The following is a 98,632-nucleotide window of genomic DNA, read 5'->3' as shown; positions in this document are numbered from 1 at the left end:
CCTATCTATAAATATCGTGTTTGAGCTAAGTATTAAAACATGGGCTATGTGGAGTTCTTTAGTGAGAGAAACTAAAAAATTTAAAAACTCTTTTAAAAGCTCTCTCTCGCCGTTTATATAGATATCTTCTAAGATTTGGATTTCATCTATTATGATGATGGGTTTTTGGGTTTTTGATATTTTTGATATTTCTTCAATGAGGGTGTTAAAAAGGTCTACTTCTTTTTCTTCTATTTTTTTTAATACATTTGCTTTTAATTTAAAAATACCTAAGTTTATATGAGATTCAAAAGATATGTCTATGTTGTCTGGTTTTATAAAAGTCTTTAAAAACGAGTTATAACTTGCTATCGCATACCTTCTAAAATTTATGTATCTCACCCAAAAGCCGTTTTTTGGCTTTTGACGTTCAAAATCTTCAAAGAGTTCATTTTCTACGATGTATTCAATAAAAGTAGTCTTGCCTGCAGATTTTGGACCGTATATCCAAAGTATTCTTTCTGGTCTTGTTTCAAACATTTCCATAAGAAGTTTTATCTCTTTTTCTCTATTTACAAAAGCTCCATTTCTGAAAATTTTTTTTTCCATAAAGATATTATAACAAACCAAATATTCTATATCCTCTAACAAACTCTTCGTTGTAAAAGCATTATCTTCTCTCACCCACATTTTGGAAGGGGTATATGAAATAATACATTGTTTTTTCTAAAGAGTTGTTGTTTATGCCAAGCATTATGGTATGCTTTTGACCATATTTTTTGTAAGATATCTTTATGAGGGTGGGTAGGATTTTTTGCTTTAGAGCGCTGTAGTTTTTGTACCAGTTGTATTCTCTGGTTTGGATGTTGTAGCCATAATACCTTAATTTTACTTCGTCTAAATTTTTGAAAAGCTTGATATGGGTATAGCGTTCATACTCTTTATCTTGGTAAAATCTTACAAGGTCTTCGTAATACATCGTGTATACTGGCTTTTCATAGTAAGTGATATCGTATTTTTTATTTTTTTTCTGATGGACTTTTATTATAGCCACCACAGGCAAAGAGTTTGCAATGGGAGATACGCTTACATACTCAAAGTAATCTGATTTTCCTACAAAAAAAGGAGCCCAGCCATAAGGGGATTTCACATAGTAATCAAGCATAGAGCCTACACTTTTTGTAAGCCATACATACTTTGCGTTTTGCCAGAAGTTGAGTCCATGTCTTAGTATGTTTTTATACTGCCTTAATCCTTGGGTAAAAGCCATGGTCCCAAGGACCACCATCATGCTAAATATGGCTACGGCTATTATCACCTCTATGAGGGTGTATCCTTTTTTATGTTTAGAAAGGTGCATTTAAAAGCTCTTTACCAGTAGGCCCTAAGTATTTGTATTTTAAAATATCTATGTGATATGGGTTTTTGTAGTTTTTATAAGAAAGAAAAAAATCTACATGATAAAGGTATAGCTCGTAAGGAAGTCCCGTATTGCCACCAGCAGATGCCATAGGTCCAAAAAGCATATTTTTTGGTGTGTTGATGCGGGTTTTGTTGGTAAGCTTTGCCTTCCAGCTAAGTTTTACTTGACCCATACGCTCTTCTCCGATGGGTTCTTTGTTAAAATCCACGGTTTTTAAATAGCTTACCGCTTGTGGAATTTTCGATACTATCTTTGATATGGTGTTAGCCTGCTCTAACTCTTTAAACCCTATCCTAAATAAGTACATAGTGGCTGCTACCGCCGCAGTAAGGATGAGCGACGCTATTATAATGTCTATGAGAATAAATCCTCTAACCATTTTCTAAGCTTATGGCACCAAAAGGATGGCTTACTTTTATAGTGTAGTAAAAGTCTGCTATTTTTAGTTTCATCTTACCCCCAGAGGAGGTGCCGTTGTTGTAAAATATGATTGGTTTATCGGTTTTACAAGTGAGTTTGTCTTTTAGCTTTATCTTTTTGCCGTTTATAAAAAGTTTACCCTTCTTACAGGATATTTCATACTCCACTGAGTACAAAAAAGAGTGTCTTCTTATCTTAGATAAGAGTATCAGCATTTTTTCTGCAACCTGCGATGCCATATGGCTTCTATACATGTTTATGGACATAGGGGCTACCACAGAAAACAAGATAGCTACTATGGCTACCACTATAAGCATCTCTATCAACGTAAAGCCTTTTTTCATAGTTTTATGTTGCTTACATTCATCACTGTCAGCATCAAAGATACTACTATGGTACCCACTATAAGACCCATAACGGTTATTATAATGGGTTCTACCAAAGACAGCACTCTTTTTATCGTGTTTTTAAGCTTTTCATCAAACAAAGCGTAAAGCTCGTAAAACATGTCCTTCATGTTTCCGCTCTCGTCTCCTACTTTTATCATGCCTTTAAAAATAGGCGGCACAAAAGAAAGCTCTTCAAAAGCCTCTCCTATTGATTTGCCCTCTTTTATCTTGGGTAATGTTTTTTTGAAATCCTCTTTTATAAAATCGTTTTTTATGACATTTGTAGCAAGGTCTAAGGCTTTTATAAACTCCACACCGTTTTTTAGCATAGCGTACATAGCGTAAGAAAACTTTGAGAGTTCTATCTGTATGATGAGATTTCCAAGGATTGGGGTATATATAAAGTAATTTGCAAATCTTCTATAAAGGTTTAGCTGGAAATATTTAGAGAGTATGTATACGCCTATTAGTACTCCGGTAAAGATAACCTCTGTCTTGGTGTTTAGGCTTTTGCTAAACTCATACAACACTCTTGATATAAAGGGAAGATGTTTTGGATTTGAACCAAATATGCTAAAAAACCTCGGTATTATAAGCTTAAAAATAGCCACAAGCGTTACAAAAGAGGCAAACACCAAAAACATCGGATAAGCCATGGCGTTTCTTATCTCGTTTCTAAACTTTATCCTAAAATCTGTATACTGGGCTATGTTGTCAAAAGCATCTTTGAGGTTGCCGGTGGTTTCTCCCACTTTTAGCATCGTAATTACAAGTGGGTCAAACATCTTTCTTTCTTCAAAAGCCACCGACAAAGATTTGCCACCTTTTACGTCTTTTAATATGCTCTCTAAAAATATTTTTAACTTTTCTTGCTCTAGGGAATCTATCACCATCTTGATGGCTCTATCCAAAACAATACCGGAATTTAGCAACACAGACATCTCTTTTGCTATAGTGTACAAATCATCGTCTTTTATCTTTTGGTTTTGGTTAAATATACTCTCTTTCTTTGGTTCTATCTTTACTATTACAAGCCCAGACTCTTTTAGCTTTAGCTTAGCCTCTTGGATTGTCTGTGCACTTAATATTCCTTTTATTTCTTTACCGGTTTTGTCTAAACTCACATACTCAAAATCCATCATCAGGCTATCCTAAGCACCTCTTCTATGGTGGTTATGCCTTCAATGACTTTCAAAAATCCATCCTCTCTTAAAGTCCTGTAATAAGGCTTTTGAGATAAAATATTTTTTATGCTATCTATGGATTTGTGGTTTACAAAAGCCTCTTTTAAGTCTTCTGAGTATTCAAAAAGCTCGTATATGGCTATTCGCCCTCTATAGCCGGTGTTTGCACACTTATCGCATCCCCTTCCTTTCCTAAACTCTTGTTTTTCTAAAAGATGACCAAACTTTTGGGACAACTCATCCAATTTAAACTTTTTTACAACGCTGTCTTCTAACTCTACTGGTTCTGAGCAATAAGGACAGTTTGTCCTTACAATACGCTGGGCTACTATGCCAAGGATTGAAGCGTTTATAAGATAATCTTCTATATCCATCTCTAAAAGCCTAAAAAGACTGCTTGGAGCGTCGTTTGTATGAAGCGTAGAAAATACCAAGTGTCCAGTAAGAGCAGACTGTATTGATATTTCGGCGGTCTCTTTGTCTCTTATTTCACCCACCATTATGATGTCTGGGTCGTGTCTTAGTATAGACCTTAAAGCAGATGCAAAAGTAAGCCCAATCTCTGGTTTTATCTGAATTTGATTTAGTCCTTCTATTTGATACTCCACCGGGTCTTCGATGGTTATTATCTTATCCTCTTGGCTGTTTAACATAGAGAGCACCGAGTACAAAGTGGTGGTTTTACCGCTACCGGTGGGTCCTGTCACCAATATCATCCCGTAAGGTCTTTTTATCAAATCCACCAATATATCGTAATGGTCTTTCTTGATACCAAGCTTATCTAATTCAAAACTCAATTTTCCTCTGTACAAAAGCCTTATGACCACATCTTCACCTTTTACAGTGGGTATGGTGGATGTTCTTATGTCTATGGGAGATGAGCCTATCCTTACGCTAAACTTTCCATCTTGGGGCAACCTTTTTTCTGCGATGTCAAGTCCTGACAAAAGCTTAATACGAGATGTAAGAGCCAGATAAAAGTTTTCATCTATCTCATCCATTTCATGCAGCACACCATCTATTCTAAACCTCACTATGAAACGTTTTTCTTGGGGTTCTATATGTATATCTGAAGCATTTAGCTCTACAGCCCTTGTGATGATATCGTTTAGATATTTTATTACAGGCACTTCAAGAGCCATATCCTTTAATTTCTCTGGGTCATCCTCTTCTAAGGATACAAACTCTTCGCTATTGGTGTCTATATACTTTCTATATAAAGATTTTATATATCTGTCGTAGGTTAAAAATAGTCTTACCTTAAGACCTGTATCTTGCTCTAATTTGCTTATTATGTGAATTTTTAAAGGATCTGTGGCAAGAGCCAATATATAATCGTCTTCTATATCAAAAGGCAAAAACCCGCTTTTGTAGAAAAAATCCAAGCTTATCTTTGGTGAAAGCTCATTTACAACCTCTTGAAACCTTAGCTCATCCACTTGATATTTTATGGGTATTGAAAGCTGTTGGCTTAGAGCCTCCAAAAGCTGAGATTCTGTGATGCTTCCAAGCTGTATAAGTATTTGACCTATATAACCGCCGGTTTTCTTCTGGATTTCCAGCGCTTGAAGTATATCTTGAGAAGAAACACCAAACTTTTCCCTTAATATCTCTCCTATGAGTGGTTTTTTCATCTAATGTTATTCCCAGCTTGTTATAGCTTTTTTATCAAGCTTATCATCAGGTCCTAAAGACCATATATCAAAAGTTCCATGCTCTCCTGGACATTTAAACTGATAAGGGTGTCCCCACGGGTCAAGAGGTATTTTTTTCTTAGATAGATAAGGACCGTGCCACTTTGGATTGTTGTCTGGATTTTTTATAAGGTCTTCTAAGGATTTAGGGCATTTGTCCATATCCATCATGTAAGAGCGTACTGCAGATGATAATGTCTCTATCTGGGCTTTTGCAATCTGCTCTTTTGACTGTTCAAACTTCTTAAATAGGTTTGGCATTACCAAAGAAGCTATGAGTCCTATTATAGCCACCACTATAAGTATTTCAATAAGCGTAAAGCCTTTTTGCTTTCTCATAGTCTTATTATATATAAAAAGCATAAACTTTACAATGACCTATCATTTCAACTCCTTATAAAAACTAAGCTCGCTTTTTATCTCGTCGGTAATCTTTTGGGCTTCTTCCGTATCTGTGATAATATAAGGAGTGAGCATAATGATAAGCTCTGTTTTTGTGTTGCTAATGGATGTATTTTTAAATAGGTTTCCGAGGACTGGGATATCTCCTAAGATTGGGATTTCTGAAACTCCGGTGCCTTTTTGCTGAGATATGAGACCACCAAGTATGACAGTCCCACCGTTTGGTACTACCACGGTGGTGTTTATATTTCTTGTAAGTATGATAGGGGAGTTTATACCAGAGGTGTTGTTGGGTTGGGCTGTGCTATCCTCTTGGTATATGTTTAGGTTTACGAGGTTGTTGGTTTCTATCGTAGGAAGCACGTTTAGTATAATACCGGTGTTTACATACTGCACGCTTTGAATAATACCTGCACCTCCAGTGGTAGAAGGTACATTTATAGAAGTTGCTTGAGAGTTTATAACGGGTACCTGGGTACCCACATCTATGCTGGCTGGGTGATTGTTTAAAACTAATAGCGTGGGTGTTGATAGTATCTTTACCTTGTTTTTCTGAGCAAACATGTTGAGCAGTGCTTGGAATATCTTTGAATCTGTTATATAAGTGGCTACTAAACCTCCAGATGTGGCAACTCCCAGATTCCCCAAAGTGGATATCGTATATGTGCCTTTTTTAAATCTATTTTGGATATACCATTCTATACCGTATTGCAATGAACCCGTGAGAGTTACCTCTGCTATGGTGGTTTTTATAAGCACTTGCTTGGGTGGTTTGTCTAACTCTTGCAATAAACTTCTTACAAGTTTGTACTTGGTGGGCGTTGCCACTATAAGGATGGTGTTTGTTCTATCGTCTGCGGCTACTCTCAAATCTTTTGAAGAAAACGCCAATACCTCTGGACCAGAGCTAAAATTTTGAGTAGGTACTGCCCCTTGCATCATAGGAGTTACAGCACTTCCCATGGTACCACCGTAAGGTGTCCCACCATAAGGACTCATGCCAGCATAGTTTCCGTATGCACTTGGACCAGCTAACCCGTTTAATTGACCTGCAACCACCTGAGATGATATTACTGGGCTTGATGGAAGAGCTTTAGATTTTGTACTTTTGGTTTTACTTACGGATGTAATGCTGTATAAAGATTGAAGGGCTTGTACAAGCTCGGTGGCTCTTGTAAATTTTGGTTTGTATATATAAGCCTTTTCTTCAGAACCTGCTGATTCGGCGGTATCTAGTTTTTTATCCCAATACATGATTAGTTTAAGAGTCTTATCATCTGGGGGTATTACCATCACGCTGTTTAGATAATTTATTGGCACAAATAGGACTCCTGGTTGGTCTGGGGTTTTGGCTATAGGTATGTTTAGACCTTGCAATATGTTTGATATTTGATTTATAAAGTCTTTTGGTGACCAGTAGGTTAGGTGAAGAAGCACTGGTTTTTTGTTTTTCATATAAGGTATATCTATAGCATCTAAGAAGTCTATGAGGTTTTTAATAGAATAACCAGGTCCTGTCATCATGAGAGCATTTGCCTTTGGAAATATCTGCACATCAAGGCTTGAATGATATATGTTGTGAATAAGGTTTATTGCAGTCTGCGGGTCAATGTACTTAAGAGGTACTATTTGAGTTATGGTTTGAAATGTATTTAAAGCTTTTCTTGAAAACACCACTTCTTGTGGAGGTGGTGGTGCCACGTTTGTAGGTTTTGTACTAAGATAAAGAGCACCGCCTTTTTCCGATACTTCTATGTTGTTTTTTTCTAAAAGCCCCAAAACTAATTTAAGGACATCCTCTGGTTTTAGTTTTACTGGCATATTTATGGTAACGGGTGTTTTGTTGTTTTGGGTGGCTTGGTCTATAAAGTAAGGCACTTTTAGCACTTGTCCCAACGTGTATTGTATAAAGTCCCCAAGTGGCATATTTTGTACATTTATAGCTACCTTTTCGTTGGTGCCTATTTTTACTTTTGATAAATCTAGCTTTTTGTTTTCTTTAGGTGGCAAAGGCGCTGGGGCAGTTTTTGGTTTCTTATAAAAATCTGGTATAGGTATAGGCTCTAATGGGTTTGTATTGATTGGTGTACTTTCTTCTATAACACCTAAGTTGCTGGGTTTTTCTTTTTCGTTGGTTTTTTTATTTTGCTTTGATACGGTAATCTGATTAGCTCCTTTTGGAGCCATAGCACAAGAGTAAAAAAGCATCGTGGATACACCAAACATTATCAAGAATCTTCTACCTTTCATAGTTTTTCACCTCAAAATTAAATATCCTAATAGTTTTCTTATAAAACTTATACTTATAAGTAGTTAAAGCACCTTCTTGTTTTGGTATTTTTTGTACAAAAGAAAAGCTTACATAGTTTGGACCCACAGCCAAGACCCTTACAAAGGGGCCTTTTTTATTTTTTGGTATTGTTGACATTTTGGCGTTTGGTGCTAATGGAGGGCTAAAAGGTGGTGGATGCACACCAAGAAGCTGAGGTAAACTAGGTAGTCCTGGCATGCCTCCTCCCGGCTGAGCAGGTCCTTGGGGACCACCTCCTATATCCGCTGGTATCAACTGCCCTTGACGCACTTTTATAACACTACCGTTTGGAAGAGAAAGCACTGCAAATCTTACGTTTCCTCTTTCAAATATACCAGAGAGCTTTACTGTGTTTGATACAAATATAGCTTGAGCTAAAGGAGGTAGCGTTGGTGGTGGGGGTGGTGGTAAGTTGAAGAGGTTTTTTACAAAAAGATATTTTGGGGCATATAAAGTCTTTGATATTACGTTCTCTTTGTATTGATTTTGAGTTTTTGGCTTTTGATAAGGGTTTATGTGCAAGACTGGATACTCTATAGAAGGTGTATTTTTAAATATTATAAAAGCAGTGAAAAACGCTACTATGAAAATCAATATATCCTCTTTACCAATCTTTATCATATCTTTTTCACCAACTTGTAAGTACTAACGGTAAAATAAAAGTTTACAATTTGACCAAAGGAGTTTATTTGAGCTTCTCTTACAACAGTGTATTTTGGCATAGCCTCTAAGTATTGAAAAAGAGAAAACACCTTGTAAGGGTCGTTGGTGGATAGTCTAACTTTTATATCTATCTGCTCTATGTACTTGGTTTTAGATGGTTTTGGCATCTCTATGCTTTGAAGGTTTATATTGGCTTTTTTGGCGTACTTTTTTACCAATTTAGCTAGATATATCTGTATATCCTTTGACTTGGTGTTTTCATCATATAGGTTTTCTATAGATATTTCGTTGTTTGAAATGTTTTGCTTTGGCTGTTTTATCTTTTTGGAGGTATATAGCTTTATATCTTCCATGTAATTCTGAAGTTTTGAATTTAATCTTTCTTTGTCTTTTTTGAGCTCTTCTTTCATGGGATATATTACAAACCTAAGGATAGATAATATGATAATAAGGTATATGCCTAGCTTTTTTCTATCTATATTTTTATAGCTGTCTTTTAGCTTCGCTAGGTTTGGTAATGTTACTTTTCGCATGAGTATTCCACTTTCATGTTTAAATTATAAACTTTCTGCATATTTTTTGATAAAGGAGATTCTAGGTTAAAATCTCTTATACAACTGTCTTTTGAAAGGCTTTCTAAAAGCTTGAAAGGTTTTTTGGTAACGATGGTAAAATTAGCTTGCGGAACTGTAGGGTGTAAAGGTTTTATATCTATCTGTGTTACGTAATCCCCTTTTTGCAAATGAGAAGCTATGTTGTCTAATATAAAAATAGGGTCTATATTTACTACTGTGTTTTGATAGGCTTTTATAAAAGATTTTTTGTAATGATTTTCGGGTTTTTCTTCGCTATTTAAACTAGATTTTATGAATGGTTTTAGCTTTTTATCAAGGTAAGATATCTTTTGTATGTTTTCTTGATAATACTTTTGGTTTACGTAAAGAGCGGCAGCGTATCCTATTAGAAAATATATTATTCCCCTAAATATTAAATCTTCTTTTATACTAAAAGCGCTAAATCTTTTATAAGGCTTTAAATCTATATGCTTTATATAATCTAAGAAAACCGGATAAGCTTTTAACTGCTTTTTTATAAATTCTATATCTAAACTTATATCCTCATAAGATACTATGTTTTTAACCTCAAAATCGCTAAGACCTTTTAGAAAAAATTCAAAGTAATCTTTTGAAAACTCTTTTAGCTGAAGATAGCTATAAAGCCCTTCTTCCGAAACAGCCAATATATTGTAAATGTCATCTTCTTTGTATATTAAAATATCGTTTTCTTTGGTTTTAAAACAAAGAGGCTCTGCTATAACATGAGTAAACTCAAAGTCTTTTTTTACATCTTCTAATATAGCGTAAGGAAAAGCAAATATGTTTACTTTTATCGTGTTTTCATAGGCTTTTGCTATGTTAAAACTAAAATCCATTTGCTCGTTTGGATATACATCTTCTATGTGATTTTGTATTATGCTTTTTAAATTTTCGTAAGTGGTTTTAGGAAAACTTTCTTTTAGATAATGAGCATCTTTTGAAGATATCACCAATATTCTTTTATTAAATAGCCCTTTCTTTTTGGGTTTATCTATCTTTTTTACGCTTTTATCAACCTCATAATATTCTTTTTCCCCATCCTTATAAAAGCATATATACATACATTTTATTGTTTAATGTAAATGATGGGAAGTTTTCCTTTTTCACATACCAAGTTGTATATCTTTTTGTTAATAGGAGGAGCATTCTTGTCTATCTTATATACCATGTTTACCTTAATAGGACCCATGCCAACGATGGTTATCTTGTTGGCTTTGTAATCAACCTCTGCTAAAGACAACATACCACTTGAAGGTGATATCTCGTTTGCCGCCTCTTCTGGGCTTAATTTTCTAATGCTTGCCACCGCATTTTTAAAATAATTTTCATTTACAAAAGAAAGCCATACTCTATATACATTATCTCCAAACTTACCTTTGCCCTTTGATATGTATACTCTATATTTTTCTTTCTTTTTTCCTACTTTTGATATGCTATCACCCACATACATAAAACTAAGAGGTTTCGATACCTTTTTGTAATAGTTTGTAACTCCGTAAGCACCGTTTTCCATCTTAACATCGCTTTTAAGAGGTATCACCATCCCGTAAGAGCTTATTATAGCACCTAGAAAGAAAAATGAAGCCAATATCCTTTTTACACTCATAAGTCTATTATAACATATAATTCTTTTTATAATATGGGTTGCGGGGGGATCGAACCCCCGACCTACGGATTAAGAGTCCGTTGCTCTACCGACTGAGCTAGCAACCCTTTAGATATATAATTATACCACTTTTTTATACCACTTTTCATGATGTTTTAGGACTTGCAAATTTACTTTGAAAGCGGCATCTGGAACCTCAAAAAGCTTGTGTAAATTGCAAACTTTTACGTTTAAAGACTGTCTACTCTTTTGTGTAAATCTTTAACCCACCACGGTTTCAGAATTGGATGACCCCTTCGCAGCGGTTCAAATCCGCTTTTAGGCTTTTAAATTAAAGGCCAAATCTTACAGCTTTACCTACTGGAGTATCTTGAGGAGGTGTTTCATGCCAAAGCATATTCATAGCAAAGTTTAGATTGTCTTCAAGCCTTATTGCGTAGTTATCCCAGAATACACAAGTTCCAGCCAACGTAAAATATCCACCGCTTACAGGTGCAATATGGTCTGCTATGAGAAGAGGGTAGTAATCCATGTTGGATTTGGCACTTTCTTCTCCTGCCACCACTATCTTGATATCTGGCATTATTGTTTTGATAGAACACGTGCAAGGAAGCACCACCGCATTTACATTTACTTTATTGTCTAAGCCTTTGTTGTATCTTCTTATTTTTGTGCTTTTAACAAAATATTTATCACCATCATAGTTTGAGCTCTCGTCTATCACCTCATCTGGATTTAGCTCCATGCCAAAAGCCCTTGCCAACGTATTGCAAGTATCTGCTATGTGGTCTTCGTTTTTGTAATAGCCAAGAAGTATCACTTTCTTGCCTAATTCTTCAACAGCCCTTACCACATCTTGAACTTCTTTTTCGGTAAATGGTATCTCAGGATAGTTAAACACTATGGTGTCGTATTCAAATAGCTTATCCCAGCTGTCCACTTCGTCAATCTGAAGGCCAAACTCCGGGGCCTTTTTCTCAATGATAGAAAAATAATAATAATCCGTTACCGTAAACTCTTGATGAGTTATGCTCCATGCTACTTTACAAATATTTTTCATGCTTTTATTATAACATGTCTTAACCTCCTCATATGGACAGAAAAGAAGGCGGTGTAAGTTTCAAGCCTACCACGATTAACAAGTATGACAATAGTTTATTTGTATCTAGCGTATAATATTTCTATGGATTTTGCGCTTATATTGGTTTACATGCTTTTAATATATGGATTAGCAGAGCTCATAGTAAACGCCATAGATGTTTTAGCCCATGAGCTCAAAATCCCGGAAGGTGTAACGTCTTCTGTGATAGCGTCGTTGGTGACTACGTTACCAGAGTTCTTAGTACCTTTGATATCTTTTTTAAAAGGATCCAAGGAGACATCGCATATTGGTCTTGGTTCTATATTTGGTGGTCCCATGTTTCTTAGCATGTTTGGTTTTGGTTTCATGCTTTTAATAATAGAAGCAAAATACAAAAGGTTTAAAGATTTATACGATTTAACAAACATACTTTTTTTCTTGCTTGCTTTCAACGTAGCCATTTTACTAAACTTTCTGCCTTTCAAAAAGCCATCGGTGGCGGCATTTTTACTAATTTATGGATATTTTGTCTATATTCAATTTAAAAGCCAAAAATCGGCTAATGAGCAAGAAAAAGAAAAACTATTTTTTTCAAAACTAGGTATAAAAGGATATACAAAGACTCTTGCTGTAATTCAGGGGCTTTTAGTGATGATAGCGCTTCCTTTTGTGATAGATGGGGTTGTCCTTAGCATACAAAACATATCACATATATTAGGATGGGGTTCTTACAAAAGCGCTTTGGTGTTTTCTCCTATTGCCACAGAGCTACCCGAGCTTTCTAACGCTTTTATATGGGCAAGAAAAGGAAAGCTAAAATCTTCCATAGGAAATATAGTAGGCTCCTTGGTTTTTCAATCCTGTATGCCGGTGAGTTTAGGCCTTTGGTTTACCGATTGGCAGATACCAAATATGCTTATGATAGGTGGTTTTTTGAGTATTTTAAGTACACTGACATTTTCTCTTAGTATATCAAAAGCATTAAATGTTAGGATTGGTATCATAATTATTTTATTTATAATTGTGTTATACTTTTTATATATACTATGAGAAAGAAAGATTTGATAAATCAAGTGATGACAAAGCTTCAAAAACAAGAAACGACGCTAAAGAGAAAAGATGTAGAGCGTATAATAAATATGTTTTTAGATATACTAGAAAACACAATCCTTTATAAAAAAGAAGAGAAAATACAACTTTCAGGTTTCGGGACTTTTTATATAAAAGAAAGGCAGCCAAGGATTGGTAGAAATCCAAAGACTGGCGATTTATACAAAATACCTGTAAGATACAACCTTACTTTTAAGCCTAGCCAAAACTTTGTTTTACAGGTAAACCACAAGAAAAAGTCCTAACGGAATGTGGCGCAGGTGGTAGCGCACTGGCATGGGGGGCCAGGGGTCCCGGGTTCGAGTCCCGGCATTCCGATTTTAAAAGTTTTGATTTTTTACGATATAATATATCTATTAGGAGAGGTTTATGAGGAAATTTAGCAAGGCTTTTTCTATAATAGAAATGCTCGTCGTAATAGCTATATTTGCAATATTGGTATACATATTTTCAGGTCCAGGTATAAGATGGTATCATGAGTACAAACTTTACTCAGAAGGACAAAGGCTTCACTACATACTAACGGAAGCAAAAACATACTCCATATCAAATACTGTTTATACATCAGTTTGCGCTAGCAACTCCTCTATTTCAATCTACAATTTAGGAACGTACCCTACTTCACTTTGCACAGGCACTGCTATAGAATCTTACTCGTTGCCATCTTATGAAACTCAATATCTTAGCTATACAGAAAATCAAACAATATCCTATAACCCAAGGGGTGTGAGCCATCAAAACGGAAACCTATGCGTGTATGATTCTTATATAAACCAATACTATATGATATGTGCATCTTATGCGGGCATAAGAGATACCTCTGGCACAGGTGCCTGTCCAACTAACTGCTAAATATCATAGATTTTTCTATTTTTGTTTGCTATAATTAACAATCCTAAGTTAGCGAGAGGTTAGTAATTATGTATGCTGTTATAGAAACTGGTGCAAAGCAATACGTAGTAAAAGAAGGTGACGTTTTAAAGGTAGAAAAGCTACCTTTCAACGAAAACGAAGAGATAGAGATACCTGCTCTTAGCGTAGTAAAAGACGGCTCTATCAAGCAAGGCGGTAAGGTGAAAGCAAAGGTGCTCTCTACTGCCAAAGATAGGAAGGTGTTGATTTTCAAACATCTTCCAAAAAAGCATTCTAAAAAGTTGAGAGGGCACAGACAATTTTACACAAAAATTTCTATACTATCCATAGGAGAGTGATATATGGCTTCAAAAGCTAGTGGTGGTTCAACAAGAAACGGTAGAGATAGCAATTCAAAGCGTCTTGGTGTTAAAGCTTTTGGAGGACAGTTTGTGAGAGCTGGCTCCATTATAATACGCCAAAGAGGGACAAAAGTGCATCCTGGCAAAAACGTAGGCCTTGGCTCAGACTATACGATATTTGCTTTAAAAGATGGAATAGTAAAGTTTGAAGAAAAGGGAAATAGAAAATTTGTCAACATAGAACCGGTGGAAGCAAGTGCATAAGACTACAGAAGAAAAAGTGCCTCAAAGAGAAAGCACAAAGGATAAAATCATAGAAATAGCTGCAGAAATTATAGCTCAAGAAGGCTTAAGGGGTTTTACAGCTAAGAATATAGCCGCTAAATTAAATATAACAGATGCCGCTATCTTTAAACATTTCAAAGACATGAACGATTTGGTACAAGCAGTTGTAAAAAAATACACAGGCGATTGTTTAACAGCCATACGAACCATAATATTTGACAAAGAGTTATCTATACAACAAAAAATAGATAAAATAATGGACACTCATATAGACATGCTTGAAAAAGCAAAGGGGCAATACCTGTTTTGTGTTTTGAAGTATCGCGCTCAAATATATACGACAACAGGGCCGTGGTAAGCTTCTTAGAAAACTATTTTGATTTGATAAGTATTCTTCTTCATAGAGGTACAGAAGAAGGCATAATAAAAAAAGATATAAATATAGAAGAGGCTGCCTTTACATTTTTAGGGCTTTTACAATCAAGGGTATTTATATGGTTTTTAAGAGGGAAGGAAGGTAGCATAGTAAAAGATAAAAAAACGTTAAAGATGCTATTTGAGGAGGGGTTGTTTGGTGCAAACCCATAGATATTTTGTAGTACACGGGCATTTTTACCAACCTATTAGGGTAAGTCCTTCTTTAGGCGAGGTTGATTTAGAACCATCTGCTTACCCATACGAAAATTGGAACGAGCGTATCCTTAGAGAATGCTATTTACCAAACGCATATGCCCATATAAAAGAAGGTGATTTTGTTGTAGATATAGTAAACAACTATCAAAATATAAGCTTTAATATAGGTTATACTCTTTTAAGTTGGTTTGAAAAAAATGCTCCATACATGTTAGATATTTTTAAAAAAAGCTCAAAAAACGCCCTTGCCCTTAGCTTCAATCATACCATATTGCCTTTAGACCCAAAGCTTGACAAAGAGATTCAAGTTTACTGGGGTATTAAGACCCATGAACATTATTTTGGCGTTAAACCAAAGGGTATGTGGTTGCCAGAATGTGCCGTAGATTATGAGACATTAGAAGTTTTTAAAGCTTTTGGCATAGATTATGTAATATTGGCACCTCACCAAGTATCAAATAAGACTTCAAAAAATTATGGACACATAAAGTTAAAAAACGGTGATATAAAGGTTTTTATATACGATGGCATCATATCCGCTAAGCTTTCTTTTGAAGATTTGCTAACAGATGTAAAAAGATTGGCAGACGCTTTTAAACAATCCGGAGAAAACATTCCTATAGCGGCTACAGACGGTGAAACCTTTGGCCATCATAAAAAGTTTGGGGAAATGGGTCTTGCTTACCTTTCAAAGCTTATACCCTTAAAAGCCCTAAACGAACTTGTAGAAGAGCTAAAAGATTTTGATTATGAGTTTAAATTAGTAGAAAACACCTCTTGGAGTTGTCCTCACGGCATAGAAAGGTGGCGTACCCACTGCGGATGTAATTCTGGCGCCCACCCAGACTGGAACCAGTACTGGCGAAAACCTTTAAGAGAAGCTTTGGAGTTTTTAAGAGAAAAACTTAAGAAAAACTTAGAAGATTTTACAAAAAACTTTAATATAGACCTAAGAGAGATTCTACTGAGCTATATAGATGTGATACTAGGCAAAAAGGATATAGAAACATTCCTAAAAGAAAAAAGCATAGACAAAGAAGAGGATAAAATAACCATTGCCAAGCTCTTAGATGCTTACAAGTGCGTTCAGTTTGCCTTTTCTTCAGATGCTTGGTTTTTCGACGATGTATCTGGGATAGAGGTAAGGCATTGCCTTGACATGGCAAAATACGCTATTTATCTTTTGAAAGATTACGAAGACGTAGAAATCCCCTTCACAAACATATTAGAGCAAGCCAAAGGAAACACAAAAGAAAGACCCACCGCAAAAGACGTATATATAAAAGATGTCAGAGTTTACAAGCTAGAAGATATCGCTTTTCATATAGCAATCATGTATCATTACGGGCTTTTAAAAGAAGAAGGATTATTTTTAAAATTTTACTACGAAACATCAAAATCCGGAAACTATGTATATGTATTTTTAAAGAACAAAGAGAACCTTGATAGAAACTCTTTTGAGTTTAATGTAAAAGATTTTGATATTTCAAATATATTTGGTGCTTTTAAGAAAAAAATCACAGAATATACATTAGAAAATATCATAAAAGATAATATAGACTATTATGAAAAGCTTCTAAAACAAATAACAGTCAAGTTAAACAAAGTAGAACGTATGTCACCTTTCATAGAACAACAGATGGCTTTTATAGAGCATATAGCCAAAAATGTGCTTCTTTATATGTTGAAAAAAGATGAAGACATAGAAAGGATTACTTCTTTTTATAGCAATATGACCGAATTTGGCATCAGTTTAAAATCAGTTTACATAACCAAAGAAGCCAGCAAATACCTTTATAGAAAAGCTAAAAAGCTTCCAGAAAACGAAAAGGAGTTTCTTAAAGTCCTTGGTTTTGTAAAGCTCTACAACAAAGATGAGCAGGATTACAACCTTATGATAGGTATATGGGATACTCAAAACGAAGTTTGGAATAAAAAAGACCTTATACAAAATAAATCCATTTTAGATGCACTTCACATAGCCTATTGATGGTAAAATATTTCTATGTACAACCAACCCGATGAAAGAGGCTATTTTAGAGAAGGCGATATAGCTTTTGGCGGAAGGTTTTTACCTGAAACGCTGATGTATGCTCTTGAAGAGCTTGAAGATTATTATAAAAAGCTAAAAGATGATGAGGCTTTTAAAAAAGAACTAAATTACTACCTAAAAGACTTCGCTGGAAGACCTACACCCCTTTACTTTGCAGAAAAGCTTTCAAAAATGGCAGGCGCTAAGATATACCTAAAAAGGGAAGACCTTCTTCATACCGGGGCTCATAAAATAAACAACGCTATAGGCCAATGCCTTTTGGCAAAAAAGATGGGTAAACACCGCATTATAGCTGAAACTGGAGCCGGTCAACACGGAGTTGCTACCGCCACAGCATGTGCTCTTTTGGGTTTGGAGTGCATAGTATATATGGGAGAAGAGGATGTAAGACGTCAAAAATTAAATGTTTTTAGAATGGAGCTTTTAGGAGCAAAAGTTGAAGTAGTCACATCTGGGACCAAAACCCTTAAAGACGCTATAAACGAAGCCCTAAGGGATTGGGTAACCAATGTAGAGACCACACATTACGTAGTTGGTTCTGTGGTGGGACCTCATCCTTTTCCAATGATAGTAAGAGATTTTCAAAAAGTAATAGGGGAAGAAACTAAAAGCCAAATACTTGAAAAAGAGGGAAGATTGCCTGATTTCATCGTAGCTTGCGTTGGTGGTGGGTCTAACTCAATGGGAATATTTTATCCTTTTATAGAGGAAAAAGATGTAAAACTCATAGGTGTTGAAGCTGGTGGGCTTGGCCTTGCCACAAAAAAACACGCAGCGCCATTATCTGATGGTGAAGTTGGCATACTTCACGGTATGAAATCTTATTTTATGCAAGACGAAGAAGGTCAAATACTTGGTACACATTCTGTATCTGCTGGTTTAGATTATCCTGGGGTAGGACCTGAGCACGCTTTTTTAAAAGCCACCAAAAGAGCCACATATATATATGCAACAGACTCTGAGGCTTTGGAAGGTTTTAAGCTTTTGGCAAAAACAGAAGGTATAATACCAGCTTTAGAATCTTCTCACGCTATCATAAAAGCCTTAGACATAGCAAAGGATAATCCAAATTCTCTTATTGTAGTAAACCTATCTGGCAGAGGCGACAAAGACGTAAATCAAATATTTGAGATGCTAAAAGGTGGATAACCTCTTTTCTAAGGTATCCAAAAACTTCTCATATAGCTCTGATATGGAGTTTGCCTTTTCGCAGAGTTTTTTATCCGCCAATATCTCTTTTTTGCTCAAGAAAGGTCTTATAACATTTTCATATGTGTGTTTGTGTTCTTCATAGTCGTACATTATATCATCTTTATCCATAGAATCTATATCCACCATATAACCTTTGTACAATACTTTCACAGATATAAGTATATTCTCTAGCTCTTTTTCTAGATTGCCCTTATCCTTACCTGCCAAAAATATCCTGTTAAACTTTGAATAATTTAAATGTTCCATAGATTTTAATATATTTTTAAAAGCATAAAAAAGAATGAGCAATATAAGTATGCAAAATTTTGCAACAAGTATACCACGCCCCACAAGTCTGCCACGATTTACAAGTATACCACGATAAATTATAGGCTATATAAATCTATCCAATCTAAGTTTAACGCATGAAGTACGTGGTCTATTATCATCTTGCTGTGAAGCTCTGGTATTTTCTTAAATTTCTCGTATTTTTGAAGTATAATGTTTTTAGTTTTTTCGTCTATTTTAGACCACTCTTTTTCAAATATTATTTTTTTTATATGTTCTAAAGACTTTGCCGCCTCTTCTTCGGTGGTAGGGTAAGGTATTTTATCCAAGTCTATGTTGTATTTTTTATCAAGTCCAGCGTATTTCAACCTTCTTAAATGGAAATCAAATCTTGAGATATACCAATACTGGTCTTCGCCTATCCACATCTTTCTTATAAAATCGTTGATAGAAACGTTTATATCCTTTTCACACATAAAAAGCATAGCTTTTCTTCTTTTGAACTCCGGAAGTCTATACATGTACTTTTCTATACCAGAAAGTATCACTTCAACCGGGATTTTCTTTTTAATGAGATATTCAAGGTACAACTCTTCCATATAAGACAAGTAAAAACTACTTTGTTTTAAATCAAGAAAAAAATCTTTTACCTTTTGATAATCGGGGCTTTGTTTTATAGTTTCAGCGCTTTTATCAACAGCATCCATCTATTCTATATCAAGGTTTTCTAAGGCGTTTTTTAACGTTTTTATTTGAACAACAATGTTTTCTAAATCCTTCAAAGGTATAGAGTTTGGTCCATCGGAAAGTGCCTTTTCTGGGTTTGGATGAGTCTCCATGAAAACGCCGTCTATCCCTACTGCCACAGCAGCCCTTATCAGATATGGCACAAATTCCCTTTGACCCGACGAGCTTCCACCAGCACCACCAGGAAGCTGTACGCTGTGAGTAGCATCAAATATAACCTTAGCATACTGTCTCATAATAGGCATAGAGCGCATATCCACCACAAGGTTGTTGTATCCAAAAGAAATTCCTCTTTCAGTAAGATAAAATATACCGTCTTTGTTTTTTGATTTTAGCTTATCTATGATATGCTTTGTATCCCAAGGAGCTAAAAACTGACCCTTTTTCACATTTACAGCTTTGCCGGTTTTGGCAGCTTCTAAAAGTAAGTCTGTTTGCCTACACAAAAAAGCTGGTATTTGGATAATATCTACAACTTCCGCCACGGGTTTTACTTGATAAGTCTCATGCACGTCTGTAGTGATAGGCAAAGATATCTCTTCCTTTACTTTCCTTAAAATCTCAAGACCCTTTTCAAGACCAGGTCCTCTAAAAGAATTAAAAGATGTTCTATTTGCCTTATCAAAAGAAGCTTTAAAAACGAAATCAAACTCTTTATACTTTAAAGAAAGCTCTTTTAGGTGGTGTCCTACCTCAAGACAAAGCTCATAAGACTCTATTACACAAGGACCAGCTATTATGAGAAATTTCTTTTCCATCCAAAAACTCCGTTAACTTATTATATCCACCCATATCAAAAGCCCCCACAAAGGCTATAGCTTCATTCTCTTTTAAATGTGATAATATATCTTTTGCATCAAAGCTTGGTTTATCAAAATACCTTTCGTAGGTTTTGTAGGCTTTTACAAATAAAACATCTTTTAAAGGATTTTTAGATACAATCAAAATAGATGAATCTTTGTAAGAAAGCTCTGATTTTATGTGAGCTTTTATTTTCTTAGCGTTTAACAACGTTTCTTTGTAAGACTCACCTACTATAAAACAAGGAGAAGCATCGTATATATCTGCAATAGGTTCTAGCGAGAATACTATTTTTATATTTTGCTTCGTAAGATAAAACACATCATCTTTTGAAATGGAAAAATCGACGTTTGCCTTTGCTATACCGTTGGTGGGCTTTGAATAATACCTAATGTAAGAAGGTACGGATTTGTCATCCGCAAAAAGGTATCCACTTATTAAGTCCCATCCCAAAAAGCTAAAGTTTATCTCTTTTGTGTAAAGTCCCATCGATTCTGCTAAAAGCCTAACACTTTTTATAAAAAGAAGCTCTTCTTTAGAACCGGGGCTCATTTTAGCCCACATAAAAAGCTCTTCATCCGGTTTTTGATTAAAAAGTCCATGTATACATCCACAGTAATCTTGAGAGTATATTTCGTTTAACTTTGTAAGCTGGTGCATTATCTCTACGCCACCACCTTTTCTGTAATCAACGCTTATAAAATCAACACCGTACTCCTTTGAAAATAAAGAAGCTACATGGCTTATTTGATTAAGGCTTTTTTTGGGACTCATTAAAAGCGTGGTGGTGATAGCTTTGGCTCCTAACTCTTTGGCTAGTTCAAAGGATTCTTTTAGCCTTATATCAAAACAAATCTCACAGCGCTTTCCTTTTTCAGGTTCTTTTTCTAAGCCTTCCACTCTTTTAAGCCAAGCATCATCGTCGTATTTTCCCTCTATAAGGGGTATACCAAGCTTTTGACAGACTCTTTTTGTTTCTACAAGCCTTAAATCGTATTCTGTTTTTGGATGAATGTTAGGATCGTAGAAAAAACCTATCCACTCGTAATCTTTGTAGTCGTTTTTTAGCTTTTCTAAAAAATAAATACTATCAGGAGCACAGCATATATGAACAAGCCCTTTCATTTTTGAACCCCTAGCTTTAGCACCAAAGCATCCTTTTTAATCTCATAATCTTTTATTATTATACGCTCTTTAAACTGGTTTGGCACCTTTAAATAAAGCTCTGACGCTTTTATATAGGGCCAGAAATTTAAATAGGGTTTTTTGTTTATTATTTCAAAGGTACTTGGCAAAAGCTCTATATCTTTTTCTAAAAGCATGTCAAAACCAATGGCTCTTTTACCAGCCTTTCTATCGTTTATAAAATACTCTCCTTCTTTCAACCTTATCTTGTAATCTTTGCTAAAAGCCAAAAACTTTTTCTTTACTATTACATCCATAACGTGAGGTTCAAGGCTAATAGATGCTCCCACAACACTTTCCAACTCCTTTTGCGAAAGGGGAAAATCTATGGTAGCTTCCATCAGGTTCCCAAAGTTTATCAAGTCCTCTGCAAAAATACCCATGCTATAATATTAACTATGGAATCAATCTATGCAATAGTTTTAATCACAACACGCTCTTATCACGCTTTTGCGTAAAGATATCTACAAAATTTTATATCTTGTAATTAGATATTAAGTTCATATATTTTATTGTATGGGTATAAAAATTCAAGAGAACCTAAAGGAGCTTTACGAAAAGGACTTTGTAGACTGGGTAGATAAAAATATAGAGCTTTTAAAGAACAAAGAGTACAGCTTGGTAGATTGGGAACACCTTTTAGAGGAAATACAAGATATGGGAAATAGGCATTTAGAAGCTGTAATTAGCTATCTTGCAATTATTTTGGAACACATGTATAAGCTGGACAACTTCAAAAAAGATGAAAAAGCTGGTAGAGGTTGGATAAAAAGCATACTTAATTCAAGAGATAAAATAAATCTTTTGTTTAAAAGGTACCCAAGCTTAAGATCAAAACTTCCCAATTATCTCCAAGAAGCATGGGAAGATGCAGCGTTAAATACAGTAGCGTGGTTAAGAGACAATGATTTAAATCCGGATAATTTCAACATTCCAAAAGAATGCCCTTACGCTTATGAAGAGGCAATGAATAAGCCGTTTAAGCTTTTTGATTAATTTTATTCAAATAAGTTATAATATTAACTATGGAATCAATCTATGCAATAGTTTTAATCACAACGCCAAAAGATAGAGCTAAGGATATCGCAAAGTTTATAGTAGAAGAAAAGCTTGGGGCTTGTGTTAACATTGTAAGCGGGGTGGAATCTATATACTGGTGGCAAGGCAATGTTGAGACTTCTGAAGAAGCCCTTCTTATAGTGAAAACTTTAAAAGAAAAGATTGTGCTTTTAATAGAAAAGGTAAAGGCAATACACCCTTACACAGTACCAGAGATTATATCTTTAAACATAGAATCAGGCATCGAATCTTATCTAAAATGGATAGAAGAATCAATTGGATAAGTAATTTTGCTTAAACCATCTGTTAAATATTTCTACAGCCCAGATGTGATGTTTGTAGGCTTTTGAGTTGCCGTTTTCATATAAAAACCTTAAAAAATCCTCTTCAAAAAACCCATGCTCTTTGTTTATCAAAAGCCAATCTTTTAAAAAATCCTTTTTTTCTTTGTAAAACCATTCTATAAATGGGTATGAAAATCCTTTTTTCCTTCTATAGACAATCTCTTCAGGAAGGTATTTTGTAGCTATCTTCTTAAGAAGGTGCTTGTTCTGATTTGATATCCTAAGATTAGGGTCTACGTTTAAAATAAGCTCGTGAAGCTTATGGTCAAGCATAGGCGCTCTTAACTCCACCGAATGAGCCATCGCCATCTTGTCTACTTTCATCATTAAAACTTCCCCTATCCACATATACATATCCACAAAGTAATACCAAAGAGATATATGATGATGCTTAAAGGGTTCAAACTTTTTTGAGAATAGTTCAATTTGGCTGTTTTCATAAGAAAATCTTAAAAACCTTTGAAGCTCAGGGTCTGTGAAACATTCTCCTATTGTCCTAAAAACAATCTCATCTTTTAACGCTCTTCTTAAAAGCTCCGTTGGTTTTGAAGGGTTTTTATCCAAAGATTCCAGTATAAGCTCCTTAGACTCTTTTTTTAGGCTTTTAATATTTTCGTAGGTTAAATATTTATAATATAAATCATAACCAAAGAAAAGCTCATCGGAACCCTCACCAGAAAGCGCTACTTTTATACCGTTTTCTTTTACAAAAGAAGATATGATATAAGTGGGTACTGTGGCTGGGTCGTTTATAGGCTCATCTAAAAAGTAAACCACCTCGTCAATTTTTTCTATGAAGGTTTTTGAGCTTATGGTGATAGGATGATGGTTTGAGCCTATTGCTTGAGATGCCTTTAAAGCCCAAGAAAGCTCGCTGTAATGCTCGTGCTCGTCGTATCCTATAGAAAACGTGTTTATGTGTCTACCAAAGTTTTCTTTGGCTATTTTTGAATACAAAGCGCTTACAAAAGAAGAATCTAAACCCCCAGATAGCAAAGAAGCCACCTCCACATCTCCTACAAGTCTAAGCTCCACCGATTCTATAAGTTTTTCTTCTATATCTTTTAACAGTTGGTCCTCGTTTTGATAGCTTTTAGAAGCATATTCAAGCGGATTGTAGTACTCTTTTATAAGAAGTCCGTTTTTATCTAAAATCCCAAAACAAGAAGGTGGAAGCTTGTATATACCCTCATACATCGTTTTACCGTGAGAAGGTGCCAAATATCTTAAGTAATCTGCCACTGCATTTTTATCAGGAAAGGGTTTTTTATCAAAAAACGGTAAAAGGGCTTTTATCTCAGAAGAAAACAAAAAATTTCCTTTTACAAAAGTGTAGTAAAAAGGTTTTTTGCCAAATCTATCCCTTGCAAAGAAAAGCCTTTTTTTGTTAAAATCGTATATACAAAAAGAAAACATCCCTCTAAGTTTATCAAGAACCTCTATATCAAAATATCTATAGGCTTTTAAAAGGACTTCTGTATCGGAGTTAGAGTTAAAATGTATTTCTTTTGAGGCAAGAAAATCCCTTATATCTTTAAAATTGTAAATTTCTCCGTTGAAGATTATGACGTTGTTGGTCTCTTCATCTACCATGGGTTGATTTCCCAAAGGCGATAAGTCTATGATAGATAGTCTTCTATGTCCAAATATGATATCTTCATTTTCATAAATACCGTGAGCATCTGGTCCTCTGTGGGCTATTTTGTCTAAAGCCTTTTTAAAAAGGTTTATATCTATAGATTTTGGATTTCCAAAAAGCCCCAATATACCACACATGTTAGTACCTTTTAAGGTCTTTGGCTTTTAAAATAGTGTCTGTAAGAAAATTTATATCCACCTTCATAGAACCCCATACGTTTTTGGCTAACTCGTCAAAGCGTTTTCCTATAAGTTTTAAAGCTGTATTTACAAGAGTATCCTTGTCGCTTACCCATTTCATAAGTCCCACATCCACCACATACTTATCGTAATGGCTTATAAAGCTTCTGGTAGATATAACAGGTGTACCAAAGTAAGTAGCTTCTAAGTTTATGGTACCACCTCCTCCTATAAACAAAGATGCAAAAGCCAAAAGGTGCTGAATTTTGTATTTTTTTTCTAAGATGATGGCAAAATCAAAAAGTTCTTTCAAGGGTTTGGCTTCGTATCTTGGTATTATTACAAAAGTGGCATCTACCTTGTCTTTTAGCTCTAAAAGACCATCGTACAATAGGCTATATTTTTTCATAACGTAAGAGGCTTTAAACTCTTCTTCTCTTACTACCACTATAGGTTTATCGATGGGTATCTTCATCGTATCCTTTACGTAGTTTATATCTGGTTCAAAATCGTAAAGCCATATCAAAGGGTCTATAAAATCGTAAGTATAAACTTGGTCTTTTTCCAAGGCAAATCTATAAAATATTTCATCTGGTACTACAAAGGGTTTTAAAGCAATAGTAGAAAGAGGAAGCGTAAGCCTTGCCTGAGGAAGCGCTTTCTTAAAATCGTGCTTGTAATCAGAAAGAGGTATATCATAAAAATTCACTATCGGTATTCCAAGACCATAGGCCACTCTATTGGCATCTACAGAAGATACGCTTACCATAACATCCGGGTTATATTCGTCTAAAAGCTTTGTCATTTGATACATTCTTTCTATGCTAGCGTGAAGTTTACCGTTTAAAGTCCCACCTCCAAAGCCACCTATTACGTGGTACGGTATGTTTAACATACTAAGGAGCTCTACTATCTCTTCATAACCCTCTGATTTTCTAGTGGTTATTAGGACATCTTCCTTTTTGTCTTGAAAACGTTTTATTATAGGATTAAAAAACAACGCAGCTTTTGGAGTTACTATATCAAACCATATCATTTAACATATTATAACAGAGTCTATCTTCTAAAAATTATATTTAGTAAAATAGTAAGCAAAATACTAAGTATTATAGAGCTAACTATAGGAAAGTAAAATACAAAGTTGCCGTTTTTATACACTATATCTCCGGGTAATCTTCCTATTGGTATGTTTAATTTTCCAAAAAGCATTATCAAAAGCCCAATACCAGCAAGCACAAGACCAAATATTATAAGAAGTTTCGCAAACTCGTTCATAGCTTTATCTCTACCGGATAGTTGTCGGTAAAACAAGCATCGCAAAAAGAATCCGGGTCTTGAACAGACCTCATTAGCCCTTCTAGTGAAAGATATCTCAAAGAATGAGCACCTATAAACTTTCTTATATCCTCTACAGACATGTGACTTGCCATAAGCTCTTCTTTTGTAGGAGTGTCTATACCATAATAGCATGGTCCTATCACAGGAGGAGAAGCGATTCTCATATGTACCTCTTTTGCTCCAGCTTCTTTTAATAGATTTACAATACGCTTTGAAGTGGTGCCTCTTACTATAGAATCATCTATTACCACTACGCTCTTGTCTTTTATAATACCTTTGTTTGGATTTAACTTCATTAAAACGCTTAAATTTCTAATATCCTGAGAAGGTGCTATAAAAGTCCTTCCTATATAGTGGTTTCTTATAAGCCCCATCTCGTAGGGTATATTTTTGTACTGACTATAGCCTATAGCCGCCGGCATACCAGAGTCAGGTACAGGTATTACTATATCCGCTTCTACATCATCTTCTTTGGCAAGTTCCATGCCCATTTTTTTTCTTACGTTGTATGGGTATTCGGAAAAGATAAAACTATCAGGCCTTGCAAAATACACATGCTCAAAGATACATTTTTTTGTATTTTGGCTTTTAGAAAAAAAGTAAGTCCTTATGCCGTTTTCATCTACTATTGTAACCTCACCTGGCTTTACCTCACGCCAGTAATCAGCTTCTATGATATCAAAAGCGCAAGTCTCAGAAGCAAACGCTATGGCATCTTTTCGTCTTCCCATGAGAAGTGGTCTAAAGCCAAGAGGGTCTCTGGCGGCTATCAGTTTTCCATTTATTATCATAATAATGCTGTAAGCTCCTTCCACAAGCTTTAAAACACTTACTAGATAAGGTATAAGCTCTTCGTCAAATATATGAGATTCTATAGATTTATCTTTGTCTACTACGTCTAAAAGCCCTAAAAATACTTCTGTATCAGATGTACATTTTAAACTTACGCCTTTCTTTTCCAACATTCTCCTTATAAGATGATAGTTTGTGAGATTGCCGTTGTGAACTACCGCCACTTCTCCAAACCTAGAAGAATGTCTTACTATAGGTTGGATATTTTCGAAAGAGTCATCTCCAGCCGTTGAGTATCTGACATGGGATATAGCCACTTTTCCTTTTAAATTTTTTATATCCTCTTTTGAAATAGCATCTAGCACAAGGCCTTTGTTTGCTATTCTTACAATTTTACCATCGTCGTAAGAACATATACCAGCGCTCTCTTGCCCTCTATGTTGTAAAGAGTATATGCCAAAGTAAGCAAACGTAGCTAGCTTTGAAAAACCTACATCTTCTTCTTCAGTCAAATAAACGCCAAAAACACCGCACATCAATTATAATATAAATGATTTTCAGGAAAAAGTTATGGCAAACTTTATAACAACCATTAGAATCCTTTGTGGAATCGTGGCCTTTTATTTTATAGTATCTTCTCACTATTTTATGGCTTTTATAATATTTAGCATAGGGGCTATATCAGATTGGTTTGATGGGTCTATAGCGCGTAGCAGCAAGTCCTTTACAGAATTTGGAAAAGTATACGACCCTTTTGCAGATAAAATACTTGTTTTAACAGCTGTTATGGGGCTTTTATACAAACATATGTTAAACCCTTACGCAGCTACATTTTTGATGATAAGAGAACTCACCGTCTCTTTTTTAAGAAGTATAGCAAAAAACAAGGATAGGGGGGCTATCTTAAGCGGTAAAATAAAAGCTTTTTTTGAGATGCTTAGCATCATTGTAATACTGCTTGGCTTTGTTAAGATTGGTAATATGCTTTTTGATATAAGTCTTTTCTTTGCTTACGTATCGCTTTATGGTTATGTAAAAAGGTGGTTTTATGAGTGATATTATAGAGGTATTTGGCAAGAAGCACACTGCCCACGGTCTAAATTTTTATCTTACACACTTTGATTTGCTGGCAAAATGCCTTGATAGAGAACATTACGCTTTTTTGGTAGGAGGGTACGTAAGAGATAGGATAATAGGAAAACCTATAGGTAAAAGCGTAGACGTGGATATCATTACCACCCAAGAGCCTATAGAGGTGGCAAAAAGATTTAAGGATATTCTTTTTAAAACATATCAAATAGAAGCCGATGTATTTGAGTTTGAAAAAAAAGAGTCTTGGATAAAAAGAAACAAAATAGCTACTATTATTTTTAAAGAGGGGGATTTTAGATACAGGTTTGATATAGCTATATTAGATGCTGGATTTAAAAGTTTTTTTGGTATAAGACCAACCGCCGAAGAATGGGAGAAGATACTAGAAAAAGATTTAAAAGATAGGGATTTTACTTGTAACGCTATAGCGGTAAACTTAGACGATGTGCTGTCGGTGGGAGCTCAACAAACGATACTTTTTGACCCAACAGGTGGTATAAAAGACTTAGAAAACGGCATCATAAGGCCTATATCTTATGAAAATCTCAAGAAAGACCCGATAAGGCTTTTAAGAGGAGTTAGGATAGCAAACGAACTGGATTTTGACTTAGAAGAGGGTTTTATAGATTTTTTAAAAGAAAACAACCATCTTATAAAAAGCAGTGCAAAAGAAAGAGTAAGCGTAGAATTTTTTAAGCTTTTAAGATTAAAAAACTCTTACAAAGGTATGGAAATACTCTTTGAAACAAACGCCATATACAGCATCATACCTTATTTAGAGGACATAAAAAAAGTATCAAATCAAGGCCGTCATCACATATACCCTCTTGATAAGCACACGTTGAAAGTTTATGAATATGCAGATAAAATTTTAGAAAACGATATAGACATACCCTTTGATAAAGAGCTTTTAGCTTTTATTAAAAGCCAAATACCAGAGTACAGCTTTTTAGGAGAGTTTGGCACAAAAGAAGCCATCAAGCTAAGCGCTTTGCTTCACGACATAGGAAAACCCCATACTATGAAGATAGACGAAAAGGGTAATATCACATTTTATGAACACGACAAAGTAGGGGAAGAGCTAGTATCAAAGATATCTCATGAACTTTCATTCGGAGAGGAACTCTCAAAGTTTTTACAAAAAATGGTAAGAATGCACCTAAGGATATTTTATCTAAGAGAATCTTTAGACTCTCTAACACCAAGGGCTTACGGTAAGATTTTAAGAGAGGCCCAAGAGGATATATATCCTCTTATAATACTTACAATAGCAGATGCTATGGGTTCTAACGACGATGAAAAGACTATGATAGCTTTAGAAAAAACTATTAGAAATATAATAGATTTTAAGATAAAAAACGTTCCCAAAAATATAGAGCCTCTTCTTAGCGGTAAAGAGATAATGAATATATTAAACATTCCAGAGGGTAAAACCGTTGGGCTTTTGAAAAACAAGCTTTTAGACCTTCAATACGAAGGGCTTATAAAAACAAAAGAAGAGGCTATGGCATGGCTTAAAGAGGAGGCTAAAAATATAATCCTATGAAGCTTTGGGATTTGTACGAGGGCAAAGATTACAAAATAAATCCTACGCTAGATAGAATATTAAAAGCAAGAGACTATGTAGGAAACCCAGAAAAGCAATACAAATCTATAATAGTGGGTGGAACAAACGGCAAAGGCTCTACCTGCGCTTTTTTAAACTATCTTTTGGTAGAGCATGGTATTAAAACTGGTTGGTTTGTATCTCCTCATCTTGTAAGAGAAAACGAAAGACTAAGGGTAAACAACGTTCTTATAAGCGATGATGAGTTAGAATACTATGTTAAAGATTTAAAGGCTGTTTTTGAGAGGTTTGAGCTAACGTACTTTGAAGCTATTACCCTTATAGGACTTTTGTATTTTAAAGATAAAAATGTGGATATAGTAGTATGGGAAGTGGGCATGGGTGGAAGATGGGACGGGACTAGAGCGTCAAAGCCTTTTCTCGGAGTTTTAACAAACATAGGAAAAGACCATATGAAATGGCTTGGAAACACGGTGGATAAAATTGCCGCTGAAAAACTTGAAATAGCAAACGGCACAAAAGTTTTTTTGATAGGAAACAACAGATATCCTCTTTATCCTATGGCAATAGAAAAAGCAAAAGAGCAAAACACGAAGCTTTTTGTTGCCGGTGAAGATTTTGAGTATAAAGGTTATATAGACAAGCATAGCACTTATATAGAAGAGTTTAGTTTTTTGGATTTTCATATGAAAAACCTAAAACTAGGGCTTTGGGGAAAACATCAAATAGACAACGGTGCTTTAGCGTTGGCGGCTTTTCTTTCTATACCAAGCATAGAACCTATTTTAAAACCAAAAGAGGAGCTTATAAGAAAAGCTTTAGAAAAAACTTACTGGGAAGGACGTATGGAGATTTTAAGAGAAAACCCCCTTATTATGGTAGATGGGGCCCACAACGTAAGTGCTTTGGTAAAGATAATAAAAGATGTAAAGGAGCATTTTAATATAAGGCTTGTGATGGGAAGCCTAAAAGACAAAGAATGGCAGAAAGAACTAGATATACTAAAAGAATATTTTGACGAGATAACTCTTGTCCCAATCCATTACAAAAGAGCTGAAGATTTAAACACTATGGCAAATTATGCTAAAAGCATAGGTTTTAAAACATACACTTTGGAGAATGCAAAAGATATACTATCTTTAAAAGAAGATGTGTTTGTATTTGGCTCTTTATATCTTTTGGGTGAGCTAAAAAGAGCTTTATCGAGTTAGCGCGTCAGACAAGTATGCCACGGCTTACAAGTACATATAGTGTAATATTGTAAAGTTATAGATAAACAAAATTTTTATCTTTCTAAGTCAATGTTAACGTTTCTGTAAACTTCTAACAAGAAATATCTCAAATAGGTTGTGTCCTTAAACACATAAAAAATCTTTTCTAAACCAAGTTCAATTGGAAGCTCTCCTGATGCAATTTTCATAAGAAGTGCATATCCGTAAAGTTCTATGTCTTTTCTTAGATGAGCTTAAAAAGAACATCTGAGGATTGGATGTTTCTTAACTCTTCAATCTCTTTCCAACGCTCTGGCGACTTTTCTTTTTTGTTCATAGGAAGATTAAATCTTTTGACTCTTTTGTTTCAAAAGCTCTATAGTAAGATTCTTTTAGCCTTGAAAAAGCGTTCTCTAAATCTATTAGTTTGTTTTCTAAACCCACTGCTTAGCAACACTCTTTATAGTTTTTGCAAGATAAGGGGCGTCTTTTAAGTCTACCAAGTCCACTTTGTAAGGGAGAAGACTCTCTTCTAGAATATCTCTTATAATAGCTAAATCTTTATCAATATCCTCTTCTGTCTCAAAAGCCAAATCTATATCAGAATAAATGCTTTCTTTGCCAACAGCCCTTGAACCGAAAAGATATATAGTCACATTTCTATTTTTAAAATAATCTTTTAAAAATTTCCTTAAATCCTCTATAGTTTCTATCTGGTTCTTCATAATTTTATTTTATATCAAAAACCTTGAAACAAACATTTTAAAGGTTGTATAATAAATTTATGGATACAAAAGATGCGAAAAAGCTTATAAACTTAGCAAGAGAAAGCATAAAAACGCAGTTTGAAAATAAAGAACCCGTTGTGGATGAAGATATAAAAACAAAATTTGCAAAGCCCCAAGGAATATTTACTACGTTAAACACTTACAAAGACCATCAATTAAGAGGATGCATAGGGTTTGTGGAGGCAAGATATCCTCTTTGGTTGGGAGTTGTTTACACCGCAAGACTTGCAGCTTTTAAAGACCCAAGGTTCGAACCACTTAGAAAGGAAGAGCTTGACAACATAGTTATAGAGTTAAGCATTTTAAGTACACCAAAACGCATAATACCAGACCAAAAACACATATGCATTGGAAAAGATGGGCTTATAGTAAAATACGGCAATATAACAGGGCTTTTGCTTCCTCAAGTAGCCACAGAGTACAATATGGATTGGGAAACATTTTTACAACACACGTGCCTAAAAGCTGGACTTCCAAGAGATTGCTACAAAAATCCACATGTAGAAGTCTATTCTTTTTCAGCGGAGGTTTACAAAGAGTTAAGCCCAGAGGGTGAAGTGATAAAAGAAGAATCTTTTTCATGCGGGACATAGAAACATTAAAAAAGGAGCAGATTGAATGCTCTAAGAAAATAATTCAAAAAGATTGTTTTGATGATTTTAATACAATAGGCGGTGTAGACTTAACATTTTTAAGAAAGAATAGTAAAACCCTAGGAATAGGGGCACTGGTTATACTTAATAAAGAAAATCATGTATTACACGAGCACACTTACGAAGACTATGTAGATTTTCCTTATATACCTGGGTTTTTAAGTTATAGAGAGTTTCCTATCATGGAAAAGCTTATAAAAACGTCAAAAGTAGAACCAGATATTTATATGATAGATGGGAATGGTATGCTTCATCCAAGACTTTGCGGGCTTGCCTCTTATGTTGGTGTAAGACTTGATAAAATCTCTTTTGGAGTAGCTAAAAAGCTTCTTGTAGGGGATATAAACGAAAATGGCTATATAACACTGGATGATAAAATCATAGGAAAAGCCGTTAAAACCAAAAAAAATGTAAAACCTGTTTTTGTATCAATAGGTCATAAGATATCCCTTGAAAGTGCAGTAAATATAGCTTTAAGATTTTCAAAGTACAGGATACCAGAACCCACAAGGCTTGCTCACAACCTCTTAAAAAATCTAAGAAAAGAGGAAGAACTTTGATTTTTAAAAACGCACTGTCTTTTTCCGTAGCTGTTTTTATAAGTAGAATCCTTGGTTATATAAGAGATGCGGTTTTTGCATACTACTTTGGAGTTTCTTATCTATCGGATGCTTTTTTCATAGCTTGGAGATTGCCAAACACCCTAAGAAGACTTTTGGGAGAAGGCGGTTTAAACGCATCTTTTGTACCCATATACGGAGAGCTTTACAAGAAAGACAAAGAGCTTTCAAACAAGTTTTTTTCAGGAGTTTTTTGGTATTTGGTTTTTATAAACATAATCATCATAATTTTTGTCATCATATTTGCTCCTTATGTAGTAAGGGTTATAGCCCCCGGCATCACAAATCCTTTGGCCATTCAAAAAGCCTCAAGCTTTATAAGATTTTTGATAGTAAATCAGATGTTTTTTAGTATAAACGCCCTTCTTATGGGTGCTTTGAACGTAAGGGGCATATTTTTTAGAAGCGCTTTTACCCAAGCTATTTTTAATATGAGTATGATTTTATTTATGCTTTTGTTTGCCATTAAAATGAGCATATACGCAGCTATCCTTGGTGCTCTTGTAGGCGGTGTTTCTCAAGTGCTTTTTTTGTTTGTAAAAGCCGTAAAACTAGATATAAAGTTTAGTTTTTTTATAAAACTTACAGATGAGATAAAACAATTTTTTAAAATGCTTTTCCCAGCTCTGATTGGATTTGGAGTAGCCCAGCTTTCTTTTTTTGTGGACACATTTTTAGCCTCTATGCTTGGAAAAGGTGTTATATCTTACATGTACTATGCCAATAGGCTCTTCCAACTTCCCATTGGCCTTATGTCTGTGGGTCTTGCCAACGCTTTGCTATCTTCTTTGAGCTTAGGAGATGACAAGACAAAAAGAACATCGGAAGCTCTAGCGGTCATCAGTCTCCTTACAATCCCAGCAAGCTTTGGGCTTTCTTGTTTATCAAAGGATATAATAAACTTGCTTTACCATCACGGGCTTTTCAACGAAAAGGATGCTATAAACACATCGCATATACTAGCCATACTCTCTATTGGTATAACGTTTTTCTCATGGCAAAAAATACTATCTAGCGCTTTTTTTGCAAATAAAGATACAAAATCCCCAAGCCTTTCTACGTTTATAGGAGTTAGCGTAGAGGGTATTTTTGGATATATATTTGCTTTTTTGATGCATCTTTCTTTTATAGGTCTTGCAATAGGTACCGTGTTATCCGGGCTTAGCTCCTTTTTGTTTTTAGTATGGCGTTCAAAAGGTGTTTTTATAGATGTGAATATGCTAATAAGCTCTTTTTTAAGAGCCCTTATAGGTGGTATTTTTATGAGTATGTTTATACTATATTTTAAAGGGTTTGTGCCTTATCCTTGGCTAAGAGTGGCTATATTTATACCTTCTGGGGCTTTGGTATATCTTCTGTTGCTTTTTCTTCTAAAAGAACCTTTTACTGTATCTATTTTTAAAAGCTTAAAAAACAAAGTCATCATGTGATAAATTATTTATATGGAAAATGTGTCTATTTTGGCGGCTTTCTTGGCAGGTGTTATAAGTTTTTTATCTCCTTGTGTGCTTCCTATAGTCCCAGCTTACCTATCATATCTATCTGGAAACGTCAGCGCAAAAACCAATAGGAACTTTGATATGGATATACTTTTAGCTTCTATATTTTTTGTGCTTGGTTTTACGGTGGTTTTTAGCATTATGGGGTTATCGGCTTCTTTTATAGGTGGGCTTTTTAGAGATTACTCTTCTTACATTAGCAAGATAGGCGGGGCTTTTGTAGTGTTTTTTGGGCTTCATTTTTCCGGTATTTTGATTAAAAGAGATTTCTTGAAGTACCTTGGGGCTTTTGAAGGGTTTTTGTTTAGTTTTTATGCTTTTAAGATGATAGATTTAAAGACTTTTGAAGAACTAAGTGCCGTAGTAAGCATAATATTTGCTTTATATATGCTAAATCTACACAACATACTCTATCAGCAATTTAAACTCACAGATGATTATAAGATGAATGTAAATGAAAAAAAAGGATTTTTAAAGTATGTGTTTGCTTTTACAGTGGGGCTTAGTTTTGCCTTCGGCTGGACTCCTTGTATAGGGCCTGTACTTGGTTCTATACTCTTTTATGCTTCTCAAGAAAGCACTCTTTACAAAGGAGCCTATCTTCTTTTCGTATACTCCATGGGGCTTGGTGTACCGTTTATAATATCTGGGGCTTTGTTTGGGGCTTTTATAGGATTTTTAAAGCGCTTTAAAAGAGCTTTTGAACTAGTAGAAGTCGCAGGTGGCATTCTCCTGATATTGATGGGTGTCTTTTTGGTGCTTGGTAAAATTACCATAATATCTTCTTTGATATGAAAATATATCCTATATCAGTTCAAAATAGGTATTAATGGTATATAATATTTAGATGCTTGAGATTGTTACATTTCCAAACGAAATCCTAAAGCGCAAAACAAACCCTGTGAAAAAAGTTGACGCTGAGATAAAAGAGATTATAAAGCAGATGAAAGAGACTATGTACAAAAACGATGGCATAGGACTCGCTGCAAACCAAGTAAATATACCTCTTAGCATAATGGTCATAGACACCGCCTCAAGAGAAGAAGAGCATGAAAAATTTCAAGGAGTACTTATAAATCCAACGTTAGTTGAGAAAGTCGGAGAAACAAAATTTAAGGAAGGCTGTCTTTCTTTTCCTGGTCTTCAGGTGGAAGTTCTAAGGGCTAAAGAGGTTACGATAAAAGCTATAAACGAATTTGAAGAGGAGGTAACGCTTCATCTTAGCGAACTCCCAGCTATAGTATTTCAACATGAGTTTGACCATCTTAACGGTATTACGTTTTTAGATAGATTGGGTGGTTTGAAAAAGCGCCTTGCTTTAGAAAAATACAACAAGAGCCTAAGAGAAAAAGTAGGTGCATGAACGTTTACATTGAGAAGTTTTATAATTTTGAAGTGGATTATAGAAATTATAAGGTTTTAGGATACGTAGATATAAATTTAGAAAATTCTGTAAGGCTAAAATACATAAAAGTTTTACAAAACAAGCTAGACAATAGCCTATTTTTTCAAATGCCCACTTGTAAAGATTCAAAAAAGCCCTTTTTTGAGCTTTTAGATTCAAAAATATTAGAACATGTAAAGCAAAATATTTTAAAGATGTTGACCGAAACATGAGAAAATACATCACCAACACGCTTCTCACTCTAACGATAAGCCTTATACTTTGGCTTATAAGCGCTATATATGGTCTTTTTTACGACCATAGCAAAGGTCCCTTATTTTACGTAACCTTTGGCATTATATCCACCGTCTTTACATTATCTATTCTTAAACTCTTTTACGATGAGATAAAAGAGATAATAAAAGAGTTAAAAGAAGGAAAGGGGTTTTTTGATGTGATGTACGACCTTTTATCTTCTTTGAAGTTGGCCTTTTTCCTCATGATTGCAATAGCGATATTTTCAATGCTTGGCTCCACATATATAGAGCAAGAACAACCCTTTAGCTTTTACGCCTCTAAATATGGGCTTAGCGAAGCTCATCTCATAATGACCCTTCATTTAAACAACGTATTTCACTCTTGGTACTATAGGATACTTTTATATCTTTTTGGCATAAACCTAATACTTTGCTCCATAAAAAGATTACCGCCAGTTTGGAGACATACTTTTGGAAGCGAACGTATATTAAAACTCGATGAAAAAGCAGAAAAACATTTAAAGCCTATAAGCGCCACATCTCAAAAAGACCCCATAGAGATAGCTAAGTTTTTAAAATCTGAAGGTTTTAAGGTTTTTTACGAGGAAGAAAAAGATAAAAAATACATATACGCCGAAAAAGGAAAATGGTCTAGGCTTGGGGTGTACATAGTCCACATAGGGCTTATAATACTTCTGGCTGGAACTCTCATAGATTCATACTTTGGAATAAGGGGTATCATGCAAGTCCCCGAGGGAGAAAAATCAAACTTGCTTATGAGTTTGGATTTGGCCTCAAACAAAGTTTATAAATTACCCTTTTACGTGTATGAAAAAAGGTTTAAGATAATAACCTACGGCAAATCATCACCAGAGTTTGCATCAGCGGTGAAGTCTTATGAAAGTTACATATATATAATAAAAGGCAATAAAATAGTAAGCCAAGGCTCTTTAGCGGTTAACAGACCGTACAACTACGATGGATACAACATATACCAAGCATCCTATGGACTAACTGGATTTCCAAAAGAAATGGAGCTTATAGCCATAGACAAGAAAAAAGCAGCTTCCGGAAACCCGCAAAAAGCGTTGGCTGGTAAAGTAATGTTTGTAAACTCAAAATTTGCCATGTTTAAAGGTATAAGTCTTGAGATTTTAAAAAGTACATTGAACATAGAAAATCCTCAAGCTGGGGCAAACGGCGATTTAAAGCCTGCTGTAATGTTAAAAGCCACATACAACGGAAAAACTTACGATGTGCCCGTGATATACAGTCCAAAACTTACACTATTGGCCTACGACGAGATGCCAAATATAAAAGATTTTCCATACGTATTTTTCATGGATAGCTTTGTACCTCAATACTTTTCTGGATTCCAAATATCTAAAAACCCAGGCACTTACATTATATGGCTTGGTTCCGTCGTTACTATACTTGGTATGATGTTAGCTTTTTACAAAGTAAATAGGAAAGTATGGGTAAAAATTCAAGGAAACGAGCTTAAAATAGCCCTTTACTCACATAAATTTAAAGAAGAGTTTCAAAAAACATTCCTACAAAAGTTAAAAACCGTGATATAATATTAGGATAAGGCCCGGTAGCTCAGTTGGTAGAGCATACGGCTGAAAACCGTAGTGTCGGCGGTTCGATTCCGCCCTGGGCCACATCTTGTATATGAATAAAACCATCAGCACATATGGGCTTCTTAAAATATTGATATACATAAGCATAGTATTTTCTATACTATCTATAAGCTTGGTAAGTTTTAGCCCTATATTTTTTATAGGTATCATACTTGTTCTCATAGGAATACTTCAAGATTTTAAGAGCATATATTTACCAAGAATAGTTATAAATACCGTTGCGGTTGTATCGGTGGTGATAGTTTTTGCAACAAGCTTCAATATAACGGCGCTATTCGATTTTGCAAAAAATATTATAGTAACCTTCTTAGGCATCAAATCTTTAGAAAAAAAGCAACCAAGAGATGTATACCAAATACTAATATTAGAAACAATGGGAATGGGAATAGTGGGAGTAGCCACAACTGATATAAAATTTTTTGCAATGGTGATCTTTTGGATACTTATAAGCATATTCATATTTTTAACTACAAATATATCCAAAAGCCTCAAAGATGAAAAGCTTAGCAAATACCACATAAAGATGATGAGTTATACGGTGGGAGCTATATCTTTTAGTACTGTCATTATAGGACTTTTCATATTTTTGATGATGCCAAGGATACAATCCCCTCTTATAAACATAGGTATAGGTGGCATCTCAAACACAGTGGGGTTTTCAAATACTTTATCCCCATCAAACGCCACAAATGTCTTAGAAAATACAGCCACAGTTTTTAGGATTTTCAACATAAAAGGTAATATAAATATGCAAGATGCTTACTTTATAGGGGATACGTTAGATTATTTTAACGGAGTTAGCTGGACTCACAAACATAGAGCAAGAGGGCCAAAGCTTTTAACAGGAAAGAAAGTATCTTACGATATTATGATAGAACCTAGCTATAACAATACGCTCTTTGGTATTTTGTTTCCCTACAACGTAAAAATATATAAAAGTAGGGTTACAGCTCATATAACAGACGATTACACCATAAGGACAGATAAACCCATTGTAAATAGAACAGTCTACAGAGTTTGGTCTTATTATTCAAAAGATTACAAGCAAAACTTGGAAAACCCTAAAGATTTTCTACAACTACCAAACAACATAGACCCATCCGTTGTAAAACTTGCAAATTTTCTAAAAGCCCAAAATCAAAACCCTATAAAAGCTGTAAAAGAATATTTCAAAAGCGAGCACTTTACATACTCTTTAAACAACAAAGCTTCAAAGAATTTCCTTTACGATTTTTTATTTAAATACAAGGTAGGTAATTGCGAAGCTTACGCATCTTCAACGGCTCTTTTGTTGAGGCTTATGGGTGTTCCTGCAAGGGTAGTGGTAGGTTTTCATGGGGCTTTTTACAACAAAGACGGCCATTACTACTTCGTTACAAACTCTTTAGCCCATTCATGGGTAGAAGCTTACTACAAAGGTATATGGCAAACGGTGGATACTACACCAGCAGGTTACACAGCAACAATACCAAAGCTCAGCAAACTAAGAATGTTTCTTGATTATATAAACTATCTATGGGATATAAACGTAGTATATTACTCTAGCACAAGACAAAAATATCTATTAGAAAGCGCTTTTAACAATATTAAACACATTACCGAAAAAGACACAACATATCTTTTCTACATAGGTATTTTAACGATTGTTTTATATTTTGCTTTTAAGAAGACAAGATTAATGTTTAGTGTAAATGCCATGTATAAGGACATATGCGAAAAACTAAAGATGGATTGTATACAATGCGCGCCAGAAAACGTACCTAAGTTTATAGCTGAAAATGGTTTTAAGGATTTTTTCAACATATATATAAAAGCCAAATACTCAAAATACGGCATAGATAAAAAAGAGAAAACTCTGGCAAAGGCATATTACAAAGATACTCTAAGAGCTATAAGAAAGTTTAAAAATGGCTTTTATCAACATTTGAATCAATAAATATAAGACAAGAGTCATAAAAAATAACAAGCAATTTGATATTTTTATATATAGAGCTTAAGGCTCTAAAAAATTTGTAAAGAGGTTTATATGTTTGAGAAATTTACTGAAAGGGCTAGACAAATTATATTACAAGCAAGAGAAGAGGCTATAGAGTTTGGGCACGGTTATCTTGGCACGGAGCACTTGCTTTTAGCTCTTTTGAAAGAAGATGATATACCAACCCTTGTTTTGGCCAAATTTAACATAACACCAGAAAAAGTAAGAAAGGCCATTACAAGCCAGATGTCAAGAGGTAACCATACAGGTGAAGTATTGTTCGCACCAGATGCAAAAAGGGTACTGGAGTTTGCAGTAGAAGAGGCTAGGATACTACATCATCAGTTTGTAGGTACAGAGCATATTTTTATAGGTGTAGTAAGGGAAAAAACAGGTCTTGGCGGCAGAGTACTAAGAGGCTTAGGTCTTGACGAATATGCGGTAAGAAGAGAAACACTTCAAATATTGGGTGAACTTCCTACCCAAGAAACCACAAAGTACATAGCAACACCCACTTTGGATAGACACGGTAGAGACATAACAGCTTTAGCCTCCGAAGGAAAGTTAGACCCGGTGGTGGGAAGAGAAAAAGAGATAGAAAGAACTATACAAATATTGGCAAGAAGAAGGAAAAACAACCCCGTTTTAATAGGAGACCCAGGGGTAGGGAAGACCGCTATAGTAGAAGGGTTAGCTCAAAGAATAGTAGCTAAGAACGTACCCGAGTCTTTGCTAAACAAAAGGGTGGTGGTGCTTGACATAGCATCTATCGTAGCTGGCACAAAGTATAGAGGTCAATTTGAAGAAAAGCTTAAAGCCATCATAAAAGAGTTAGAAAAAGCTGTAAACGTTATTCTTTTTATAGATGAGTTACACATGATAATAGGAGCAGGAGCAGCAGAGGGCTCTGTAGATGCCTCCAACATGCTAAAACCAGCTTTAGCGAGAGGTGAAATTCAAATAATAGGCGCCACCACGTTGGATGAATACAGAAGATATATAGAAAAGGACGGAGCTTTAGAAAGAAGGTTTCAGCCAGTTTTAGTAGAACCACCATCTGTAGAAGAAAGTATTCAGATTTTAAAAGGATTAGCACCAAGGTTTGAAAGCTTTCACAACGTAAAGTACGATGAAGAAGCCCTCAAAAAAGCTGTGGAGTTTTCTAACAAGTATATAAACGATAGATACCTACCAGATAAAGCTATAGATGTGATGGATGAGGCCGGTGCTCTGGTTAAGATAAGAGGCTCTGAAATGCCAGAAAACCTTCAAAAGATGCTAGAGCAAATCAAAGAAATAGAAAAAGCCAAAGACCAAGCCGCCGCTGAACAAGATTACGAGAAAGCTGCAAACTTAAGAGATGAAGAGATGAGACTAAGAGCGAAGTTTGAAACAGCAAGGCTAAAATGGAAACAAGAACAAGCTGCCAACAGGCCATTGGTGACAGTAAAAGACATAGCCAGCGTTGTGGCAAAATGGACTGGAGTACCTGTAGATAAATTGTATGAGGATGACCTTTCTAAGTTGATGCACATAGAAAGCAAGCTAAAGGAAAGAGTGATTGGTCAGGAAGAAGCTATAAAAGCTATAGCAAAAGCTATAAGACGTTCTCACGTAGGGCTAAAAGGAAGACATAAACCAATAGGTGTATTTATGTTTTTAGGACCTACCGGCGTAGGTAAAACAGAAACCGCTAAAGCGTTGGCAGAATATCTTTTTGATACAGAAGAAGCCCTTATCAGGTTTGATATGTCTGAATATATGGAGAAGCACACCGTTTCAAAGCTTATAGGATCACCTCCTGGATATGTGGGATACGGTGAAGGCGGTCAACTTACAGAAAAGGTGAGAAGAAGACCGTACTCTGTAATACTTTTTGACGAGATAGAGAAAGCCCATCCAGATGTATTCAACATATTTTTACAGATTTTTGACGACGGAAGATTAACAGATGGAAGCGGAAGAGTGGTGGACTTTTCCAACACCATCATTATAATGACCTCCAACTTAGGTGCTAAATCTATTATGCAAAGTACAACGCTTGGCTTTGAGAACAAACAACAGGAGATAGACAAAAAAACCATGAAGAAAAATATCATAGAACAGGTGAAAAAACACTTCAATCCAGAGTTTATCAACAGACTAGATGAGATGATAGTGTTTGAACCTCTAGATGAAAAAGACCTAGAAAAGATACTCTACCTACAAACCAAAGAAATAAACAAAAACTTAGAAGAGTTAGGGCTTACAGTAGAAATCACAAAAGAGTTTGCCGATTGGATAATATCCAAAGAGTATAAAAAAGAGTACGGAGCTAGAAGCTTAAGAAGAGCCATCCAAAGACATATAGAGGATATGCTAGCAGAAAAGCTTATAAACAAAGAGTTAAAAGATGTAGCCAAGATAGTTATAGATGTCAAAAACGACACTCCTTATATAAAAAGCAAAAGAAAGTACCAAAAGAAAGAGAAGAAGGAGGCTATATCAGTACCCCAATAATGAGGATACTTAGCATATTGCTATTGGTTTTAGCAGTGATTGGTATGAATGAAGCGATAGCTTTTGAGCTTTACAGCAAAGATTTTACAAACGGCGGTTATATACCGCCGAAGTTTACTTGTCTTGGAGAAGATGTATCCCCAGAACTGCGCTGGACAAACCCACCAAAAGATACCAAGAGCTTTGTCCTTATAGTAGAGGATTTAGATGCCCCAGGCGGTGTTTTCTATCATTGGAGTGTGTACGATATACCACCTACTGTTCATGAGTTAAAAGAAGGCACCAAAGAATATAAACAAGGTTTAAACGATTTTGGCAGTATAGGTTATGGTGGGCCTTGCCCTCCACCTGGAAAGCCTCATAGATACTACTTTAATCTATATGCTCTTAATATAAGCTCTTTAGGGTTAAAAGAAGGTGCTAGTATAAAAGCCATCCAAGATAAAATAAGGTCCCACATACTAGGAAGCGCTTTTCTTTTTGGGCTTTTTAAAAGGTAATTATAAACTTTTTATCAATTGTTTTATTTTAGCTATATCCTCTCTAAAATTTTTTAGCTCAGGGGGATTTCTCAAAAGATAAGAAGGATGATATGTGATAAATATTTTCTTGCCTGGCTCTAAGACTGGGCTTTTGAAATTTGTGAGTATAAAATCTCCTCTTACCTTAGTAGGAGATATCTGTTTATTGCCAGAAAGTCCCACTGCGGCAGTTTTACCAAGAGCCACTATAAGCTTTGGGTTTATAAGCTTTATCTCTTGTTTTAATATGTATGAGCAGCTCATCATCTCTTGTTCTTCTGGAGTTCTGTTGCTAGGGGGTCTACACTTTACAACATTTGTAATATAATAATCTCTCTCTCTTAAAAGCCCAACACTTTCTAGTTCAAAAGTCAAAAGCTTACCGGCTTTTCCTACAAAAGGTTTGCCTTCAACATCTTCATCAGCCCCAGGCGCCTCTCCCACAAACAACACTTTGCTGTCTGGGTTGCCATCTCCAAACACCACTTGAGTCCTTTGCTCTGACAACTTGCATTTTTTGCAATCCTTACAAGTATCATAAAAGGCTTTTAACTGTTGGAGCAGCTTGGACGTGGTAGGCTCTGTGATTGTGATTGGCTTTTTAGTTTCCAAAGCCTCTTTATCACTTGATTTTTTATTAATATAAATTTTATCGAAACCTATGCTCTTGTATATGTAAGCGCCTTTCATGTAGATTTTAACCTCTCAATAAGCTTTGACCAAAAACTTTGCTTAGTTTGAACACTAACATTTAGCGGTATATTCTTTATGGCTTGAGTTAATTCGGTGGTTAGGGTTTTATCAAAAGGTTTCTGGTCTACTATTTTTCTTATGATGTTTTTGTTGTAAGTAATATAACCTATATAGTTTAAGTTTATGTCTAAAAAACGCTGGGATACAGTGTTGATGCTGTTGAATATCTTTAAACCCTCCTCTTTTGAAGAACATTTGTTTATCAAAATATAAAAATCCTTTAGCATCATAGAGTTGTTTAGTACTTTTATCAAAGCGTAAGCATCCGCCACTGCGGTAGGTTCTGGTGTAGATATGATAATAGGTATATCTGAAGATGAGGTTATCATCAACGTTTCGTTGTGAATGCCTGGTGGAGTGTCAAATATTATGATGTCAAAGTTGTTTTCGGCGTATTCGTGTATCCTATCAAGTATATCGGTAATGTCTTTAGAAGATAAATTTACAAGCTCTTGAATACCATTTCCACTGGATATAAAAGATACATTTTCGTTTATTTTAAATACTATCTCGTCTATACTGGCTTTTCCGCTTACAAAGTCTGAAAGATTCTTATCAGGTGTGAGCCCAAGCATGATATGAACGTTTGAAAGCCCAAAATCCCCATCTATGATAAGGACTTTCTTGCCAGTATTTCCTATTATAATAGCTAAATTTATACTGATAAGGGTTTTACCAACACCGCCCTTACCACTTGCAACAGCTATATACCTTACATTTGAGCCTTTATCTATAGCCCTTTTAAGGTGAGATAGTTGCCCTTCCATCATAACGTGCCTCTTAATAAAATATTGGCTATGTTGTCATAAGTGGCAAGCTCTATATCGTTTGGTACTTTTTGCCCAAAGGTAAAAAAGGATATAGGAAGATTAGTCTTAAAAGAGGCATTTACAATACAGCCAGGATAAACCGTCTCGTCTAACTTTGTAAATATTATGCTTTTTATACCAAGCTCTCCAAATTTCTTAGCGCTATCTAAGATTATTCTTTCATCGGTGGTGGTGCTCACTGTAAGGGCTATCTCCAAAGAAGGTACATTTTCAAGATAATGTTTTAACTCTTTTAACCTTATGGCATCGTACTGACTTCTTCCAGCGGTATCTATGAATATTATATCAAGGCCCGAGAGCTCCCCTATGTGTTCCCGTAGTTTTTGGGGGGTATCTGCAACTCTTAAAGGCATCTCTAGAAGACTCACATAAGATTGAAGTTGTTGCACAGCGCCAGTCCTATAGCTATCAAGAGTTATGACACCTGTTTTAAAACCTTGGGTTTTATACATGTAAGCGAGTTTTGCTATAGTAGTGGTTTTACCAACTCCGGTGGGCCCTACCAAAGCCAATATACTAAGTATGCTTTTGCTAAAGTCTAAGGCTTTTAAAGAGATATTTTTAGACAAACCTTCTTTCAAAGATTCGTAATCATCTTCATATTTTAAATCAAGCCTATTTATATTTATATCAAAACCGCAAGAATCTTCAAGTATCTTTTTCGCTATGTCTTGCTCAACACCCATATTTATAAGCTTGGTGGCAAGGTTCATAGCCCTCAGCGAAAAGTCTTCGTTGTCTTGATACTGTGGCTTTGGAGAGGGTGGCAACGATGGTTCTTGTTTCACGTTTTTAACTACATTAACCACATCCTTTAATGTGGACTTTATTTGTTCTATCTCGTTGTAAAGCTCTTTTTCCTTGTTGAAGTGAGTTTGAAAGTCTTCGCTGTCCGCTATCCCTATGGTAACCTCCAACTTGTTGGTAGAGAAAAAAAGCCATTTTCTGGTTTTTACCACCTTGGTAGACATAATGGTGGCTTTATCTCCGTACATACTCTTTGTGAGTTCTATAGCCTCTTGCAAAGAGTCCACTAAAATCTTTTTAATTTTCATCTACCACACCAAGCACTTTCATATTTACCTGTTTATCTATTTCATTATAAGCTATTATGTTTAATTGTGGCAAGTATCCTTCTAAAGCTTTTCTTACAAATCTCCTTATGTTTGGAGAAGTGATGAGCACCGGCTGAGCTTGAAACTCCACAAACTTTTTCATATTTTCTGATATGTTCCTTTGAAGCCTGTTTATTAAAAGGTCTAAAAACTCTTCTTCTTTCCCTTCTTTTATATACGTATTTAACTTAGTCTCCACTCTTGGAGAAAATGCAATAACATAAAGGGTGTTGTCTTTCATAAAACGTTTGGTTATGTACTTTGAAAGCTTTTGCCTTACAAACTCTACTAAAAGCTCAATATCACTCACTCTATCAATATAGTCTCCCACTGTCTCTATTATTGTTATCATATCATTAACAGGTATATTTTCTTTCAAAAGGCTCTGTACAACTCTATGCAAAACAGAGTAAGACACTTTTTCTGGAATTATATCTTTTATAACTTTTTGATACTTTTGTGAGAGCTTTTCCACCAAGTCTATGATTTCCGCCCTTCCTATTATTATGTATAGATTTTTCTTTATCACTTCAGAAAGGTGTGTTATTATCACAGTGGATACGTCTACCACCATATATCCAAGCTTTGTAGCTTTGGGTTTTTGGTCTTGAGTTATCCAAAAAGCCGGTAAATGAAAAGATGGGTCTTTTGTAGGTTTTCCCTCTGTAAGCTTTTCTTTAACATTTCCAAGGTCTATAGCCAACAAAAACCCTGGCATTACCTCGTAAGAATCTTCTTCTACTCCCCTTATAAGTATCCTATACTGGTTTGGAGAGAGTTTCATGTTATCCCTTATGTGTACCAAAGGTATTATAACACCGTAATCTGCGGCTATTTGTTTTCTTATAGTTTTGATACGGGCGGTGAGGTCTCCTCCTTGAGTTTCATCTACAAAGGGTATAAGCCCATATCCCACTTCCAACGTAATGGGGTCTGGTTGAGGCAAAAACTCTTCTTCCCTTTGAGCTTGGGGAGCAAGATTTTTAGCTTTTTCTTGTTCTAAAGCCTTTTGTATCTCTTGGGTTTTTTGAACCTTAAGATTTTGTTGAATATAAAAATAAAGCCCCCCAAGGACAATAGCCATTACAAGAAACGGTATCTTCGGTAAGCCTGGCATTATACCTATGACAGCCAAAGATATAGCACCAAACAAAAGCACCTTCGGGTCTTTGGTAAACTGCATGTATATAGCACTGCTAAGCTCTTCCTCTTTTGTAGAAGATTTTGTGGTAAGTATACCAGCGGACACAGAAAGTATTAAAGCCGGCATCTGAGATACCAATCCTTCTCCAACGGTTAGAAGCGTGTATGTTTTTATAGCCTCTTGAAAATCCATACCCTTTATAGCTATACCCACCACCAAACCACCTATTATGCTTAAAAACAATATTATGATAGCCGCTACAACGTCTCCTCTTATAAATTTTGAAGCACCGTCCATAGCGCCATAAAAGGATGCTTCCTTTTCCAGCTCTTTTCTTCTTTGTTTAGCCTCTTGTTCGTTTATAAGCCCAGCGTTTAAATCGGCGTCTATGCTCATCTGTTTACCCGGCATAGCGTCAAGCGTAAATCTAGCGGCCACTTCCGATACCCTTTCAGCACCTTTTGTAATCACCACAAAGTTTATAACTATAAATATGAGAAATATAATAAGTCCCACCACTACGTTACCACCTACCACAAATCTGCCAAAAGCCTCTATGATATGCCCAGCAGCAGATGGCCCTTCGTTACCATAAAGGAGTATTCTACGAGCTGCAGCTATGTTTAAAGAGAGCCTCAACAATGTTCCTATTAAAAGGATGGATGGAAAAGAAGATAGCTCCAAAGGAGATTTGACGTTTAACACCAGTATAAGCACCACCAACGCAAATCCTATCGCAAAAGCAAGCAATATATCTAGCAAAAAAGCAGGAAGAGGTATAAGTATTGCAGCTAAGATAATACCAAAAAATACTATGACAAAACTTTGCTGCATTAACCTATCTTAAACCCCACCACCAAACCTATTAAAAACACTATCATACTAAGATTCTTAAAATCTATAAACTTAGACAAAGAGCTGTGCTCTAAAAACGCTGATTTATTATCTATCATTTGGCTTTTAACAAAAACAAACATCTCGCTTAAAAAATGATAAAAAATGTTTGAATGAGCACCCGGTAAAAAATATCCTACTACAATAAGCACAATTAGTATAAGGGCTAAGAGCGACGTAATCTTGTTAATAAGGTATCCAATTACAACCCCTATTAAAAATATGCCTATAAGCCCTGTCATTTTACCTTACCAAAACTTTTACAGATATCACCTAAGACGCATTCGTGACATTTTGGATTTTTGGCAGTGCATACTTCTTTCGCATGCCTTAACAAAAGAAGATAAAATGTTGTCCAGCGTTTTTCATCCATTAAAGATTTAAGATGCTCTGTGGTCTTGTCTGGGTCTTTGTTATCATCAAGCCCAAGCCTTTGCACTATCCTATGGACATGTCTATCTACAGCTATAGCTGGTTTATTAAAAGCATTTGCCAAAACCATGTTGGCAGTTTTTTTACCAACCCCCGGCAGGCTTGTAAGCTCTTCTTCGGTATCCGGAACCTTGCCATCAAACTTGTCTACCAATATCGTAGCTATCTCTTTTATAGCTTGGGCTTTTTTATTGTAAAAGCTTATAGACTTTATTTCTTCTTTTATATCTTCCAAAGGAGCTTCTTTTAGGGCTTTTGGGTTTTTAAACCTTGAAAAAAAAGATTTTCTTATGCTGTTTACCTTTTCATCCCTTTCTTGGGCTGCTAAAACAGTTTCTATCAAAAGCTCAAAAGGGTTATCAAATTCAAGGTCTATCTTGGGGTTTTTGTATATTTTAGATAGTCTTTCGTAAACTTCTTTTGCTAAAGCCTTCTCATCCATAAAAATTATTATACAGCTTTTATATGTTAATCGTTGTTTTTATACTTTAAAACTTCTTCTTTATCGCTAAAATGGTATTTTACTCCCTTTATCTCTTGGTAATCCTCGTGGCCTTTTCCTGCTATTACTATCACATCGCCTTCTTTTGCAATATCAATAGCCAACGCTATGGCTTTTCTTCTATCTTCTTCTAGCATAGGAGATTTTGTTTTATCTATACCTTCTAGTATATCTTTTATTATATCAACAGGCTCTTCAAAGCGTGGGTTGTCAGAGGTCACAATCACAACATCAGACAATTCGCTGGCTATCTTTCCCATCTTTGGTCTTTTGGTCTTATCACGGTTTCCCCCTGCTCCAAAAACGCATATAAGACGGTTTTTAGCGATATCTCTAGCTGCTTTTAAAAGCTTTTCTAAAGCATCAGGTGTATGAGCATAGTCTATTATTACCTTAACACCCTTTAACTCTATCGTTTCAAACCTTCCGGGTATTGAGCTTAAAGATAGAAGTCCTTTTTGAATATCTTCTTCATCAAAGCCCATATAAAAAGCTAGCAATATAGAAGCTCCCATGTTGTACGCTTGAAAACCTCCCATAATATTCGTTTTTAACTGATAACGCTTATTCATATAATAAAAGCTCAAAACTTTGCTCTCTTGGTCAAAATAATCAATTTGTAAATGGGCATCTTTTGAATATCCATAAGTTAAAGCCTTATCTTTAAATTCTTCGTAAAGTCTTTTGCCGTAATCATCGTCTATATTTATTAGACAAACTTCGTATTTGTAATCTTTGAAAAGCCTTCTCTTGGCGTTGAAGTAGTTCTCCATGGTTTTGTGATAATCAAGATGGTCCTGGGTTAGATTTGTAAAGACAGTGGCAAAAAAAGTTGTTGGATATACTCTTAGTTGGTCTAAGGCGTGAGAAGATACCTCTGCCGATACAAAATCTAAGCCCTTTTTACGGGCTTTTGATAAAAGACTAAACCACGTTTTAACACCAGGGGTAGTGTTTGGAGCTTCTAACAGTTCATCTCCAAGCTTATAGTACATAGTCCCTAGAATGCCGCCCTTGTACTTTTGGGATAAAATAGCGTGTATTATATGCGTTGTGCTTGTTTTACCGTTGGTACCAGTAACTCCTATAACCCTTAGAGCTTCATCTGGCTTATCAAAGTGTTCTTTTGCACATTCTCCAAAGGCTTTTTTAGAATCTTCTACAAGTATTATATTTTTGTAGTCTTTGTAAGGTCTTTCTGCCACCACATAAGGAGCGCCTTTTTGAATAGCTTCATCTATAAAATCGTGTCCATCTTTGGAAGCACCTTTTATGGCAAAAAAGACAGTATTTTCATCAACTTCTTTAGAGTTGTCTGTGATATTATACTTCTTGCAATCTAAATCCATTGTAAACATCAAACTCTTTTGATATGTGTTTTTGAGGGATTGGGTAATCCACTTTCACAAAGTAAAGGCAGTTTGTGGTACATTTGGTGACGCAAGAGGGTAAAAGTCCTTCTTCTAATCTGTTTATACAAAAATCACACTTTACTACTTTTTCAGTTTCTGGATTAAAGCTTATGGCCCCGTAAGGACAAGCCACTATGCAAGCCTTACACCCTATGCAAAGGTTATCTCTTACGTAAACAAGACCATCCTCTCTTTTTGTCATAGCGGAAGTAGGACAAGCGTAAACGCAAGGAGCGACATCACAGTGAAAGCAGTTCATAGGCATAAAGTATGAAATAGCCTCTTCTTCATAATGCTCAAAACGAAGCACCTTCATAGGCCTTGGCCCTTCTTGAAATAGCCCTTTTTCTTGCTTGCAAGCTACTTCGCAGGACATACAACCAATGCATCTATCTATATCCATAAGCATTATATACTTTTCCATAGGAGATTATATTATAACATTTTTTAAATAAAGCAAGACATTCATCAAATATTCACGCACAAATATTTAAATTTTAAATAGGAGGTTTTAACATGAATATTTTAAAAATAGGGTTAGCTTTCGGTATTTGGCTTTTGACATTTGGATTTTCATATGCTGATGATGCTATGATGTTAAATCAAGAAAAAGCTTATCTTCTTGAGGTTATCCACGATAAGATAGATAGGCTGCAAAACATGGAGATATGTATAGACCAGGCAATGTCTTGGAAAGACCTTAAAAGTTGCAATTTATACGAGCTTTGGGGAGGATACGCACCACCACCACCTTATGCACCCCCTTGTCCTTATCAAAACCCATATTACTGCGGGCCAATGCCATGGATGTTTGAGCAAAGAAACAAAAAATAATTTTATGGCGGAGAGGACAGGATTCGAACCTGCGGTACGGCTTTAACCGTACAACGCCTTAGCAGGGCGCCGCCTTCGACCACTCGGCCACCTCTCCTTAGTTTAAACATTATAACATAAAATCTATTTTTAAATTTTTAATTTACAAGGCTTTTCATACTAAAAGCACTTAAAACCAAAAACGCAACACTGTAAAACGAAAGCACCAGCAGAGGAAACCATATGCTTAAGCTATTTTGGTAAAGTAAAATTCTAAGCCCTTCCACCGAGTAAGTGAGAGGATTTAAAAAAGCCACTACCTTAAGCCATTTTGGCATCAAAGATATCGGATACAAAGCGCTGCTCGAGAAAAAGATAGGCATAGTGATAATTTGGATGATACTCATAAACCTTTCTACATTTTTAAATACTGATGCTATAAGCATTGAAAAGCTAGCAAAACAAACGCCAGAAAGAATTATAACGATAGCTGAAAAGATAAGCGTATAAAAGTTTATAAAGATGTTTATGTCTAGGGCTTTTGAAAGCAGCATTATCAGAAAAGCCTGTATCAAAGACCTTACACCGGAAAATATAGCTTTCCCGGTGGCGATAGAAGAGTATGGGATGGGGGCGCTTAGAAATCTTGTTATCTGACCCTGGTCTTTGTCCCATATTAAAGATATGCCGTAAAAAAACGAAACAAACATAACCGACTGAGCCAAAATACCCGGCGTCATAAAAGAAAGATAATCCCCTTTTATGGGTATACTTTTTATATTTTTAAACACATTGCCAAAAAGAAGTATCCATATAAGAGGTTGAACAGCCCTCGTAAGGATGTCTATTTTTTGACGTATCATTTTCCTTAACTCTATCTCCAGTATTACTAACGTCCCTCTTGTAAAAGCCAAAAACCACATTTAACTAAGCCTTTTTACTATATTTCTTGTTTTTCTTATAGATTTGATATCTTGGTTAGCATCTTCTAAGCCCTCACCTGTAAGCTTTATAAAAATCCCTTCCAAACTTGCATCTTTATCCCCTGTCATACCTCTTAACTCTTCCAAAGTGCCTTTTGCTATTATCTGTCCTTTTTTCATGATGGCTATCTTATCACAAAGGCGCTCCGCTTCGTTCATATCGTGGGTAGTGATTAAAATCGCCATCTCCTGTTTTTTTGATTTTAAAAAGTTCCATATGCTAAGCTTTGCATTTGGGTCTAAACCTACGCTTGGTTCATCTAAGAGAAGAAGCTTTGGCTCATGCACTATTGCCATTGCTATTTCAAGCTTTCTTATCATACCACCAGAAAATGTTTGTACCAAAGAATCCTTTCTATCCAAAAGGTCTATAGCTTTTAGCATCTCAAGAACTCTTTCTTTAGGCACACCGTAAAATTTCCCAATAAGACGCAAATTCTCATAAGCGCTTAGATTTTGTATTACGGAGATATCCTGAGGTACGTATCCGATTTGTCTTTTTATCTTGATAGGATTTTTAGTTATTGGTTCTTTGGCTATCCTTATTTCACCATATGTAGGGGGTATTACACCAGCTATTATTTTTATAGTGGTGGTCTTCCCAGCACCGTTTGTACCAAGAAGACCAAAAATCTCACCTTTTCTTACTTCAAAGCTTATACCCTTTAAAGCCTCAAAACCGTTGTAGTTTTTTCTTAGGCTTTTTACCTCTAATAAAATTTCTTCCAAACTCTCAATCTTTAGCTGCCAAAGGCACCACTAAACCTGCCCATATACCATTTATTACGGCTGCAAGCAACATGAGAAAACCAAAGTTTATAGTAGAATGTTCTTTACCGTGCCATAAGATAGCTCCAGCCACCTCAGCCACTACAAATACCAACGTCGTTAACCATAAAAGAGCTACTCCTTTCATGATGCAAACCTCCTATCCATTTAAACTTTATTATAACTCAAATTTGCTTTCTTTAAAAAGTTTTTTAGTATATCAAACCCACACTCTGAAACTATGGACTCTGGATGAAATTGCACACCAAAAATAGGAAGAGTTTTGTGTCTTATGCCCATTATATCACCATCTTCTGCCACAGCATCCACAACAAACTCATCCGGCAACGTATCTTTATCTATCACAAGAGAATGATATCTTACAGCTTTGAATGGGTTTGGCAACCCTTCGTAAAGACCATCATTATCGTGAGTTATCATAGAGGTTTTACCGTGCATAAGTCTTTTGGCTTTTACTATCTTAGCCCCAAAAGCATAGCCTATGCTTTGATGCCCAAGGCAAACCCCCAATATGGGATATTTATCTTTGTAAGTTTTTATAACATCCACAGATATACCAGCCTCTTTCGGAGAACAAGGACCCGGAGAGATGACTATGGCATCTATATTGATATCTTCTATATCTTCTGGCTTTATTTCATCGTTTTTTACAACTTCTACCTCATGCCCTAGTATGTTAAAATACTGCACCAAATTGTAAGTAAAAGAGTCGTAGTTATCTATCATTAAAAGCTTCATACTAACAATATAAAACCAATCAGCACTTTTGCAATATTTAGAACATCATACCAAGTTTTATACCAAGCCTATAGTTATCGGGATTTATGCCGGTGTTTTTATATTCAGATGCAAACTGATACTTAGCCTGGGCACCAATGTAAATATTTGGAGATACTTTTAAGTCGATTTCACCAGAACCCTGCATAGTACCCACAATGCCAGAAGACATACCTTGCAACTTTACATCGGCTGCTCCTATACCAGCGCCAAAACCGGCAAAAAGGTTTTCACCTATAGGATAAAGATATCTCATGTTTAATTCGATGTTTGAAAAATCAAGATGGGAACCATCTCCGTAGGCTCTACCAGTGCCAAGTTGTAAAGAAGGTTTTAACTGTCCGTAAGCTACTTTGAAAAGTCTACAGTTCCAGTCTATACCTACCCCAAGATAAGGCCCGTCAAAACTGCTTATGTGGGACCCCGTAAAATGCATATAATCAAGCTTCATATAAGATGTGAAATCACCTAAGTTTTGACTGGCATAGGTGTCTGGTTGTGCTAGCGCCATGCTACCAAAAGCTAAAAAAACCGCCAAAAGCTTTACCTTCTTCATAAAGCATCCTCCTACTAAATATTATAATATGATAAAATATAACAATGAAACTTTATGTAGTCCCCACCCCCATAGGGAACTTAGACGACATAACAATAAGGGCTATAAACACACTAAAATCTGTAAAATTTATAGCTTGTGAAGACACCAGAAGAGTGCAAATACTCTTAAAACATTACAATATTGAAGACAAAATCCTTTTATCTTACTATCATCCAAAAGAAGCTATACAAATTAAAAAAATCGTATCTTTGATAAGAAAAGATGAAGATGTGGCTTTGGTATCAGACGCCGGCACTCCTTCTATATCAGACCCTGGTTTTAAGCTTATCAACACCTGTATAAAAGAAAATATACCTGTAGAGGTGTTGCCAGGCCCTTGCGCTCTCATAACAGCCGTTGTTGGTTCAGGACTACCAACGCACAGCTTTATGTTTGTTGGTTTTGCCCCAAGAAAATCTCAAGAGTCTTTTTACAAAGAGATGTTCCAAACAGATGTGGGTTCTTACATACTTTACGAATCACCCAAAAGGATATTGGACACTCTCAACACAATAAGCCATATAGCACCAGATATTACCGTTGCAATAGCAAGAGAACTTACAAAAATACATGAAGAGTATATAAGAGGCAACGTAAAAGATGTGATAGAAGAACTCAAAAAAAGAGACAACAACATAAAAGGAGAGATAGTTTTGGTGCTTTCAAAAGAAAACACTTTGGCTAAAGAAAACTAATGTTAAGCCACAACTTACTCTAAAAGCCTCAAAAATATGATGATATAAAGCATTATCTTGAATCATTTTTTCATTATATTAAAAGCTAGATAAGGAGGTTTTCTATGCATGCAATAGATATTGAAATTCCAAATCCGGGGTGCGAGCATTGTATAGAACCACTTGATTTTGATTTTACATTCGCATTTCAGCCAATAGTGGATATAGAGCAAAAGAAGATATTTGCTCACGAGGCTTTAGTAAGAGGTAAAGAAGGGCAAGGAGCAGGATGGGTTTTAGCGCGCGTAAACGACAAAAATCGTTATAGGTTTGACCAAGAGTGCAGGATAAAATCCATATCTTTGGCGGCAAAGCTTGGGATAAAAACTAAGTTATCTATAAATTTTATGCCAAATGCAGTTTATGTCCCTGAAAACTGTATTCGCACTACGCTTGAAGCTGCTGACAAAATAGGTTTTGATATTAGAAATATTATATTTGAGGTGTTGGAGGACGAAGAAATAAAAAATCCCGACAAGCTAAAGGATATTTTCTCTTACTACGCAAAGAAAGGGTTTGGTACCGCTATAGATGATTTTGGTTCAGGATACGCTGGGCTTACTCTATTGGCAGAATTACAACCTAAATTTATCAAGTTAGACATATATCTAATTCGCAACGTGCACAAAGAGAAGGTAAAACAATCTATTTTAAACGGTATCATAAGCACTGCAAAAGACATGAATATAGATATTATAGCAGAGGGTGTAGAAAACATAGAAGAGGCTCTATGGTTAAAAGACAAAGGCATAAAGCTTATGCAAGGTTATTTATTTGCCAAACCTGGGTTTGAGCATGTGTTTGATGAGTCTGAGATAAATTTTCCATTTTAAGATAGCCACTTTTTTACATAGGCATTTATATCAAATTTTCTCTCTAAGCCCTTATCGTTCATATATCTTATTTTGCCGAAAATAGGTCTTTCTTGCCAAGGTCTATCAAAAGTTCCAAAACACCAAGATATACCGCCATATCCATTTGGGTCTCTTCCGTCTAGCTCGTATTTATCGTTTAAATAACAGGCTATATCAAAAGCTTCTTTTGGGCTTTTAGACCATTCTAAAATCTTTTTAGACCAATACATCCTCATGTAGTTATGCATCTTGCCAGTTTTTAAAAGCTCTTTTTGAGCTGCGTTCCAATATATATCGTGGGTTTTAGCGTTTTCAAACTCATCCAGCGAATAAACAAACTCTCTCTCATCTTCTTTATGCTCTTGCAGAGTTTTTTTAGCCCAATCTGGAATACCTTCAAATTGGTTGTAATATGGATTGTAGTAACAAAAATTCCTAGACAGTTCTCGCCATACCACCATCTCATTTAAAAAAGATTTTACGTTTTCTTCTTCCTTGTCATAGGCTTTTAATATATCAAGGATTATCCTAATAGGAGATATCTGTCCAAAATGAAGGTACGGACTCAAATTTGACTGGTAATCTTTTGAAGGGTCGGACCGAAACTCTTTATATTTAAAGAGTTTGTTTTTTATAAAATCATCCAACCTTTTAAAAGCCTCATCCTCACCTCCTTTGAATATGGAAGATGGGCTTACAGACTTGTCTATATTTAGATTGTTTAAAATCTCTTCTTTTGAAAAGCCCAAAGAATCAAGACATATGCTGGTTTTGTCCTTTAGTTCAATCTTGTCAACCGGTTTTAAAAACTCATTCCAAAGTTTCTCTACCTTGTTTCTGTATAAATAAGCGTAAGGCACTTGTGAGCTAGATACATACTCTATTGGAAAAACTACATCAGATTCTACTTCAAAAACTTTTATGTTTACTTTGTTTGATATTTCTTGACGCCAGCGCCTTTGGGTTTTAAGATAGTGTTTATCAAGGACTACACAAACCCCGTCCTTTGAAAGCCTTATAGTCCCGTCCTTGTAAGTGTCTTTTTGAAAGACAAAGTTTATCCCCCTTTCTCTTAGCTTATCTTTCAAAGAAATTATTCCTTCTATCATAAAAGCGTAATACCTAAGGTTTGAATGCTTGTATTTATCCGTTATAAAAAATGCCACCAAAAGAGGCTTGTGATAATAGTTAGCAAGATATATAGCGTACTCTAAAGCATGATTGTAATCTTCCCTTTGGGAAGCCTCCATCACATACAACACATATTTTCCAGATACGTTTACATCCTTATCGTTTAAGGCTTTTATCCTATGGTTAAACATCTAAGTTGACAATTCTACCTCGTCTGGGGCTGTGAAAAAAGCCACGCATAGCATTATCCAACCTATAAACAACACAATACCCCCTATACCAAACAAAATTATTGTAACAGCGCCTATAAACATAGTAAAACCAGCCGTTTTGAATAGATTGTGGTTTATAGCTACACCAAGCATAGTGTAAGCTTGCTTGTAAAAATAAGTAGCTCCCACAAAAAGTAGATAAGACAACACCATCGCAGAGATTATACCAACGCCTATCCCGGCCCAAGCATACATAAAACCAGAAAATGCAGCAATACTAATAAAGCTCATAAGTCCAAACGCAATCGCTATAATCCAGCCGCTTAGCCCCAATACAAAGCCTACTATGAATTTGTTAAAAATCTCTGGCTTTTTAATCATAGCGCTTATTTGATATACGCTCAATATAAGAAGTACGCCTCCCACAATCCAAAGAACCGTCCCTATAGATGGAATTACACCCAAAAGCATGAGTATAACTCCAATACCACCCAGCAATTTTTGCTTAGATATGTTTACCTTAGCATAAGATACACTATTTTCTTCCATAGCTTTTAATCTCCTTACTTATATTATAAACAGCAAAATTGTTTCTGGCTTTTAATAAAAATTAAAACATTACATATTTTCTATTCTAGAAGAGTTGTAAACAACGCTTACGCTACTTATAATCATGAACACCGCTGACCATATTGGTTGGATAAGACCAGCCATGGCTATCGCAATGCCGAAGGTGTTGTAAATGCTAGCCCATATAAAGTTTGTGTATATTATGTTTTTTACCTTTTGAGAAAATCTTATAATCCAAGGTATAGCTTTTAAGTTTTTGTTAAAAAGCAAGATACTAGCGGATATCCTAGCTACGCCAGAAGCGTTTGCCACCGCCACACTTACATCGCTTACACTCATCGCCAAAGCATCGTTTATACCATCTCCCACATACATTATCTTTGAACCTTTGGCTTTTTTATCCATTACAACACGCTGTTTGTCTTGAGGCTTTAAAGACCAATAAACTTCATCGAAGATGTTAGAAAGCTCCTCCACAAAAGCCTTTTCATCCCCAGAGATAAGCCCTACTTTGTAACCCATATCTTTTAATCTTTTTACAGCTTCTAAAGCGTTTTCATCTATCTTTTGTTTAAAGTAAAGCACTCCTTCAAGCTTACCATCCACAGATACGTATACGCAAGAAACGTTTTCTTTACAGCTTAGATTTGTTATGCCGCTTTTTTCCATAAGCTCTTTTGAGCCTATTTGCCATTTTTTATTTTCTATAAAAGCCTCAATACCATAACCGGGCAATATTCTTACTTTGCTTGGTTTTAAAAAATCCCCTTGGTAGTGGTTTAACAGGCTTTTAGCAATAGGATGTTTTGAATAGTTTTCAATGGAGGCTACCTTTTTAATAAAATCTTTTTCTTCGCCAAACTGCTCATATCCACTGTACTCCAAATTTTCTAACGTTATGGTGCCAGTTTTATCAAACAACACTTCGTTTATATACCTAACGTTGTAAAGAGCCCTTAGATTTTGTAAGATTATGCCTCTTCTTGCCAAAGCGTTGGCAGCGTTCCACAAAGCTAAAGGAGCAGCCACGTTAAAAGCGCAAGGACAAGCTATCAAAAGCACTGCCAAAGAGCTCATCAAAGCCTTATCAAAACCAGATTTATAGTACCAAAAGCCAAAGGTTATAATAGAAAGGGTCATAATGGTAGGCACAAATATCGCTGAAATCTTATCCGCTATATTTTTCTCTGGTGCAAAAGAGAGTTTTGCAAGCTCTATATTTTCTATAATTTTGTTTATAGTGTTTGAGTTAAAATCGTTTATAGCTTTTATTAAAAAAGTTCCGTCTATACTAACGCTACCAGCATAAACGGTATCGTTTTCAAATTTAGCAACGGGTTTTTGTTCACCGGTAAAAAAACTCTCTTTTACAAATCCTTGTCCTTCAACAATTATACCATCCACTGGTATTATCTCGTCTGGTTTTACTCTTACTATATCTCCTATTTTTACCTCATCTATTCGTACGGTTTTCTCAACGCCATTTTCTACAACGCTAACATAGCTTGGTAAAAGGTCTTTCACCTCACCTATACTCTTAGCAGCTCTATATCTACCAAAAGCCTCTATAAACTTTCCAAAAGCCGACAACGCTACTATCATAGTGGCAGTTTCGTAATACGGGGTGCCAACCCCCATGATGGTAGAATAAATTGATATGCCGTAAGCAGAAAAAGCGCCTATTGCTATCAAAAGGTCTGTGGTGATAGATTTTCTCAAAAGCGCTTTTATAGAATTTACAAGATAGTCAAAACCTATAAGCGCCATAACGGGGGTTGACAGAAGTAGTAAAAAGTAGTTTGTAAGCCTCACTATAGGGTCATGGGAAGTTTTTGAAACATCGCCACCGTATATGGTAAAAGAAAGCATCATCACATAACCAGCCAAGAAAAAGCTTATACCAAACTTTATAAAAAACTTTTGAACACTTTGAGAGGTTTCGTTTCCAGAGATTTTATTTACAAGATAACACCCAGTACAGCAAAACTCCCTATCTACACCTTTTACGTTGAAAACAATAGGATTACCAGATATGCCTATGCCACATTGATAACATCTATGAATAGAGGTTTCTTCCATTCAATCTGATTTTAAATGTTAAATGAGCTTTTGTCAATGGTATAATAGTATATTGAGAAATTTTTACGGAGGATTTCGTGTATTTTCAAGAGATAATACTTAATTTACAGGATTTTTGGTCTAAAAACGGATGCGCTATAATGCAAGGCTATGATATAGAAGTAGGGGCTGGGACAATGAACCCAGCTACTTTTTTGAGGGTGCTCGGAAAAAAACCTTTTAACGGGGCTTATGTAGAACCCTCAAGAAGACCAAAAGATGGAAGGTATGGAGAAAACCCAAACAGACTACAGCATTATTTCCAATTTCAAGTGATATTAAAACCAGCCAAAGAAAACTCCCAAGAGCTTTATATTAAAAGCTTAGAAACCCTAGGCATAGACCCACAACTTCACGATATAAGGTTTGTAGAAGATGACTGGGAAAGCCCTACGCTTGGTGCTTGGGGGCTTGGATGGGAAGTGTGGTTGGACGGTATGGAGATAACCCAGTTTACCTACTTCCAACAAGCAGGGGATATAGACTTGGACCTTATAGCTTGTGAAATCACCTACGGGCTTGAACGTATAGCGATGTATCTTCAAGATGTTGACAACGTGTTTGATTTAAAATGGAACAAAGACATCACCTATAGAGATATATATTTTGAGTTTGAAAAAGAGTGGTCTATATACAACTTTGAAAAATCAAACCAAGATAGACTTTTTAAGCTTTTTGAAATATACGAACAAGAGGCAAAATATCTCATAGAAGAAAAGCTTGTATACCCGGCTTACGACTATGTATTAAAGTGCTCTCACACCTTCAACCTTCTTGATGCAAGGGGGGCAATATCGGTCCAAGAGAGAACCAACTACATAAAACGTATAAAACATATGGCATCTCAAGTAGCTTCTTTATACATACAAAAGGAGAACAACCTATGAACGATATACTTTTGGAACTTCAAACGGAAGAGCTTCCTTCCTTGTTTTTACTAAAAGCCAACGAAACACTAAAAGATATAACGGAAAACTTCCTAAAAGAGAAAAACATAGAAGCTAACCACCTTATGATAAAGGTATTTACAACACCAAGAAGAATAGGTATTTTAATAGAAAATTTACCAGATTACAACAAAAAAGAAGAAATCCTTGTAATAGGACCTCCTTACGATGCTTGTTATAAAGATGGTCATCCCACAAAAGCTTTAGAGGCTTTTCTCAAGAAAAACGACGCTTCTTTAGAAGAGGCCTTTAAATATGAAAAGCAAGGCGGGGTGTATATAGCTATAAAAAAACAAGTGGGCGGTATATCTATAGAAGAGCTTTTCAAAGAGTTTCCAGATTTTGTGATAAAGTCTTTGACCTATAAAAAGATGATGAGGTGGCACAATTCTTTTGTTAAGTTTCCAAGACCTATAAGAGACATAGCTCTTCTTTTAAACAATAAACCTATACCCCCCTATAAAAACACCTCAAGAGGCCACAGGTTTTTGTCTACAGAGTTTGTTATAGAAAACGCCAAGTCTTATGAGGAGCTTTTAAAAAAGCATTTTGTGGTACCTGCTTTCAAAGAGCGTAGAAATATTATATTGGATTTGGTTTTATCAAAAGCCAAAGAGCTAAACATAAGCCCAGAATACGAAGAAGAGCTTATAGATGAAATCACAAACTTGGTAGAGTATCCATACCTTGTGGTAGGGGAGTTTGAAAAAGAGTTCCTAAGCTTGCCAGATGTTGTCATTAAAACTGTGCTTGCCCATCATCAAAAGTTTATCACCACAAAAAAAGAAAGCATTACAAACATATTTTTTGGCATTTCAAACATAGAAGATAAAAAAGGCTATATAAAAGATGGCTATCAAAAGGTAGTGAGGGCAAGGCTAAGGGATGCCGTGTTTTTCTACAACGAAGACTTGAAAAAACCCTTTGAATTTTTTGTAGAAGAGCTAAAAGGTATCATGTTTCATCACAAACTCGGTACAATGTTTGACAAAACCATGAGGCATGTAGCTTTGGGAGAATATTTGTCTTTGGCTTTTAATATAAAAAAAGATGTATTCTTAAAAGCCTGCAAACTCTCTTTGTTTGATATAGCCACAAACATGGTAAAAGAGTTTGACGAACTCCAAGGCTATATGGGAATGATATATACAAAAGCCAAAAACGAAGAGGAAGAACTATCCAAAGCTCTTTTAGAACAGTATATGCCAGACAAGATAGAAGGTACCCCATCCACAAAAACGGGAGTCTTGCTTGGTATTATAGTAAAATCAGACAACATAGTATCTTTGATAGGGGCTCATGAAATCCCAAAAGGCACATCAGACGCTTACGGCATAAAAAGAAACATATACGGTATTATAAAAACTATCTTAGAGCACGATATCGATATAGATTTAGAAGGGCTTTTCCAAAAAGTTTATGAGCTTTTAGAAAACAAATCAAAGCTCCTTAACTACGAAGAAATCATTACGCATATAAAAAACCTCTTTAGAGCAAGGCTAAACACATACTTTGAAGAATATCCCTACGATATAGTAAGGGCGGTGTTGGAAGTAGAAGACCCTCTAAGGGTAAAAACTATAAAAAATAAAGTAGAGCTTTTATCCTCCAACAGAGATATAGTAGAGAACATAGCAAGAGTGTATAAAAGAATAAGAAAGATTTTACCTAAGGATTTTACACCAAAGGATATAAAGGTAGAGCTTTTTGAAAGCGATTTAGAAAAAGAGCTTTACAAGTTTTTAGAAAATCTTCAAAAAGAGCTATCCAAAGAGTTTTTAGAATGCATAAATGACAATAAAAAGATAGTGGATGAATTTTTTGATAAAATACTTGTTATGGCAGAAAATATGGATATTAGAAACAACAGGCTTAGTTTGCTTTATAATGTCTATAAAAGCCTAAAAAACATAGCTGATTTTGAACATATTGTTATAAAGGAGGCATAAAAAATGAGCATTGGTAAAAAAATAAGGCTTGAACGCATCATCAACAGAGAAACTCAAAAAACCATCATAGTACCAATGGATCACGGGGTTAGTTCAGGACCTATAGAAGGTCTCGTGGATATGAAAAAAACTATAGATGCAGTGTCAAAAGGCGGCGCAAACGCAGTTTTGATGCACAAAGGGCTTGTAAAGGCAGGACATAGGGGCTCTGGCAAAGACATAGGCCTTATAATACACCTTTCAGCCTCCACAGACCACTCACCCACAAAAAACGACAAAGTGTTGGTATGCACTGTAGAAGAAGCCATAAGGCTTGGAGCAGATGCCGTGTCTATACACGTCAACATAGGAGCACCGATGGAAAGGGAGATGTTGAAAGATTTTGGTTTTATATCAAGGGTTTGCGATGAATGGGGGATGCCGCTTTTAGCTATGGTATACGCAAGAGGTCACGAGATAAAACCTCAAGACCAATACGATAAGACTTTTGTAGCCCATTGTGCAAGGATAGGAGAAGAGTTGGGAGCAGATTTGGTAAAAGTACCCTACACAGGTGATGTAGAATCTTTCAAAGAGGTAGTAAGAGGTGCACATATACCTGTGGTGATTGCAGGGGGACCCAAGATGAAAACTGAAAAAGATGTACTTGAGATGGTAGAAGGTGCTATAAAAGCCGGAGCGGCTGGGCTTTCTATTGGAAGAAACATATTCCAAGCCAAAGACCCAGAAAAGATAACAAGAGCCATGTACATGATAGTGCATGAGGGCAAGACCGCAGAAGAAGCTTCAGAATTTTTACATAAAAGTTGAATTAGGAGAGTCAGATGATATTAAAAGGTAAAAAAGCTCTTATAATGGGTCTGGCAAACGACAAAAGTATAGCTTACGGTATTGCTAAAAGCTTTAAACGAGAAGGAGCCGAGATAGCCATAAGCTACGCTGGCGAATCTGTGAAAAAGAGAGTGATGCCTATAGCAGAAGAGCTTGGCACTGAACTTGTTTTTGAATGCGACGTATCAAAAGATCAAGACATAGAAAACCTCGCCAACAACCTAAAAGACGCTTGGACCAATATAGATATAGTAGTACACTCAATAGCCTACGCTCCAAAAGATGAGTTTAAAAATGGTGTTATAGATACCACAAGGGCAGGTTTTGGCATAGCGATGGATATATCAGTTTATTCTTTTATAGCGGTGGTAAGAGCTTTTTCAAGCATCATGAACGAAGAAGGAGCTTTCTTGACCCTATCTTACTACGGCGCCCAAAAGGTGGTACCTCATTACAACGTCATGGGTATAGCAAAAGCAGCTTTGGAAAGTGCTACAAGGTATTTGGCTTTTGATGTAGCAAAGAAAAATCAAAGGGTAAACTGTATATCGGCAGGTCCTATAAAAACGTTGTCCGCATACAGCATAACAGGATTTCACCTTCTAATGGAACACACAGTAAGGGTAAGCCCTTTAGGAAGACATGTAACCATAGAAGAAGTGGGAGATACAGCAGCGTTTTTATGTAGCGAATGGGCAAGAGGTATAACAGGCCAAACCATATATGTAGATAGCGGCTATAGCATAATGGGTGTTTCTGATAAAGAAGAAGAGTAAGAGGATATATTTTGCTGGGGTCTTTAAGCTCAAAAAACTTTGATAAAGAACTAATAGGTCATTGTATAGGTTGCAATTGTGGGTGCAAATTTATAGCTTACATAAAAGATAATAAGATAGTAGATGTTACAGGACATCCTTCCGATAGGCTTGGGATGGGTAGTTTCTGCACAAAAGGTATAGCCCTTGTCCAAGAACTTCCTTTCTCGGAGTTTAGGTTAAAAGAGTCAAGCAAGTCCAATATAGATTTAGATAAAGATATAGGAATATTTGTAGATAGGTTTTGTACCGAAGAAGAGCTTCAAAGGGCTTTTTCTTTTACAGAGAATATATATTCAAACATGCTTTACGTTGAAAAGCCAAAAACTATAGATGTAGAAAACATACCTGATAAAAAAGTAATCCTAAACATATCAGAACCCTCTTACTCCGATGTAATGCTCTCAAGATGGATTATAGATGCAAAGCAAAAAGGAGCAAAAGTCTTTTGTACTGGTGCAATATTTACTAATATAATGTTTAAAGCAAACTATAAAAAGTTGATAGAACCTAAATATTTTTTAAGCTTTTTAGAGGATATACAAAATGCCTTTTTAAAAGGCTATCACGAAGATGAATTTATAAACAAATTTACTACATTTTCTACAAAATTAGGCAATGCTCTTATCATAATAGAAGACAGTTATATAAGGATAGATAGAGATTTTGTGTTGGGATTTTTAACACACATGAAAGAAGCATACGGTATAGATTATATCATCACTGGTAATATAACCCACTGGCCCGTAAAAAGCATAAAAGAACATTTAAAAGACATAGAAAATCACAATTTTATCGTAAACGTAGGAGACATGTTTAGATATATACCAGATAACAAACTAGAGAGCTTTTCCAAAAAAGATATATTGACTATCTCTCATATGACAAACATGAGCGTAAACTTATCAAAATATTATCTTCCAAGAAAGTTTTTTATAGAGATGGATTTTACTAAGAAAACAGCGTTTTTGGATATAAGCGCCAAAAAGCTCTTTGAAGATGAAAACTCTTATACGCTTCGTGATATATTACCAGATGTAGCTAAAAATATTTCCAATATTAAAAGCTCAAAATACGAGCCTATAAATTTAGACGATTATACACTTTTTGTGGGTAACAGCACAGTAGATGATATGGGACATTATTCAAGATGGCTTCATGAGATAGAACCACATCAATACATATATATAAACAAATCTTTGGCAGAAAGTATAAACACAACAGACGGAGAGCTTCTAGAGATTACCACAGAATATGGAAAAGCTATTTTCAAAGTAAAAATCTCTGCAAACATACCAAACAATACATTTTTTATATCCAATGGCTTTGATGAATACCAACCCTTTTACGAAGGCGTAAGACAAGGGGTTTTAGCTATTGACAAAAGTTTTGTACCGGTGGTAAGATATAGAAAGGTGTAAACTTAGGAGGTCTTAAATGAGTAAAAACTTAGAAGGTAAACTGGTGGTTTTCCTGGACGAGGTAGGTATTGACGATATACCTTACGTTGGTGGAAAAAACGCATCTTTGGGGGAGATGATAAGGCATCTAAAACCAAAAGGAGTAAATGTACCCTATGGTTTTGTGGTAACTGCCGAAGCTTACAGATATTTCATAAAGCACAACAACCTTGAAGAAAAGATAAAAGATACCCTAAAAGATTTAGACCCGTCAAACTTAGAGCAGCTTGCTAAGAAAGGCCATGCTGTAAGAGAGATGATAAGAGCTGGTGATTTTCCACAAGATTTAGAAGACGAAATAACAAAAGCTTACGAAAAATTATCTCAAATGTATAAAACACACGCGGTGGATGTGGCGGTGAGATCTTCAGCTACAGCCGAAGATTTGCCGGATGCCTCTTTTGCGGGTCAGCAAGATACCTATCTAAACGTAGTAGGAGCTCAAAATGTACTTGTAGCCGTTAAAAATGGTTTTGCATCGCTTTTCACAGATAGAGCAATATCCTATAGACATTCTCACAACTTTGACCACTTTAAGATAGCCATATCCATGGGCGTACAAAAAATGGTCCGCTCGGATTTAGGCGCTTCAGGGGTTATGTTTACCATAGATACAGAGAGTGGCTTTAAAGATGTGGTAGTTATAAACGCTATCTACGGTCTTGGAGAGATGATAGTCCAAGGTATGGTCACTCCGGATGAGTATATGGTGTTCAAGCCAACCCTCAAAAAAGGCTTTTCTGCTATCATAGAAAAGAAGCTTGGCAAAAAAGACAGGAAAATGATATACGGCGTTGGCTCTGATAGGGTAAAGATAATAAACGTACCTCAAAATGAGCAAAAACTCTATGCTTTAAACGACGACGAGATACTTACCTTAGCCAAATGGGGCATAGAAATAGAAGAACATTACAAAAAACCTATGGACATAGAATGGGCAAAAGACGGCAACGACAATCAGCTTTACATAGTCCAAGCAAGACCAGAGACGGTTCAATCAAGACGCCAGCAAAACAAACTTGTCGTATACGAAATAAAAGATCCTCTCGAAGAAAGGATAAAACATAGGATATTAAGCGGTATAGCTGTAGGAGATAAAATAGCTGTAGGCACAGTAAAAGTAATACACAGTATAAACGAAGCTTCTGATTTCAAAGAAGGGGACATACTGGTCACAGATATAACAGACCCAGACTGGGAACCTATAATGAAAAAAGCCGGTGGCATTATTACAAATAGAGGCGGTAGAACTGCACATGCAGCTATTGTAGCAAGAGAGTTTGGTGTCCCAGCCGCCGTAGGCACTCAAAAGGCAACGGAAGTACTAAAAACCGGTATGAAAGTGACCCTTTCTTGTGCTGAAGGAGAAACCGCATACGTATACGACAAAGAGCTAAACTTTGAATCAAAGGAGATAGATTTATCAAACATCAAAAAGCCAAAAACCAAAATAATGATAAACGTGGCAGACCCAAGCTCTGTGTTTAGATATGCAGCCATTCCAAACGATGGTGTAGGCCTTGCCAGAGAAGAGTTTATCATAGCAAACTACATAAAGGTACATCCTTTGGCTCTTATAAACTTAAATGAAGTAAAAGAAAAAGATCCAGAGCTATACAAAGAGATAGAAAATATAACCTTTGGTTACGACAACAAAGAAGAGTACTACGTAAAGAAGCTTTCTTACGGTATAGCGAAGATTGCAGCAGCTTTTTATCCAAATCCTGTAATAGTTAGGTTTTCTGATTTTAAAAGCAACGAATATGCAGGGCTTTTAGGCGGTAAGTATTTTGAGCCAAAAGAAGAAAACCCGATGATAGGCTGGAGGGGTGCCTCAAGGTACTATTCAGATAAGTTTAAGGTAGCCTTTGGACTTGAGTGCAAAGCGATACTAAGGGTTAGAAACAAAATGGGTCTTGACAACGTGAAGGTGATGGTACCATTCTGTAGGACTCCTCAAGAAGGCGCAAAAGTGTTAGAAACCATGAAAGAGTTTGGGCTTGTAAGAGGGGAAAACGGGCTTGAGGTTTATGTAATGGCAGAGATACCAAGCAACGTAATATTAGCAGACCAATACGCAGAGATATTTGATGGATTTTCTATAGGTAGCAACGACTTAACCCAGCTAACCCTTGGCATAGATAGAGACTCTGATTTGGTGGCACATCTTTACGACGAAAGAAATGAAGCAGTCAAAATTATGGTGGCAAATCTAATAGACGTAGCCAAAAAAGCCAATAGGAAAGTAGGCATATGTGGCCAGGCTCCAAGCGACTTTCCAGATTTTGCTCAGTTCTTAGTAGAGAAAGGTATAGACAGCATTTCCCTAAACCCAGACTCAGTTTTTAAAACTATGCTTGCTGTCGTAGAAATGGAGGAAAAATTGCATAAATAATATATATGAGGTATTTATGGAAAAAGTTGTTCCTCTTGCCAAAAAGCTTTTAGAAGAAAATGGAAGCATACTCTTGGTTTGTCATGAAAATCCAGACGGTGATACATTAGGTAGCGCTTTGGCTCTATACATATTTTTGAAAAAATTAAATAAAGATGTTTATGTGTTTTGTAAAGACAACATTCCTAAGTTTGCTCAGTTTTTACCAAAAGTAGATGAAGTCCTTCACCCAAAAGATTTAGATGGAAAATTCTTTGATTTGGCTATTATAGTAGATGCCTCTGGTTTTAAAAGAGCTAACTTTGAAATATCATCAAACTGCAAAGCACGTATTGACCATCATGTGGGCGGGGATTTTTACGGACTTTACGATTTTGTAGATTATTCTTACGCTTCTACTACCCTTTTGGTTTATGAGCTTTTAAAATACATAAACAAAGATCTTATAGACAAAGACATCGCCCTTTGTCTTTACACTGGACTTTGCACCGACACGGGATTTTTCAGATACTCAAACACTACAAAAGAGGTGTTTGATGCAGCATCATCGCTATGCTCTTACGGCGTAGAACCAAACTACGTATGGAAAAACTTTGGAGAAAAGGAGAGTCTATCCAAACTAAAACTTATAAGCAAAGCCTTAGAAAACCTCGAGATATTCCATAGCGGGAGAACCGCCGGCATCATCATAACTCAAAGTATGCTTGAAGAGACTGGGGCTCTTTACGAAGATACAGAAGGGCTTGTAAACTATCCAAGAAGGTTAGAAGGTGTTTATGTGGCTTTTGCCATGATAGAAACTAAAAAAGAGGATGGAACTACATTCTGGCGGGTGTCTTTAAGAAGCAAGGAAGAATTTGTAGATGTATCCAAAATAGCACAGCGTCTTGGAGGCGGTGGTCATAAATATGCCTCTGGTTGTAAATTATACGATGACATGCATACATCTTTATATAGGCTTTTAGACAGCATAGCCTTAGAAATAAACACTATAAACAACAACAAAGAGCTTACTCTTGAAGAGATAAAAGTTTAAATATTTTTTAAAAAGCCCCAAGACAAAAGCCTAGGGGCTAAATATATAAATCTAATCAATCGTTGTCATCTTCTAACATAAGGTTTCCAGTATAGTATATGTTAGATGAACAGTTTGATACATTACATATATTTACATCAAGTAGATAACTGCTACCTATCGTAAACGAAGACCAAGTCATAGAAGTTGGATAGATTGTTGGATTAAACAGTGGTATCGTGACAAAATTGTTATCTTCTCTTGATAGTGTTAAAGAGTTGTTGGCATAGCCTTGATATACACCACCTGCTGTTTGAGTTATAATTGAGGCAGTACATATGTTGTTTGTAAAGCTACTACATACCACAGCCACCTTTAAAGAGTTAGAAGAAGCACTTTGAAGTAGCGTATAAGAGCTTGTGGGCATAGTAGTATAGCTTACTGTATATACGTTGTCATCTTTTACAATGCTAAAAGCTGTTGTTGACAAATTGCTTATATATCCTCTTAATCTTAGCATAGCATCAGATGGCTCGTTTTCATTTTCCATGGTTATCGGTCTTGTAGCAAAGCTCACTGTACAAGGTGTAGTATTAGTGTTTATATAGCTATTTCTTAAATCAAAATCAATATCTACATAAGAATTTGTGCCAGATAACGCACCTATATCACCAGTCATATCGAGTAAGCATGTAGAACCGCTTGTGCAGTTTACAGTGTTTGGCAGTGTAACGTTTGGATTGGCATTTGGATTGTAAGAGGTAAGCGTACACATAGTAGAACTATAGGTTGGTGTAATAACGCTAACAGTGTTTGAAAGGATTATATCAAGTCTATTGTAGGCGCTGTCGGATGGACAGGCGGTGGTACTTATATACTGGGCAATACCTGACAAGCTTGCAAGGTTTATATAAACTGGTGTAGAACTGCTAAACAAAACACAAGCGTTACCATCACCTGTGTTTGCAAGGGATATGCTATATATACCCACTGTAACGTTTGGATATTTTGAAGCATCATCTTGTATATAAGCACTCGTTGTAGTAAAGCCACTGCCAGAGCTAGATGTAGAAGCCGAGCCACCGCCTCCGCCACCGCAAGCGCTAAGAAGCACTCCAAAGCTAAGGATAGCAATTGCCATACTACCTTTCTTAAGTATAGTGCTTTTCATATAAAACACCTCCTAAAATTTAGATTATCATACAATAAAAGATATTAAAATAAAATGAATACTGTATAATATATGAAATGATTTACAACTTAGAAGAGGCAATAGGGAAAATAAAAGAGCACAGGGCAAAAAACGAAAAGATAGTTTTTACCAATGGATGCTTTGATATAATACACGCTGGACATGTAAAATATTTAAACATTGCTAAAAGCTACGGAGACATCCTCGTGGTAGGATTAAACTCGGATGATTCTATAAAAAGGATAAAAGGTGAGAAAAGGCCAATAGTACCCCAAGAACAAAGAGCCTATGTACTAAGCCAACTAAAACCTGTAGATATGGTAATAATCTTTGATGAAGATACGCCTTATAATCTTATAAAAGCTATAAAACCAGATATCCTCATAAAAGGAGCAGATTGGAAAATAGAAAATATAGTAGGGGCAGATATAGTTTTATCAAATGGCGGTAGTGTCAACACTGTAAAATTTGATTACGATACATCCACTTCAAAGATTATACAAAAGATAGTAGAGCTTTACTGTGAAAAGCCTTAAAAAAGTTGAAGCCCTACACATCAAATTGTGTAAACCAGTTCTACCATCAATCCTTATGTATGAGTTGCTATACATTGTTATAAGTATACCACACGCTAACGTTAACGCTTAAAAAATATACCAAATCAATAAACCGTGGCAGACTTGTGAACCGTGGCAGACTTGTGAACCGTGGCAGACTTGTGAACCGTGGCAGACTTGTGAACCGTGGCAGACTTGTGAACCGTGGCAGACTTGTCACCTCATTTCCAATGTTATGTGAGTTCTTCCTAAGCTTTTAACCATAAAAACTTACATCTTTCATGTATTGGTTTATAAAAAATTTTAACAAAGGCAAGTGTCCATAGTATATGTGAAGTTATACATTATATATTGCAAACAAATAGCATTGTTTTATCTTTAATATCATGATGAAAAAAGGTATGTTTAGCAAGATGGGTGATATAATGGTAAAGCGTTATATAGAAGATTTAGAGAAAGAGCTCTCTCAAAAACCAGAGGATAAAGACATTATCTTCAAATTAGGAGTTGCCTATGTTAAAATAAACGATATAGATAAAGCAAGAGAATGCTACAAAAAGCTAAAAACTATGGATGAGGCTATGGCAAAAGAGCTTTTTGATATGATGTACGAAATATGAAAAGAGAAGAAATCCTTGGTTTTATAGGGGCTTTTTTAGGATGGGTGTTTGACAGTATGGATGCCACCATCTATGCTTTGGTGATGGTGAGCGCCTTAAAAGAGCTTCTTAAAAACCAAGGCATCGCAAATACAGAAAGTCATGTGGGCTTTTACGGAGGTCTTATATTTTCTTTATTTCTTATAGGATGGGCCATAGGAGGAGTTAGCTTTGGGTATGTAGCAGATAAAATAGGTAGAGTAAGGGCTCTTACTATTACAATAGGGCTTTACTCTTTGTTTACAGGGCTTTCTTCTTTGTCTCAAAATGTATGGGAGCTTGCTATATTTAGATTTATAACAGCGATAGGTATAGGTGGCGAATGGGCAGGTGGTGCTACTTTGGTGGCAGAAATATTTAAAAAGAAAAATAGGATTTTTGCTTCAAGTTTACTTCAAAGCGCATGGGCTATTGGGTTTTTAACAGCATCTTTGATATACTTTACAATAGGGAGGTATCACTCTTGGCGGGTGATGTTTTTAATAGGTATTTTGCCAGCTATTTTAGCCCTTGTTTTTAGGCTTTTTGTAAAAGAATCAGAAGAATGGCTTTCAAACAGAAATACCTTTTCTTATATTAAAAGCCTAAAACTTCTTTTTACAAAGGACTATAAAAACCAAACAATTGTTGGAGCTTTGCTTGCTTTTGTAGCTGTGTTTGGTCTTTGGGGTGTTACCAACTGGACACCAGCCTTGATATCTTATCTTCTTCATAAAAAAGACATAGCCTACTACGTAGGGCTTGGTTCTATAGCGCTAAACATAGGTGCTTTGTTTGGTTATATAGCTTTTGGCATTATAACAAGGTTTTTAGGTATACAAAATACGTTCATGCTATTCTTTGCAGGTAGTTTTTTAATGGGTCTTATAACATTTTTATACACTAAAAGCTTTGATAAACTATTGGTATCTCTTGCTTTGCTTGGATTTTTTAACAACGGTGTTTTTAGTGGGTTCTCCATATACTTTCCCCAAGCCTATCCTTCTTTTATAAGAGCCACTGGGGCTGGTTTTTGCTTTAACATAGGAAGGACTTTGGCATCCATAGGACCTTTTATAACTGGTTATATCACATACTTATCTGGTTCTGTGGCAAGGGCTGGGGCTATAGCATCCTCTATTTACATAGTAGGTGTTTTGGTGGCGCTTTTCTTAAAAGAAAAAAATTATTTACAATGAAAATTCTAAGCGTGTTAGATGCCGTAGGCTGGGGTGGTACAAAAGAGCAGGCTTACATAACAGCTATGGGTCTTAAAAACCTTGGGTTTGATGTATCTTTTGCGCTTTCATACGATTTTCAAGCTTTTAAAGAAAAAATAAAGGATAAAATACCCTATTATGAGTTTGAAAAAGAAACGCCTTTTAAAAGGGTAAGCCTTTTCAACTACAAAAGGCTTTATGATATAATATTAACAAACAAATTCAATGTGGTTTTTGCAAACTCCCCAAAAGCTCTTGATTATATAAGGGTCATATATCCATTTTTATCAAAAAAGCCAAAAATAGTGGCTTTTAAACGCTCTGGCAGAAAATCAAGCTTACTCTCAAAACATCTAAAATACAGCATAGCGGATAAAATAGTGGTGGTATCGAAAAAAGTTTACCAGGAGCTTTTGGAAGAAAATTTTTTCACGGATAGGCTTAGGCTTATACAAAGTGGTATTGACTTATCAAGGTTTAGAAAAGCAAGCCAAGACGAGAAAATATCCCTTAGAAAAAAGTACAACCTTCCCTTAGACAAGCATATATTCGTAAATGTTGCAAACTACAACCCTGAGGTAAAAGGTCACATTGACATACTAAAAGCTTATAAAAAAATAGAAAAAGACAACACGATGCTTTTGTTTGTAGGGCTTTTAACAGATACCGAAGCTACAAAAGATGCAGAAGCTTTGGGTATAAAGCATTTTTTAGGTCTTGGTTATAGAGAAGATGTAGAATATATCTTGAGAGCTTGCGATAGTTTTGTCCTTGGTTCTAGGTTAGAAGGCATAGCAGGGGCGCTTTTGCAAGCCATGGCAAGCGGGCTCATATGTATTAGTACAGATGTAGGTGGTATAACAGAATATATGAAAGACGGAGTAAACGGCTTTTTAACAAAACCAAAAGACATAGATGCTATGGCAAGAGCCATGGAAAAAGTGCTTAATCTAGACAATCAAACTAAAGAACACATAATAAAAAATGCAATTGAAACATCAAAAGGATATAGCATCGAACATATGCTGTCAAAATATGTAAAACTATTGGAAGAGCTTGCCTGATATGGTATATTATTTTAGAAAAAAGCGGATGTGGCGGAATAGGAAGACGCGTAGGATTCAGGCTCCTATGGTGAAAAGCCGTGAGGGTTCGAGTCCCTCCATCCGCATTAAAGAGGTGTTATGAATATATTGGCTATTGGAGATGTTATAGGAAGGACTGGAAGAAGGACTCTAAAAGCCATTCTTCCTAAGGTTATAAAAGAATATGAGATAGATTTTATACTTTTAAATTGTGAAAACGCAGCCGGTGGATTTGGTATTACTTTAAAAGTTTACGAAGAGCTAAAAGCCCTTGGAATAGATGTGTTCACATCCGGCAACCACATATGGGACAACAAAGAAATTTTTACCTTTATAGACCAAAAGGAAGATATATTAAGACCGGCAAACTATCCACAAGGAGTACCCGGAATGGGTTTTAAAGTTTTTAATAAAAGCAACAAACAAATACTTGTTATAAACCTTATGGGTAAGGTGTTTATGGGAAACCCAGCACTAGAAAATCCTTTTTTCGTAGCAAGAGATATTCTTAATAAAAACTCTTTTGATATAGCTATTATAGATTTTCATGCAGAAGCCACAGCAGAAAAATACGCCTTTGCCCTCTATATAGAAAACGAGTTTAAAGATATCGCTAATAAAATATTTATATACGGAACCCATACTCATGTGCCAACAGCGGATGCTCTTATATTTCCGTCTGGTATGGCATATGTAACAGACATAGGCATGACAGGAGCTTGGCATAGTATAATAGGTACTGAGTATACTGCTATTACAAAATACCTAAAAGGTATACCGGCGAGGTTTGAGGTAGATGAGTCTCAAGGGATATTTAACGCAATATTATTAAAAGCCCAAGACAAAATAGAATCAATAAATAGACTGCAGATATTTGAAGATATAATATAATAATTAAATGGTTAAAGTTTTTGAAATAGATATAAAAGAAGTTGCTTCAAAACTTCAGAAAGGCAAAGAATACAGCATATATACGATATATAGAGATGTGCCAATAAATATAAAAGTACCTCTTTCTTGGGTAGACACATCCAAAAGCAATGAAGTTTATCTTGCCTTTAACTGGAAAAATACGTCTATGAAATACGCTTTTCAAACTGGAAACCCGGTATATGTAAAATTTTCAATACCGTATCAAGGTAAGGAGCTATCTTTTTATATCAAATGTGATGTATTTTCTAGCATAAGGGACGAATTGGTGCTTATGGCAAATGCCGTTTTGGAAGTACCCCCATTTTTAAAGAGGACTAGCGTAAGAGTAGAGATTGATTCTAAGCATAAATCCTATGCAAGCTTGTGTCCAGAGAACATAGAAGATACGAAAGAATGCCTTTCAGACTTAGAACTTAAAAATATAAGTGAAGGGGGGTTTGCAATAAAAATAAAAAAAGACGAAGAAAAAAGCAAAATTGTATTAAATATATTGAAGGATTTAGCTCAGAAAAATATAGTATTTGAAGCAGAGCTTTATATAGATTCTCATCAAATAAGGGCAAAAGCAAACATTGTAAATATATACGAAGAAGATGAATACATAATAGCTGGATTCAAGATGAGCGTAGACAAAAAAGACATCCAAAAGCTAAGCTCCATTATTATGAAACTTCAACAGGAGATAATACAAGAGATAAAATCTTTATGAGAAAACAAATCTTTATTTCTCTTTTTTTTATCGGTTTTTTAGTTAGCTCTTGTGCCAGAAAACCCTTCAACAACGAATGCATGTCAAAGCTGTATCAAGGTGATTTTAGGTTGGCGGTTTTTGAAGGTCATAACGAGCTTATCAAAAATCCCAAAGACCCAGGGGCAAGTCTATGTCTTGGTATAATGAGTGAAATAAACGGAGATTACCAAGACTCTGTAGTGTTTTTAAAAAATGCCTTAGACAACACAAAAAACATCACAATGATGTCTGAAGCAGAAAGCTATCTTTGTAGAGTTTTTACTATGAGTGGTGATTTAAACAAAGCTAATACTCATTGCCAAAATGCTATGAAATATAATCCAACAGGCGATGCTCTTGCTATAGCCTTAGAGTCGGAAGGCTTTTTAGAAAGTGCAAAAAACAACTATCAAAAAGCCATAGAGTATTTTGATGAGGCCTTAAAACATGCCAAATCAGGTTTTGTGAAATCAGAAATACTAGCTTTAAAAGGGCTTGCGTATTATCATATAGGAAATCTAGACAAAGCAAAAGAAATTTTACAAAAAGCTCAAAAACTCGCTAAGAAATCAAAAAATCACGATGCAAGAGCTATAGCGCTTCTTTCTTTGGGAGAGATAGCAAGGGAAAACAAAGACTATAAAAATGCACTCCCTTTACTATCAGAAGGGTATCAAGAGGCTTTGGAAGCAGACGATAGCTACTGGGAGTCTATGGCTTACGCGTATCTTGGCTTTTATTATAAAGATATTGGAAAACCTATACTGGCAAAAGCCTACATACAAGGTGCTATAGAGTATCTAAATCAAATACACGCTGTTAAAGAGGTCCAATACTTACAATCTTGGCTAAATGGACTACAATAAATTAAAGATTTTCTTTAGGCTATTAAGGGCAAAACAATACACTAAAAATCTCATGCTTTTTATCCCCATAGTGTTTGCAAGAGAGATTTTTCATACGAAGCCTCTTTTACACACTACCCTTGCCTTTTTAGGCTTTTGTCTTATCACATCATCCACCTATATATTAAACGATATCATAGATGCTCCAAAAGACAGGCTTCATCCAAAAAAGAAAAATAGGCCTATAGCAAAAGGAGATATCTCTATCAACGCTGCATCCATGGTAGGTGTTTTTTTGTTTGTGGTTGGTGCTATGCTGGTAATAAAAGCCTCTATACTGGCTTTTGGCATGTCTATGCTCTACGTGTTAAATAGTTTTGTTTATAGCTTTTATTTTAAGAAAAAACAGCTTTTTGATGTTTTTTTTATAGCCTTTGGGTTTTTGATAAGAATATACATAGGGGCTTTCGCGGCATCTGTGGATGTCTCGCCTTATCTATTTTTAGATATGTTTTTCATAAGCCTTTACCTTGGATTTGGCAAAAGAAGATATGAACTGTTCACAATGGAAGAAAAAAGCCAAGATTTTAAAGAGGTTTTAAAATACTATAGCGTTTATTATCTTGACCAGCTAATGGTAATATCTGCAACTCTTGGTCTTGGCATATATACTATGTATACTCTTAGCATACCAAGCAAGGTATTTTTCTACAGCGTTATAATAGCCACTTTTGGTATATTTAGATACTATCACATCACTCACAATCTAAAAAGCGGAGAACCATCCGAAGAGCTTTTAAACGATAAGCTTATTCTTCTTAGCGCCACTTTGCTTGTTTTATACGACGGTGTTATATTATACTTTCATTTTTAAAAGCCCGATAAAGAAGACTTTAAGATATCGTTTAACCTATCAAGAGCCTTTATAGTAGAAGGTTTTAGGCTTTTATCAATATATTTAATAGCCTTTGGGTTAAAGTAAGAAACAAAAGTCTTGCCAGATTTTTGATATATTACAACCCTGCAAGGAGCAAACGCCCCTATATCTTTAAAATCGCTAAGTATATACCTTCCCCATTTGGCGTTGCACGAGTATAGTATGTCTACGCTGTTTGTCTTATATTGGTGTGGTATTGTCATATCGTTTGATTCTAAAGAGCTTTTTATAAAAGTAGTTGCATCTTTAAAATCCATGTTGTAAGACATATTCACAAATAAGGGCAAACTTTGGTAAGAAGAAGGTTTTGGCAGCTTAAACTTTAAATCTTTTAATATTGTGTTTTGTATTTTCTTTAAAGTGTTTAGGCTTTTAGTATCGGTACCCGTCAAAAGTCCAACGTAATATATGTTTGGTACCACTATATAAGTTTTACCATCTTCTTTGTAAGTGAGTACACTAAAAGGTATAGCGTTGCCGAGAAGAGGGTTTTTGGACAAAAGAGCGTTTGTATATTTTGTATTATAAATGTATACTTTGTAAGGGATGAAGTTTTTATCGTAAGCTTCCATAGTCTTTTGTATGTCAAATGTGTATAAAAGCTTAAAATCCTTGTTCAAATTTTTAACATAGGAGCTTGGAGATTCTTCTTTAAAATAAAGAGGGCTTGTAGCCCACGACAATCCTACCAAAAGCCAAACGCCAAACAACAATTTTTTCATAAACCCTCCTTATGTGGTAGTGTAATTGTAAGGCTCATCTAAAACCTTGAAAAGATTTTTTGGGTTTGTGGTAATCTCAATATGACGCTTTGATTTTATATAGTTTATCAAAAGCTCGTAAGCGGGTATTGGTTTGGCATCTTCTACGAGTTTACCTATTTTCCAAAGCTCGCCTCCGTAAGTAGCAGCCACGTACTCTTTGTTTGGTTCCAAATCTTTGCCGTTTATCTTTATGACTTGAAACCTTTTACCCTCTGGTTCATTTATCTTTATCTCGTAGTACACATTTTTAGAAAGTCTTGGCATATCACCGCCTTGTTGGTATATGGGGTTTGGATTAAATACGTTGTCCGCCATATCCTCTAAAAGAGATTTTATCTGAGAGCCTTTTAGCTTAAACACATAAACATGTGGATATGTGATGGCGGTAAAATCGTATACATCGTTTACGGTGATATCTTGACCGGGTAAAAGCGTTGCTCCCCACCTATAACCTGGTGAAAACACGATATCTATACCATGATAATAATCCATGATAGCATCGTTGGCAAGCTCATCAAAGGTGCTGTAAAATGTATCACGCTTGTATATCAAAGAAGATGTGGTGCCTATCTTTGTGTTTAGCTTTTCATCGTAGGGTTTAAAGTATTCTTGAAGAAGTTTTTCAGAATCTTCATCTTTTGGTACTATATTTGTAGCCACTGGTATAAGTTTAAAGGATATATCTTGAAGCTTTCCTTTGGAGGCTTTCAAATCTATACGCCCTACAAACTTACCGTGAGAACCAGCCACCACTACATATGTATTGTTGTATCTTAATACTTTTGGTGTTATATCGTGGGTGTGGCCACTTATGATAATGTCTATACCATGTACATATTTGGTAAGGGCTATATCAAGAGGTAATCCATCGTGAGATTGAAGTATTACAACATCTACTTTGTGTCTATCCCTTAGTTCGTTTACGTACTTTTGCATAGAATCCATGTTTATACCAAAGGTCCAGCCCTCCACAAACTTAGCTGGGTTTGATATAGGAGTGTATGGAAATGAATTACCTACTATACCTATCCTTACATCACCTATTTCTTTGACCACATACGGCTTAAAAGGAAGTTCACCAAACTCATCTTGTATATTTTGGGATATAAACTCTCCTTTAAACTCTTTTACGCGTTTTAAAAATTCCTCTTTTCCAAGGGTAAAATCCCAGTGCCCTACAAAAAGGTCATAGCCCACTAAGTTCATCCAGTCCAACATGGATTTTCCTTTGGTAAAAAGGGTTATAGCAGATGTGGCAAGGGTATCGCCGTTATCCAATATAAGACAATTTTCTCTACCTCTTTCATGGACTATATCTTTTATTATGCGGGCTATATGGGAAGTACCACCCATAATACCGTATCTATGGGCAAGCTCTATAAAATGCACGTTTGTATCAAAATAACAATCAATAGTATCTGGCTTTAAACCGTAAAACTTTAAAAACTCATAACCTGCTATAAACCCAGGAGTACCAGCTAAGTTTTTAGGACCTACCAAATTTGCGGGTTCTCTGAAATAAAGAGGTTTCATATGTCCATGGGTATCCGTGGTAAATACAATACTAGCTTTACCTACTGGTCTAAAACTCATCAAATCGTCGTAACTTAGTTTGTTTACTTTTGCTACAGCGCTTATGGGGTCCGTAGCTATTCCTACACCTATCACACTAAGAAGCTCTAAAAAGTCTCTTCTGGTAAGATTCATAAATAAACTCCTTTAAGAAAGCTCTAAGTTAAAGTCGTGTTCAAAGCTTTTACCATGATTGTCTGTAAATATCATCTTTACAGTGCCAGCTTCAATTGCTTTAAAATCTAGTCCAAATATAGGATTTGAAGACACGCCAGGTCCATTGTGTATGGTAGCTATCTTCTTATCGTTTAAAGATATATCTATGGTAGTGATATAGTTTGCTGGTATAAGCTTACCAGTTTTGGGGTCCTTTATAGTGCCTGGGTCCATTGGGTGTTTCACTAAAAACATAAGCTTTGCCACATCACCTTTCTTAGGCTTGTTTGGTATAACTCTTACTATGACTGGTACACTCATAAAACCTCCTTTTAAGCTCTTTGAAAAAGTACACACCAGCCCATTGGGCTTATCCTTCCAGCTACTACTTGACATTTTGCATTCATCATGCCACCGCCCATCATACCCATACTTCCCATCATGCCCATATGACAAGGATGAGGGCTACTATAACCTGAAGGTATAAAAAACTTACACATACAGCACATCTCCCCATCATGGGGATGAGATTGGTACTTTACAGCGGACTTCGTCTCTAAAGCGCTCAATTCATAAGCTTTTGAGATAAAAGGTATAAACCCGATAGCTATAAGCTTTATAAAAGACCTTCTATCCACAACCGCCTACCGTTACCTTTGTAAATTTAAAATCCCCTACCAAAGACCCATCTTTTAAAAGCGCAATACCTCTTACGTATGAACTTTGAGCCATTCTTATAGGCACTTGGAAAAAGGCTTTACCACTAAGAGGGGTAAGCTCTATATAGGATATATGTGGGTCTGGGTTTTCATCCACAAATATATGAAGGGATTTTATATCCTCTATGGGATAGTCTGCTTCTACAGATACCGGTACATGAAGTCCATTTTCTGCTATGGTAGGAGCACTTAATCTTACTTTAGAATCTTGTTTTACGTCTTTTAAGCTTTTACCAAAAGCTTTTTGAAGGGACTTCTCTATTTTTTCTAAACCCTTTTTATCCTCTTGGGGCATCGAAGGGGCTCCCAACGACAAAACAGGAGCTTCAAGGATAGGGGCTAAAGCTAATCCAAGCCAAGCACCAGTACCAAGTTTAAAAAATTCTCTTCTGTCTAACATGAAAGGCCTCCTTTTTTGGCGTTTAGACATACGTAGTTTAACGTTTTTAAAAATTGATTTGGATTCATATCTCCAAAAGCTTTAAAGATAATGCTATTTGTTTTTGGATTTAAAAACACTGAAGTGGGAGTTCCAAAAATTCCAAACTTCCTACCTAATTTCTTACCGCATCTTGAATCTAAGTCAATACTAGACACCACAAAATGCGTATCCATAAAGTTTGACACGTTTTGATTGGACAAAGTAAACATCTCCATATGTTTGCAATCTTCACAGTTGTCCTGATAAAAATAAACCATAAGGGGTTTATTTTGAGCTTTTGCAATAGCTAAACCGTCTTTAAAATTGTACCAAGCACCAAAAGTTATATAAGGTATTGTAAATAAAAGCAGTATAAACTCTTTCATGGTCTTACGTAAGCGTATCCTTCGTGTTCTAATTTTGCAATTTCTAAGATACCAGCGGGTACCACCTTTGCAAAACTTACCACATCCTTAGGTGATACGTGATAAGCATTCAAAGATTCATGGCACACCCTAAAATGCACTACACCTTCTTGTTGATAGGCTTGAAGTTGCATCTGCATATCCATAAGGTTGTTGGCAAGCTTTGTATCTTTTGCAAAAGGTGTATTATCAAGGCTATTTAGCATATACTTTATAGCCGGTCCATAAAATACCAAATAAAGTTGTAGATTTTTTGGATTGTTGCCGGTGTTGTGGGTAATGTTTCTAAGGTTGTTCATGATAAACTGAAACTTGGCATCACTGCCAGTATGCACATCAAAGACTATCTTCACTGGATTTGCCAAAGCCATGGTACTTGCTATCATAAAAGCCAAAAACCCTTTCTTCAACATAAAACCTCCTTAAAAATAAGTATATTATAAAAAAATAAAAACGTTGTGAACTTAGTAAACTATTTGAAGCTGCAAAGTATAATCTACGAAACTTTTACCGCATCCACCATTGGCAGGGTTTCCACCTGAGCACTCAGCTGTTTTGACAATGGAGTTTGGATTTACGAAATCAGCACCAAGAGATATTTTAGCAGCTTGGTTTGCAATATAGTAGTTTAAGAATACCGACAAGTTGTCTATCCTACCATCCTGGTAAGAACCGTTTGGGGCTTTTGATATGTTGTTTGGATTTGGAGATACCTCACCGTTTGAAGCTACCGCATATACATTTTTATTGGTATAAGATTCATATCTTAAAGCTAGTGCCGGTTTTCCAATACCCACAAACCTATCATAAAGCCACTGGGTTTGTAAATAATAACCATCTGATTCAGGTTTATTGCCATATTTATCACCAAAGCCCAAGTCTTTGTTTACTATATATCCAGCTTGAAACTGCGGTACAAGCTCACCAAATTTATTTTCATAAAATATATCAACATCGTAGGCTTTTGATGTGACAGAAGAAGCAGGTATTATGATGTTTTGAGAAGGGTTAGCAGGGTTTGGTACTTGGCAGTTTGATGTAGGTGAGCCGTTGCATTCTCTTTTCTGGGTCTCATATCCTATACCTATTTGTAGCGTTTTCTTGTGTCCTAAATAAGTATCTCTCATCATGTATGTTGGGTCTGACGTATAGCCTAAAAATGTAGGTACAAAAACAAGTCTGAAAGAGTATTTTAGATTTGGGTTATCGGTTTGATATAGATTACCTTTGTTTGATAAAGATGTTTGATAATCGTATTTCCCTTGACCTACCATGGCATAGTATTTAAACATACCTTTGGCAAGGTTGCCCCATACTGCAACACCCATATCTCTAAAAGCGGAGGTAACACCTGGTTCACCCTTTATACCAGGCAAAGAGCCATAACCCAGAGGAAAAAATGGGTTTATAAAAGCTAGTGCCGGGTTTTTTGTATTTTGGTTTATAACATCGTCTATAGGCCCTATACCATAGCCGTAATAGCTTGGTATCACAAGCGTATAGAGTCCAGATAAAGATATTCTAGAAAATGGGTCCCTAAATTCTCCAAAGGTTAAGTTAAAAGCATTAGAAGGGGTAAAGCTTATATAAGCATCTTGCAATATGGAAGATTGCACTGTACCTTGATGAGCTCTTGCGCTACCATCAAATCCTAAACTATTGTTGTCTGAAAAATCAAAAAATGCACCGAATTGAATATATCTATTTGCTTGACCTTCTATGCCAATCCTTGCGTCCCTTACAGAAAAGTTTGTAGCGCTTTTTGTGTTTTGAGAAACCTGACCATCGGATTGTGTCCAGATTTGTGTTAAAAAGTTTAAGCTCATGAACGATGTGTTAGAGCGCTTTAATACTATACCTTCTGTTGGTAACAAAGGGAATAACCAAGCTCCATGTGCTATGCTGGTTGCAAAAATAGATGCTAAAAGCAATTTGGCTTTTTTCATAACACCTCCTATCCTGAATTTAACAAGATTATGTTAACTTTTTTTGTTTTAGATTCATTTTTATTTTCTTATCTTAATAACTATGCATATTTATACCTATATATAAGAATATTTTTATATATCATATCGAAATTATAAAAGCGATTTCTATTATAAAATTGTTTTTTTGGTGGTCTACCTCTTTTTGCCATATGTAAAAACCCTTTTAGAGTATTTAAACATAAGATTTAGCAATTTACACAACTTTGCCTTTGGGCCCACTATAATAGCCTTTACCGACAAAGGTGTAAAACAAGATGTAAAATCTATGCTAATCGCCTCTTGATAGGCATAGAAGCTATTTCTGAACAAAAGTTTCCAATGCTACTTCAAAGAATAGCCATATAGCTTGGTATATTTAAACATTGCTAGATAGTTTAGCAAAATCCTCTTGGGAAATGTTACCTATATAAAGATTGTTTTTATCTAGTTTTTAACTAATAGTAGAAGATATTGTTTATGATATAATAACTGTATGCTGGATGCCAAAAAAATAGCCAACACCGTTAAGGAGCTAGTGAAACCTATTTCTGAAAACCTTGGCTTTAGACTGTTTGATGTGGAGTTTAAACCTGAAAACGGATGGGTGTTACGCATAATAATAGACAAAGAAGGAGGAGTTACTATAGACGACTGCGAAGAGTTGTCAAAAAGAGTAAGCGCACTTTTAGATGTAGAAGATGTGATACCCCAAAGTTACTTTTTAGAGGTAAGCTCACCAGGTCTTACCAGAGAACTAAAAGAAAGATGGCATTATGAGTTTTTTAGAGGTAAATACGCAAAGGTCTTTTTGAAGGAAAAAATAGACAACAAGCAAGAGTATACAGGTTATATAGATAGTACCGACAATGATAACCTTGTTTTGAGGCTTTTGGACAAAACCATAAAAATACCTTTTGAAAAGATATCAAAAGCGAGGCTAGACGTAGAAAAATGGTAAAGAATATACAAAAACTTATAGAAAGTGTAGCAAGAGAAAAAGATATACCGGTAAAAATAGTAGAAAACGCTTTGAAAAACGCCATAGCTTACGGTATAAGAAAGGAAAAGCACATAAGGGGAAAAATATTTGTGGATTTTGGGGAAGATGATACCATTAGTGCTTATATAGTCTCTGGCAAGGAGAAAACAAAGCTTGACATATCGGCAGAGGATTTAAACAGGATAGCGGCTTACGCTGCCAAAGAAGAGTTTTTAAAAGAGCTAGAAAATGCCGAAAGAGAAAGAGGCTTTTTAGAGTATGTATCCCAAGAGGGAAACATAGTGCACGGTATAGTAAGAGAAGTGACAAAAGACCAAACTGCCATAGTAGATTTAGGACCTATTGATGCAGAATTGCCAAGAAAAGAACAAATCCCAAAAGAGAGCTTCAAGAAAAACGATAGGGTGAAAGCGCTTCTTTTTTCCGTTCAAAAGCAAAGAAACAAACCTATTTTGCTTCTTTCAAGAACACATCCTAAATTCTTACGAAGGCTTTTAGAGGCTGAAGTACCTGAAGTGGCAAGCGGTCTTGTGAAGATAATATCTGTGGCAAGAGAACCAGGCGAAAAAGCCAAAGTGTTGGTAGACACAGAAGATAAAAAGATAGACCCGGTGGGAGTAGTAATAGGTGTAAAAGGCTCAAAAATAAACCCCATATCAAAGGAGTTAGCTGGAGAGCACATAGATGTAGTAAGATATTCAGAAGACAAGAAAAAGCTCTTGGAAAACCTATTTTATCCTGCCAAGATTCTTGATATGAGAGAAACAAAAGACCAAATAGAAATAGCTGTAGACAAAGACCAAATCTCTTTAGCCATAGGTAAAAGGGGTATAAATACCAAGTTAGCTTATAAAATTGTAGGAAAACATATAGATGTTATGTCAAAAGAAGATTTCGATAGGTTGAAAAAACTCTCCTGATGATATTAGAGATAGAAAAATTGGTCCACAGTGGCTATGGATTGGCTAGATTTCAAAACAAGGTTTACTTTGTGCCGTTTGTTTTACCAGGAGAAAAAGTGAAGATAAAAGAATATATCAACAAAAAAGATTACGCTATAGCAACTCTAGAAGACATCATAGAAAAAAACCCTCATAGAGTAGAACCCGTTTGCCCATACTTTGGTAAATGTGGAGGTTGTCATTTTCAGCATATTGACTACAGCGAGCAGCTTCACCAAAAATCCCTCATTTTAAAAGAAACGTTAAAAAAGATAGGAAATATTGATATAGAAGAGCTTACCGGCGTTATATCGGATAGTCCTTATTATTATAGAAACCGTGTTAAGTTTAAAGTCCATGATAAAGAGATTGGTTTTGTTGGTTTTGATGAGGATTTTGTAAAGATAGAATCTTGTCCCATCGCTTCAAAAGCTATAAACGATATAATACCTTTTTTAAAGGAGTTTTCAAAACAATTTAACCCCTCTTGGATAAGTGTCTTCTATTCAGAAAGCACCAAAGAATATCTTTTAAAGTTTGCCTCTTACGATTATATAAACAAAGAAAAGCTTAAAAAATTTAAAGAAAACCTAACCCCAAAAAATGTTGTAGGTATGGCTCTTGTAAAAGAGGATAAGAAAGAGGATAAAACGATATTTTCCATAGGCACTCCTTTTACATTTATAGAGCTTTTAGGGATAAAATATAGAATAAGTATAAACAGCTTTTTCCAAGTCAACATAAATGTAATAAAAAAACTTATCGAGACTATGACAAAAAATGAATCTCATTTTGATAGAGTGTTGGATGACTATGGAGGCGTTGGTCTTTTCGGACTTTACATGTCAAGGTTTTCTGAAGAAGTTGATATATCTGATATCAATAAAAGCTCAACAAACGATGCAGAATATTCAGCAAAACTAAACAATATAAACAATGTGTCTATATACAATCAAAACAGCTATATATTTTTGAAAAAAAGCTTATCAAAGCATGCAAACCTTCTCATCGTTGACCCTCCACGCACTGGTCTTTCAAAAGAAGAAACAGATATCATACTCCTTGGAAAACCAGACTATATTTGGTACATATCTTGCGAACCATCTTCTTTGGCAAGAGATTTAAAGCTTTTAAGAAAAAAATACAAAATAAAAGAAATATATATGGCAGACATGTTTCCACAAACCTATCACATAGAAACAGCGGTAAAGTTGGAACTTATATGAATGAGGCTTACCTTTTAATAGAAGAGTCAAAGCATTTAAAAGGAACGCTAGAAGTATCTGGAGCAAAAAACGCTGCACTTCCTCTTATGGCTGCTACGATTTTGACGGAAGAACCTTGCATCATAAGAAATGTACCAAACCTTCTTGACATAAAACACATGATAGAACTTCTAACCGATATGGGTAAAAAGATACACCAAGATAAAAATACCCTTTATATAGAAGGCCCCATTACAAATAAAGAAACAAGAGAAGATATAGTAAGAAGAATGAGGGCATCTGTGTTGGCAATGGGTCCTTTGATAGCAAAATACAAAAGCGGTAAAGTATCTATGCCTGGCGGATGCTCTATAGGAGCAAGACCTATAGACCAGCACCTAAAAGCCGCTAAGCGTATGGGTGTGGAGATTGAAATTGAACAGGGGTTTATAAACTTAAAAGCCAGCATGCTAAACCCTATAGATTTTACTTTTGATGTAATTACAGTAACTGGCACAGAAAACGTCCTTTGCATGCTAAGTACAATAGAAGAAGAGTCTATTTTAAAAAACATAGCCATAGAACCAGAGGTAATAAACTTAGTAGAAGCTTTAAAACAAATGGGCGTTGATATAAATATAGATGAAGAAAATAGAGTAGCTAATATAAAAGGCTCAAAGTATTTAAAAGGATTTGACATAGAGGTAATACCTGATAGAATAGAGGCGGGTACTTTCATGGTATTGGCTATTGCCACAAACTCTTCTATAAAAATAGAAAATGTAAACGTATATCATCTTAAAAGCATCGTAGAAAACTTAAAAATTGCTGGAGCCAACGTAGATATCTTGTCAAAAGACAGTGTTTTAGTTTCTTCTAAAAACGGTGTCATAAATCCTCTTAGCATAGAAACTTCAGAATACCCCGGTTTTCCTACGGATATGCAAGCTCAGTTTATGAGTCTTCTTTCTGTGGCAAAAGGAGAATCTAGCATAGTGGAAAATATATTTGAAAATAGGTTTCAGCACGCCCAAGAGCTTGCCAGAATGGGAGCTTGCATCACTATACATTCAAAAACAGCTTCTATAAAAGGGGTAGAACACTTAAAGGGAGCCGAAGTATTTTCTACAGACCTTAGAGCATCCGCTGGGCTTGTAATAGCAGGGCTTATGGCAGAAGGTAAATCTATCATAAGAAACATATACCATCTTGACAGAGGATACGACCATATAGAGCAAAAACTGGAAAAAATAGGTGCAAAAATAAAAAGAGTTAACGCTTAGCTTAAAAGCCCACAATTGCAACACAAAATACTGAAAAATCACTTTTAAAAAAGGTGACGCTCTTTACTTGAAAAAAATAAAATTTTGTTCATATTTTAGTTTATGAAAGCTGCTTTATGCAAAGAATTCAAAAAACCTTTGGTGATAGAGGATATACCAATACCTGAGATAGGACCTGATGAGGTCCTGATAAAAGTAAAATACTGTGGGATATGCCATAGCGATCTTCACATAGTAGATGGAGATTGGGAATCTTGGGTCAAGTTGCCAGTGGTACCTGGCCATGAAGTGGCTGGTGTCGTTGAAAAAGTAGGGGCGAACGTAAAAAACGTAAAAGAAGGCGATAAAGTGGGGATGCCATGGCTTTACTCTTCTTGCGAGCTATGTGATTATTGCGTAGAAGGCGAAGAACCCCTCTGTCCAAACCACGAGATTACAGGTATCACACGGCAAGGTGGATATGCAGAATACATGAAAGCACCTTCTCATTTTGTTACAAAAATCCCAGACAATTTAGAGCTTTCTTACGCTGCACCTTTATTTTGTGCTGGTATCACGGTATACGCTGCCCTTATTAGACTTAACATAAAACCCAACGAACTGGTGGTGATACAAGGTATAGGTGGGCTTGGCCATCTGGCTATTCAATACGCAAAAGCTATGGGGGCAAAGGTCGTAGCTTTAAGTCATTCTGATAAAGAGAAAGTGGCTAAAGATTTGGGAGCCGATTATTTTATAAACTCATCAAAAGTAGACCCAGTAAAAGAGCTAAACGCTTTAGGTGGGGCAGATGCGATACTTACAACAGTTTATGATTCTAAAAGCATACAAAACCTTGTAAATGCCTTAGCCCCAAAGGGAAGATTATCGGTGGTGGGAGCAGCTCAAGAGCCTATATATGTAAATCCTTTTGACCTTATCACAAAACGCATAGTTATAACTGGCTCTGCTATAGGTGGTAGAAAGCTTTTAAGAGAGATGCTTGAGTTTTCAGCTTTTAACAATATAAAACCTATCATACAAGAATATCCATTTGAGGATGTAAACAAAGCTTTAGATGATTTGAGAGCTGGTAAAATCGTATTAAGAGGTGTATTAAAATTTGAATAGGAGGAATTATGCTAAGTAGAGAACTTATAGATTTGATGAGGGACCTTTACGTATTTCCAGTGGTTATAAGCACTGTTTCAAACGATTTAAGGCCTTATAGCGCTATGATATCTTGGGTTTATCCGGTTTCCGAGAGTAAATTAAACATAGCTCTAAGCACCAAATCAAGGACTGCTCAAAATATCATCACAAATCCAAACGTATGCGTTAGCATATTTGCCCAAGATATTGCTATAGTAGCTCACGGCAAAGGATATCTAAAAAATAGGATAGAAGAAGTGCCTTTTGATGTATCGGCTTTTAGCATAGAGATAGAGTCTGTGGAAAATAACCTATTTCCCGGTGCAACGGTGTTGGGTCCTATAGCCTTTGCTCACACCGGAAATATAGAAAAAGCGGTAAATCTTGATAAAATAGTAATAGAATATCTTAAAAACGTTTGATATTAAAAGTAGCCACTGAATCTAAGATACTGCAAGAGGTTTATCAAGAGGACGAAGATATACCCCCATCTGGGGTTAGGGTATTTTACAAGTCAAAAGAAGGGTTAAAAGGCGGTATTGTATGGGGATACGATACGAAAAATCCAAAAGATACTGTAAAAAACCTTGTTTATAAAGAAAATATACCCGTAGTAAATCAAAATTTTATCGAAGCGATAAAAGACGCCGGCGAGTACTATCTCTTTCCACCCCATACGCTTTTGGCAAAGTTATTACCAGACATACTTTTTAAAACAACTACAAAAAGCTTAAAGCTAAAAGTAGAAGACAAAGATTTTACAGACAAAACTTTTAAAAAAATTTTAAGGCTTTTAAAAAAAAGAAACCTATCCTTAAAAGAAGCTTACAAAAAATACAAAAAAGATATAATAGATTTTTATATACAAAAGGGCTTTTTAGAGGTAGAAGATAGCGAAGAACCTATTTTAAAACTACAAGATATTCCTTACAAAGTAGCGCTCAACAAGTTTTTTAAAAGACTGGATATAACTATCGTAAGTGGCGATTATTATAAGGCACTTCCAGACATTGTAAGAGGTGATTTCCAATCCCTCGTTGTGGTCCCTTCAAAACATATGTTTGGTATGTTAGAAAACATAATAGAAAATGCAATCTTTCTAAAAAGCCCAGAAACACCGCAAGAAGCTAAATGTTGCTACCAGAGTGCAATGAACGACAACGGAGCTTTTATCACTACTCCTTTTGGTCTTACGCTTCCTTTTTACAACCTACAAAATATAATTTTGATAGACGATATGTACACCGAAGGCTATAAATCAAAAAAAGAACCTTACTTAGACTTTAGAAGGCTAGCCTACTATGTGGCAAAACATTACGGTGCAAAATTGTACCTCGTATCTGAAACCCTTAGTATAAACGATTATTTTCTTTACAAAGAGAAAAAAGCCAACCACATCCACATAGATTTAAGACTTCCAAAGATAGAGCTTGTAGAAAAAAAAGAAAAGGATTTCTTAATAGACAATAAAACCATAGAACTAATAAAAGAACATTTAGATAAAAAAATACTTTTTTATGTAAACAAATCCGGTTATAGCTACGCTTACTGTAAAAAGTGCCAGGCTTTGGATACTTGTATTTATTGCGAGAGTTATACCACCTATTTTAAAAGCCTAAACACGATAAAATGTACAAAATGTAAAAAGGTAAACCAAGAAGGAGTATGCTCAAGATGTGGCAGTCCTTTGATAACTTTTGGCGCCGGTCTAGAACAGTACAAGGAGTACATAATATCTACGTTTGGAAATAGAGAAAACTTTTATTTTGAATCTCAAGAAAAAAAAGAAACCTACGATGTAGTATTTGGCTTTTTGTTAGAAAATATACTTTTTGCACCAGAGTTAAGTGCAAGAGAAATATATCATCACAAGCTTTGGAGCTTAGCCTTGAAGGCAAAAGAGCTTTTTGTGATAGAGACTGCACAAACCGATAAGTACGCATTAGAATCGCTTTTGAAAAACAATCAATTTATTTTTTTGGAAGATGAGCTAGAAAGAAGACACTTAAACAACGAGCCGCCTTTCACAAAAGCAATATCTATAGAGATGGATAACAATATTTATAAGCTTTACGAAGAACTTCTGGAAGAAGATTTTTTTTACATATCAAAACCAAGGTATTTTTACGAGAAAGGAGAAAAGCGTTTTAAGCTTTTAATAAAAGTAAAGTTAAAAGCAAATATAAAAAGGTTGGGACAGATTTTAAAAAAATACAAAGACTATAAACTACACATTGGTATAGAAACCTTCTTATAATCAAAAACATTGAAATTTTAAGGTAAGTGTATTAAATTATTATCTCAAACTTTTGAATGGAGGTTATAATGGCTACACTGGGGCCTTATCATTTCTCACCTTATCCTACAGCAGTGGCAGAGGGCGTGTTAACACCGCCACCTGGCAAAGGTCTACTTTACAACGAGATAGTGGACGAAGAAATTGCTATGCGTGAAGCTGCAAAACAGATGCTTACAAGGGAAAATCCTACCATATTCGTAGGCCCTCTTATCATATACGCTTGGAGTGATGAAGCAAAGGAAAATGCCAAACTAGTAAGAGAGATGGCAGAGGTGCTAAATGCTAAAATTATACCTATGGTAGACTATAGGCCAAAATATCCCAAGATAAATCCAGAAGTAGAGATAAACCCAAATCACCCAAATCTTACAATATGGCACAACAATATAAAAGTATGTATATTTATAGGAGTGCATTGTCATTTTGCAAATATAGCTCTTAAAATTATAAGAGCCGAAACGGATTGCCTTACCATAGCAATGTGTGCCAAAATGGGACATGAAGACGCTATGATTACAGTAAGAGACCAACATCCAGAAGACATAAGAAAATTTATAAACATAGCTAAAGAAGTAAAGAAAGAGTTAGGTAAGTAAAGGAGGTATTTGGTATGGGTAACAACGGCGTATACCAAGGCGTAAATAAATCGGGACAAAAGATTGTCTCACCAGATTACATGCTTTTTGAAGCACCAAGAGAAAAGGTATTTATGACAGGTTCAGAGGCAGTAAAAGAAGCTGTTAAAAGAGCTTCCGTAGATGCTTCTGTTTCTTATCCTATAACCCCACAATCAGAAGCCGCCCACTTGATAGGTGAGCTATGGGTAGAAGGTTATGTGGGTGTTTATTTTAGAGGTGAATCTGAATTTGGCGTTATGTCAGAAGTGGCTGGATGCTCTATGGCTGGAGCTAGAATCATAACCACCACCTCTGGACCAGGTACTTTAAGAGCTATGGAAAATTTTCCTATGTGGGCAGGCTCTAGACTACCTATACAACTAGTCTTGATGGCAAGAGGCGTGAATTCTCCTTTATCTATCCAACCTGATAATTTAGAGATAAGCTTTTTGCTTGACACTGGATGCATGATATGGCATGCAGAAAATGCTCAAGAACTCTTTGACATGATATTGGCTGGTTTTGTGGTGGCGGAAAAAACCGATGTGCATGTACCAATTATCACTGCAATAGATGGGTTTTTCATATCCCATACAAGAGAATCTATAATGATACCACCAGAAGATATAGCTTTGCCTCCTTACAACCCTTACGTATCACCAACACCTATCATAGATGCTGAAATAGCACCCGGTAGATACATAAAAGACCCATTCGTCATGAAATCAAACTACATATCTTATGCAACCCACGCAAGCTGGCAGTGGGAAGTAAGAGCCGCTATAGAACGCTCTAGACCTTACGCCAAGCATTATTTAAGAGGGCTTGTGGAAGAGTTTGGAGATAGTGAGGCTGAGCTAGTATTTATAGCTAGTGGAACCGCTGCTTCTCAAGCTAAAGAAGCTACTAGGATGCTTTTAGATGAAGGTATAAAAGCAAAGGTAGTAAAAGTAAAATCCATAAGACCATTCCCTCATCAAGAGCTTTTAGAAGCTACAAAAACCGCAAAGTATATAATAGTACCAGAGTTCAACGTAGTAGGATGGCTTGAAAGAGAGGTAAGAGCTTCTTTCTACGGTAAGTCAAATGCCACTATTATAGGCACACCAAGAGTAGCTGGTGGTATGACAATGCCTCCAGAAATTATATACAGAGATGCTTTAAAAGTTTTAGGAAAGGAGGTAAGTTATGTCCTTTAATATATATAAAGTGAACGAAGAGTTAAGAGAATTTATGCCTCCAGAAATACTGGAGCTTGAAGAAAAAGCCACATGGGGCAATCCAAAAAGAGGCGTAATGGATTTACCCTACGCAAAAGAGCTTTTGGAAGAGCACTCTTTATGTGCCGGGTGTCCAGAATCTGACGCTTTTAGATACATACTGGCATCTTTACCAAATCCAGAGGACACCATCATAGTAAACTCTACCGGATGCACATCTTTGGTGTTTCCCCATATAGCCCTTCACACGGTTCACTCTTTGTTTGGTAACCAAAACGCCGTTGCAAGCGGTATAAAAAGAGTTTTAGAATACAGATTTCCAGACAAGGTAAAAGACGTAGTGGTATTAGCTGGTGACGGCGCTACCGTTGATATAGGACTAGACTGTACGTTGCAATCTTTCTTTAGACAAGAAAAGATAACCACCATATGCTACGACAACGAAGTTTATGCAAACACCGGTGGACAAGAAAGTGGTCTTACGGTGAAAGGTCATGTATTTAAAATGGCTCCCAAAGGAAAACAATGGGACAAAGTACCCATGTGGCAACTTGCCATAGACTCCGGATGCCACTATGTGGTTAGGATGACAGTATCATCTCCAAGAAGAGTAGAACAAGCTGTCAAAAAAGCCATATACGTAGCAAGAGAAGTAGGCCCCACTTACATACACCTCTATACTCCTTGTATACTTGAAATAGGCAAAAACTCTGACGAAGGCTTAGAAGAAATGAAAGCTGGAGACAAAGAAAGGTTTTCTTTCTTTGAGTATATGACTCCTCAAGCAGAGGAAGTGATTAAAAGGAAAAAGGAGGAAGGTCTTATATGATATCTAAACCAGTAAGAAAACGTTTAAATATACGTATGCCAGCCTTAGGTGGTCAAGGTGCTGTTACAGCAGCTCATATTATAGCTACCGCCGCAGATTACGAAGGGTATTACGCTGTTTCAAACCCATTCTTTGGAGCTGAAAAACGTATGGCACCAGCAGAATCTTACGCTCGTATAGGTATAGAACCTATATACGACAGAGGAGAGGTGGTTTATCCAGACATTATAATGGTGTTCCATCATCACGTTATCACGATGGGGAAATCCTACACAATGCCTTTTTACTCTGGTATCAAAAAAGATGGTGTCATCATAATAAATACCGATGAAGAGCTTTTAAAACCTGAAGATTACAAGAGGTTAGAGTCTATAAACGTAAAGGTTTTAAACTTTCCCGCCACAAAAATAGCCATAGATATAGCCGGTACCGAGCTATCTACTAATATGGCAATGATAGGCGCTTTATTTGGAGTTACTCAGATAGTAGGTTTAGCATCCATAGAAGAGGGTATAAAGTCTAGATTTTTGAAAAAGTTTGTGGCCTCTGGTGGTACTGCGTCTTTAGACTCCGCTCTTGAAAGAAAGTTTAAGAAAAAGTTAGAGCTTATTGAGAAAAACTTAAATACGGCTAGAGAAGCCTTCAATATGGCTTTAGAATGGGCTAAAGAAAACGGCATAAGCCCAATGCTCCCCCCAACCCCAAACAAAAAACCAGAAACAGTCCAAGCCTAATATATCCTCCCCGCTTTTGCGGGGGTTATTATGTTTGATTTTGCTATAGTAGGGGCTGGTATAGGTGGTTCTACAATATCTTCCATACTAAACTATATTGGATACAATGTAGCTTTATTTGAAAAACTTGATTATCTTTGCGGATGCGCTGGTACTTTTAAAAGAAAAGGGTATCATTACAACGTAGGAGCAGCTACATTTGTAGGCTTAGACGGTAATCTACCGCTGGCTAAACTAAAAAACCTTTTAAATTTAGAATTTCCCGTTATAAAGATAGACCCAAGCCTAAAAATCTATATAAAAGATAAAACTATAAATAGATACCAAGACAAAAATATGGCTTTTGATGAGATTCAAAAAGCGTTTTACGACAAAAACAACAAAACATTTTGGAGCACAATCTACAACACTTCAGATATTATATGGGATATACTTTACGATTTTTTACCACAGCAATCAAATTTACCAAATTTAAACATGATTTTTAGGGCTTTTAAAAATATAGATAAGATAATCAAAATTGCCCCGCATTTTTTTAAAAACGCAAAAGCCTACGCCTTGCAAACGTTAAATAGCTTAGACAACGATTACGAAAGGTTCTTGTCTTATCATACGCTTATTACAGCTCAAGGTTTTCTAGACGAAGTAAATGTGGGTGTGGCATCTTTAGGACTCACATATCCAAACTTGGACAACTATTATGTGCTTGGTGGTATGGATAAAGCTTGTGAAGCTTTTGTTAAAAACCTAAAACACGTATTTAGAAGAACTACTGTAAAAAAGATAAAACCTTACAAAGATAGGTTTATTTTAGAAACTAGCGCCGGAGAGTTTGAAGCTAAAAATATTGTATTAAATAAAACTATTTTTGATTCACATGAGCTTTTTGATGACCCTTACATAAAAGAGTTTTCTTTTAAAAGCCAAAAAACTTTTTCCAAAAAATGGGGCGCTTTTACCATGTATTTTATGGTAGATGATATTTTTGATAAAGATTTTGAATACCATCATTTTATACTTTTGGACGAAGAGATACCTTTTACAAAAAGCAAATCCATATTTCTATCCATATCTGCCAAAGAAGACAGCATCCTTTCTATAGAAAACAAAAGAAGTATAACCATATCAACACACTCTACAATAGACGAATGGTTTGGCTTAGAAAAAGAAGAGTACAGAAGAAGAAAAAAAGTTGTAGAAAACTTTATAATAGACAAACTTTACAAATATATACCTATCTTAAAAGATGCTAAATTTTACAACGTAGAATCCGGGACTCCTCTTACCTTCAAACGCTACACATCAAGATATATGGGTTCAGTAGGAGGCATTCCGGTTATAAACGAATACTTTTTCAAATATCCAAGGCCTATCACTCCTATAAAAGGCGTATATCTAATAGGAGATACCGTTTTCCCAGGTCAAGGATGGCCAGGGGTCAGCTTAGGTGCCATAAATTTAGCAAAGATGATAGATAAAAACTTCAAAATTTAGATTATCTCTGATATTATAGCGTTTGATACAAGCCAATACTCTGGTTTTATAAAAACTCTACCATTCTTTCTTTCAAAAAAATCCTCAAGATGCTTTGGTATTTCTATTGTAGATGCTTCTACACCCTTTATAGTTCTAAGTCCCATCATTATTTTGTTTTTTATGTGTTCTTCTTCGTTTAGGGCTTTTAAAAATATGCGCTTGTTTATGATATTTTCTTTGTAAGCATCTATATCTTTGGGGTTTGAAAATATAAAAGGCTCTACTTTTGAATGAGCCCCTGCTCCTATGCCAAGATAGTTTTTGTATTCCCAATATCCTAAGTTATGTTTTGATTGATAGCCTTCTTTTGCAAAGTTAGATATTTCGTAGTGAGTATAGTTTTTTAGTTTTTCTCTTAAAAGCTCATAAAAAATAGCTATTTCATCTTCATTTTTTTGCCTTTCCTTATGTGAATAAAGAGGCGTATGTTGGTAGAATGTTAACATATAAAAAGACACATGGTTTAGCTCAAGCCTAAGCACATTGTCTATATCGTTGGAAAAATCTTCCAAACTTTGGTCTGGTATGCCAAATATGATATCTACGCTTATATTGTTAAAACCAACCACTTTTGCATAATCTATACTATTTAAAGCATCTTCGCTTTTATGCGTTCTTCCAAGCCATAAAAGATGCTTTTGGTTAAAGCTCTGCACTCCAAAACTTAACCTATTTATACCTATATCGTATAATCCTTTAAAATCGTCCTTTGAATAATCCTTTGGGTTTAACTCCATCGTTATCTCTTCTATTTTTGACAAGTCTACCAAGTTTTTTAGCTTTTTTAAAAATAGTTCGTAAGACTTTGGTTTAAAAATAGAAGGTGTCCCGCCGCCAAAATAAATGGTTTTTAGATGAAAATCAAACTCATAAAGCTTTAACTCTTCCAGCAAAACGTCAAAGTAAGCTTCAGAGCTTTCTGTTATCACCGAAAAAAAATCACAGTAATGACACTTTGACGAGCAATAAGGTATGTGTATATAAAGATGCTCTATTCCTAAAGACATATGTTCTCTATATGGGTTATGCCATCTTTGTAAATTACGATAGCATCTATCTCTATATCTTCTAAATTTATATTGTTTGCAATAGCGTACTCCAAAAGACAAAGCCTTATTCTTTCAAGTTTCTTTTTATCAATGCGCTCTTCTGGAAAGCCGTAAAGGTCTGTATGATTTCCTTTTACTTCAAAAGCTATAATCTTGTTTGATTTTTTGGCTATTATATCTATTTCGCCCCTTTTACATCTATAGTTTCTTTTCAATACCGTATATCCTTTTTCTAAAAGCCATGAAAAAGCAATATCTTCAAACTCTTTTCCTTTCATATTACAAGTTTAAAGCTTTTGCTGTTGGTAAAATCTTTAAAAGACCCTTGATTTACAAAAAACTCCAAATATCCAAAGCTTCCACAGGTAATGCCAGGTGAATTTCTTGGGGCTTTTGCAAAATACTCAAAATAATCTATCTTTTGATTATCTATGATGGCGTATTTTGGTTTTACGCATTTTATGTTTGTAATAGCATTCCCAAACTTATCGTAAAAGAGTATAGCACCTTCTATAGCTTCTTCTTTTACAGTTGGCTTTGGTATATCTAAAGAATATCTATAGCTTATTTTAGGACCTAAAAAGTCTATAGACCTTAGTTTATGAATATAAGCACAGGCTGGGGCAAAAATATCTCTTCCGTGAAAAGTGTTGGAAGTAGGCTTTAAAATGTAAGGATGGCTTGATATATCAACACAAAAAGGAGTTTTTTCAAACACCATATCAAACAAACCGTTCATGGGTCCCACAAAAAAATAGTCTTCGTATTTGCAAGCTACTGGCATTCTTGACGAGCCTACCCCTGGGTCTATTACCCCCATAAATACAGTTTCTTTTGGAAAATATCTGTAAGAACATGTCAGATAAAAAGCCCCTTTTAAAATATCGTAAGAGTCTATGTTATGTGTAATATCTACTATTTCAACATTTTTTTCAACAGATAAGATAACGCCCTTTACAATGCCTACATAAGGGTCATCTGTTCCAAAATCTGTTATCATAGCTATCATACAATAAAGTATAGCATAATTTTTTAACATAGAATAGATGGCGAGTTTGATTCTTTTGGGGTTTATTTGTTTTATTAATTTTTTATTAAGGACGCCTAATCCTTTAGAAAAAATTCCTGAAAGTATTGATATAAATACGATTTTTTATATTTTTACCACTTACCACGTCTATATACTTAACATTTATGAATAAAAACTTAAGTCAATTTAAAAAAATTGTGGCCCCTAAAAAAGTAGTTATAAGTTTATTGAAACTAAAAGATTACGAAGACACAAACCAAGCCAAAGAATTGTGGCAGGATATACTAGAAAGCTTAAGCAAAAAAATAGACAAACCTACTATGGCGCTTCTTAAAAGCCTAAAACCAAAAGGTATAAAAGATAAAACCATCCTATTAGAATGTCCAACCGAACAATCAAAAACCTGGATATCAAAGAGTCTTGGCCGTATATTAAAAGACGAAGCAAGCAAAAGAGGTATTTCCATAAAGTTGAGCGTCCACCAAGAAGCACAGCAAGAGCCTACCGAACACGCGCATCAACAACAAAATCAAGATGTTTTAGATAAGAATACCACAGCGCAAAACAAGAAGGTTCTTTTAAAAGAAGGGATATCCTCTAGATATACCTTTGATAATTTTATAGTGGGCAAAAGAAACGAGGTGGCTTACAAAGCATCTTTGGACGTAGCCACAAATACAAGTTCTATTTACAATCCTCTTTTTATATATGGAAAAGTAGGAAGCGGCAAAACGCATCTTTTGCAAGCTATAGGCAACAAAGCTTACTCCTTTGGAAGAAGCGTAATATACATATCTATGAACGATTTTACAGAAGAGATGGTTTATTATTTAAAAGCTGGAAACATAATAGCTTTTAGAGAAAAATACAAACATGTAGACATACTTTTGATAGACGATATTCAGTTTTTATCTGGAAAAGAGCGAACCCAAATAGAGCTTTTTAACATATTCAACTACCTTTTTCAATATAACAAACACATAGTGTTTGCTAGCGATAAACATCCAAGGGATATAAAAGATATTTCAGAGAGGTTGATAAGCAGGTTTGAAGGTGGTCTTTTGGTGGAAACGAGCATAGACGAACAGATAAAGCTCTCTATTATCAAACAAAAAATACAGCTCTACGGATTAAACATAGACGATAGGCTAATATCCTATATAAAAGACAACACCACCACAAACGCTAGAGAAATAGAGGGACTTGTGC

At 35.6% G+C, this 98,632-nt stretch carries 107 protein-coding genes and 5 tRNA genes (1 of these 112 only partly in view); 59 read left to right on the top strand and 53 right to left on the bottom strand.

Annotation, left to right across the window (positions count from 1 at the left end; all coding sequences use genetic code 11):
• The 14 genes from ACYQZV_RS03175 to ACYQZV_RS03110 all read right to left on the bottom strand — a co-directional run.
• A partial coding sequence (locus ACYQZV_RS03175; protein ID WP_459893108.1) for an ATP-binding protein occupies window positions 1-588 on the bottom strand: 588 nt, incomplete at its 3' end.
• Between the two features lie 61 nt (window positions 589-649).
• Window positions 650-1,339, bottom strand: a complete 690-nt coding sequence (locus ACYQZV_RS03170; protein WP_459893107.1) for a PulJ/GspJ family protein — start codon at window positions 1,337-1,339, stop codon at window positions 650-652.
• A complete protein-coding gene (locus tag ACYQZV_RS03165; RefSeq protein ID WP_459893104.1) occupies window positions 1,326-1,781 on the bottom strand; it encodes a hypothetical protein in 456 nt (151 codons plus the stop codon). Before ACYQZV_RS03165 ends, ACYQZV_RS03170 begins: the two co-directional genes overlap by 14 nt.
• Window positions 1,774-2,166 carry a pilus assembly FimT family protein gene (locus ACYQZV_RS03160; protein ID WP_459893102.1) on the bottom strand — a complete coding sequence of 131 codons (393 nt, stop codon included), beginning with the start codon at window positions 2,164-2,166 and terminating at the stop codon, window positions 1,774-1,776. Before ACYQZV_RS03160 ends, ACYQZV_RS03165 begins: the two co-directional genes overlap by 8 nt.
• On the bottom strand, window positions 2,163-3,353 hold the full coding sequence (locus tag ACYQZV_RS03155; RefSeq protein WP_459893100.1) for a type II secretion system F family protein: 1,191 nt from the start codon (window positions 3,351-3,353) through the stop codon (window positions 2,163-2,165). Before ACYQZV_RS03155 ends, ACYQZV_RS03160 begins: the two co-directional genes overlap by 4 nt.
• A complete protein-coding gene (locus ACYQZV_RS03150) occupies window positions 3,353-5,029 on the bottom strand; it encodes a GspE/PulE family protein (protein WP_459893098.1) in 1,677 nt (558 codons plus the stop codon). The genes ACYQZV_RS03155 and ACYQZV_RS03150 overlap by 1 nt, the downstream gene beginning before the upstream one ends.
• 6 nt (window positions 5,030-5,035) lie before the next feature.
• On the bottom strand, window positions 5,036-5,428 hold the full coding sequence (gene gspG / locus ACYQZV_RS03145) for a type II secretion system major pseudopilin GspG (protein WP_459893096.1): 393 nt from the start codon (window positions 5,426-5,428) through the stop codon (window positions 5,036-5,038).
• A gap of 42 nt (window positions 5,429-5,470) precedes the next feature.
• Window positions 5,471-7,741 carry a secretin N-terminal domain-containing protein gene (locus ACYQZV_RS03140; protein WP_459893094.1) on the bottom strand — a complete coding sequence of 757 codons (2,271 nt, stop codon included), beginning with the start codon at window positions 7,739-7,741 and terminating at the stop codon, window positions 5,471-5,473.
• Complete coding sequence (locus tag ACYQZV_RS03135) at window positions 7,731-8,423, bottom strand: hypothetical protein (RefSeq protein ID WP_459893092.1); 693 nt, start codon at window positions 8,421-8,423, stop codon at window positions 7,731-7,733. The genes ACYQZV_RS03140 and ACYQZV_RS03135 overlap by 11 nt, the downstream gene beginning before the upstream one ends.
• Window positions 8,420-8,998, bottom strand: a complete 579-nt coding sequence (locus ACYQZV_RS03130; protein WP_459893090.1) for a hypothetical protein — start codon at window positions 8,996-8,998, stop codon at window positions 8,420-8,422. Before ACYQZV_RS03130 ends, ACYQZV_RS03135 begins: the two co-directional genes overlap by 4 nt.
• Window positions 8,986-10,122 (bottom strand): hypothetical protein, encoded by a 1,137-nt coding sequence (locus ACYQZV_RS03125; protein ID WP_459893088.1) that lies wholly within the window; start codon window positions 10,120-10,122, stop codon window positions 8,986-8,988. Before ACYQZV_RS03125 ends, ACYQZV_RS03130 begins: the two co-directional genes overlap by 13 nt.
• Window positions 10,123-10,127: 5 nt before the next feature.
• A complete protein-coding gene (locus tag ACYQZV_RS03120; protein WP_459893086.1) occupies window positions 10,128-10,667 on the bottom strand; it encodes a hypothetical protein in 540 nt (179 codons plus the stop codon).
• 34 nt (window positions 10,668-10,701) lie between these two features.
• A tRNA-Lys gene (locus ACYQZV_RS03115) sits at window positions 10,702-10,774 on the bottom strand.
• A 224-nt stretch (window positions 10,775-10,998) separates the two neighbouring features.
• Complete coding sequence (locus ACYQZV_RS03110) at window positions 10,999-11,727, bottom strand: hypothetical protein (RefSeq protein WP_459893084.1); 729 nt, start codon at window positions 11,725-11,727, stop codon at window positions 10,999-11,001.
• 123 nt (window positions 11,728-11,850) lie between these two features.
• On the opposite strand from ACYQZV_RS03110, the gene ACYQZV_RS03105 reads away from it, so the two are divergent.
• The 10 genes from ACYQZV_RS03105 (at window position 11,851) to trpB (ending at window position 18,192) form a co-directional block, all read left to right on the top strand.
• A complete protein-coding gene (locus ACYQZV_RS03105) occupies window positions 11,851-12,798 on the top strand; it encodes a sodium:calcium antiporter (protein WP_459893082.1) in 948 nt (315 codons plus the stop codon).
• Entirely contained in the window at window positions 12,795-13,103 is a 309-nt protein-coding gene (locus ACYQZV_RS03100; protein WP_459893080.1) for an HU family DNA-binding protein, read from the top strand. Before ACYQZV_RS03105 ends, ACYQZV_RS03100 begins: the two co-directional genes overlap by 4 nt.
• Window positions 13,104-13,176: transfer RNA gene (locus tag ACYQZV_RS03095), tRNA-Pro, on the top strand. It abuts the gene before it with no gap.
• A 51-nt stretch (window positions 13,177-13,227) separates the two neighbouring features.
• Window positions 13,228-13,710, top strand: coding sequence for a prepilin-type N-terminal cleavage/methylation domain-containing protein (locus ACYQZV_RS03090; RefSeq protein ID WP_459893078.1), 483 nt, complete (start codon window positions 13,228-13,230; stop codon window positions 13,708-13,710).
• 68 nt (window positions 13,711-13,778) lie between these two features.
• Window positions 13,779-14,069, top strand: coding sequence for a 50S ribosomal protein L21 (gene rplU / locus ACYQZV_RS03085; RefSeq protein WP_459893076.1), 291 nt, complete (start codon window positions 13,779-13,781; stop codon window positions 14,067-14,069).
• A 3-nt stretch (window positions 14,070-14,072) separates the two neighbouring features.
• Window positions 14,073-14,336 (top strand): 50S ribosomal protein L27, encoded by a 264-nt coding sequence (rpmA, locus tag ACYQZV_RS03080; RefSeq protein WP_459893074.1) that lies wholly within the window; start codon window positions 14,073-14,075, stop codon window positions 14,334-14,336.
• The gene (locus ACYQZV_RS03075; protein WP_459893072.1) at window positions 14,329-14,715 is read left to right on the top strand and encodes a TetR/AcrR family transcriptional regulator; all 387 of its coding nucleotides are present in this window, start codon (window positions 14,329-14,331) and stop codon (window positions 14,713-14,715) included. The genes rpmA and ACYQZV_RS03075 overlap by 8 nt, the downstream gene beginning before the upstream one ends.
• A complete protein-coding gene (locus ACYQZV_RS03070) occupies window positions 14,709-14,945 on the top strand; it encodes a hypothetical protein (protein ID WP_459893070.1) in 237 nt (78 codons plus the stop codon). The genes ACYQZV_RS03075 and ACYQZV_RS03070 overlap by 7 nt, the downstream gene beginning before the upstream one ends.
• Window positions 14,932-16,980, top strand: a complete 2,049-nt coding sequence (locus tag ACYQZV_RS03065) for a DUF3536 domain-containing protein (RefSeq protein WP_459893114.1) — start codon at window positions 14,932-14,934, stop codon at window positions 16,978-16,980. The genes ACYQZV_RS03070 and ACYQZV_RS03065 overlap by 14 nt, the downstream gene beginning before the upstream one ends.
• A gap of 15 nt (window positions 16,981-16,995) precedes the next feature.
• Entirely contained in the window at window positions 16,996-18,192 is a 1,197-nt protein-coding gene (gene trpB / locus ACYQZV_RS03060) for a tryptophan synthase subunit beta (RefSeq protein ID WP_459893068.1), read from the top strand.
• Here trpB and ACYQZV_RS03055 read toward each other — a convergent pair.
• From ACYQZV_RS03055 to ACYQZV_RS03035, 5 genes are all read right to left on the bottom strand, one after another.
• Window positions 18,178-18,501, bottom strand: a complete 324-nt coding sequence (locus ACYQZV_RS03055) for a hypothetical protein (protein WP_459893066.1) — start codon at window positions 18,499-18,501, stop codon at window positions 18,178-18,180. The genes trpB and ACYQZV_RS03055 overlap by 15 nt on opposite strands.
• 119 nt (window positions 18,502-18,620) lie before the next feature.
• A complete protein-coding gene (locus ACYQZV_RS03050) occupies window positions 18,621-19,229 on the bottom strand; it encodes a hypothetical protein (protein WP_459893064.1) in 609 nt (202 codons plus the stop codon).
• Window positions 19,230-20,027, bottom strand: coding sequence for a 3-deoxy-8-phosphooctulonate synthase (kdsA, locus tag ACYQZV_RS03045; RefSeq protein WP_459893062.1), 798 nt, complete (start codon window positions 20,025-20,027; stop codon window positions 19,230-19,232).
• A complete protein-coding gene (locus ACYQZV_RS03040; protein ID WP_459893060.1) occupies window positions 19,975-21,195 on the bottom strand; it encodes an epoxyqueuosine reductase QueH in 1,221 nt (406 codons plus the stop codon). Before ACYQZV_RS03040 ends, kdsA begins: the two co-directional genes overlap by 53 nt.
• Window positions 21,192-21,638, bottom strand: coding sequence for a hypothetical protein (locus tag ACYQZV_RS03035; protein WP_459893058.1), 447 nt, complete (start codon window positions 21,636-21,638; stop codon window positions 21,192-21,194). Before ACYQZV_RS03035 ends, ACYQZV_RS03040 begins: the two co-directional genes overlap by 4 nt.
• A 133-nt stretch (window positions 21,639-21,771) precedes the next feature.
• Here ACYQZV_RS03035 and ACYQZV_RS03030 point away from each other — a divergent pair, with 133 nt between their 5' ends.
• Entirely contained in the window at window positions 21,772-22,251 is a 480-nt protein-coding gene (locus tag ACYQZV_RS03030; RefSeq protein WP_459893057.1) for a DUF29 domain-containing protein, read from the top strand.
• 29 nt (window positions 22,252-22,280) lie between these two features.
• Window positions 22,281-22,598 carry a divalent-cation tolerance protein CutA gene (gene cutA / locus ACYQZV_RS03025; RefSeq protein WP_459893055.1) on the top strand — a complete coding sequence of 106 codons (318 nt, stop codon included), beginning with the start codon at window positions 22,281-22,283 and terminating at the stop codon, window positions 22,596-22,598.
• Here the strand turns inward: cutA and asnB are convergent.
• Genes asnB through purF form a run of 4 tightly spaced genes read right to left on the bottom strand, consistent with a single transcriptional unit; the run spans window position 22,587 to window position 27,142 of the window.
• Window positions 22,587-24,434, bottom strand: a complete 1,848-nt coding sequence (gene asnB / locus ACYQZV_RS03020; RefSeq protein WP_459893053.1) for an asparagine synthase (glutamine-hydrolyzing) — start codon at window positions 24,432-24,434, stop codon at window positions 22,587-22,589. The genes cutA and asnB overlap by 12 nt on opposite strands.
• Before the next feature lies 1 nt (window position 24,435).
• Window positions 24,436-25,512 (bottom strand): DUF354 domain-containing protein, encoded by a 1,077-nt coding sequence (locus ACYQZV_RS03015; protein ID WP_459893051.1) that lies wholly within the window; start codon window positions 25,510-25,512, stop codon window positions 24,436-24,438.
• Window positions 25,513-25,532: 20 nt separating this feature from the next.
• Window positions 25,533-25,751 (bottom strand): DUF2905 domain-containing protein, encoded by a 219-nt coding sequence (locus ACYQZV_RS03010; protein WP_459893049.1) that lies wholly within the window; start codon window positions 25,749-25,751, stop codon window positions 25,533-25,535.
• Complete coding sequence (gene purF / locus ACYQZV_RS03005) at window positions 25,748-27,142, bottom strand: amidophosphoribosyltransferase (protein WP_459893047.1); 1,395 nt, start codon at window positions 27,140-27,142, stop codon at window positions 25,748-25,750. The genes ACYQZV_RS03010 and purF overlap by 4 nt, the downstream gene beginning before the upstream one ends.
• 34 nt (window positions 27,143-27,176) lie before the next feature.
• On the opposite strand from purF, the gene ACYQZV_RS03000 reads away from it, so the two are divergent.
• The 3 genes from ACYQZV_RS03000 to ACYQZV_RS02990 are packed head-to-tail and all read left to right on the top strand — an operon-like array spanning window position 27,177 to window position 30,476.
• Window positions 27,177-27,662: a CDP-alcohol phosphatidyltransferase family protein gene (locus ACYQZV_RS03000; protein WP_459893046.1), complete on the top strand. Its 486-nt coding sequence runs from the start codon at window positions 27,177-27,179 to the stop codon at window positions 27,660-27,662.
• Window positions 27,655-29,244, top strand: a complete 1,590-nt coding sequence (locus ACYQZV_RS02995; protein WP_459893044.1) for a tRNA nucleotidyltransferase/poly(A) polymerase-related protein — start codon at window positions 27,655-27,657, stop codon at window positions 29,242-29,244. The genes ACYQZV_RS03000 and ACYQZV_RS02995 overlap by 8 nt, the downstream gene beginning before the upstream one ends.
• On the top strand, window positions 29,241-30,476 hold the full coding sequence (locus ACYQZV_RS02990; RefSeq protein ID WP_459893042.1) for a bifunctional folylpolyglutamate synthase/dihydrofolate synthase: 1,236 nt from the start codon (window positions 29,241-29,243) through the stop codon (window positions 30,474-30,476). The genes ACYQZV_RS02995 and ACYQZV_RS02990 overlap by 4 nt, the downstream gene beginning before the upstream one ends.
• Window positions 30,477-30,910: 434 nt before the next feature.
• Here ACYQZV_RS02990 and ACYQZV_RS02985 read toward each other — a convergent pair whose 3' ends face one another.
• Window positions 30,911-31,201, bottom strand: coding sequence for a nucleotidyltransferase domain-containing protein (locus ACYQZV_RS02985; protein WP_459893040.1), 291 nt, complete (start codon window positions 31,199-31,201; stop codon window positions 30,911-30,913).
• A gap of 59 nt (window positions 31,202-31,260) precedes the next feature.
• Here ACYQZV_RS02985 and ACYQZV_RS02980 point away from each other — a divergent pair, with 59 nt between their 5' ends.
• The 11 genes from ACYQZV_RS02980 to ACYQZV_RS02930 all read left to right on the top strand — a co-directional run bounded on the left by ACYQZV_RS02980 (window position 31,261) and on the right by ACYQZV_RS02930 (window position 42,294).
• Complete coding sequence (locus tag ACYQZV_RS02980) at window positions 31,261-31,857, top strand: TIGR00296 family protein (protein WP_459893038.1); 597 nt, start codon at window positions 31,261-31,263, stop codon at window positions 31,855-31,857.
• Window positions 31,845-32,477: an endonuclease V gene (locus tag ACYQZV_RS02975; protein ID WP_459893036.1), complete on the top strand. Its 633-nt coding sequence runs from the start codon at window positions 31,845-31,847 to the stop codon at window positions 32,475-32,477. The genes ACYQZV_RS02980 and ACYQZV_RS02975 overlap by 13 nt, the downstream gene beginning before the upstream one ends.
• The gene (murJ, locus tag ACYQZV_RS02970) at window positions 32,474-33,967 is read left to right on the top strand and encodes a murein biosynthesis integral membrane protein MurJ (protein ID WP_459893034.1); all 1,494 of its coding nucleotides are present in this window, start codon (window positions 32,474-32,476) and stop codon (window positions 33,965-33,967) included. Before ACYQZV_RS02975 ends, murJ begins: the two co-directional genes overlap by 4 nt.
• A 12-nt stretch (window positions 33,968-33,979) precedes the next feature.
• Entirely contained in the window at window positions 33,980-34,831 is an 852-nt protein-coding gene (locus ACYQZV_RS02965; protein WP_459893032.1) for a cytochrome c biogenesis CcdA family protein, read from the top strand.
• A 52-nt stretch (window positions 34,832-34,883) separates the two neighbouring features.
• Window positions 34,884-35,399: a peptide deformylase gene (gene def / locus ACYQZV_RS02960; RefSeq protein ID WP_459893030.1), complete on the top strand. Its 516-nt coding sequence runs from the start codon at window positions 34,884-34,886 to the stop codon at window positions 35,397-35,399.
• Window positions 35,396-35,653 carry a hypothetical protein gene (locus tag ACYQZV_RS02955; protein WP_459893028.1) on the top strand — a complete coding sequence of 86 codons (258 nt, stop codon included), beginning with the start codon at window positions 35,396-35,398 and terminating at the stop codon, window positions 35,651-35,653. Before def ends, ACYQZV_RS02955 begins: the two co-directional genes overlap by 4 nt.
• Window positions 35,650-37,257: a cytochrome c biogenesis protein ResB gene (resB, locus tag ACYQZV_RS02950; RefSeq protein ID WP_459893026.1), complete on the top strand. Its 1,608-nt coding sequence runs from the start codon at window positions 35,650-35,652 to the stop codon at window positions 37,255-37,257. Before ACYQZV_RS02955 ends, resB begins: the two co-directional genes overlap by 4 nt.
• 11 nt (window positions 37,258-37,268) lie before the next feature.
• Window positions 37,269-37,341 (top strand) — tRNA-Phe (locus tag ACYQZV_RS02945).
• Window positions 37,342-37,351: 10 nt separating this feature from the next.
• Window positions 37,352-39,256: a transglutaminase TgpA family protein gene (locus tag ACYQZV_RS02940; protein WP_459893024.1), complete on the top strand. Its 1,905-nt coding sequence runs from the start codon at window positions 37,352-37,354 to the stop codon at window positions 39,254-39,256.
• 90 nt (window positions 39,257-39,346) lie between these two features.
• On the top strand, window positions 39,347-41,794 hold the full coding sequence (locus ACYQZV_RS02935; RefSeq protein ID WP_459893022.1) for an ATP-dependent Clp protease ATP-binding subunit: 2,448 nt from the start codon (window positions 39,347-39,349) through the stop codon (window positions 41,792-41,794).
• Between the two features lie 44 nt (window positions 41,795-41,838).
• The gene (locus tag ACYQZV_RS02930) at window positions 41,839-42,294 is read left to right on the top strand and encodes a YbhB/YbcL family Raf kinase inhibitor-like protein (RefSeq protein WP_459893019.1); all 456 of its coding nucleotides are present in this window, start codon (window positions 41,839-41,841) and stop codon (window positions 42,292-42,294) included.
• Here the strand turns inward: ACYQZV_RS02930 and ACYQZV_RS02925 are convergent, their stop codons facing one another.
• From ACYQZV_RS02925 to ACYQZV_RS02890, 8 genes are read right to left on the bottom strand one after another with little or no spacing between them, the layout of a single operon-like run.
• Window positions 42,295-43,005 (bottom strand): uracil-DNA glycosylase, encoded by a 711-nt coding sequence (locus ACYQZV_RS02925; protein WP_459893017.1) that lies wholly within the window; start codon window positions 43,003-43,005, stop codon window positions 42,295-42,297. It lies immediately after the preceding gene.
• A complete protein-coding gene (locus ACYQZV_RS02920; protein WP_459893015.1) occupies window positions 43,002-43,838 on the bottom strand; it encodes a MinD/ParA family protein in 837 nt (278 codons plus the stop codon). The genes ACYQZV_RS02925 and ACYQZV_RS02920 overlap by 4 nt, the downstream gene beginning before the upstream one ends.
• Window positions 43,835-44,953 (bottom strand): flagellar biosynthesis protein FlhF, encoded by a 1,119-nt coding sequence (locus ACYQZV_RS02915; protein WP_459893013.1) that lies wholly within the window; start codon window positions 44,951-44,953, stop codon window positions 43,835-43,837. The genes ACYQZV_RS02920 and ACYQZV_RS02915 overlap by 4 nt, the downstream gene beginning before the upstream one ends.
• Window positions 44,943-46,991 (bottom strand): flagellar biosynthesis protein FlhA, encoded by a 2,049-nt coding sequence (gene flhA, locus ACYQZV_RS02910; RefSeq protein ID WP_459893011.1) that lies wholly within the window; start codon window positions 46,989-46,991, stop codon window positions 44,943-44,945. The genes ACYQZV_RS02915 and flhA overlap by 11 nt, the downstream gene beginning before the upstream one ends.
• Window positions 46,991-47,293: a hypothetical protein gene (locus tag ACYQZV_RS02905; protein WP_459893009.1), complete on the bottom strand. Its 303-nt coding sequence runs from the start codon at window positions 47,291-47,293 to the stop codon at window positions 46,991-46,993. Before ACYQZV_RS02905 ends, flhA begins: the two co-directional genes overlap by 1 nt.
• Window positions 47,290-47,925, bottom strand: coding sequence for an endonuclease III (gene nth / locus ACYQZV_RS02900; RefSeq protein WP_459893007.1), 636 nt, complete (start codon window positions 47,923-47,925; stop codon window positions 47,290-47,292). Before nth ends, ACYQZV_RS02905 begins: the two co-directional genes overlap by 4 nt.
• A gap of 26 nt (window positions 47,926-47,951) precedes the next feature.
• The gene (locus ACYQZV_RS02895) at window positions 47,952-49,334 is read right to left on the bottom strand and encodes a UDP-N-acetylmuramoyl-L-alanyl-D-glutamate--2,6-diaminopimelate ligase (RefSeq protein ID WP_459893005.1); all 1,383 of its coding nucleotides are present in this window, start codon (window positions 49,332-49,334) and stop codon (window positions 47,952-47,954) included.
• A complete protein-coding gene (locus ACYQZV_RS02890; RefSeq protein WP_459893112.1) occupies window positions 49,309-49,806 on the bottom strand; it encodes a 4Fe-4S dicluster domain-containing protein in 498 nt (165 codons plus the stop codon). Before ACYQZV_RS02890 ends, ACYQZV_RS02895 begins: the two co-directional genes overlap by 26 nt.
• Window positions 49,807-49,913: 107 nt before the next feature.
• Between ACYQZV_RS02890 and ACYQZV_RS02885 the strand changes: the two genes are divergently transcribed.
• Window positions 49,914-50,231: a hypothetical protein gene (locus ACYQZV_RS02885; RefSeq protein WP_459893003.1), complete on the top strand. Its 318-nt coding sequence runs from the start codon at window positions 49,914-49,916 to the stop codon at window positions 50,229-50,231.
• A gap of 5 nt (window positions 50,232-50,236) precedes the next feature.
• Here the strand turns inward: ACYQZV_RS02885 and ACYQZV_RS02880 are convergent.
• The 6 genes from ACYQZV_RS02880 to ACYQZV_RS02855 all read right to left on the bottom strand — a co-directional run bounded on the left by ACYQZV_RS02880 (window position 50,237) and on the right by ACYQZV_RS02855 (window position 53,315).
• Window positions 50,237-50,328, bottom strand: a tRNA-Ser gene (locus ACYQZV_RS02880).
• Between the two features lie 40 nt (window positions 50,329-50,368).
• Window positions 50,369-51,133 (bottom strand): ABC transporter permease, encoded by a 765-nt coding sequence (locus tag ACYQZV_RS02875; RefSeq protein WP_459893001.1) that lies wholly within the window; start codon window positions 51,131-51,133, stop codon window positions 50,369-50,371.
• Window positions 51,134-51,922 carry an ABC transporter ATP-binding protein gene (locus tag ACYQZV_RS02870; RefSeq protein ID WP_459892999.1) on the bottom strand — a complete coding sequence of 263 codons (789 nt, stop codon included), beginning with the start codon at window positions 51,920-51,922 and terminating at the stop codon, window positions 51,134-51,136.
• 4 nt (window positions 51,923-51,926) lie between these two features.
• Window positions 51,927-52,109: a hypothetical protein gene (locus ACYQZV_RS02865; RefSeq protein ID WP_459892997.1), complete on the bottom strand. Its 183-nt coding sequence runs from the start codon at window positions 52,107-52,109 to the stop codon at window positions 51,927-51,929.
• 20 nt (window positions 52,110-52,129) lie between these two features.
• Window positions 52,130-52,720 carry an anthranilate synthase component II gene (locus ACYQZV_RS02860; protein WP_459892995.1) on the bottom strand — a complete coding sequence of 197 codons (591 nt, stop codon included), beginning with the start codon at window positions 52,718-52,720 and terminating at the stop codon, window positions 52,130-52,132.
• 37 nt (window positions 52,721-52,757) lie between these two features.
• Window positions 52,758-53,315, bottom strand: a complete 558-nt coding sequence (locus ACYQZV_RS02855; RefSeq protein WP_459892993.1) for a hypothetical protein — start codon at window positions 53,313-53,315, stop codon at window positions 52,758-52,760.
• A gap of 44 nt (window positions 53,316-53,359) precedes the next feature.
• On the opposite strand from ACYQZV_RS02855, the gene rsmI reads away from it, so the two are divergent.
• Entirely contained in the window at window positions 53,360-54,052 is a 693-nt protein-coding gene (rsmI, locus tag ACYQZV_RS02850) for a 16S rRNA (cytidine(1402)-2'-O)-methyltransferase (protein ID WP_459892991.1), read from the top strand.
• Window positions 54,053-54,156: 104 nt separating this feature from the next.
• Window positions 54,157-54,924, top strand: a complete 768-nt coding sequence (locus ACYQZV_RS02845; RefSeq protein WP_459892989.1) for an EAL domain-containing protein — start codon at window positions 54,157-54,159, stop codon at window positions 54,922-54,924.
• Here ACYQZV_RS02845 and ACYQZV_RS02840 read toward each other — a convergent pair.
• The 3 genes from ACYQZV_RS02840 to ACYQZV_RS02830 form a co-directional block, all read right to left on the bottom strand.
• Complete coding sequence (locus tag ACYQZV_RS02840; RefSeq protein WP_459892987.1) at window positions 54,921-56,267, bottom strand: deoxyribodipyrimidine photo-lyase; 1,347 nt, start codon at window positions 56,265-56,267, stop codon at window positions 54,921-54,923. The genes ACYQZV_RS02845 and ACYQZV_RS02840 overlap by 4 nt on opposite strands.
• Window positions 56,268-56,837, bottom strand: coding sequence for a DUF996 domain-containing protein (locus ACYQZV_RS02835; RefSeq protein ID WP_459892985.1), 570 nt, complete (start codon window positions 56,835-56,837; stop codon window positions 56,268-56,270).
• Between the two features lie 69 nt (window positions 56,838-56,906).
• The gene (locus ACYQZV_RS02830) at window positions 56,907-58,937 is read right to left on the bottom strand and encodes a heavy metal translocating P-type ATPase (protein ID WP_459892983.1); all 2,031 of its coding nucleotides are present in this window, start codon (window positions 58,935-58,937) and stop codon (window positions 56,907-56,909) included.
• A 77-nt stretch (window positions 58,938-59,014) separates the two neighbouring features.
• Between ACYQZV_RS02830 and ACYQZV_RS02825 the strand changes: the two genes are divergently transcribed.
• Genes ACYQZV_RS02825 through ACYQZV_RS02795 form a run of 7 tightly spaced genes read left to right on the top strand, consistent with a single transcriptional unit; the run spans window position 59,015 to window position 68,409 of the window.
• Window positions 59,015-59,863, top strand: a complete 849-nt coding sequence (locus tag ACYQZV_RS02825; protein WP_459892981.1) for a glycine--tRNA ligase subunit alpha — start codon at window positions 59,015-59,017, stop codon at window positions 59,861-59,863.
• Window positions 59,860-61,872: a glycine--tRNA ligase subunit beta gene (glyS, locus tag ACYQZV_RS02820; RefSeq protein ID WP_459892979.1), complete on the top strand. Its 2,013-nt coding sequence runs from the start codon at window positions 59,860-59,862 to the stop codon at window positions 61,870-61,872. Before ACYQZV_RS02825 ends, glyS begins: the two co-directional genes overlap by 4 nt.
• Before the next feature lie 3 nt (window positions 61,873-61,875).
• Window positions 61,876-62,682, top strand: a complete 807-nt coding sequence (locus ACYQZV_RS02815; protein ID WP_459892977.1) for a 2-amino-3,7-dideoxy-D-threo-hept-6-ulosonate synthase — start codon at window positions 61,876-61,878, stop codon at window positions 62,680-62,682.
• Window positions 62,683-62,696: 14 nt separating this feature from the next.
• Window positions 62,697-63,479 (top strand): enoyl-ACP reductase FabI, encoded by a 783-nt coding sequence (locus ACYQZV_RS02810; protein WP_459892975.1) that lies wholly within the window; start codon window positions 62,697-62,699, stop codon window positions 63,477-63,479.
• 11 nt (window positions 63,480-63,490) lie between these two features.
• On the top strand, window positions 63,491-64,939 hold the full coding sequence (locus ACYQZV_RS02805) for a molybdopterin dinucleotide binding domain-containing protein (protein ID WP_459892973.1): 1,449 nt from the start codon (window positions 63,491-63,493) through the stop codon (window positions 64,937-64,939).
• Window positions 64,940-64,955: 16 nt separating this feature from the next.
• Window positions 64,956-67,373: a pyruvate, water dikinase gene (gene ppsA / locus ACYQZV_RS02800; RefSeq protein WP_459892970.1), complete on the top strand. Its 2,418-nt coding sequence runs from the start codon at window positions 64,956-64,958 to the stop codon at window positions 67,371-67,373.
• 16 nt (window positions 67,374-67,389) lie between these two features.
• On the top strand, window positions 67,390-68,409 hold the full coding sequence (locus ACYQZV_RS02795) for a DHH family phosphoesterase (protein ID WP_459892968.1): 1,020 nt from the start codon (window positions 67,390-67,392) through the stop codon (window positions 68,407-68,409).
• 55 nt (window positions 68,410-68,464) lie between these two features.
• Here ACYQZV_RS02795 and ACYQZV_RS02790 read toward each other — a convergent pair whose 3' ends face one another.
• Complete coding sequence (locus ACYQZV_RS02790) at window positions 68,465-69,559, bottom strand: DUF4382 domain-containing protein (protein ID WP_459892966.1); 1,095 nt, start codon at window positions 69,557-69,559, stop codon at window positions 68,465-68,467.
• A gap of 77 nt (window positions 69,560-69,636) precedes the next feature.
• On the opposite strand from ACYQZV_RS02790, the gene rfaE2 reads away from it, so the two are divergent.
• The 9 genes from rfaE2 to ACYQZV_RS02745 all read left to right on the top strand — a co-directional run bounded on the left by rfaE2 (window position 69,637) and on the right by ACYQZV_RS02745 (window position 76,462).
• A complete protein-coding gene (gene rfaE2, locus ACYQZV_RS02785; RefSeq protein WP_459892964.1) occupies window positions 69,637-70,116 on the top strand; it encodes a D-glycero-beta-D-manno-heptose 1-phosphate adenylyltransferase in 480 nt (159 codons plus the stop codon).
• 407 nt (window positions 70,117-70,523) lie between these two features.
• Entirely contained in the window at window positions 70,524-70,757 is a 234-nt protein-coding gene (locus ACYQZV_RS02780; RefSeq protein ID WP_459892961.1) for a tetratricopeptide repeat protein, read from the top strand.
• The gene (locus ACYQZV_RS02775; protein ID WP_459892959.1) at window positions 70,754-71,974 is read left to right on the top strand and encodes an MFS transporter; all 1,221 of its coding nucleotides are present in this window, start codon (window positions 70,754-70,756) and stop codon (window positions 71,972-71,974) included. Before ACYQZV_RS02780 ends, ACYQZV_RS02775 begins: the two co-directional genes overlap by 4 nt.
• Window positions 71,971-73,059: a glycosyltransferase family 4 protein gene (locus ACYQZV_RS02770; RefSeq protein WP_459892958.1), complete on the top strand. Its 1,089-nt coding sequence runs from the start codon at window positions 71,971-71,973 to the stop codon at window positions 73,057-73,059. Before ACYQZV_RS02775 ends, ACYQZV_RS02770 begins: the two co-directional genes overlap by 4 nt.
• A gap of 24 nt (window positions 73,060-73,083) precedes the next feature.
• A tRNA-Leu gene (locus ACYQZV_RS02765) sits at window positions 73,084-73,166 on the top strand.
• A gap of 13 nt (window positions 73,167-73,179) precedes the next feature.
• Window positions 73,180-73,971 carry a TIGR00282 family metallophosphoesterase gene (locus ACYQZV_RS02760; RefSeq protein ID WP_459892956.1) on the top strand — a complete coding sequence of 264 codons (792 nt, stop codon included), beginning with the start codon at window positions 73,180-73,182 and terminating at the stop codon, window positions 73,969-73,971.
• 7 nt (window positions 73,972-73,978) lie between these two features.
• Window positions 73,979-74,722, top strand: a complete 744-nt coding sequence (locus ACYQZV_RS02755) for a PilZ domain-containing protein (RefSeq protein WP_459892954.1) — start codon at window positions 73,979-73,981, stop codon at window positions 74,720-74,722.
• Entirely contained in the window at window positions 74,719-75,609 is an 891-nt protein-coding gene (locus ACYQZV_RS02750) for a tetratricopeptide repeat protein (protein WP_459892952.1), read from the top strand. Before ACYQZV_RS02755 ends, ACYQZV_RS02750 begins: the two co-directional genes overlap by 4 nt.
• The gene (locus tag ACYQZV_RS02745; protein ID WP_459892951.1) at window positions 75,596-76,462 is read left to right on the top strand and encodes a UbiA prenyltransferase family protein; all 867 of its coding nucleotides are present in this window, start codon (window positions 75,596-75,598) and stop codon (window positions 76,460-76,462) included. Before ACYQZV_RS02750 ends, ACYQZV_RS02745 begins: the two co-directional genes overlap by 14 nt.
• On the opposite strand, the gene ACYQZV_RS02740 is transcribed toward ACYQZV_RS02745, so the two are convergent.
• From ACYQZV_RS02740 to ACYQZV_RS02705, 8 genes are read right to left on the bottom strand one after another with little or no spacing between them, the layout of a single operon-like run.
• Window positions 76,459-77,247 (bottom strand): DUF302 domain-containing protein, encoded by a 789-nt coding sequence (locus tag ACYQZV_RS02740; RefSeq protein WP_459892949.1) that lies wholly within the window; start codon window positions 77,245-77,247, stop codon window positions 76,459-76,461. The two genes, ACYQZV_RS02745 and ACYQZV_RS02740, sit on opposite strands and share 4 nt — an antisense overlap.
• A 9-nt stretch (window positions 77,248-77,256) precedes the next feature.
• Window positions 77,257-78,996 carry a thiosulfohydrolase SoxB gene (gene soxB, locus ACYQZV_RS02735; RefSeq protein ID WP_459892947.1) on the bottom strand — a complete coding sequence of 580 codons (1,740 nt, stop codon included), beginning with the start codon at window positions 78,994-78,996 and terminating at the stop codon, window positions 77,257-77,259.
• Between the two features lie 12 nt (window positions 78,997-79,008).
• Window positions 79,009-79,338: a thiosulfate oxidation carrier complex protein SoxZ gene (gene soxZ / locus ACYQZV_RS02730; protein WP_459892945.1), complete on the bottom strand. Its 330-nt coding sequence runs from the start codon at window positions 79,336-79,338 to the stop codon at window positions 79,009-79,011.
• A gap of 11 nt (window positions 79,339-79,349) precedes the next feature.
• Window positions 79,350-79,655 (bottom strand): hypothetical protein, encoded by a 306-nt coding sequence (locus tag ACYQZV_RS02725; protein ID WP_459892943.1) that lies wholly within the window; start codon window positions 79,653-79,655, stop codon window positions 79,350-79,352.
• The gene (locus ACYQZV_RS02720) at window positions 79,648-80,136 is read right to left on the bottom strand and encodes a thiosulfate oxidation carrier protein SoxY (protein WP_459892942.1); all 489 of its coding nucleotides are present in this window, start codon (window positions 80,134-80,136) and stop codon (window positions 79,648-79,650) included. Before ACYQZV_RS02720 ends, ACYQZV_RS02725 begins: the two co-directional genes overlap by 8 nt.
• Complete coding sequence (locus ACYQZV_RS02715) at window positions 80,130-80,543, bottom strand: thioredoxin family protein (RefSeq protein WP_459892940.1); 414 nt, start codon at window positions 80,541-80,543, stop codon at window positions 80,130-80,132. The genes ACYQZV_RS02720 and ACYQZV_RS02715 overlap by 7 nt, the downstream gene beginning before the upstream one ends.
• The gene (locus ACYQZV_RS02710) at window positions 80,540-80,995 is read right to left on the bottom strand and encodes a DsrE family protein (protein WP_459892938.1); all 456 of its coding nucleotides are present in this window, start codon (window positions 80,993-80,995) and stop codon (window positions 80,540-80,542) included. The genes ACYQZV_RS02715 and ACYQZV_RS02710 overlap by 4 nt, the downstream gene beginning before the upstream one ends.
• 51 nt (window positions 80,996-81,046) lie before the next feature.
• Window positions 81,047-82,528, bottom strand: coding sequence for a porin (locus ACYQZV_RS02705; protein WP_459892936.1), 1,482 nt, complete (start codon window positions 82,526-82,528; stop codon window positions 81,047-81,049).
• A 166-nt stretch (window positions 82,529-82,694) separates the two neighbouring features.
• Between ACYQZV_RS02705 and ACYQZV_RS02700 the strand changes: the two genes are divergently transcribed.
• The 13 genes from ACYQZV_RS02700 to ACYQZV_RS02640 all read left to right on the top strand — a co-directional run bounded on the left by ACYQZV_RS02700 (window position 82,695) and on the right by ACYQZV_RS02640 (window position 95,302).
• Complete coding sequence (locus tag ACYQZV_RS02700) at window positions 82,695-82,853, top strand: hypothetical protein (RefSeq protein WP_459892934.1); 159 nt, start codon at window positions 82,695-82,697, stop codon at window positions 82,851-82,853.
• A 189-nt stretch (window positions 82,854-83,042) separates the two neighbouring features.
• Window positions 83,043-83,507 carry a ribosome maturation factor RimP gene (locus tag ACYQZV_RS02695; RefSeq protein WP_459892932.1) on the top strand — a complete coding sequence of 155 codons (465 nt, stop codon included), beginning with the start codon at window positions 83,043-83,045 and terminating at the stop codon, window positions 83,505-83,507.
• Window positions 83,501-84,469, top strand: coding sequence for a transcription termination factor NusA (nusA, locus tag ACYQZV_RS02690; protein WP_459892930.1), 969 nt, complete (start codon window positions 83,501-83,503; stop codon window positions 84,467-84,469). Before ACYQZV_RS02695 ends, nusA begins: the two co-directional genes overlap by 7 nt.
• Complete coding sequence (rlmD, locus tag ACYQZV_RS02685; RefSeq protein ID WP_459892928.1) at window positions 84,469-85,716, top strand: 23S rRNA (uracil(1939)-C(5))-methyltransferase RlmD; 1,248 nt, start codon at window positions 84,469-84,471, stop codon at window positions 85,714-85,716. The genes nusA and rlmD overlap by 1 nt, the downstream gene beginning before the upstream one ends.
• The gene (murA, locus tag ACYQZV_RS02680; RefSeq protein WP_459892926.1) at window positions 85,713-86,978 is read left to right on the top strand and encodes a UDP-N-acetylglucosamine 1-carboxyvinyltransferase; all 1,266 of its coding nucleotides are present in this window, start codon (window positions 85,713-85,715) and stop codon (window positions 86,976-86,978) included. The genes rlmD and murA overlap by 4 nt, the downstream gene beginning before the upstream one ends.
• A 102-nt stretch (window positions 86,979-87,080) precedes the next feature.
• Entirely contained in the window at window positions 87,081-88,088 is a 1,008-nt protein-coding gene (locus tag ACYQZV_RS02675; protein ID WP_459892924.1) for an alcohol dehydrogenase catalytic domain-containing protein, read from the top strand.
• Between the two features lie 8 nt (window positions 88,089-88,096).
• On the top strand, window positions 88,097-88,531 hold the full coding sequence (locus tag ACYQZV_RS02670; RefSeq protein WP_459892922.1) for a PNPOx family protein: 435 nt from the start codon (window positions 88,097-88,099) through the stop codon (window positions 88,529-88,531).
• A complete protein-coding gene (locus ACYQZV_RS02665; protein ID WP_459892920.1) occupies window positions 88,528-90,366 on the top strand; it encodes a primosomal protein N' in 1,839 nt (612 codons plus the stop codon). Before ACYQZV_RS02670 ends, ACYQZV_RS02665 begins: the two co-directional genes overlap by 4 nt.
• Before the next feature lie 68 nt (window positions 90,367-90,434).
• Window positions 90,435-91,004 (top strand): carbon monoxide dehydrogenase beta subunit family protein, encoded by a 570-nt coding sequence (locus tag ACYQZV_RS02660; RefSeq protein ID WP_459892918.1) that lies wholly within the window; start codon window positions 90,435-90,437, stop codon window positions 91,002-91,004.
• A 14-nt stretch (window positions 91,005-91,018) separates the two neighbouring features.
• Entirely contained in the window at window positions 91,019-92,224 is a 1,206-nt protein-coding gene (locus ACYQZV_RS02655) for a transketolase C-terminal domain-containing protein (protein WP_459892916.1), read from the top strand.
• On the top strand, window positions 92,214-93,074 hold the full coding sequence (locus tag ACYQZV_RS02650; protein ID WP_459892914.1) for a thiamine pyrophosphate-dependent enzyme: 861 nt from the start codon (window positions 92,214-92,216) through the stop codon (window positions 93,072-93,074). Before ACYQZV_RS02655 ends, ACYQZV_RS02650 begins: the two co-directional genes overlap by 11 nt.
• Window positions 93,071-93,808: a 2-oxoacid:ferredoxin oxidoreductase subunit gamma family protein gene (locus ACYQZV_RS02645; RefSeq protein ID WP_459892912.1), complete on the top strand. Its 738-nt coding sequence runs from the start codon at window positions 93,071-93,073 to the stop codon at window positions 93,806-93,808. Before ACYQZV_RS02650 ends, ACYQZV_RS02645 begins: the two co-directional genes overlap by 4 nt.
• Before the next feature lie 30 nt (window positions 93,809-93,838).
• Complete coding sequence (locus ACYQZV_RS02640; RefSeq protein ID WP_459892910.1) at window positions 93,839-95,302, top strand: phytoene desaturase family protein; 1,464 nt, start codon at window positions 93,839-93,841, stop codon at window positions 95,300-95,302.
• Here ACYQZV_RS02640 and hemW read toward each other — a convergent pair.
• Genes hemW through ACYQZV_RS02625 form a run of 3 tightly spaced genes read right to left on the bottom strand, consistent with a single transcriptional unit; the run spans window position 95,299 to window position 97,402 of the window.
• Complete coding sequence (gene hemW, locus ACYQZV_RS02635; protein ID WP_459892908.1) at window positions 95,299-96,351, bottom strand: radical SAM family heme chaperone HemW; 1,053 nt, start codon at window positions 96,349-96,351, stop codon at window positions 95,299-95,301. The two genes, ACYQZV_RS02640 and hemW, sit on opposite strands and share 4 nt — an antisense overlap.
• Window positions 96,342-96,671 (bottom strand): YraN family protein, encoded by a 330-nt coding sequence (locus ACYQZV_RS02630; RefSeq protein ID WP_459892906.1) that lies wholly within the window; start codon window positions 96,669-96,671, stop codon window positions 96,342-96,344. The genes hemW and ACYQZV_RS02630 overlap by 10 nt, the downstream gene beginning before the upstream one ends.
• Window positions 96,668-97,402 carry an SAM hydrolase/SAM-dependent halogenase family protein gene (locus ACYQZV_RS02625; RefSeq protein WP_459892904.1) on the bottom strand — a complete coding sequence of 245 codons (735 nt, stop codon included), beginning with the start codon at window positions 97,400-97,402 and terminating at the stop codon, window positions 96,668-96,670. Before ACYQZV_RS02625 ends, ACYQZV_RS02630 begins: the two co-directional genes overlap by 4 nt.
• Before the next feature lie 185 nt (window positions 97,403-97,587).
• Between ACYQZV_RS02625 and dnaA the strand changes: the two genes are divergently transcribed.
• Window positions 97,588-98,632, top strand: partial view of a chromosomal replication initiator protein DnaA gene (dnaA, locus tag ACYQZV_RS02620; RefSeq protein WP_459892902.1) — the 5' portion only. It continues 383 nt past the right edge of the window; the window shows 1,045 of its 1,428 coding nt (coding positions 1-1,045); it begins with the start codon at window positions 97,588-97,590; the stop codon falls past the right edge of the window.

This window comes from Hydrogenobaculum acidophilum (assembly GCF_054656715.1).
This window is presented reverse-complemented; position numbering and strand designations above follow the sequence as displayed.

Bases quoted from the DNA above. Each gene is read 5' to 3' on its own strand.
- glyS (WP_459892979.1), top strand. From the start codon at position 59,860: ATGAACGATATACTTTTGGAACTTCAAACGGAAGAGCTTCCTTCCTTG.
- ACYQZV_RS03050 (WP_459893064.1), bottom strand. From the start codon at position 19,229: ATGGATGCTGTTGATAAAAGCGCTGAAACTATAAAACAAAGCCCCGAT.
- ACYQZV_RS03100 (WP_459893080.1), top strand. From the start codon at position 12,795: ATGAGAAAGAAAGATTTGATAAATCAAGTGATGACAAAGCTTCAAAAA.
- rpmA (WP_459893074.1), top strand. From the start codon at position 14,073: ATGGCTTCAAAAGCTAGTGGTGGTTCAACAAGAAACGGTAGAGATAGC.
- murA (WP_459892926.1), top strand. From the start codon at position 85,713: ATGAATGAGGCTTACCTTTTAATAGAAGAGTCAAAGCATTTAAAAGGA.
- rlmD (WP_459892928.1), top strand. From the start codon at position 84,469: ATGATATTAGAGATAGAAAAATTGGTCCACAGTGGCTATGGATTGGCT.
- ACYQZV_RS02935 (WP_459893022.1), top strand. From the start codon at position 39,347: ATGTTTGAGAAATTTACTGAAAGGGCTAGACAAATTATATTACAAGCA.
- cutA (WP_459893055.1), top strand. From the start codon at position 22,281: ATGGAATCAATCTATGCAATAGTTTTAATCACAACGCCAAAAGATAGA.
- ACYQZV_RS02885 (WP_459893003.1), top strand. From the start codon at position 49,914: ATGAATATTTTAAAAATAGGGTTAGCTTTCGGTATTTGGCTTTTGACA.
- ACYQZV_RS02650 (WP_459892914.1), top strand. From the start codon at position 92,214: ATGTCCTTTAATATATATAAAGTGAACGAAGAGTTAAGAGAATTTATG.
- ACYQZV_RS02860 (WP_459892995.1), bottom strand. From the start codon at position 52,720: ATGAAGCTTTTAATGATAGATAACTACGACTCTTTTACTTACAATTTG.
- hemW (WP_459892908.1), bottom strand. From the start codon at position 96,351: ATGTCTTTAGGAATAGAGCATCTTTATATACACATACCTTATTGCTCG.
- rfaE2 (WP_459892964.1), top strand. From the start codon at position 69,637: ATGATTTACAACTTAGAAGAGGCAATAGGGAAAATAAAAGAGCACAGG.
- ACYQZV_RS02645 (WP_459892912.1), top strand. From the start codon at position 93,071: ATGATATCTAAACCAGTAAGAAAACGTTTAAATATACGTATGCCAGCC.
- resB (WP_459893026.1), top strand. From the start codon at position 35,650: ATGAGAAAATACATCACCAACACGCTTCTCACTCTAACGATAAGCCTT.
- ACYQZV_RS02625 (WP_459892904.1), bottom strand. From the start codon at position 97,402: ATGATAGCTATGATAACAGATTTTGGAACAGATGACCCTTATGTAGGC.
- ACYQZV_RS02775 (WP_459892959.1), top strand. From the start codon at position 70,754: ATGAAAAGAGAAGAAATCCTTGGTTTTATAGGGGCTTTTTTAGGATGG.
- ACYQZV_RS02720 (WP_459892942.1), bottom strand. From the start codon at position 80,136: ATGTTAGACAGAAGAGAATTTTTTAAACTTGGTACTGGTGCTTGGCTT.
- ACYQZV_RS02890 (WP_459893112.1), bottom strand. From the start codon at position 49,806: ATGCTTATGGATATAGATAGATGCATTGGTTGTATGTCCTGCGAAGTA.
- ACYQZV_RS02810 (WP_459892975.1), top strand. From the start codon at position 62,697: ATGATATTAAAAGGTAAAAAAGCTCTTATAATGGGTCTGGCAAACGAC.
- kdsA (WP_459893062.1), bottom strand. From the start codon at position 20,027: ATGGAAAAGAAATTTCTCATAATAGCTGGTCCTTGTGTAATAGAGTCT.
- ACYQZV_RS02940 (WP_459893024.1), top strand. From the start codon at position 37,352: ATGAATAAAACCATCAGCACATATGGGCTTCTTAAAATATTGATATAC.
- soxZ (WP_459892945.1), bottom strand. From the start codon at position 79,338: ATGAGTGTACCAGTCATAGTAAGAGTTATACCAAACAAGCCTAAGAAA.
- ACYQZV_RS02875 (WP_459893001.1), bottom strand. From the start codon at position 51,133: ATGTGGTTTTTGGCTTTTACAAGAGGGACGTTAGTAATACTGGAGATA.
- ACYQZV_RS02915 (WP_459893013.1), bottom strand. From the start codon at position 44,953: ATGAAAATTAAAAAGATTTTAGTGGACTCTTTGCAAGAGGCTATAGAA.
- ACYQZV_RS02975 (WP_459893036.1), top strand. From the start codon at position 31,845: ATGCGGGACATAGAAACATTAAAAAAGGAGCAGATTGAATGCTCTAAG.
- ACYQZV_RS02745 (WP_459892951.1), top strand. From the start codon at position 75,596: ATGGACTACAATAAATTAAAGATTTTCTTTAGGCTATTAAGGGCAAAA.
- ACYQZV_RS02770 (WP_459892958.1), top strand. From the start codon at position 71,971: ATGAAAATTCTAAGCGTGTTAGATGCCGTAGGCTGGGGTGGTACAAAA.
- ACYQZV_RS03015 (WP_459893051.1), bottom strand. From the start codon at position 25,512: ATGATATGGTTTGATATAGTAACTCCAAAAGCTGCGTTGTTTTTTAAT.
- ACYQZV_RS02740 (WP_459892949.1), bottom strand. From the start codon at position 77,247: ATGAAAAAATTGTTGTTTGGCGTTTGGCTTTTGGTAGGATTGTCGTGG.
- ACYQZV_RS02840 (WP_459892987.1), bottom strand. From the start codon at position 56,267: ATGTTTAACCATAGGATAAAAGCCTTAAACGATAAGGATGTAAACGTA.
- ACYQZV_RS03090 (WP_459893078.1), top strand. From the start codon at position 13,228: ATGAGGAAATTTAGCAAGGCTTTTTCTATAATAGAAATGCTCGTCGTA.
- ACYQZV_RS02920 (WP_459893015.1), bottom strand. From the start codon at position 43,838: ATGATGGAAGGGCAACTATCTCACCTTAAAAGGGCTATAGATAAAGGC.
- ACYQZV_RS02985 (WP_459893040.1), bottom strand. From the start codon at position 31,201: ATGAAGAACCAGATAGAAACTATAGAGGATTTAAGGAAATTTTTAAAA.
- ACYQZV_RS02865 (WP_459892997.1), bottom strand. From the start codon at position 52,109: ATGAAAGGAGTAGCTCTTTTATGGTTAACGACGTTGGTATTTGTAGTG.
- flhA (WP_459893011.1), bottom strand. From the start codon at position 46,991: ATGCAGCAAAGTTTTGTCATAGTATTTTTTGGTATTATCTTAGCTGCA.
- ACYQZV_RS03140 (WP_459893094.1), bottom strand. From the start codon at position 7,741: ATGAAAGGTAGAAGATTCTTGATAATGTTTGGTGTATCCACGATGCTT.
- ACYQZV_RS03000 (WP_459893046.1), top strand. From the start codon at position 27,177: ATGGCAAACTTTATAACAACCATTAGAATCCTTTGTGGAATCGTGGCC.
- ACYQZV_RS02660 (WP_459892918.1), top strand. From the start codon at position 90,435: ATGGCTACACTGGGGCCTTATCATTTCTCACCTTATCCTACAGCAGTG.
- ACYQZV_RS02790 (WP_459892966.1), bottom strand. From the start codon at position 69,559: ATGAAAAGCACTATACTTAAGAAAGGTAGTATGGCAATTGCTATCCTT.
- ACYQZV_RS02695 (WP_459892932.1), top strand. From the start codon at position 83,043: ATGCTGGATGCCAAAAAAATAGCCAACACCGTTAAGGAGCTAGTGAAA.
- ACYQZV_RS02675 (WP_459892924.1), top strand. From the start codon at position 87,081: ATGAAAGCTGCTTTATGCAAAGAATTCAAAAAACCTTTGGTGATAGAG.
- trpB (WP_459893068.1), top strand. From the start codon at position 16,996: ATGTACAACCAACCCGATGAAAGAGGCTATTTTAGAGAAGGCGATATA.
- ACYQZV_RS03030 (WP_459893057.1), top strand. From the start codon at position 21,772: ATGGGTATAAAAATTCAAGAGAACCTAAAGGAGCTTTACGAAAAGGAC.
- ACYQZV_RS02630 (WP_459892906.1), bottom strand. From the start codon at position 96,671: ATGAAAGGAAAAGAGTTTGAAGATATTGCTTTTTCATGGCTTTTAGAA.
- rplU (WP_459893076.1), top strand. From the start codon at position 13,779: ATGTATGCTGTTATAGAAACTGGTGCAAAGCAATACGTAGTAAAAGAA.
- ACYQZV_RS02990 (WP_459893042.1), top strand. From the start codon at position 29,241: ATGAAGCTTTGGGATTTGTACGAGGGCAAAGATTACAAAATAAATCCT.
- ACYQZV_RS02760 (WP_459892956.1), top strand. From the start codon at position 73,180: ATGAATATATTGGCTATTGGAGATGTTATAGGAAGGACTGGAAGAAGG.
- ACYQZV_RS02830 (WP_459892983.1), bottom strand. From the start codon at position 58,937: ATGGAAGAAACCTCTATTCATAGATGTTATCAATGTGGCATAGGCATA.
- ACYQZV_RS03165 (WP_459893104.1), bottom strand. From the start codon at position 1,781: ATGGTTAGAGGATTTATTCTCATAGACATTATAATAGCGTCGCTCATC.
- ACYQZV_RS02845 (WP_459892989.1), top strand. From the start codon at position 54,157: ATGCATGCAATAGATATTGAAATTCCAAATCCGGGGTGCGAGCATTGT.
- ACYQZV_RS03125 (WP_459893088.1), bottom strand. From the start codon at position 10,122: ATGTATATATGCTTTTATAAGGATGGGGAAAAAGAATATTATGAGGTT.
- ACYQZV_RS02815 (WP_459892977.1), top strand. From the start codon at position 61,876: ATGAGCATTGGTAAAAAAATAAGGCTTGAACGCATCATCAACAGAGAA.
- nth (WP_459893007.1), bottom strand. From the start codon at position 47,925: ATGGATGAGAAGGCTTTAGCAAAAGAAGTTTACGAAAGACTATCTAAA.
- purF (WP_459893047.1), bottom strand. From the start codon at position 27,142: ATGTGCGGTGTTTTTGGCGTTTATTTGACTGAAGAAGAAGATGTAGGT.
- ACYQZV_RS02965 (WP_459893032.1), top strand. From the start codon at position 33,980: ATGGAAAATGTGTCTATTTTGGCGGCTTTCTTGGCAGGTGTTATAAGT.
- ACYQZV_RS03130 (WP_459893090.1), bottom strand. From the start codon at position 8,998: ATGCGAAAAGTAACATTACCAAACCTAGCGAAGCTAAAAGACAGCTAT.
- ACYQZV_RS02640 (WP_459892910.1), top strand. From the start codon at position 93,839: ATGTTTGATTTTGCTATAGTAGGGGCTGGTATAGGTGGTTCTACAATA.
- ACYQZV_RS02930 (WP_459893019.1), top strand. From the start codon at position 41,839: ATGAATGAAGCGATAGCTTTTGAGCTTTACAGCAAAGATTTTACAAAC.
- ACYQZV_RS02955 (WP_459893028.1), top strand. From the start codon at position 35,396: ATGAACGTTTACATTGAGAAGTTTTATAATTTTGAAGTGGATTATAGA.
- ACYQZV_RS02715 (WP_459892940.1), bottom strand. From the start codon at position 80,543: ATGAAAGAGTTTATACTGCTTTTATTTACAATACCTTATATAACTTTT.
- ACYQZV_RS02835 (WP_459892985.1), bottom strand. From the start codon at position 56,837: ATGGAAGAAAATAGTGTATCTTATGCTAAGGTAAACATATCTAAGCAA.
- ACYQZV_RS02795 (WP_459892968.1), top strand. From the start codon at position 67,390: ATGGAAAAAGTTGTTCCTCTTGCCAAAAAGCTTTTAGAAGAAAATGGA.
- ACYQZV_RS02710 (WP_459892938.1), bottom strand. From the start codon at position 80,995: ATGTTGAAGAAAGGGTTTTTGGCTTTTATGATAGCAAGTACCATGGCT.
- ACYQZV_RS02670 (WP_459892922.1), top strand. From the start codon at position 88,097: ATGCTAAGTAGAGAACTTATAGATTTGATGAGGGACCTTTACGTATTT.
- nusA (WP_459892930.1), top strand. From the start codon at position 83,501: ATGGTAAAGAATATACAAAAACTTATAGAAAGTGTAGCAAGAGAAAAA.
- ACYQZV_RS03120 (WP_459893086.1), bottom strand. From the start codon at position 10,667: ATGAGTGTAAAAAGGATATTGGCTTCATTTTTCTTTCTAGGTGCTATA.
- ACYQZV_RS02780 (WP_459892961.1), top strand. From the start codon at position 70,524: ATGATGAAAAAAGGTATGTTTAGCAAGATGGGTGATATAATGGTAAAG.
- ACYQZV_RS03150 (WP_459893098.1), bottom strand. From the start codon at position 5,029: ATGAAAAAACCACTCATAGGAGAGATATTAAGGGAAAAGTTTGGTGTT.
- ACYQZV_RS02855 (WP_459892993.1), bottom strand. From the start codon at position 53,315: ATGAAGAAGGTAAAGCTTTTGGCGGTTTTTTTAGCTTTTGGTAGCATG.
- ACYQZV_RS03110 (WP_459893084.1), bottom strand. From the start codon at position 11,727: ATGAAAAATATTTGTAAAGTAGCATGGAGCATAACTCATCAAGAGTTT.
- ACYQZV_RS03055 (WP_459893066.1), bottom strand. From the start codon at position 18,501: ATGGAACATTTAAATTATTCAAAGTTTAACAGGATATTTTTGGCAGGT.
- ACYQZV_RS02895 (WP_459893005.1), bottom strand. From the start codon at position 49,334: ATGGATTTAGATTGCAAGAAGTATAATATCACAGACAACTCTAAAGAA.
- ACYQZV_RS03155 (WP_459893100.1), bottom strand. From the start codon at position 3,353: ATGATGGATTTTGAGTATGTGAGTTTAGACAAAACCGGTAAAGAAATA.
- rsmI (WP_459892991.1), top strand. From the start codon at position 53,360: ATGAAACTTTATGTAGTCCCCACCCCCATAGGGAACTTAGACGACATA.
- ACYQZV_RS02750 (WP_459892952.1), top strand. From the start codon at position 74,719: ATGAGAAAACAAATCTTTATTTCTCTTTTTTTTATCGGTTTTTTAGTT.
- asnB (WP_459893053.1), bottom strand. From the start codon at position 24,434: ATGTGTGGTATATTGGGGCTTTTTGGAAATCCAAAATCTATAGATATA.
- soxB (WP_459892947.1), bottom strand. From the start codon at position 78,996: ATGAATCTTACCAGAAGAGACTTTTTAGAGCTTCTTAGTGTGATAGGT.
- ACYQZV_RS02925 (WP_459893017.1), bottom strand. From the start codon at position 43,005: ATGAAAGGCGCTTACATATACAAGAGCATAGGTTTCGATAAAATTTAT.
- ACYQZV_RS03010 (WP_459893049.1), bottom strand. From the start codon at position 25,751: ATGAACGAGTTTGCGAAACTTCTTATAATATTTGGTCTTGTGCTTGCT.
- ACYQZV_RS03035 (WP_459893058.1), bottom strand. From the start codon at position 21,638: ATGGGTATTTTTGCAGAGGACTTGATAAACTTTGGGAACCTGATGGAA.
- gspG (WP_459893096.1), bottom strand. From the start codon at position 5,428: ATGAGAAAGCAAAAAGGCTTTACGCTTATTGAAATACTTATAGTGGTG.
- ACYQZV_RS03135 (WP_459893092.1), bottom strand. From the start codon at position 8,423: ATGATAAAGATTGGTAAAGAGGATATATTGATTTTCATAGTAGCGTTT.
- ACYQZV_RS03040 (WP_459893060.1), bottom strand. From the start codon at position 21,195: ATGAAAGGGCTTGTTCATATATGCTGTGCTCCTGATAGTATTTATTTT.
- ACYQZV_RS03170 (WP_459893107.1), bottom strand. From the start codon at position 1,339: ATGCACCTTTCTAAACATAAAAAAGGATACACCCTCATAGAGGTGATA.
- ACYQZV_RS02755 (WP_459892954.1), top strand. From the start codon at position 73,979: ATGGTTAAAGTTTTTGAAATAGATATAAAAGAAGTTGCTTCAAAACTT.
- ACYQZV_RS02995 (WP_459893044.1), top strand. From the start codon at position 27,655: ATGAGTGATATTATAGAGGTATTTGGCAAGAAGCACACTGCCCACGGT.
- ACYQZV_RS02905 (WP_459893009.1), bottom strand. From the start codon at position 47,293: ATGACAGGGCTTATAGGCATATTTTTAATAGGGGTTGTAATTGGATAC.
- ACYQZV_RS02655 (WP_459892916.1), top strand. From the start codon at position 91,019: ATGGGTAACAACGGCGTATACCAAGGCGTAAATAAATCGGGACAAAAG.
- ACYQZV_RS02980 (WP_459893038.1), top strand. From the start codon at position 31,261: ATGGATACAAAAGATGCGAAAAAGCTTATAAACTTAGCAAGAGAAAGC.
- ACYQZV_RS03105 (WP_459893082.1), top strand. From the start codon at position 11,851: ATGGATTTTGCGCTTATATTGGTTTACATGCTTTTAATATATGGATTA.
- ACYQZV_RS03160 (WP_459893102.1), bottom strand. From the start codon at position 2,166: ATGAAAAAAGGCTTTACGTTGATAGAGATGCTTATAGTGGTAGCCATA.
- ACYQZV_RS02705 (WP_459892936.1), bottom strand. From the start codon at position 82,528: ATGAAAAAAGCCAAATTGCTTTTAGCATCTATTTTTGCAACCAGCATA.
- ppsA (WP_459892970.1), top strand. From the start codon at position 64,956: ATGAGTAAAAACTTAGAAGGTAAACTGGTGGTTTTCCTGGACGAGGTA.
- def (WP_459893030.1), top strand. From the start codon at position 34,884: ATGCTTGAGATTGTTACATTTCCAAACGAAATCCTAAAGCGCAAAACA.